This is a genomic window from Bifidobacterium simiiventris, assembly GCF_019331715.1.
Classification (GTDB): Bacteria; Actinomycetota; Actinomycetes; order Actinomycetales; family Bifidobacteriaceae; genus Bifidobacterium; species Bifidobacterium simiiventris.
Window position 1 is genome coordinate 57,672 of the sequence record NZ_JAHBBG010000001.1, and the last position, 113,742, is coordinate 171,413.

Annotated in this window: 111 protein-coding genes, 1 tRNA gene and 1 other RNA gene (2 of these 113 running past the window's edge); 15 read left to right on the top strand and 98 right to left on the bottom strand. The window is 65.3% G+C overall.

The annotated features are described in order from the left end of the window. From glmU to glyA, 7 genes are all read right to left on the bottom strand, one after another. Positions 1-1,079, bottom strand: the 5' portion of a protein-coding gene (gene glmU / locus KIH76_RS00230; RefSeq protein WP_214373039.1) for a bifunctional UDP-N-acetylglucosamine diphosphorylase/glucosamine-1-phosphate N-acetyltransferase GlmU. The gene continues 304 nt to the left of window position 1, outside the view; the window shows 1,079 of its 1,383 coding nt (coding positions 1-1,079); the start codon lies at positions 1,077-1,079; the stop codon falls past the left edge of the window. Between the two features lie 156 nt (positions 1,080-1,235). Continuing rightward, positions 1,236-1,306 (bottom strand) — tRNA-Gln (locus KIH76_RS00235). A 68-nt stretch (positions 1,307-1,374) separates the two neighbouring features. Beyond that, a complete protein-coding gene (locus KIH76_RS00240) occupies positions 1,375-2,397 on the bottom strand; it encodes a ribose-phosphate diphosphokinase (protein WP_163229961.1) in 1,023 nt (340 codons plus the stop codon). 169 nt (positions 2,398-2,566) lie between these two features. Beyond that, a complete protein-coding gene (gene nadD / locus KIH76_RS00245) occupies positions 2,567-3,328 on the bottom strand; it encodes a nicotinate-nucleotide adenylyltransferase (RefSeq protein WP_214373038.1) in 762 nt (253 codons plus the stop codon). Beyond that, complete coding sequence (locus tag KIH76_RS00250; RefSeq protein ID WP_420829243.1) at positions 3,325-3,891, bottom strand: phosphoribosylglycinamide synthetase; 567 nt, start codon at positions 3,889-3,891, stop codon at positions 3,325-3,327. The genes nadD and KIH76_RS00250 overlap by 4 nt, the downstream gene beginning before the upstream one ends. A 68-nt stretch (positions 3,892-3,959) precedes the next feature. Beyond that, positions 3,960-5,267 carry a glutamate-5-semialdehyde dehydrogenase gene (locus KIH76_RS00255; RefSeq protein ID WP_214373037.1) on the bottom strand — a complete coding sequence of 436 codons (1,308 nt, stop codon included), beginning with the start codon at positions 5,265-5,267 and terminating at the stop codon, positions 3,960-3,962. 263 nt (positions 5,268-5,530) lie between these two features. After that, positions 5,531-6,838, bottom strand: coding sequence for a serine hydroxymethyltransferase (glyA, locus tag KIH76_RS00260; RefSeq protein WP_214373036.1), 1,308 nt, complete (start codon positions 6,836-6,838; stop codon positions 5,531-5,533). 180 nt (positions 6,839-7,018) lie between these two features. Here glyA and thrC point away from each other — a divergent pair, with 180 nt between their 5' ends. Then, a complete protein-coding gene (gene thrC / locus KIH76_RS00265; RefSeq protein WP_214373035.1) occupies positions 7,019-8,506 on the top strand; it encodes a threonine synthase in 1,488 nt (495 codons plus the stop codon). An 87-nt stretch (positions 8,507-8,593) separates the two neighbouring features. Here the strand turns inward: thrC and KIH76_RS00270 are convergent, their stop codons facing one another. From KIH76_RS00270 to KIH76_RS00450, 37 genes are all read right to left on the bottom strand, one after another. Further along, positions 8,594-9,736 (bottom strand): DUF1648 domain-containing protein, encoded by a 1,143-nt coding sequence (locus KIH76_RS00270; protein WP_214373034.1) that lies wholly within the window; start codon positions 9,734-9,736, stop codon positions 8,594-8,596. A 2-nt stretch (positions 9,737-9,738) separates the two neighbouring features. Then, a complete protein-coding gene (locus KIH76_RS00275) occupies positions 9,739-10,185 on the bottom strand; it encodes a GntR family transcriptional regulator (protein WP_214373033.1) in 447 nt (148 codons plus the stop codon). 184 nt (positions 10,186-10,369) lie between these two features. Beyond that, positions 10,370-11,455, bottom strand: a complete 1,086-nt coding sequence (locus KIH76_RS00280; RefSeq protein WP_219068549.1) for a LacI family DNA-binding transcriptional regulator — start codon at positions 11,453-11,455, stop codon at positions 10,370-10,372. 178 nt (positions 11,456-11,633) lie between these two features. Then, a complete protein-coding gene (locus tag KIH76_RS00285) occupies positions 11,634-14,447 on the bottom strand; it encodes an endo-beta-N-acetylglucosaminidase (RefSeq protein ID WP_214373031.1) in 2,814 nt (937 codons plus the stop codon). A 141-nt stretch (positions 14,448-14,588) separates the two neighbouring features. After that, positions 14,589-17,156: a glycoside hydrolase family 31 protein gene (locus KIH76_RS00290; RefSeq protein ID WP_219068551.1), complete on the bottom strand. Its 2,568-nt coding sequence runs from the start codon at positions 17,154-17,156 to the stop codon at positions 14,589-14,591. Between the two features lie 80 nt (positions 17,157-17,236). Then, complete coding sequence (locus KIH76_RS00295; protein ID WP_214373029.1) at positions 17,237-18,532, bottom strand: glycoside hydrolase 5 family protein; 1,296 nt, start codon at positions 18,530-18,532, stop codon at positions 17,237-17,239. 18 nt (positions 18,533-18,550) lie between these two features. Continuing rightward, positions 18,551-19,387 (bottom strand): carbohydrate ABC transporter permease, encoded by an 837-nt coding sequence (locus tag KIH76_RS00300; protein WP_214373145.1) that lies wholly within the window; start codon positions 19,385-19,387, stop codon positions 18,551-18,553. Between the two features lie 17 nt (positions 19,388-19,404). Beyond that, entirely contained in the window at positions 19,405-20,337 is a 933-nt protein-coding gene (locus tag KIH76_RS00305) for a carbohydrate ABC transporter permease (RefSeq protein ID WP_217625321.1), read from the bottom strand. Positions 20,338-20,368: 31 nt separating this feature from the next. Then, positions 20,369-21,640 (bottom strand): ABC transporter substrate-binding protein, encoded by a 1,272-nt coding sequence (locus KIH76_RS00310; protein ID WP_214373028.1) that lies wholly within the window; start codon positions 21,638-21,640, stop codon positions 20,369-20,371. A gap of 198 nt (positions 21,641-21,838) precedes the next feature. Continuing rightward, positions 21,839-24,943 carry an alpha-mannosidase gene (locus KIH76_RS00315; protein WP_219068553.1) on the bottom strand — a complete coding sequence of 1,035 codons (3,105 nt, stop codon included), beginning with the start codon at positions 24,941-24,943 and terminating at the stop codon, positions 21,839-21,841. A gap of 236 nt (positions 24,944-25,179) precedes the next feature. Continuing rightward, positions 25,180-28,323: an alpha-mannosidase gene (locus KIH76_RS00320; RefSeq protein ID WP_219068555.1), complete on the bottom strand. Its 3,144-nt coding sequence runs from the start codon at positions 28,321-28,323 to the stop codon at positions 25,180-25,182. Between the two features lie 143 nt (positions 28,324-28,466). Further along, positions 28,467-31,589, bottom strand: coding sequence for an alpha-mannosidase (locus tag KIH76_RS00325; RefSeq protein ID WP_219068557.1), 3,123 nt, complete (start codon positions 31,587-31,589; stop codon positions 28,467-28,469). 525 nt (positions 31,590-32,114) lie between these two features. Next, positions 32,115-32,438 (bottom strand): phage holin, encoded by a 324-nt coding sequence (locus tag KIH76_RS00330; RefSeq protein ID WP_219068559.1) that lies wholly within the window; start codon positions 32,436-32,438, stop codon positions 32,115-32,117. A 55-nt stretch (positions 32,439-32,493) separates the two neighbouring features. Continuing rightward, the gene (locus KIH76_RS00335; protein ID WP_236036727.1) at positions 32,494-33,720 is read right to left on the bottom strand and encodes a GH25 family lysozyme; all 1,227 of its coding nucleotides are present in this window, start codon (positions 33,718-33,720) and stop codon (positions 32,494-32,496) included. Between the two features lie 81 nt (positions 33,721-33,801). Then, on the bottom strand, positions 33,802-34,149 hold the full coding sequence (locus tag KIH76_RS00340) for a DUF2746 domain-containing protein (protein ID WP_219068561.1): 348 nt from the start codon (positions 34,147-34,149) through the stop codon (positions 33,802-33,804). Between the two features lie 14 nt (positions 34,150-34,163). Then, positions 34,164-35,549, bottom strand: coding sequence for a hypothetical protein (locus KIH76_RS00345; protein WP_219068563.1), 1,386 nt, complete (start codon positions 35,547-35,549; stop codon positions 34,164-34,166). 40 nt (positions 35,550-35,589) lie between these two features. Beyond that, entirely contained in the window at positions 35,590-37,950 is a 2,361-nt protein-coding gene (locus KIH76_RS00350; protein WP_219068565.1) for an SGNH/GDSL hydrolase family protein, read from the bottom strand. Positions 37,951-37,967: 17 nt separating this feature from the next. Further along, a complete protein-coding gene (locus KIH76_RS00355; protein ID WP_219068567.1) occupies positions 37,968-38,330 on the bottom strand; it encodes a hypothetical protein in 363 nt (120 codons plus the stop codon). After that, a complete protein-coding gene (locus KIH76_RS00360) occupies positions 38,330-39,133 on the bottom strand; it encodes a hypothetical protein (RefSeq protein WP_219068569.1) in 804 nt (267 codons plus the stop codon). Before KIH76_RS00360 ends, KIH76_RS00355 begins: the two co-directional genes overlap by 1 nt. Then, positions 39,133-40,227 (bottom strand): hypothetical protein, encoded by a 1,095-nt coding sequence (locus tag KIH76_RS00365; RefSeq protein ID WP_219068570.1) that lies wholly within the window; start codon positions 40,225-40,227, stop codon positions 39,133-39,135. The genes KIH76_RS00360 and KIH76_RS00365 overlap by 1 nt, the downstream gene beginning before the upstream one ends. Beyond that, positions 40,218-40,955: a phage tail family protein gene (locus KIH76_RS00370; protein ID WP_219068572.1), complete on the bottom strand. Its 738-nt coding sequence runs from the start codon at positions 40,953-40,955 to the stop codon at positions 40,218-40,220. The genes KIH76_RS00365 and KIH76_RS00370 overlap by 10 nt, the downstream gene beginning before the upstream one ends. A 4-nt stretch (positions 40,956-40,959) precedes the next feature. Beyond that, the gene (locus KIH76_RS00375; protein ID WP_219068574.1) at positions 40,960-43,740 is read right to left on the bottom strand and encodes a phage tail protein; all 2,781 of its coding nucleotides are present in this window, start codon (positions 43,738-43,740) and stop codon (positions 40,960-40,962) included. An 18-nt stretch (positions 43,741-43,758) separates the two neighbouring features. Beyond that, a complete protein-coding gene (locus KIH76_RS00380; RefSeq protein ID WP_219068576.1) occupies positions 43,759-43,980 on the bottom strand; it encodes a hypothetical protein in 222 nt (73 codons plus the stop codon). 92 nt (positions 43,981-44,072) lie between these two features. Continuing rightward, positions 44,073-44,489 (bottom strand): hypothetical protein, encoded by a 417-nt coding sequence (locus KIH76_RS00385; RefSeq protein ID WP_219068578.1) that lies wholly within the window; start codon positions 44,487-44,489, stop codon positions 44,073-44,075. Between the two features lie 111 nt (positions 44,490-44,600). Beyond that, entirely contained in the window at positions 44,601-45,221 is a 621-nt protein-coding gene (locus KIH76_RS00390; RefSeq protein ID WP_219068580.1) for a phage tail tube protein, read from the bottom strand. Between the two features lie 12 nt (positions 45,222-45,233). Further along, on the bottom strand, positions 45,234-45,638 hold the full coding sequence (locus tag KIH76_RS00395; RefSeq protein WP_219068582.1) for a hypothetical protein: 405 nt from the start codon (positions 45,636-45,638) through the stop codon (positions 45,234-45,236). Beyond that, complete coding sequence (locus KIH76_RS00400; RefSeq protein ID WP_219068584.1) at positions 45,635-45,895, bottom strand: hypothetical protein; 261 nt, start codon at positions 45,893-45,895, stop codon at positions 45,635-45,637. The genes KIH76_RS00395 and KIH76_RS00400 overlap by 4 nt, the downstream gene beginning before the upstream one ends. A gap of 4 nt (positions 45,896-45,899) precedes the next feature. After that, on the bottom strand, positions 45,900-46,244 hold the full coding sequence (locus KIH76_RS00405) for a hypothetical protein (RefSeq protein ID WP_219068586.1): 345 nt from the start codon (positions 46,242-46,244) through the stop codon (positions 45,900-45,902). A gap of 7 nt (positions 46,245-46,251) precedes the next feature. After that, entirely contained in the window at positions 46,252-46,872 is a 621-nt protein-coding gene (locus KIH76_RS00410; protein WP_219068588.1) for a hypothetical protein, read from the bottom strand. Further along, positions 46,869-47,066 (bottom strand): hypothetical protein, encoded by a 198-nt coding sequence (locus KIH76_RS00415; protein ID WP_219068590.1) that lies wholly within the window; start codon positions 47,064-47,066, stop codon positions 46,869-46,871. Before KIH76_RS00415 ends, KIH76_RS00410 begins: the two co-directional genes overlap by 4 nt. A 79-nt stretch (positions 47,067-47,145) precedes the next feature. Then, entirely contained in the window at positions 47,146-48,381 is a 1,236-nt protein-coding gene (locus KIH76_RS00420) for a phage major capsid protein (RefSeq protein WP_219068592.1), read from the bottom strand. Beyond that, entirely contained in the window at positions 48,378-49,121 is a 744-nt protein-coding gene (locus KIH76_RS00425; protein WP_219068594.1) for an HK97 family phage prohead protease, read from the bottom strand. The genes KIH76_RS00420 and KIH76_RS00425 overlap by 4 nt, the downstream gene beginning before the upstream one ends. A gap of 14 nt (positions 49,122-49,135) precedes the next feature. Then, positions 49,136-51,160 (bottom strand): phage portal protein, encoded by a 2,025-nt coding sequence (locus tag KIH76_RS00430; RefSeq protein WP_219068596.1) that lies wholly within the window; start codon positions 51,158-51,160, stop codon positions 49,136-49,138. A gap of 13 nt (positions 51,161-51,173) precedes the next feature. Further along, complete coding sequence (locus tag KIH76_RS00435; RefSeq protein WP_219068599.1) at positions 51,174-52,796, bottom strand: terminase; 1,623 nt, start codon at positions 52,794-52,796, stop codon at positions 51,174-51,176. A gap of 11 nt (positions 52,797-52,807) precedes the next feature. After that, positions 52,808-53,098 carry a hypothetical protein gene (locus tag KIH76_RS00440; protein ID WP_219068601.1) on the bottom strand — a complete coding sequence of 97 codons (291 nt, stop codon included), beginning with the start codon at positions 53,096-53,098 and terminating at the stop codon, positions 52,808-52,810. Between the two features lie 181 nt (positions 53,099-53,279). After that, on the bottom strand, positions 53,280-53,597 hold the full coding sequence (locus KIH76_RS00445; RefSeq protein ID WP_219068603.1) for a hypothetical protein: 318 nt from the start codon (positions 53,595-53,597) through the stop codon (positions 53,280-53,282). After that, positions 53,594-54,028: a hypothetical protein gene (locus KIH76_RS00450; RefSeq protein ID WP_219068605.1), complete on the bottom strand. Its 435-nt coding sequence runs from the start codon at positions 54,026-54,028 to the stop codon at positions 53,594-53,596. Before KIH76_RS00450 ends, KIH76_RS00445 begins: the two co-directional genes overlap by 4 nt. Before the next feature lie 345 nt (positions 54,029-54,373). Between KIH76_RS00450 and KIH76_RS00455 the strand changes: the two genes are divergently transcribed. Beyond that, positions 54,374-54,532 (top strand): hypothetical protein, encoded by a 159-nt coding sequence (locus KIH76_RS00455; RefSeq protein WP_219068608.1) that lies wholly within the window; start codon positions 54,374-54,376, stop codon positions 54,530-54,532. Continuing rightward, a complete protein-coding gene (locus KIH76_RS00460; protein ID WP_219068610.1) occupies positions 54,525-54,737 on the top strand; it encodes a hypothetical protein in 213 nt (70 codons plus the stop codon). Before KIH76_RS00455 ends, KIH76_RS00460 begins: the two co-directional genes overlap by 8 nt. A 337-nt stretch (positions 54,738-55,074) precedes the next feature. Here the strand turns inward: KIH76_RS00460 and KIH76_RS00465 are convergent, their stop codons facing one another. The 26 genes from KIH76_RS00465 to KIH76_RS00585 form a co-directional block, all read right to left on the bottom strand. After that, the gene (locus KIH76_RS00465; RefSeq protein ID WP_219068612.1) at positions 55,075-55,812 is read right to left on the bottom strand and encodes a hypothetical protein; all 738 of its coding nucleotides are present in this window, start codon (positions 55,810-55,812) and stop codon (positions 55,075-55,077) included. A gap of 95 nt (positions 55,813-55,907) precedes the next feature. Continuing rightward, positions 55,908-56,096, bottom strand: a complete 189-nt coding sequence (locus KIH76_RS00470; protein ID WP_219068614.1) for a hypothetical protein — start codon at positions 56,094-56,096, stop codon at positions 55,908-55,910. A 42-nt stretch (positions 56,097-56,138) separates the two neighbouring features. Further along, positions 56,139-56,381 carry a hypothetical protein gene (locus KIH76_RS00475; RefSeq protein ID WP_219068616.1) on the bottom strand — a complete coding sequence of 81 codons (243 nt, stop codon included), beginning with the start codon at positions 56,379-56,381 and terminating at the stop codon, positions 56,139-56,141. Next, positions 56,378-56,509, bottom strand: a complete 132-nt coding sequence (locus tag KIH76_RS11660; RefSeq protein ID WP_274608019.1) for a hypothetical protein — start codon at positions 56,507-56,509, stop codon at positions 56,378-56,380. Before KIH76_RS11660 ends, KIH76_RS00475 begins: the two co-directional genes overlap by 4 nt. Before the next feature lie 143 nt (positions 56,510-56,652). Further along, positions 56,653-56,868: a hypothetical protein gene (locus KIH76_RS00480; protein ID WP_219068618.1), complete on the bottom strand. Its 216-nt coding sequence runs from the start codon at positions 56,866-56,868 to the stop codon at positions 56,653-56,655. 16 nt (positions 56,869-56,884) lie between these two features. Continuing rightward, on the bottom strand, positions 56,885-57,139 hold the full coding sequence (locus KIH76_RS00485; RefSeq protein ID WP_219068620.1) for a hypothetical protein: 255 nt from the start codon (positions 57,137-57,139) through the stop codon (positions 56,885-56,887). Next, positions 57,136-57,354: a hypothetical protein gene (locus tag KIH76_RS00490; RefSeq protein ID WP_219068622.1), complete on the bottom strand. Its 219-nt coding sequence runs from the start codon at positions 57,352-57,354 to the stop codon at positions 57,136-57,138. The genes KIH76_RS00485 and KIH76_RS00490 overlap by 4 nt, the downstream gene beginning before the upstream one ends. After that, entirely contained in the window at positions 57,351-57,680 is a 330-nt protein-coding gene (locus KIH76_RS00495) for a hypothetical protein (protein WP_219068624.1), read from the bottom strand. The genes KIH76_RS00490 and KIH76_RS00495 overlap by 4 nt, the downstream gene beginning before the upstream one ends. Beyond that, positions 57,677-57,859 carry a hypothetical protein gene (locus KIH76_RS00500; RefSeq protein ID WP_219068625.1) on the bottom strand — a complete coding sequence of 61 codons (183 nt, stop codon included), beginning with the start codon at positions 57,857-57,859 and terminating at the stop codon, positions 57,677-57,679. Before KIH76_RS00500 ends, KIH76_RS00495 begins: the two co-directional genes overlap by 4 nt. Next, the gene (locus KIH76_RS00505; protein ID WP_219068628.1) at positions 57,852-58,061 is read right to left on the bottom strand and encodes a hypothetical protein; all 210 of its coding nucleotides are present in this window, start codon (positions 58,059-58,061) and stop codon (positions 57,852-57,854) included. The genes KIH76_RS00500 and KIH76_RS00505 overlap by 8 nt, the downstream gene beginning before the upstream one ends. Then, on the bottom strand, positions 58,058-58,366 hold the full coding sequence (locus KIH76_RS00510) for a hypothetical protein (protein ID WP_219068630.1): 309 nt from the start codon (positions 58,364-58,366) through the stop codon (positions 58,058-58,060). Before KIH76_RS00510 ends, KIH76_RS00505 begins: the two co-directional genes overlap by 4 nt. Then, entirely contained in the window at positions 58,363-58,626 is a 264-nt protein-coding gene (locus tag KIH76_RS00515; RefSeq protein WP_219068632.1) for a hypothetical protein, read from the bottom strand. Before KIH76_RS00515 ends, KIH76_RS00510 begins: the two co-directional genes overlap by 4 nt. Then, on the bottom strand, positions 58,623-59,000 hold the full coding sequence (locus tag KIH76_RS00520) for a DUF3310 domain-containing protein (RefSeq protein ID WP_219068634.1): 378 nt from the start codon (positions 58,998-59,000) through the stop codon (positions 58,623-58,625). The genes KIH76_RS00515 and KIH76_RS00520 overlap by 4 nt, the downstream gene beginning before the upstream one ends. Continuing rightward, on the bottom strand, positions 58,997-59,647 hold the full coding sequence (locus KIH76_RS00525) for a 3'-5' exonuclease family protein (protein WP_219068636.1): 651 nt from the start codon (positions 59,645-59,647) through the stop codon (positions 58,997-58,999). Before KIH76_RS00525 ends, KIH76_RS00520 begins: the two co-directional genes overlap by 4 nt. Beyond that, the gene (locus KIH76_RS00530; RefSeq protein WP_236036728.1) at positions 59,644-60,060 is read right to left on the bottom strand and encodes an HNH endonuclease; all 417 of its coding nucleotides are present in this window, start codon (positions 60,058-60,060) and stop codon (positions 59,644-59,646) included. Before KIH76_RS00530 ends, KIH76_RS00525 begins: the two co-directional genes overlap by 4 nt. Continuing rightward, a complete protein-coding gene (locus tag KIH76_RS00535; protein WP_219068638.1) occupies positions 60,057-61,052 on the bottom strand; it encodes a hypothetical protein in 996 nt (331 codons plus the stop codon). Before KIH76_RS00535 ends, KIH76_RS00530 begins: the two co-directional genes overlap by 4 nt. A gap of 24 nt (positions 61,053-61,076) precedes the next feature. Further along, entirely contained in the window at positions 61,077-61,490 is a 414-nt protein-coding gene (locus KIH76_RS00540) for a hypothetical protein (protein WP_219068640.1), read from the bottom strand. Positions 61,491-61,503: 13 nt separating this feature from the next. After that, positions 61,504-62,052 carry a single-stranded DNA-binding protein gene (locus tag KIH76_RS00545; protein ID WP_219068642.1) on the bottom strand — a complete coding sequence of 183 codons (549 nt, stop codon included), beginning with the start codon at positions 62,050-62,052 and terminating at the stop codon, positions 61,504-61,506. Further along, positions 62,052-62,561, bottom strand: a complete 510-nt coding sequence (locus KIH76_RS00550; RefSeq protein ID WP_219068644.1) for a hypothetical protein — start codon at positions 62,559-62,561, stop codon at positions 62,052-62,054. Before KIH76_RS00550 ends, KIH76_RS00545 begins: the two co-directional genes overlap by 1 nt. Continuing rightward, positions 62,558-62,836 carry a hypothetical protein gene (locus KIH76_RS00555; protein ID WP_219068646.1) on the bottom strand — a complete coding sequence of 93 codons (279 nt, stop codon included), beginning with the start codon at positions 62,834-62,836 and terminating at the stop codon, positions 62,558-62,560. The genes KIH76_RS00550 and KIH76_RS00555 overlap by 4 nt, the downstream gene beginning before the upstream one ends. 389 nt (positions 62,837-63,225) lie before the next feature. Beyond that, a complete protein-coding gene (locus KIH76_RS00560) occupies positions 63,226-63,417 on the bottom strand; it encodes a hypothetical protein (RefSeq protein ID WP_236036729.1) in 192 nt (63 codons plus the stop codon). 488 nt (positions 63,418-63,905) lie between these two features. Next, complete coding sequence (locus KIH76_RS00565) at positions 63,906-64,334, bottom strand: hypothetical protein (RefSeq protein ID WP_219068648.1); 429 nt, start codon at positions 64,332-64,334, stop codon at positions 63,906-63,908. After that, positions 64,331-64,534, bottom strand: a complete 204-nt coding sequence (locus KIH76_RS00570) for a hypothetical protein (RefSeq protein ID WP_219068649.1) — start codon at positions 64,532-64,534, stop codon at positions 64,331-64,333. Before KIH76_RS00570 ends, KIH76_RS00565 begins: the two co-directional genes overlap by 4 nt. 112 nt (positions 64,535-64,646) lie before the next feature. Beyond that, positions 64,647-64,916, bottom strand: coding sequence for a hypothetical protein (locus KIH76_RS00575; protein WP_219068651.1), 270 nt, complete (start codon positions 64,914-64,916; stop codon positions 64,647-64,649). Next, on the bottom strand, positions 64,913-65,188 hold the full coding sequence (locus KIH76_RS00580) for a hypothetical protein (RefSeq protein ID WP_219068653.1): 276 nt from the start codon (positions 65,186-65,188) through the stop codon (positions 64,913-64,915). Before KIH76_RS00580 ends, KIH76_RS00575 begins: the two co-directional genes overlap by 4 nt. Next, a complete protein-coding gene (locus KIH76_RS00585; protein ID WP_219068656.1) occupies positions 65,185-65,469 on the bottom strand; it encodes a helix-turn-helix domain-containing protein in 285 nt (94 codons plus the stop codon). Before KIH76_RS00585 ends, KIH76_RS00580 begins: the two co-directional genes overlap by 4 nt. Before the next feature lie 83 nt (positions 65,470-65,552). On the opposite strand from KIH76_RS00585, the gene KIH76_RS00590 reads away from it, so the two are divergent. From KIH76_RS00590 to KIH76_RS00600, 3 genes are all read left to right on the top strand, one after another. Then, positions 65,553-65,990 (top strand): helix-turn-helix domain-containing protein, encoded by a 438-nt coding sequence (locus KIH76_RS00590; protein WP_219068659.1) that lies wholly within the window; start codon positions 65,553-65,555, stop codon positions 65,988-65,990. A 178-nt stretch (positions 65,991-66,168) separates the two neighbouring features. Then, positions 66,169-66,699, top strand: a complete 531-nt coding sequence (locus KIH76_RS00595; protein WP_219068661.1) for a PH domain-containing protein — start codon at positions 66,169-66,171, stop codon at positions 66,697-66,699. Positions 66,700-66,709: 10 nt separating this feature from the next. After that, entirely contained in the window at positions 66,710-66,892 is a 183-nt protein-coding gene (locus tag KIH76_RS00600) for a DUF4236 domain-containing protein (protein WP_219068663.1), read from the top strand. A gap of 53 nt (positions 66,893-66,945) precedes the next feature. Here KIH76_RS00600 and KIH76_RS00605 read toward each other — a convergent pair whose 3' ends face one another. The 8 genes from KIH76_RS00605 to KIH76_RS00640 form a co-directional block, all read right to left on the bottom strand. After that, positions 66,946-67,563, bottom strand: coding sequence for a hypothetical protein (locus KIH76_RS00605; RefSeq protein WP_219068665.1), 618 nt, complete (start codon positions 67,561-67,563; stop codon positions 66,946-66,948). A gap of 10 nt (positions 67,564-67,573) precedes the next feature. Next, positions 67,574-68,152, bottom strand: a complete 579-nt coding sequence (locus KIH76_RS00610; protein WP_219068667.1) for a Panacea domain-containing protein — start codon at positions 68,150-68,152, stop codon at positions 67,574-67,576. 138 nt (positions 68,153-68,290) lie between these two features. Beyond that, entirely contained in the window at positions 68,291-69,643 is a 1,353-nt protein-coding gene (locus KIH76_RS00615; RefSeq protein WP_219068669.1) for a tyrosine-type recombinase/integrase, read from the bottom strand. A 176-nt stretch (positions 69,644-69,819) separates the two neighbouring features. After that, positions 69,820-70,216: a transfer-messenger RNA gene (ssrA, locus tag KIH76_RS00620) on the bottom strand. A gap of 116 nt (positions 70,217-70,332) precedes the next feature. Beyond that, a complete protein-coding gene (locus KIH76_RS00625) occupies positions 70,333-70,668 on the bottom strand; it encodes a branched-chain amino acid transporter permease (RefSeq protein ID WP_219068671.1) in 336 nt (111 codons plus the stop codon). Further along, positions 70,665-71,480 (bottom strand): AzlC family ABC transporter permease, encoded by an 816-nt coding sequence (locus KIH76_RS00630; protein ID WP_219068673.1) that lies wholly within the window; start codon positions 71,478-71,480, stop codon positions 70,665-70,667. Before KIH76_RS00630 ends, KIH76_RS00625 begins: the two co-directional genes overlap by 4 nt. A 147-nt stretch (positions 71,481-71,627) precedes the next feature. Then, entirely contained in the window at positions 71,628-72,659 is a 1,032-nt protein-coding gene (locus KIH76_RS00635; RefSeq protein WP_219068675.1) for a sensor histidine kinase, read from the bottom strand. A gap of 39 nt (positions 72,660-72,698) precedes the next feature. Continuing rightward, a complete protein-coding gene (locus KIH76_RS00640; protein ID WP_219068677.1) occupies positions 72,699-73,424 on the bottom strand; it encodes a response regulator transcription factor in 726 nt (241 codons plus the stop codon). 246 nt (positions 73,425-73,670) lie between these two features. On the opposite strand from KIH76_RS00640, the gene KIH76_RS00645 reads away from it, so the two are divergent. Beyond that, on the top strand, positions 73,671-74,456 hold the full coding sequence (locus KIH76_RS00645; RefSeq protein ID WP_219068679.1) for an ABC transporter ATP-binding protein: 786 nt from the start codon (positions 73,671-73,673) through the stop codon (positions 74,454-74,456). Beyond that, on the top strand, positions 74,453-75,253 hold the full coding sequence (locus tag KIH76_RS00650; protein ID WP_219068680.1) for an ABC transporter permease: 801 nt from the start codon (positions 74,453-74,455) through the stop codon (positions 75,251-75,253). The genes KIH76_RS00645 and KIH76_RS00650 overlap by 4 nt, the downstream gene beginning before the upstream one ends. Before the next feature lie 90 nt (positions 75,254-75,343). Here the strand turns inward: KIH76_RS00650 and KIH76_RS00655 are convergent, their stop codons facing one another. The 14 genes from KIH76_RS00655 to mraZ form a co-directional block, all read right to left on the bottom strand. Next, a complete protein-coding gene (locus tag KIH76_RS00655) occupies positions 75,344-77,332 on the bottom strand; it encodes a DEAD/DEAH box helicase (protein WP_338023540.1) in 1,989 nt (662 codons plus the stop codon). Between the two features lie 215 nt (positions 77,333-77,547). Further along, positions 77,548-78,258: an SDR family oxidoreductase gene (locus KIH76_RS00660; RefSeq protein WP_219068684.1), complete on the bottom strand. Its 711-nt coding sequence runs from the start codon at positions 78,256-78,258 to the stop codon at positions 77,548-77,550. 113 nt (positions 78,259-78,371) lie between these two features. After that, positions 78,372-79,433: a cell division protein FtsQ/DivIB gene (locus KIH76_RS00665; RefSeq protein ID WP_219068686.1), complete on the bottom strand. Its 1,062-nt coding sequence runs from the start codon at positions 79,431-79,433 to the stop codon at positions 78,372-78,374. Next, entirely contained in the window at positions 79,433-81,034 is a 1,602-nt protein-coding gene (gene murC, locus KIH76_RS00670; RefSeq protein ID WP_219068688.1) for a UDP-N-acetylmuramate--L-alanine ligase, read from the bottom strand. Before murC ends, KIH76_RS00665 begins: the two co-directional genes overlap by 1 nt. Before the next feature lie 8 nt (positions 81,035-81,042). Then, entirely contained in the window at positions 81,043-82,221 is a 1,179-nt protein-coding gene (locus KIH76_RS00675) for a UDP-N-acetylglucosamine--N-acetylmuramyl-(pentapeptide) pyrophosphoryl-undecaprenol N-acetylglucosamine transferase (RefSeq protein WP_219068690.1), read from the bottom strand. A 40-nt stretch (positions 82,222-82,261) separates the two neighbouring features. Next, the gene (gene ftsW, locus KIH76_RS00680; RefSeq protein WP_219069152.1) at positions 82,262-83,482 is read right to left on the bottom strand and encodes a putative lipid II flippase FtsW; all 1,221 of its coding nucleotides are present in this window, start codon (positions 83,480-83,482) and stop codon (positions 82,262-82,264) included. 43 nt (positions 83,483-83,525) lie between these two features. Then, entirely contained in the window at positions 83,526-84,959 is a 1,434-nt protein-coding gene (gene murD / locus KIH76_RS00685; RefSeq protein WP_219069149.1) for a UDP-N-acetylmuramoyl-L-alanine--D-glutamate ligase, read from the bottom strand. Between the two features lie 72 nt (positions 84,960-85,031). Beyond that, on the bottom strand, positions 85,032-86,135 hold the full coding sequence (mraY, locus tag KIH76_RS00690; protein ID WP_214373014.1) for a phospho-N-acetylmuramoyl-pentapeptide-transferase: 1,104 nt from the start codon (positions 86,133-86,135) through the stop codon (positions 85,032-85,034). A 69-nt stretch (positions 86,136-86,204) separates the two neighbouring features. Beyond that, entirely contained in the window at positions 86,205-87,716 is a 1,512-nt protein-coding gene (locus KIH76_RS00695; RefSeq protein ID WP_219069154.1) for a UDP-N-acetylmuramoyl-tripeptide--D-alanyl-D-alanine ligase, read from the bottom strand. A gap of 101 nt (positions 87,717-87,817) precedes the next feature. Next, complete coding sequence (locus KIH76_RS00700; protein ID WP_219068691.1) at positions 87,818-88,726, bottom strand: UDP-N-acetylmuramyl peptide synthase; 909 nt, start codon at positions 88,724-88,726, stop codon at positions 87,818-87,820. 27 nt (positions 88,727-88,753) lie between these two features. Beyond that, on the bottom strand, positions 88,754-90,565 hold the full coding sequence (locus tag KIH76_RS00705; protein ID WP_219068693.1) for a peptidoglycan D,D-transpeptidase FtsI family protein: 1,812 nt from the start codon (positions 90,563-90,565) through the stop codon (positions 88,754-88,756). Next, complete coding sequence (gene ftsL, locus KIH76_RS11495; RefSeq protein ID WP_236036731.1) at positions 90,562-91,134, bottom strand: cell division protein FtsL; 573 nt, start codon at positions 91,132-91,134, stop codon at positions 90,562-90,564. The genes KIH76_RS00705 and ftsL overlap by 4 nt, the downstream gene beginning before the upstream one ends. Then, positions 91,131-92,255, bottom strand: a complete 1,125-nt coding sequence (gene rsmH, locus KIH76_RS00715; protein ID WP_219068695.1) for a 16S rRNA (cytosine(1402)-N(4))-methyltransferase RsmH — start codon at positions 92,253-92,255, stop codon at positions 91,131-91,133. Before rsmH ends, ftsL begins: the two co-directional genes overlap by 4 nt. After that, positions 92,255-92,719 carry a division/cell wall cluster transcriptional repressor MraZ gene (mraZ, locus tag KIH76_RS00720; RefSeq protein ID WP_214373139.1) on the bottom strand — a complete coding sequence of 155 codons (465 nt, stop codon included), beginning with the start codon at positions 92,717-92,719 and terminating at the stop codon, positions 92,255-92,257. Before mraZ ends, rsmH begins: the two co-directional genes overlap by 1 nt. Before the next feature lie 342 nt (positions 92,720-93,061). On the opposite strand from mraZ, the gene KIH76_RS00725 reads away from it, so the two are divergent. From KIH76_RS00725 to KIH76_RS00750, 6 genes are all read left to right on the top strand, one after another. Next, entirely contained in the window at positions 93,062-95,341 is a 2,280-nt protein-coding gene (locus KIH76_RS00725) for a HelD family protein (protein WP_214373010.1), read from the top strand. A 9-nt stretch (positions 95,342-95,350) separates the two neighbouring features. After that, the gene (gene serA, locus KIH76_RS00730; RefSeq protein ID WP_219068697.1) at positions 95,351-96,550 is read left to right on the top strand and encodes a phosphoglycerate dehydrogenase; all 1,200 of its coding nucleotides are present in this window, start codon (positions 95,351-95,353) and stop codon (positions 96,548-96,550) included. 134 nt (positions 96,551-96,684) lie between these two features. Next, positions 96,685-99,000, top strand: a complete 2,316-nt coding sequence (locus KIH76_RS00735) for an alpha-galactosidase (protein ID WP_219068699.1) — start codon at positions 96,685-96,687, stop codon at positions 98,998-99,000. A gap of 121 nt (positions 99,001-99,121) precedes the next feature. Continuing rightward, positions 99,122-100,720 (top strand): aminopeptidase P family protein, encoded by a 1,599-nt coding sequence (locus KIH76_RS00740; RefSeq protein ID WP_214373005.1) that lies wholly within the window; start codon positions 99,122-99,124, stop codon positions 100,718-100,720. Between the two features lie 291 nt (positions 100,721-101,011). Further along, complete coding sequence (locus tag KIH76_RS00745) at positions 101,012-101,533, top strand: NUDIX hydrolase (protein WP_219068701.1); 522 nt, start codon at positions 101,012-101,014, stop codon at positions 101,531-101,533. 54 nt (positions 101,534-101,587) lie between these two features. After that, on the top strand, positions 101,588-104,449 hold the full coding sequence (locus KIH76_RS00750; RefSeq protein ID WP_219068703.1) for a transglutaminase domain-containing protein: 2,862 nt from the start codon (positions 101,588-101,590) through the stop codon (positions 104,447-104,449). A gap of 56 nt (positions 104,450-104,505) precedes the next feature. Here the strand turns inward: KIH76_RS00750 and KIH76_RS00755 are convergent, their stop codons facing one another. Together KIH76_RS00755 and nagB are read right to left on the bottom strand one after the other, a co-directional pair. After that, on the bottom strand, positions 104,506-105,765 hold the full coding sequence (locus KIH76_RS00755; RefSeq protein ID WP_219068706.1) for an N-acetylglucosamine-6-phosphate deacetylase: 1,260 nt from the start codon (positions 105,763-105,765) through the stop codon (positions 104,506-104,508). Positions 105,766-105,848: 83 nt separating this feature from the next. Next, on the bottom strand, positions 105,849-106,661 hold the full coding sequence (gene nagB, locus KIH76_RS00760) for a glucosamine-6-phosphate deaminase (RefSeq protein ID WP_219068708.1): 813 nt from the start codon (positions 106,659-106,661) through the stop codon (positions 105,849-105,851). A gap of 303 nt (positions 106,662-106,964) precedes the next feature. Between nagB and KIH76_RS00765 the strand changes: the two genes are divergently transcribed. Continuing rightward, the gene (locus tag KIH76_RS00765; RefSeq protein ID WP_214372995.1) at positions 106,965-108,113 is read left to right on the top strand and encodes an ROK family transcriptional regulator; all 1,149 of its coding nucleotides are present in this window, start codon (positions 106,965-106,967) and stop codon (positions 108,111-108,113) included. 245 nt (positions 108,114-108,358) lie between these two features. On the opposite strand, the gene KIH76_RS00770 is transcribed toward KIH76_RS00765, so the two are convergent. The 4 genes from KIH76_RS00770 to gnpA all read right to left on the bottom strand — a co-directional run. Beyond that, on the bottom strand, positions 108,359-109,267 hold the full coding sequence (locus KIH76_RS00770; protein WP_219068710.1) for an ROK family protein: 909 nt from the start codon (positions 109,265-109,267) through the stop codon (positions 108,359-108,361). Between the two features lie 12 nt (positions 109,268-109,279). After that, positions 109,280-110,785 (bottom strand): UDP-glucose--hexose-1-phosphate uridylyltransferase, encoded by a 1,506-nt coding sequence (locus tag KIH76_RS00775; RefSeq protein WP_219068712.1) that lies wholly within the window; start codon positions 110,783-110,785, stop codon positions 109,280-109,282. Next, positions 110,785-111,864 (bottom strand): phosphotransferase enzyme family protein, encoded by a 1,080-nt coding sequence (locus KIH76_RS00780; RefSeq protein WP_219068714.1) that lies wholly within the window; start codon positions 111,862-111,864, stop codon positions 110,785-110,787. Before KIH76_RS00780 ends, KIH76_RS00775 begins: the two co-directional genes overlap by 1 nt. A 194-nt stretch (positions 111,865-112,058) precedes the next feature. After that, positions 112,059-113,742 carry the 3' portion of a 1,3-beta-galactosyl-N-acetylhexosamine phosphorylase gene (gnpA, locus tag KIH76_RS00785; protein WP_219068716.1) on the bottom strand. The gene runs 566 nt beyond the window's last position, so 1,684 of the gene's 2,250 nt are visible here — the last part of the coding sequence; the start codon falls outside the window, past its right edge; the stop codon is at positions 112,059-112,061.

Here is a 113,742-nt window from a genome sequence, read left to right on the forward strand (position 1 = left end):
ATGTGCGACTTCTTCATCTCGACGAACGCGCCGGCCTTGGACTCCTCGCCGAGCTCGTTGCCGGGGCGCAGGTACGTCCACGGGCCGATGTTGGCGGAGCGGCCGATATGCGTCTCCTGCACCCGGGAGCGCTCGACCACGGCCTCGGCGTCGACGGTCGCGTCGATGAGCGTCGTGTACGGCCCGATCACGGCGGCCTCGCCGACCGTCGTGTGCCCCTGCAGGAAGCTGCCGGGCAGCACGGTCACGTCGCGCGAGAGCACGACGTCGTCCTCGATCCACGTGGTATCAGGGTCGAGGATAGTCACGCCGGAACGCATCCACGCCTCGCACACGCGACGGTTGTGCTCGCGCGACAGGGCGGCGAGCTGCACGCGGTCGTTCACGCCTTCGACGCTCAAGGGGTCGGGGGCGGCGAACGCGCCGACATTGCCCTCCTCCTTGGCGGTCTCGAGCGCGTCGGTCAGGTAGAACTCGCCCTGCGAGTTGTTGTTCTTAAGGCCGGCAATGGCCTTGGCGAGCACGGCGGCGTCGAACACGTACACGGACGTGTTCACCTCCTGCACCGCCAGTTCGCTGCGGTTGGCGTCGCGCTGTTCGACGATGCGCAGCACGTGGCCGTCACGATCGCGGATGATGCGGCCGTAGCCGGTCGGGTCGTCAAGGATGGTGGTGAGCACGGTCGCGCCGTTGCCGCTGGCCTCGTGGAACGCGACCAGTCCGCGCAGCGTCTCGGCGTCGAGCAGCGGCATGTCGGACGCAGCGATGAGCACGTAGCCGTCGAGCTTGTGCTCGGCGGTCAGCTGTGCCATCGCGCACTGCACGGCGCGGCCGGTGCCGGGGATGTCGTCCTGGTTGACGATCTCGACGTCCGGATGGTACGAACGGGCGGCTGCGGCGACGCGTTCGGCCTGGTAGTGGACGACCACGGCGAGCGTCGACGGGTCGAGCGCGGCGACGGAGTCCATGACGCGGTTGAGGAACGTCTTGCCGGCGAAGGTGTGCAGCACCTTGGGATTGGCGGAACGCATGCGGGTGCCTTCGCCTGCGGCGAGGATGATTGCGGCGGAAAGGGCCATCGGGAATCTCCCATTCTGTGTGCTCCGGTCGCCGTCACTTGTCTCACATATTGGACATGCAATTGTGTAGATTCGGTGACGAAAATCGACCGAACGAAAACGCCCGACCGCGAGCCGCGGCTTTCCGCGAAACACGCCGTCGGGCGACTTGTTGCGTTCCCCCACCTGGACTCGAACCAAGACAAAGGGTTCCAAAGACCCGTGTGCTGCCATTACACCATGGGGGACCGGCGGAAACCGGAATTTCCGCCAAGTGTTTATTATGCCATACGTTCACGCCTCAGCGTGTCGCGGCTCACGCGAACAGGAATCCCTGCCCGTGGTGCTCCGGATACGTGTCGAACAGTTCGGCCACGGAACCGTCCTCGAACACCGCGCGGATAGCGCTGGCCAGCAGCGGCGCGATCGACAGCACGGTCAGGCCGTCCCAGCGCTTCTCCTCCGGGATCGGCACGGTGTCGGTGAGCACGACCTCGCGTGCGCCGCATCCCTTGAGCCGTTCGATGGCCGGACCGGAAAGCACGCCGTGCGTGGCGACCACGGTCACCGACTTTGCACCCGCGTCGGCGAGCACGTGGCAGGCTCCGGCGATGGTGCCGGCGGTGTCGATCAGATCGTCGACAAGCACGCAGTCCTTGCCGGCTACGTCGCCGACCACGCGGTTGGCGACCGCCTGGTTCGGACGGGTGATGTCGCGCGTCTTGTGCACGAACGCGAGCGGGCCGCCGCCGAGGCGCTGCGCCCATTGCTCGGCCACGCGGATACGGCCGGCGTCCGGGGAGACGACGGTGACGTTGTCGAGCTGGTTGGAGAACCGGTCGCGAATGTAGTCCACGAGCACCGGCATGGCGATCAGATGGTCGACCGGACCGTCGAAGAAGCCCTGCGACTGCGCGGCGTGCAGATCGACGCTCATGATGCGGTCGGCGCCGGCGGTCTTGAGCAGATCGAACACCAGACGGCAGGAGATGGGCTCACGGCCGCGGTGCTTCTTGTCCTGACGGGAGTAGCCCAGCAGCGGGCATACGGCGGTGATCGAACGCGCGGAGGCTCGCTTCAACGCGTCGATCATGATGAGCTGCTCCATGATCGACTTGTTGACCGGCAGCGCATGAGATTGAAGCACGAACACGTCCGCGCCACGCACGGATTCGGTGTATCGCACATACATCTCGCCGTTCGCGAAATCGTATGCGGTGGTTTCCAGCACATCGATCCCCAGCTGCTCGGCGACGTCCGCCGCCAGCTTCGGATGGGTGCGACCGGTCACCAGGATGAGATTCTTATCGGGCTTTCCTTCAAGGATTGCGCTCACCATATCTCCAAACGTTCGGCTTCGTTGAAGTGACTGCACTCATAGTAACCGTCCGCGCCGACCGTCACCGGCACGCGTGTTCACGGTTGCGGGACTCCGTCCGGCAGGTGGAACGGCATCACGCTGGCCGACGTGCCGACCTCGCGGCGACCCCGCGGCAACGTAGCGCCGTTTACCGGTACAGACCGTGCTTGCCGATGTACTGCACCACACCGTCCGGCACGAGGTACCAGACCGGCTCGTTGTGTTCGGCGCGGCGGCGCACGTCGGTCGAGGAGATCGCCAGCGCGGGGATCTCCAGCGTGTCGACCTTGCCTTCCGGCAGGCGCACGCCAACCGGCGACGAATAGCCGGGACGGGTGACCGCGACGAAGTGCGCGAGATCCCACATGTGCTCGGCGTCCTTCCACTGCATGATCTCGGCCACGGCGTCCGCGCCGGTGATGAAGAACAGTTCGGCGTCCGGGTGCTGCGCGCGGATGTCGCGCAGCGTGTCGATCGTGTACGTGATGCCCGGCCGGTCGATGTCGACGCGCGAGACGGTGAACTTCGGGTTCGACGCGGTGGCGATCACAGTCATCAGATACCGGTCCTCCGCGTTCGTGACCTTCTTGTCGAGCTTGAACACGGGCCGTCCGGTCGGCACGAAGATCACCTCGTCCAGGTCGTACACCCATGCGACCTCGGAGGCCGCGACCAGGTGCCCGTTGTGGATCGGGTCGAATGTGCCGCCCATGATGCCGATGCGCGGGCGCGCATGCCGGTTGCCGCGCGTGGACAGCCGCCATCGGGGCGTGCCGGTCACCGAACTGACGGCGTTGACGCTGTTCTCGACCGCGCTTTCCGGCGACAGGTCGGCCATGCGGCGCGCCGGCTCGCCTGCGGCGACGGTCTGTTCGGCGGCCTTGTTCGCAGGTTCCGCTCCCCCGCTCATGCGCGCACCGCCTCGTCACCCTGCTCGCGGTCGGCGTCCTGCGATTCGCGGGCGATCTCGCCGGCGGTCGTATCGGATTCCTGCGGGTCGATCTTGCCCATGTCCTCGTCCCACTCGTCCTGCACGACGCGGCGAATCTCCGCGAACGTCGGCAACGCAAAATCGGGCTGGTACAGCCGACGCACCTCGGCGACGCGCTCGGTGACGCGAATCAGCGTGTCGGTCATGCCGTCCACGTCACCGTCGCGCTCCATCGCGGAGAACTTGCCGATGTACTGCTCCATGAGCTGCATCTGCTCGCGCACGGTGCGCAGCTGGTCGGCGGTCAGGTCGACGACCTCGTTGGAATGTTCGTCGGGCCAGCCGATCAACACCGCATCCGCGTATTCGAGCGATGCGCGCTGCGCGGCCGAGGCGATGCCGTCCTCGATCTGCACGAGGAACACGTAGCGCACGATGCTCAGTCGTTCGGCGGCGATCTTCATGCCCAGCCGCGGGTCGGTCAGGTCGATGTCGGGGCGCAGCGGCTTGCTGACGAGCATGCCGTCCTCGGTGGTCGGCATGTCGACGCCGTTCGTCGTCGTCTCGGCGGTGTTCTCCTGTTCCTGCATAACGGTGGTTTCCTCCTCGCTCATCGTCTCACCTGGCCGGTGCCGTAGCCGATCCATTTCGTCGTGGTCATCTCGCGCAATCCCATCGGCCCGCGCGCGTGCATCTTCTGCGTGGAGATGCCGAGTTCGGCGCCGAATCCGAACACACCGCCGTCGGTGAAGCGCGTGGACGCGTTGACCATGACCACGGCCGAGTCGATGCGGCTCGTGAACTCCTCAATCGCGGAATAGTCCTCGGCGATGATCGATTCAGTGTGCCCGGTGGAGTGCGCGTTGATATGCTCGATGGCCTCGTCCAACGAATCCACGACCTTGACGCCCATCGTCAACGCAAGGTATTCGGTGTCCCAGTCCTCGTCGGTGGCGGCGAGCAGGTTCACGCCGTCGATGCCGGCCTCGTCGATGATGCCGTACGCCGTGTCGTCGGCGTGCAGTTCGACCTGCGCCTCGGCGAGCGCGCGGGCGATGGCGGGCAGGTATTGTGCGGCGACGTCGTGGTGGATGATGAGTTTTTCGGCGGCGTTGCATACGCCGACGCGTTGCGTTTTCGCGTTGATGATGATCGGGATGGCCTTGTCGAGGTCGCCGGATCGGTCGATGTAGATGTGGACGTTGCCGGCGCCGGTTTCGATAACGGGGACTTTGGAGTTGCGTACGACGGCTTGGATGAGGCCGGCTCCGCCGCGTGGCACGAGGACATCGATGTGGCCGCGGGCCTCCATCATGGCGGTGGCGCCGTCGCGGCCGTATTCGTCGACGGTGTCGACAAGGGCGGGGTCGAAGCCGTGGTCGGCAATGACGTCGCGGATGATGGCGAGGGTGGCTTGGTTGGTGCGTTCGGCCGCGTGGCCGCCGCGCAGGATGGCGGCGTTGCCGGATTTGAGGCAGAGGCTGGCGACGTCGACGGTGACGTTGGGGCGGGCTTCGTAGATCATGCCGATGACGCCGAGGGGGACGCGAGTCTGTTGCAGGCGCAGTCCGTTGGGCAGGTTGTAGCCGCGGACGATCTCGCCGATGGGGTCGGGCAGGGTTGCGACGTGGCGGACGCCTTGCGCGGCGGCGGCGATGCGGGGCACGTCGAATTGGAGGCGGTCGAGTTTGCCGGTGTCCATGCCGGCTTCGCGCGAGGCGATCATGTCGAGTTCGTTGGCGCCGGCGATTGCGTCGGCGCGGGCGTCGAGCGCGTCGGCGATCGCGTTCAGTAGTTCGTTTTTGGCTTCGGTGTCGGCCTGGGCGAGTGCGCGTTGGGCGCGGGCCGCGTCGTCGGCCTTCGCGCATACCGCGTCGAACACGGTCTGCGGCACCTGGACCTCTTCGCTATTCGTCATACCCACACCTTAGCGCAAGTCGGCGTCAGCCGGCATCATCCCGATCCACAGCATCGTATGTCGAAGTGGGTCATACGTACGTTTGTGCAGGACCGTCCGCAGAAACGTACATCAGCCGACGCCCAGCGTACGTTCTTGCAGAACCGTCCACAGAAACGTACGCTGCGGCGCATCATGTGTACGTTTTCGCAGCGACGGCCGCACAACCGTACGCTGGGCGGCGCTCGGCATACGGTTGTGCAGATGGATTGCCATCTGGCCGATCAGTGGACCTGATCGAGGCCCGGGTAGAGCGGGAAGTCCTCGACGAGCTTGTCGACGCGCTTCTTGAGGGTCTCCACGTCGGCGGACGGACCGGCGGCGAGCGCGGTGCCGATGATGTCGGCGACCTCTTCGTATTCCTTGGGTCCGAAGCCGCGGGTGGCGAGGGCGGACGTGCCGATCCTGAGGCCGGAGGCGATGGAGGCAGGGCGCGGGTCGAACGGCACGGTGTTGCGGTTGATGGTGATGCCGCACTGGGCGAGGAGGTCTTCGCCCTGCTTGCCGTCCATTTCGCTGTTGCGCAGGTCGACCATGACGAGGTGGACGTCGGTGCCGCCGGTGAGCACGCTGATGCCGTTCTTCTTGACGTCGTCGGCGGTGAGGCGTTCGGCGAGGATCTTGGCGCCGTCGAGGGTGCGCTGCATGCGGTCCTTGAATTCGGGAGTGCCGGCGACCTTGAAGCTGACGGCCTTGCCGGCGATGACGTGCATGAGCGGGCCGCCCTGCTGGCCGGGGAAGACGGCGGAGTTGAGCTTCTTGGCGTATTCCTCCTTGGCGAGGATGAAGCCGGAACGCGGGCCGCCGAGGGTCTTGTGCGCGGTGGAGGAGACGACGTCGGCGTACGGGACCGGACTGGGGTGCAGACCGGCGGCGACGAGGCCGGCGAAGTGGGCCATGTCGACCCAGAACTTGGCGCCGACCTCGTCGGCGATCTCCTTCATGGCCTTGAAGTCCTCGATGCGCGGGTAGGCGGACCAGCCGCCGATGATCATGGCCGGGTGGACCTCGAGGGCGCGCTGGCGGATGATCTCGGGGTCGATGCGGAACGTTTCGGGGTTGACGCCGTAGGCTTCGGCGTGGTAGAAGCGGCCGGAGAAGTTGATCTTCATGCCGTGGGTGAGGTGGCCGCCGTGGTCGAGGGCGAGGCCGAGGACGGTGTCGCCGGGCTTGACGAGCGCCTGGTAGACGGCGGCGTTGGCCTGGGCGCCGGAGTGGGGCTGCACGTTCGCGTATTCGGCGCCGAAGAGTTCCTTGGCGCGGTTGCGGGCGATGGTCTCGAGCTTGTCGACCTGCTCGCAGCCGCCGTAGTAGCGGCGTCCCGGGTAGCCTTCGGCGTACTTGTTGGTCAGGACGGAACCCTGCGCCTGCAGGACGGCGCGCGGCACGAAGTTCTCGGATGCGATCATCTCGAGGCCGTCCTGCTGGCGGTGCAGTTCGGCGGTGAGGATCTCGGCGATCTCCGGGTCGGTGTCGGCGATCGGCGCGTTGAACGCGTCGGTGGGGGTCTGGGCGAGCGGCGAAGCAGTCATCTGCGCTCCTTTAATCGGTGGTACTACGATTCCGCGGTTGCGGTTGTGCATAGTGTAGGGCCGGGTCATGTTACGAATCGTTTGCGTCTCATATTCGCGCCTCGTCCCGCTCCCCTGCCCACTGCTGACGGTACACTTGAGCCACACTGTCGGTATCCGTCATCTTTCGCGAAGGGCATCATGACCACGTTCCATTCCACGCGTTCCACCACCGATTCACTGACCTCCAAGGAGGCCATCCGCAAAGGAATCGCCGACGACGGCGGCCTGTTCGTGACCGATTCGCTCGGCGAGACAACGGTCGACATCGCGAATCTCGCCGGCCGCCCGTATCAGGCGATCGCGTACGACGTGCTGCACGCGCTGCTGCCGGACTTCGGGGAGGACGAACTGAAGGACTGCATCGCCGCCGCGTACGGCGCGCAGTGGTCCGACGAACGCATCACGCCGTTGAAGCCGGTCGGCGACGACTACATCCTCGAACTGTTCAACGGCCCGACCTCCGCGTTCAAGGACGTCGCCCTGCAGATCCTGCCGCGGTTCATGGCGCGCACCACGCCGGCCGACGGCGATGGGGACGAGAAGATCATGATCCTCACGGCCACGTCCGGAGACACGGGCAAGGCCGCGCTGGCCGGGTTCGCCGACGCGCCGGGCACCGCGATCACCGTGTTCTATCCGCAGGGCAAGGTCAGTCAGGTGCAGGAGCTGCAGATGACCACGCAGACCGGCTCGAACGTGAACGTCGCCGCGGTCGAGGGAAACTTCGACGATGCGCAGTCCGCGGTCAAGCGCATCTTCGGCGACCGCGAGCTGGCGGACAAGCTCGCCGCCGACTCGCACGTCGTCCTGTCGTCCGCGAACTCGATCAACGTGGGCCGTCTCGTGCCGCAGGTCGTCTACTACTTCTCCGCGTACGCGCAGCTTCTGGAACAGCAGGTCATCAACGTGGGAGACGAGGTCGAGTTCGTCGTGCCGACCGGCAACTTCGGCGACATCCTCGCCGGCTACTACGCGAAGCGTCTCGGCCTGCCGGTCAAGCACCTGATCGTCGCAAGCGACAAGAACAACGTGCTGTTCGACTTCCTCACGTCCGGCACGTACAACCGCCAGCGCCCGTTCTACCAGACGATCTCGCCGTCGATGGACATCCTCATCTCCTCGAACCTCGAACGCATGCTGTACTACTTCGCCGAAGGCGACACGCGGCTGATCTCGATGCTCATGAACGATCTGAAGAACTGGGGCACGTACGAGGTTCCGGAACCGCTGCTGGCGAAGGTGCGCCAATTGTTCGGCTGCGGCTGGGCGAACGAGGACCAGGTGCGCGAGATGATCGCCGACTGCTGGACGAAGAACCGGTACGTGATCGACCCGCATACCGCGTGCGCGTATTTCGTGGCGCAGCAGATGCCGCGCGACCCACTGACCCCGCGCGTGATCCTCGCGACCGCCAGCCCGTACAAGTTCCCGCGCACGGTCAACGAGGCGCTCGGATTCGACGCGACCGGCACCGATTTCGACTGCATGGACGTGCTCGCGCGCGAGACCGGCACCACGGCCCCGGCAGCATTGCGCGGCTTGGAGCATGCCGACGTGCGCTTCGACACGGTCGTGCCGATCGACGGCATGGAAGGCTTCGTGGAGACCGCCGCCAAGGCGCTGTGATCCGTCCCCCGGCCTCTGTTATGTGAAGGCCGCTCCCAACCAATCGAGGGAGCGGCCTTCACCATATGTGACGCGGCGAGCCACACGTCACATCAGGAACGGCAATAGGATGAGCGCGATCGAGATGACGACGAGCGCGATGGCCGCGAGCCAGACGACGGGGCGGGCGCAATTGACCGTCCAGCCGACGCCGAACCGCTTGGGGACCCAGATGGCCGGGTCGTCGCGGTTGACGTAGAACACGCCGCCGATCCAGTGACGGTCGTCGTCGGCCGGCATCGCGTCATCGCTCTCCGAGCCTCCATTCCCATTCGATACACCGGCGTAGAAGCGCGACCCGTTCTGCCCGCAGTACACGCTGATCACCAGTACGCCGGTCAATGCGGCCACGGCGAGCAGCATCGCGACCGTGGCGAACAGGTCGATGGCGATCGCGCCGATGGTGGCGAGCTGCACGCCCAATCCCATCCAGCCGGCCACGAGCAGGCCGATCACAAGCGTGTAGATGCTCCAGACGCGGGCGAACGTGCCGTATGCGAATCCGGTGGTGGCGGGATGGTCTGGGTCGATCGGCTTCTTCGCGGCGATGATGGCGGCGTGGGCGGCAATCATCACCACGGCCACGATGACCTGACCGGGCACGGCCATGAGGATCAGCCACGGGCTTTTGCTCGCCCAGCCGTCGATCTGCCCGGCCATGTTCTCGTGGATCGCGACCCGCTCGGGCATGGTGCCGTAGCCGAGCACACCGACCAGGACGGTGACGGCGAGCGCCGCGACGTGGAGGAGTTCCCATGTGAGGCTGATCGGTTCGGGGTTGTTGTGTTCCGCGATGATGGCGGCGCGGCGGTCGGTGTCGGTGTGCCAGTTGCGGCGGTCTGCGATGTTGCGTGTTGTGCGGCGGCAGATCTGTTGGGCGGCGAAGCCGATCACGGTGAGCATGACAGAGACGGCCGAGATCGTCCATATCGCGGGTTCGGTGCCGAATCGTTGCCAGACGGCCAGTGATATGGCGGTTGCGATGGTGCCGGTTGCGGCCATCGTCCATGAGAATCCGCGTTTGAGCCGGCGGATGGCCGGGTCGGCGTGGGCCGCGGGCGGTACGGTCACGCCGAATGCTTCGCGTCGGTCGGTGATCCACGGTATGGCCGTGAGGCTGATGGTCACCAGTATCGGCAGCAGGAATGTGGTGCCGAGTATGACGTTCATGGTGGTGTTCGCGTCGTTCATGATCATTCCCCCTGTCTGATGTCGCGCTCGCTTGATGATGTGTAGACGCGTTCGGCCTGTCGTCGTGCGGCGTCGAGGAATGCGTCAAGGCTGCCGCCGCGGGCTTTGTGGGCGAGCGCGAGCCGGTGCAGGTCGTCGTTCATGCGTTTGGTTTGTTCGTCGGTGGTGCGGGTTGTCGCGGTGTCGGCGCCGTCGGTGGTGTCGGTGGCACGTCGGTCGGCGACGCTCGCGCCGGTGCCGCGTCGCATGACGATGTATCCTTCGTCGCGCAGCAGGGCGTATGCCTTGTTGACGGTGTGCAGGTTGATGCCGAGGTCGACGGCGAGCGCGCGGACGGATGGCAGTTGGTCGCCGGGGGTGAGTTCGTCGTTGGCGATGCCGGCGATGATCTGCCGGTGCAGTTGTTCGTAGATCGGTATGTCGCTGCGTTGGTCGATGTCGATGATCATCGGCGTTGTTCCTCCCGTCTCACGCCACGCGTTCTAGTTGTTCTATATCAACTATAACATCGATGGGCGCAAGGACGCGCGAACGTCCGTATGTTCGCATGATCGAACCGGTTGCGCGAGCATACGGAGGATGCGGGACGGCATGGTTCCGGCCGCCCGCAACCCCTCTGCCGCGGCGGCGGGGTCAGCCGACCGTCCGTTCGGTGCTTTCGCGCACGATGAGCTGCGGTGTGAGGATCTTGCGGTTGCCGCTGACGCGTTCGCCGGCGAGCATCTTGAGCAGGAGCTTGGCGACCTTCGCGCCGTATTCGCCGGCGTCGCGGTGCACCGACGTGATCGACGGGTAGACCGCCTCGCAGATGAAGCTGTCCTCGAAGCTGACGATCGCGGGCAAGCCGGCCGGGTACTCCCCCGTTTCGAGCAGCCGCTTGCTCACCGCGCGCAGGCTGGCGGCGGCCAGCGTCTCGCTTTCGTAGATGAACGCGGTCGGCGGCACCGGCAGACGCAGCAGGCGCAGCGTGGTCTCGGCGGCCTTGGCCGTGTCGAATTCGGTGAATTCCACGTGGATGGATTCGAGCCGGCTGCGTTTGGCGAACGCGCGGAACGCCGTCTCGCGGTCCCGGCTGTAGTCGAGGGCCGGATCGCCGCACAGGTAGGCGATGCGGCGGTGACCGCGGTCGAGCAGGTGCCTGAGCACGCTCGTCATCGTGCCGGAGTCGTCGATCGACAGCGACGGCACCAGCCCGGACGGATCGGGGCCGCCGGCGAGCGCCGCGGTGACGCCGAGCTGGTTGAGCAGTTCGGGGCGCGGGTCGTCGGCGCGCAGGTCGACGAGGATGACGCCGTCGACGCGTTTGCGTCGCGACCAGTCGCGGTAGACGGCCAGTTCCTCGTTCAGCGACGAGCATGGACGGTAGAGCAGGCCGTATCCTTTGGCGCTGAAGGATGCGTGCAGGCCGGTCATGAAGTGGAGCATGAAGCTTTCGTCCTGCAGTCCGTCGGCGGATCGGGCGGGGGCGAAGCCGACGGTCATCGTTTTGGAGGAACCGAGTGCCTGGGCTGCGTAGACGGGGCTCCAGCCGAGTTTGGCGGCGGCCTGTTTGACCTTGCGTTTGGTTTCCTCGGATACGCCGGGGCGGTCGTTGATCGCGAACGAGACGGCGGTCTGCGAGATGCCGAGTTCGTCGGCGATGTCCTTGAGGCCGATCCGCCGTTGTTTGCCGGAGGATCGTGCGGTGCCCGCACCCTTGTCTTCGTCGTTGTTCGTCATCGTTGATCCACTTTCGCTCCCCTGTCCGACCGCATATTGACAGGATTAACTAAACCGTTTTATCTATTATACGGCAAGGGCGGCCCCGTGCAGCGCGCGAAGACCACCCTTTGCCCGTCGGGTTCGCATGCCGGAGGCGCGGGGTCGCGCGTATCCGGCATGCGCCCGGCGCATGATGTCAGAGCACGGATCCGTCCGCGCCGAGCACCTGCAGCTCGTAGATGCGGGCCGCGGTGTCGCTGCCCTGCGTCGGCTTGTCGACGACGAGCTTGACGTAGCGGGCGTCGACGGGGGCGAACGCGTCGGACGTGGTGCCGGCGGTGTTCTTCTTCACGGTCGCGACCGTGGTGAACTCCTTGCCGTCCTGGCTGACGGCGATCGAGTACGCCTGCGTGTTCATGCTGGCGTCCTCGCCGCCGGCCTGCGCGTGGGCGATGTCGATCTGGCTGACGGTCTTGACGTCGCCGAGGTCCACCGTGATCTCGTGCGGGGCCGGGCCGGTGACGCACCACTTCTTGGACGTGTCGCCGTCGACCGCGAACGCGGGCTGCTCGTTGCTGTTGGTGAAGCCGTCGGCCTCGGTGGCCTTGCCTTGCGACAGCAGAGTCAGGGAGGCGCCGGACTTGATCTTCGAGGAGACGACGATCTCTCCGGCGAGCTTGGTCGTGGCTTCGCCGCTGTCGTTTTTCGCGGTGATCTCGACGTCGTACACGCCTTCCTTGTCGTAGGTGACGGTGACCTTGTCGCCGTCGGCCTTCTCCTTGCTGGAGCCGGGCAGCGACCACGAGACGCTCTTGGTGTTCTTGGAGCTGGCGGAGGTGAACGTGACCTCGTCGCCCACGCCGATGAGCGTGCGCGAGGCGGTGGCGGCGGCCTTCGGCTTGCTGTTGTCGGGCCATTCCATGTCGGTCTTGGCGGACGTGCCCTGGTTGCCGTAGCGGTCGACGGGCACGACCTCGAACGTGGTGTTGTTCGTCTCGCCGGTGCGGGTCAGGGACGCGGCGTAGAAGTTCTCGACGTTGGAGATGCCGAGGAAGGAGCGGGACTTGTCCTCGTTGATCTTGTACACCTCGTAGGCGGCCGCGTCGCCGTCGGCCTTCCAGGACAGGCGCACGCCGGCGTAGATCGCGTCGTCGTCGAACTGCTTGTCGCCGACGGCCACCGACGTGACCTTGCCCGCCGAGGTCTTTTCGGCGCCGTCCTTGAGCGTGATGTTGCCGAGCAGCAGCTGGTAGCCGGCCTTGTCCTCGTCGCTCTTGTATGTAATGTCGAATCCGGTCATCGACTTGCCGGCGTACTTGGACACGTCGTATGTGACGGTCGTCCAGTCCTCGCCGATCTTCTTGTTCGACTTCGGCGCGACGGTCTCGCTCGTGCCGTCGGCGAACGTGAGCACGGCGTCGAGTTCGGTGGAGGCGTTTGCCTTGGCGGTCATCGACAGTTCGGTCTTGTCGGCGAGCTTGACATTGGCCGAGTACAGGCGCACGTCGGTGGAGCCGCCCTTCTTGACCACGCCGGAGAACTTGAGCGACGAGCCGCCGTACCATGCTTCGGCGTCGGAGTAGTCGGCCTTGGTCTTGTTGCCGCCCTGGTCGGAGACGGTCCAGCGGTAGGTCGGCTGGATGTCGGAGACGGAACGGTTGTTCCAGTCCATCTTCGAGATCTGCTCGCCGTCTCGGAAGAAGCTGTAGCCGGAGCCGTTGTTGAAGTTCGTGACGAACGGCAGCGACGTGATGGCCGACTGTTCGACCACGTAATTGGACACGCCCTGCCAGGCCTCGTCGCCGTCGTACGAGTCGTTCTGGCTCGGGTCGCCGGCCTTGTTGACCCACAGGCGGCTTTCGTTGGCGCGGAACGTGGTCGGGTTGCCGGCCGCCCAGTAGGCCCAGCTCGGGCAGTACAGGCCGAGCGACGTGTGCGTCTTGCCGTCGGAGCCGGCGAGCAGGTTCCACTTGACCGGCGTGTCGTAGCCGTTGGCCTGCACGTCGACGCCGGCGTACAGCGAGTACGGGTCGACGCCGATCTCGGCGGCCTTGTCGGCGGACGCCTTGAGCAGGTTCTTGTCGGCCAGCTCGTCCTCGGTCCACCAGAAGTTGAGGAACATGTCGTCGGCGACCTGGGTCTTGCCGTCGGTCATGAACATCTTGTTCTCGTCGGTGAGCGCGTTCTGCCAGTCGATCGCGCCGTCCTTGGTCATCGAATCGTAGTAGACGACGCGCAGGTCGGGCGCCTGCTCCTTCAGGTACTTGATGAACGCCTGCATCTTCTCGGCGTACTTGGCGCCGAGCGCGGTCTCGTTGTCGCCTTCGGTCTCCTGGTTGATGAACCAGCCGTCGAAGCCGTAGGTCTGGGCGACCTCGATGAGCTTGTCTGCCACGGGGAACGAGCCGTCCGCGTCCTGGGCGAGGGTCTGGTCGAGCCATTCGACCTTGCCGCCGGACACGTTCTGCGGGAAGAACACGGTGCCGAGCACGGGCACGCCGTTGGTGTGGGCCATGTCGGTGACGTCCGGGCTGGGCGGCACGATGATGCCTTCGCCGGACGAGCCGCCCCAGTAGACGAGCTGGTCGACGTACTGCCAGTAGGAGAACGTGTTGGCGTTCGCGTTGTTCAGGCCGTGGGGCGCGTTGCCGGACGTAGACGAGTTCATGATGGAGATGGCCATCACCTTGGTGTCCGTGTTCTGGGTCTTGTTGACGGCCTTGAGGTCCTTTTTGTCGACGCGCTTGGCGAGCGGCACGGTGCTCACGTTGTAGGCGAGGTCCGGGTCGTCCTTCGCGTTCCATTCGAGCAGGGTGTCGGGGAACCAGTAGGAGGATTCGGGCTGGTTCTTGAGGATGAGCTCCTCGTTCTCGTTTTCCGGCGTGACCGTGTACTTCACGCCCGACGCGCCGGACGTGGCCGAGCACGCCGCGAGCGAGGCGAGCATCGCCCCGGCGAGCGCCGCCGCCATGAATCGGCGCGACACGGCTACGAGTGTCTTCTTGTTCATCGGTTTCCTTTCTTGTCGTCGGCTCTGCTGTGCGCCGACACATCTGTGGTTCGGACGGGTCTGCCGTCCGGTTTTCGGGCATGCTTGCGCCCGGCCGACCGTCTGGCCGGCTGTTGGGGAAGAGGAAGAAACGGGACTAATTCAGCCGCGTAGCAGCACTTCCGCGAGCGCTTCGACGACGCTTTGCGGCATGTGCGAGGAGAACCATTGCGGTTCCCCGTAGTCGCCCGCGGGCATTTCGAGCGTGTGCAGCGAGGCGAGCGCGTTCGCGCCCTCGCGCCGCACGAGGTCCCAGGCGCGTTCCTTGGTGAAGTAGAGCATTTGCGCGTCCTTGAGCACGGCGAATGCGTCGCGTTCGGTCGGTTGCGGGGCGATCGCGAGCCCTCCGTCGACGACGATGCGCAGGTCGTCCGTGATCGGTACGTCGGCGATGTCGACGGTCAGGCTGAGGGTCGTCTCGTCGTATGTCGTGACACAGTCGACGTTGCGGCCGCCGATCGTCGCGGTGACGATGCCGGACAGATCGATCGTGTGATCGTCGCCGGCGACGTTGGTCGCGTGGCCGCGCGTGCGGTCGGCGGCCGGATCGGCGACGCCGCGGAACACGATGCGCCACGACCGGCGTTCGGGGATCGCTGCCCGCTCCCCCGCCGCGGCGGCGACGGTGAACGCGCCTCGCGTCCAGTCGAGCGTGAGGTCGGTGCGGGTCCAGTGGTTGGATGATCCGACGCCGCCGTCGTCCTCCCACAGTGCGAACGAGCCGTCCGCGCCGGGGAACACGAGCACGTCGAGTACGGCCGGATTGTCGGTCGAGTTGAGCGGGCCGTCGTGCACGCCGCCGTGCGTGTCGTCGGCGAGACGCTGCATCGGAATGATGCCGCCGGCTTTGGCGAACACGGGCATGCGGTCGAGGCCGCGCCACGCCTGCATCGTACGGCCGCCCTCGGGCCGGGATGCGTAGTGGCGTCCGTCGAAGAAATCGAACCAGTCGCCGTGCGGGAACCACACGTCGGCCTTGGCTCGCTGCGTCTCGCGGCTGGCGGGTTCGAGGATCGGCGAGACGATGAGTTCGGTGCCGAACCGGAATTCGGTGGGCACGTTGCCGCCCGAATACTCCCAGTACATGGGTTCGACGAGCGGTTCGCCGTCGATTGCGACGCGGCGGTTCATCGCATACAGGTACGGGATGAGCCGGTGGCGCAATCTGAGCGCGTCGGTCATGGCCGCGCGGGCTTCTGCGTGGAAATTCCACGGTTCCTTGCCGTTGAACGGCGAGTCGGTGGAGTGCAGGCGGTTGATCGGGCTGAACGTGCCGAGCTGGTACCAGCGGGCTTCCAGTTCCTCGTCGCGGTAGCCGAACATGTGGCCGCCGATGTCGTGGCTCCACCAGCCGTAGCCGATGTTGGAGGCCATGGCGGTGAAGTACGGTTGGAATTTGAGCGACTCCCACGTGACGACCGTGTCGCCGGAGAAGCCGACCGGATAGCGGTGCGAGCCGTATCCGGAGTATCGGGAGAAGGTGATCGGCCGACTGCCTCGGCGGGCCGAGTCAAGATAGTGCAGGTGGTTGAGCATCCACAGCGGGTCGAGACCCTGAACGCGCGTGACGCCGTCCTGCTGCCAGTCGATCCACCAGAAGTCGACGCCCTGGTCTTCGAGCGGGTGCAGAACCTGTTCGAAGTACGCGTTCATGAACGTGGGGTCGGCCGCGTCGAATTCGATCGCGCTGCCCTGCGCCGGATCCTTGCCGAGCGCCGTGCAGACGCGCGTATAGGATTCCTCGAACGCGCGGATGCCGTCGCGCGGGTGCAGGTTGAGCGTGGTGCGCATGCCGTGATCGTGCAGCCAGCCGAGGAAGCCGGCCGGGTCCGCGAACAGGCTGCGGTTCCAGGTGAAGCCGGTCCAGCCGGAGCCGTATTTCGGATCGACGTCGGTGACGTGCCAGTCCATGTCGATCACGGCGACGCTGAACGGCAGTCCCTCGCGTTCGAAGCGTTCGACCAGCGTACGGTATTCGGCGTCCGAATACCGGTGGTAGCGGCTCCACCAGTTGCCGAACGCCCAGCGCGGCAAGAGCGGCACGGGGCCGGTGAGCCGGTAGTAGTCGCGCAGCGCCTCGCGGATGCGGCCCGCGTGGCCGAACAGGTACAGGTCGCGCGTGGCATGCGGTTTGGCCGTGACCCATTCGCCGAACGGATTGGTTCGGCCGTTGACCTCGGGCATGGCACGCACGAGGTTGTCGGCCGAATCGTCGATGACCGCCCAGCCGTCGCCGGACAGGAGGCCCGGTTCGAGCGGTGCGGGGCCGTCGACCTGGTCGAGCGTGCGCGTGGTGCCGCCGCGGTTGGCGGACTGCGCGTCGCCGTAGCGCCACGTGCTGTGCTGCGACGGCGAGTCCTTGACGGTTACCGCGAGGCCTTCCGCGCTGAACGGCTCGCCGTTGTACGAGATGCGCAGATGCGCGGTTTCGATGTCGATCCAGCCGTCCGCGTCGCGGCGCACGTCGAAGTGCGGCACGCTGCCGAAGTCGCGGTTGACGACGGTCTGCGTGCGCTCGTCGACGAATTCGCCGCTGTCGGACCATTCGAGTCGGATCAGCGAGTCGGTGAGGATACCGATGCGCCAGCGGTCGCCCTGGACGACGCATTGGGGGTTCATACGAGGATTGCCCTTGTGCGATTCAACCGTGAACCGTGCCGCGTCGACCATGACGACCGCCTTTCCTGCTTGGGATGTGTGAGGCTTGCGGGTGCTGTGGCGCACCCGCTCGCCGCCTATTTTATTCGCCGCTATTCTCCCTTGTCGGCGAACGCTGGATCGGAGACCGCGCTGTACGCGTTGCCGGCTACGGCCTCGACGCGTTCGACGCGGGTGATGCCGCGTGCGGCGAGCTTGGCCGGGTCGTCGGCGTCCGTGGACGTGATCAGGCACGGGCGTTCGCCCTGGCGGGTCAGGTCCATCCATGCCTCGAACACGCTGCCGGCCGGGGCGAGCGCGGCGCGCAGGGTCGGGTCGCCCTGCTCGTCGACGGGGATGGCGATGGCCGTGGTGCGCGGTGCGGGGGCCGGCGCGTTCGCCTTCGCGGAGCGGATGGCGTCGCGGAACGCCTCCCCCACGTCGGTGAGCGAACCGTCCACGTCGAACAGGCCGAGTTCGTGTTCGAAGAACGGGAAGTCCGAGAACGTCTTCGGGATGCGGTGCGAGCACCACCAGGTGATGCCGTACACGTCCGGGCAGTCCTCGATGGCTTCGACCGATTCGCGGCAGAACGCGGGCGCGTCCTCGGGGGCGACCACGTTGCCGGGTGCGCCGATCTCCTGCACCCACACCGGACGGTGCGCCTCGGCGGCGAACGCCTTCGACAGTTCGACGAGCCATGCGGCGTGGTGCGTGCTTTCGAGCGACATCGGGCCGTAGTGCTGGCCGGTGCCGTTGAACACCCACGAGTGCACGGTGGTGATGTCGCCCTTTCGGGAGGCGTACTGCGGGCGGAACGCGTGGCCGTCCATGTACCACACGGCGTCGTTCTCGCTGTGCAGGATCATGCGGCCGTCCTCGTGGGCGCGGTTCTCGACCGAGCCGATGAGCCGGTCGAGCCATGCGCCGATCTGGTCGGGCGTGGCGAACATGCGGCGCGGGTGCGTGCGGTCGGTGAACTGGTTGCATTCGTTGCCGAGCGTGAGTCCGGCGAACGCCTTGACGTCGGCGAGCGCGTCGTAGATGGCCTTGACGAGGTCGCATTGGGCTTCGATGGCCGGCTCGTCGGCGAACATGCTCGCGTCATGCCAGGAGACGAGCCAGGACGGCACGAAGTCGAAGCTGGAGAGGTGTCCCTGGATGACGTCGACGTAGACGTCGAGTCCGGCTTCGCCGCCGATTTCGACCATGCGGCGCAGGTCGACGAGGGCCTTGGGGTTGATCCATGTGCGGTTCGGCTGCAGCAGCGTCCACAGCGGGAAGACGCGCACGTGGTCGGCGCCGAGGTCGGCGATCTGCTTCAGGTCTCGGCGGATGGCGTTCCAGTCGGGGTTGAGCCATGAGTAGAACCATTCGCCGGAGGGCGTGTAGTTGACTCCGAATTTCATGGTGGGTGTGCTCCGGGGTTATTCCTTGACCGATCCGGCTTCCAGGCCGTTGAAGATGTAGCGCTGGAAGACCAGGAAGAAGATCATGATCGGGATGAGGGCGACGATGGTGCCGGCGGCGACGACGCGCGGGTCGGACACGAAGGTGCCCTGCAGGCGGCTCATGCCGAGCGTGAGCGTGTAGTGCGAGTCGTCGGTGAGCACGATCAGCGGCCACAGGAAGTCGTTCCACGAGCCCATGAAGGAGAAGATGCCGACGAGTGCCATCGTGCCCTTGACCTGCGGCACGCAGATGCGCCAGAAGCGTTGCCAGATGTTCGCGCCGTCGACTTCGGCGGCTTCGATCATCTCGCGCGGGATGGCGTTGAACGCGTTCATGAACAGGAGGATGTTCATGGAGCTGACCAGGCCGGGCAGGGCCACGCCGATGAGGTTGTTCTGCAGGTCGAGGTTGCGGATGATGAGGAACTGGGAGATGAGGATCGTCTCGCCGGGCACCAGCATCGACAGGAACAGCAGGCCGACGACCAGTCCCTTGCCCTTGAATTTGAGCAGGGCGAGCGAGTAGCCGGCGAAGCATCCTGAGATGATGTTGCCGCCGATGTTCAGGGCCGCGACGATGAGCGTGTTGCACACGTAGAACAGGATCGGTAGACGCTTGAACACCTGGATGAAGTTGTCGATGGTCGGGTCGACGGGGATGAGGTACGGTGCGGCGTACATGTCGTCCTTGGGGCCCTTGAACGCGAGCGAGATCTGCCATAGCAGCGGCGCGGCGAGGAAGAGCAGCAGGGCGATGAGCACGACGATGCGCACGACCTTGCCGGGGGTGACGTGGTTGTACTTGTTTTCCATCACTGCTTTGCTTGCCATCAGTCTTCGCTCCTACGCTGGACGATCCATTCGATGCCGATGATGCAGCCGAGGACCACGAACATGACCATGCCGAGCGCGCCGGAGTAGCCGGTGCGGGCGTTGATGCCGGTGCCTTCCTGCTTGATGAGCATGGTCATCGTCAGGTCGGCGCCGCCCACGCCGCCCGAGCCGCCGGAGAGCATGTAGATCTCGCCGAAGACGCGGAACGCGGACATGGAGCTCAGGAGCATGACGAGGATCATCGTCACGCGGCAGCCGGGAAGGGTCACGTGGAAGAACTGGCGGATGCCGCCGCAGCCGTCGATGGAGGCCGCCTCGTACAGGGTGTTGTCGATGTTGGCGATGTTGGCCAAGTAGATGAGCATGTAGTAGCCCAGGCCGCTCCAGATGGTCACGGCCATGGCGCTGAACAGCAGCAGCCAGCGGTCGGTGAGGAACGGGATCGGGGTGCTGATCCACTTGAGGGCCTTGAACGTGCCGTTGAGCAGGCCGTCCTTGTCGAGGATGTTGGTCCACAGCAGGCCGACGACGACGCTGGACATGATGACCGGCGTATAGAAGGCGGTGCGGAAGAAGTTCATGATGCGGGTCTTCTCGGCGACGAGCGCGGCGAGCATGAGCGGCAGGATCACCATGAACGGGACGATGCACACCACGTACAGCGACGAGTTGAAGAACGCGGTCTGGAAACGCCGGTCGGTGAACATCGTGATGTAGTTCTGCAGTCCGACGAACTTGCCCGGCCGAAGCAGGGTGGAGTCGGTGAAGGACAGGCGGATCGTGTTGAAGAACGGCACCAGCGAGAAGGTGCAGATCCACAGGATCGGGGGCAGGACGAACAGCCAGGGGACGATGCGGCCGCTGTTGCGGGGATCGACCCCCTGCGCGGCGGGCTTGCCGCCGCGCTTCTTGGTCTTGGATTGAGCCATGATGGGGGTTCCTTACGGATTCGAGGGACGCTTAGATGCGCTCGTTGCAGTACTTGACGGTCGCGTCGAGGGCTTCCTTCGCGGTGATCTTGCCCTGCAGCGCCTGGGCGATCTCCTCGCGCAGCATGGTGGAGCAGGCGGAGGTGAACTGCGGCGGGCCCCAGATCTCGCCGTTGCGGATCTGGTCGGCGGACATGCGCATGGCCTCGGCGTCCATCGTGTCGTCGGACGGGTTGAAGAAGTCGTCGTCGATGGTGCCGGTGGAGGACGGGAACACGTTGGCCTTCTTGTCGAACGCGAGCTGGTTGTCGGAGTTGGTCACGAAGCGGGCGAACTTGATGGCCAGGTCCTGGTGCTTGCTGGTCGCGTTGACGGTGAGCATCTCCATGAACATGTTCGGCTTGGTGTTGGCGATGAAGTCGGTGATGGCGAGGTTCTCGAACACCTTGGGCGCGTTCTTGCGGATGTCGTCGACGCTGTACGCGTTGCCGTTCATGAACGCCTGGGAGCCGCCGTTGAAGCTCTTGGATTCGCCGGAGGTGGAGCTGTTGAGCATGTCGTCGGTGAACGCGCCGGCGTTGTACATGTCGATGTAGTGCTGGACGAACTCGACGCCCTTCTCGTTGTTGAACGTGAATTCGGTGTGGTCGTCGTTCATGAGCTGCACGCCGTACATGCCGAAGTCCTGGATGGACGGGATGCCGGAGGTCAGCGCGTACTTGCCGCCGCAGTTCTTGCCGAACGTGTCGGCCATGGCGAAGATGTCGTCCTGCTTGGTCGGCGGGTCGTTCGGGTCGACGGTGATGCCGCATTCCTCGAGCACGGCCTTGTTGTAGAAGGTCGGGCCGGAGTTGAGGTACCACGGGAAGCCGTAGGTGCCTTCGGCGAGGTCGGTGCCCTTGAAGGTGGCGGCGCTCCAGGCGGCCGGCAGGTAGTCCTTTTCGGCTTCGGGCGCGGCTTCGGCGAGGTTGAGCAGGATGCCGGCCTTGGCCAGCGTGTAGGCCGGTTCGGGGCCCATGTCGACCACGTCGGGCAGTTCGCCGGCGGCCGCGTCGGTGGACAGCTTGTCCTCGTAGTTGTCGGCCGGCTGGTCGACCCACTTGATGGTGACGCCCGGGTTCTCCTTCTCGAACTGGGCGATGAGGTCCTCGAAGTAGGAGGTGAACTTGTCGTTCTTGAGGTTCCAGGTCTGGAACTTCAGTTCGGTGCTGCCGCTCGACGAGCTGGTGCCGCAGGCGGCCAGACCGCCCATCATCGCGATTGCCGCGCCGAGTGCGACGGCCTTCTTGAGGGTTCCCTTCATGGGTTTCTCCTTATCTTTTTTTGGTGATGTTTCTTCGTCGAAACGTGTGGTGATGCGGGCCGGAAAAGGCCGCGTTGGGTGAAATCCGCGGCGTGCGCGCTGCGGATCGGGTTGATGGTTGAGTTATGTGGTTGGTTGGGTTGGGGTCGGCTCCGGGAAAGGGATAGGTCCCGGAGCCGAAATCTTGTGCTGTTGCCGTTAGGCGCGCGACAGGCGCAGTGTGGTCAGCTGGAACGGCTTGAGCGCGAGCCTGGCGCCTTCGGCCTGCTGCTTGCCGCCGACGAGTCCGGCGGGTTCGTCCGCGTAGGATTCGTCCTGTTCGAGCGTGTTGGTCTCGCGCACCTGCCAGCCGGACAGCGGCCCGGATGCGTGCAGCGTGGCTTCGGCCTTGGCGCCGGCGGCCTCGTAGAGGCGGACGATCACGTCGCCCGAAGCGTCGTCGGCGAGCTTGATCCAGTCGATGACCGGTGTGCCTTCCGCGGCTTCGATCGTGACCGGCGAGCCGATGGCGGGCATGTTCTCGAGCACGGGCGCGTTGATCTCGCCGGCCGCGGCGACGAGCGGCGCGATGTCGGCGCACGGCAGCACGGTCCAGTCGAACTCGTGGCGGCCGATGTCGGTGCGCGGGTCGGGCGCGGTGGGCGCGGCGACGAGCGAGAGTCGGACCATGGTGCCGGCGATCGCGCCGTCATGGTCGCGCAGCGAGCTGACGTCGGAGCCGTAGGTCGAGCCGTTGGCCACGCCGATGCCGTAGGACGAGTCGTGGATGCGCACGAAGCGGTGCGAGCAGCTTTCGAACATCGCCTCGTCGCCTTCGGTGTTCTTGACGATCGGGCGTTCGATGAGGCCGTACTGGCATTCGTACTGTGCACGGGTGGCGGTCAGGGTCATCGGCACGTCGACCTTGAGCAGCTTCTCGGGCACGTTCCAGTCGACGTCCGCGTGGAAGTCGAGCTGGCTCTTGCCCGGGCGCAGGGTGATGGTCGTGGCGATCCGGTCGGTGCGGAAGGCGTTGACGGTGCGGATCACCGCGGTGCCGTCGGCGGCGGTTTCGACCGATTCGATCTCGCCGTCCTCGAGCGGGGTGGCGCACAGGAAGGCGTCGCGTTCCACGTCCCAGGCGTCGAACACGCCGGGTTCGTCCTTGAGGATCTCGTAGCGGCCGAGCGAGGCGTCCTTGGCGACCGTTTCGCGGCCGGTCTTCAGGTCGATCATCGAGTCGATGGTGCCGTTGGCGGCGATGTGCGCGCGCAGCAGGCCGTTGTCGATCGTGACGGTGCCGTCGTCGTGGCGTTCGATCGCGACCGGCTCGCCGTTCGCGTCCACACTGGCCGGGGTCCATGCGCCGACTTCGGCGAACTGGCTGATGCGGGCGCGGGCGATGCGCGCGGCGTCAGGGTTGGCGGCGGCGATGGCCTCGATGGCCTCCTGCGCGATCTCGTGCAGGCGCTTCAGGTCGCGGGCGTAGTCCTCGCGGGCCACGCGGTGCGCCCATTCGATCGCGGAGCCGGGCAGGATGTCGTGGAACTGGTTGAGCAGCAGCGTCTTCCAGATGCGGTCGATGTCGGCCTGCGGGAACGTGTAGTCCTTGTTTTCGAGCGCGGCGAGCGTGCCGAGGTATTCGACCGAACGCAGCGCGGATTCGCTCTTGCGGCAGCCGCGCTTCATCTCCTGCTGGGAGGTGAGGGTCTTGCGGTGCAGTTCGAAGTAGAACTCGCCCTTCCAGCGCGGCATCTCGTCGCCGGCCTCGGCCTTCATCTCGGATTCGGCCTTGGCGAAGAAGTCGTCCGGCGTGCCGTATTCGACCTTCGGCATGCCTTCGAAGCTTTCGAAGCGGTGTTCGCGCATCGCCATCTCGCGGATCGGGCCGCCGCCGCCGTCGCCGTAGCCGAACAGCAGGATGCCGCGGTCGGAGGTGTCCTTGTCCTTGTAGTTGCGCTGCACGTACGCCATGTCGTGACCGGACATGTCGGAGTCGTACTTGTCGGCCGGCGGGAAGTGGGTGAAGATCTGCGAGCCGTCGACGCCCTCCCACATGAACGAGTGGTGCGGCAGGCGGGTGGTGTCGTTCCAGCACAGCTTCTGGGTGAGGAACCACGAGTAGCCGCTTCGCTTGGCGATCTGCGGCCAGGCGCCGGTGTAGCCGAAGCTGTCCGGCAGCCAGATGCCGTTCGGAGTCACGCCGAGCTTGTCCTTGAAGTAGCGCTTGCCGTAGGAGATCTGGCGGATGAGGGATTCGCCGCACGGGATGGTGCCGTCGGATTCGACCCACATGCCGCCGACCGGGATGAAGCGGCCTTCGGCGATGCGCTCCTTGACGCGTTCGAACAGGTCGGGGTGGCGTTCCTCGAGCCAGGCGAAGTGCTGGGCGGCGCTCATCACGTAGGTGAAGTTCGGGTCGATGTCCATCAGGGCGAGGGCGTTGGAGACGGTGCGGCCGACCTTGCGTTCGGTCTCGCGCACCGGCCACAGCCATGCGGAGTCGATGTGGGAGTGGCCCATCGCGGTCAGGGTCATCGCGGAGGCGTTGGCCGGGGAGGACATCACCTTGTCGAGGGCCTTGCGTGCCGGCGCGAGGGTGGCGTAGTCCTTCTCGTCCCACAGGTTGATGGAGCGCTGCATGGCCTTGGCGAGCTTCCAATAGCGCGGGTCGGCGTCGTTCATGTTCTCGAGCGAGCCGGTGATCACGTCGAGGTCGGCCCAGTAGTCGAACATGTCCTGGTCGAGCGCGGCGATGTCGATGGAGCTGAACTCGTAGCGTTCGTCGGCCTTGCCGGTGGGCTTGGTGCCCAGTTCGGTGACGGTGAACGAGGGGACGTTCGGGTTGTACGCGCCTTCGACGTAGATGACGAAGGAGCCGTCCGGGTTGACGACGCGGTCGCGCGTGCCGTCGGCCTTGACCAGCGGCATCCAGTGGTTGCGCGGGTGGAGGGCCTTGATGACGGTGCCGTCGGCGCGGTAGGCCAGCGCCTCGATGTGGCCGCCGACCGGCCATTCGAGCCAGCCGAGGTTGAACACCAGTTCGATGGCGCGGCCTGCGGGCAGGTCGACCGGCAGCTGGCCTTCGACGCGCATCCAGGTGGTGCCCCACGAGGTGCCCCACGGCTCGCCGACGGCGAGCGGCTTGAAGTCGACCTGTCCGGACACGGCGCGGGTGATGAAGTCGGCGGGCATCTCCGGCTCGCCCGGGTTCATGACCGCGCCGACGGCGCACTGCGCCAGCGTCTGGTGGATATGCGGCCAGACGCGCTCGCGCATGACGCGCTTGCAGCGGTCGATCTCACGATTGACTTTCAGCAGCATGGCTCTCCTCTGTTGTGATATCTGCTCTTCGCTGAGACTAAAGCGATTTAGTGGACCGCCGTGGTCCATCGCCGGTTACTAAAGCGATTTAGTTAGAGGATAACACGATACTCGCATGTTTGCAAACCAGTTCCCCGCATGTCGCCATACGGCGTGTCGCCGCAAGAAGGCCCACGCATACGCTGAGGGCTCCCCTCTGGTTCGAGGAGAGCCCTCAGCGACGGATCGCCGCGGAACTAGCGGCAAATGCGCAGCGTGGCGAGCTGGAACGGGGCGAGCGCGATCGACGCGCCGTCGGCCGGCACCGCATCGTCGCCCGAAGCGAGCGCGCGTGGCAGTTCGGCGTCAAGTCCCGGCTCCTCCATCAACGTCACCTCCCGCACGCTTGCGCCGGCGAGCGCGCCGTCGAGTCGCAGCGTGGCGGTGGCGTTGCCGCCGGCGGCCTCGTAGACGCGCACGATGAGGTCGTCGGAACCGTCGTCGGCGAGCTTGATCCAGTCGAGCACGGGCGCGCCGGTCACGTCGGCGAGCGTCACGAGCGGCGCGATGGCGGGCAGCTGGCCTACGACGGGACTGTTGAGGCGTGACGCTTCGGTGAGCACGGCGCCCATCGGCGCCCCGGCGACCACGCTCCATGCGAACGAGTGCTCGCCCTGGTCGGTGCGCGGGTCCGGGTAGAGCGGCGCGGACAGCAGCGACAGGCGGATCATGGTGCCGCGGCCGGTGCCGTGCGCCGCGTCCTCGTGGATGGGGCTGACGTCGGAGCCGTAGGTGGACGCGTTGACGACGGCGGCCGCGTAGCCGGAATCGGCGATACGTACGAAGCGGTGGGTGCAGCTTTCGAACTTGGCGTCGTCGGAGCGTGTGTTCTTGTTGATCGGGCGTTCGACGATGCCGTACTGGCATTCGTACTGCGCGTTGACGGCCTGCACGCCGACCGGCAGGTCGACCTTGAGGAACTTCTCGACCGCGTGCCAGTCCACGTCTGCGGCGAAGTCGAGCGTGTCCGCGCCCGGCCGCAACGTGATCGCCGTGCGGATCTCGACGCCCTGAGCCCTGGTGACGACGTGCACGACCGCACTGCCGTCCGCGCCCGTTTCGACGCCTTCCACGCTCGCGTCGTCCAGGCCGTTCGCGGTGAGGAACGCGTCGCGCTGGATGTCCCAGGCGTCCCAGTGGAACGGTTCGTCCTTGAGCAGCTCGTAGCGGCCGAGGCGCGTGCCGGCGGGCACGAGTTCGCGCCCTGCGGCCAGGTCGGTCAGCGAGGAGACGGTGCCGTCCGGTTCGACGCGCACGCGCAGCCGTCCGTTGTCGAGGATCGTCGCCTCGCCGTCGTGCGTGACGGACACTTCGCCGTCGGCGACATGCGCGACGCCGGCCGCCGGACGCACGGTCCATGCGTCGCAGATCTCACGCGAGTACGGGGTGATCACCGCGTCCGCGACCGTCGCGTCGTCCGGTTCGGCCGCGGCGATCGCGCGTCCGGCTTCGAGCGTGATCTCGCGCAGCCGGGCGATGTCGCGCGCGTATTCGGTGCGCGCCTGACGGTGCACCCATGCGATCGCGGAGCCGGGCAGGATGTCGTGGAACTGGTTCAGGAGCAGCGTCTTCCAGATGCGGTCCATCTCCTCGCGCGGGTAGACGTAGTCCGGGTTCTTGACGCGGGCCGCGGCGCACAGGTATTCGGTCACGCGCAGCATGGCCTCCTCGTTTCGACAGCCGCGTTTCATGTCCTGCTGGGCGGTCAGGGTGCCGCGGTGCAGTTCGAGGTACAGTTCGCCCTTGAACACCGGGGTCTCGCCGCGCGCGTCGTCGACGATATCCTTGCGCACGCGGTCGAACAGCTGGTCGGGCGTGCCGAAGTCGATCTTCGGGGCGCCGGCGAGGTCGCGGTCGCGGCGGATGCGCGCGGTCATCTCGCGGGTGGGGCCGCCGCCGCCATCGCCGAAGCCGTACAGCAGGATCGCGTTGCGCGACAGGTCCTTGTCGAGGAAGTTGCGCTGCGAGTACATGAGCTCGTGCATGCTCATGGACGAGCAGTACGTGTCGGACGGCGGGAAGTGCGTGAGGATGCGCGTGCCGTCGACGCCCTCCCACATGAACGAGTGGTGCGGGAACTTGGTGCAGTCGTTCCACGAGATCTTCTGCGTGAGGAACCAGTCGAAGCCGGCGCGGCGCGCGATCTGCGGCCACGAGCCGGTGTAGCCGAAGCTGTCGGGCAGCCAGATGCCGCGCGGGGTCACGCCCAGGTGCTCCTTGAAGTAGCGGCGGCCGAACGTGATCTGGCGGATGAGCGATTCGCCGGAGGGGATCATGTTGTCGGATTCGACCCACATGCCGCCGACCGGGATGAACCGACCCTCCTTCACGCGTTCCATCATGCGGCGGAACAGGTCGGGATGCTCGGTCTCGAGCCACTCGTACTGCTGGGCGGAGCTCATCGCGTACTTGAAGTCCGGGTCCTCGTCCATCAGGGCGAGCACGTTGGACACCGTGCGGGCGACCTTGCGGCGGGTTTCGCGCACCGGCCACAGCCATGCGGAGTCGATGTGCGCGTGGCCGATGGCGATGTGGCTGATCGCGCTGGACGACGCGTGCTCCGCCAGCACGCCGGCAAGTTCGCCGCGGGCCGTGGAGAGCGTGCCGGCGATGTCGCGTTCGTCGTAGGCGTTGAGCGAGCGCTGCAGGGCCTTGGCGAGCTGCCAGTAGCGCGGGTCGTCGTCCTTGAGCTCGCGCATCAGGGACTCCACGGTTTCGAGGTCCATGTAGTAGGCGAACACGTCCTCGTTGAACACGGTGACGTCCATACGGCTCAGCGTGTACGGGAAGTCGTATTGGCCGGTCGGTCCTTCGCCGAGTTCGGTGGGCGAGAACGGGGTCGGGCCCTCGACGAACGGGTTGGCGGCCGCTTCGATGTAAACGGTGAAGTCGCCGTTCTCGTCGAGGTCGACGGTGCTGGTGCCGTCGGCGTAGACGAGCGGGATCCAGTGGTTCTTCGGGTTCGCGGACTTGATCGCGGTGCCGTCGGCGCGGTAGACGAGCCCTTCGGACTGGAAGCCGGGGCCGCGGTGGCCGAGCCAGCCGAGATCGACCTCGAGTTCGACCTTGCGTCCCCTGGTCGCCTCGCGGTCGATGCGACCGGTGACCTCGAACCACGTGGTGCCCCACGTGGTGCCCCACGTGCCGGGGATGGAGAACGGTTTGAATTCGACTTCGCCGGCGCGCACCTTGGCGAGGAATTCGCCTGACGGCACGGGTTCGCCGGGGTTGTCGTGCGCGCGCAGCGTGCAGGCGCTCAGGGTGGTGTGGATGTGCGGTTCGACGCGCTGCCACATGACGCGGTCGCATCGGTCGAGCTGCTGGTTGGGCATGAGGAACATGCTGGTTTCGGCTCCTTTGCTGATGATGTTAGTTGGTGTTGGTCTGGTTGACATTATGGTGACGCCGGTGCCATGTCGGCCGACGCCCGCGAATGAGGCCGTCCGCTCCCCGGTCCGGGAGGCGGGACGGCCTTGCGTTCGTCTCAGCGCGTGATGCGCAGCGTGGCGAGTTGGAACGGCGCGAAGTGCAATGCGGCGCCTTCGACCGGCTGTCCGTTCTCGCCCGTGAGCGCGACCGGAAGGTCGGCGGCGATGTCGTCGCCTTCGAGCACGTTCGTTTCGCGCACCGTGGCATTCCTGAGCGCGTCGGCCACGTGCAGCGTCGCGTCGGCCTGTCCGCCGGCCGCTTCGTACAGTCGGACGATCAGGTCACCGCTGCCGTCGTCAGCCGGTTTCATCCAGTCGATCACGACGGCGCCGCGGTGTGTCTCAAGCGAGACAAGCGGTGCGATCGCGGGCACGTCGCGCAGGATCGGCGCGTTGAGTTCGCAGGCCGCGTCGACGGTGCTTTCGATCGTCGCGTCGGCCACAATCGCCCAGTCGAACTCGTGCGCGCCGATGTCGGTGCGCGGGTCGGGGAAAGTCGGCGCGGACAGCAGCGACAGGCGGAACATGGTGCCGTTGCCGGTACCGTCCGCAGCATCGCCTCGGATCGGCGCGGCGTCCGATCCGTAGATCGAACCGTTGACGACGGCGGCCGCGTAACCGGATTCACGCAGGATCGCGAACCGATTGGTGTCACTTTCGAACTTGGCTTCGTCGGATGCGCTGTTCTTGACGATCGGCCGGGTGACCAGGCCGTACTGGCAGTCATAGGTCGCCCGGTCGGCGCTGATCGTAAGCGGCAGGTCGACCTTGAGGAAGCGTTCCTTCTCATGCCAGTCGATGTCGGCGTGGACGTCAAGCCGGCAGGCACCGGGCCGCAATGTGATGGTCGTGTTGACCACGGTCTCGCCGTTGACGGTGCGTACCGTGACGTGCGCCGCACCGTCGTCGCCGGTTTCGGCGGAGACGATCGAACCGGTGAGGTCATGGCCCATGAGCAGCGATTCGCGTTCGATCTCCCATGCGTCCCAGACGGCGGGTTCGTCCTTGAGCAGTTCGTAGCGGCCGAGACGGGTTCCGGCCGGCACGAGTTCGCGGCGTGCGGCGATGTCGGTCAGCGACGAGATCGTGCCGTCCGTTTCGACGATCGCCGACAGGAGCCCATTGTCGATGCGCACGCGGCCGTCGTCCAGCGTCTCGACCGTCGCCGCGGACGCAGTGCGGTCGCCCGCGGACCGGACTTGCCACGACGAACCGTCGGCTCGGTACTGGCTGATGCGCGCCGTCGGCAGCACGTCGGCCGTCGGGTTCGCCTTGCGCAGCACGGCGCACGCGTCTTCGGCGATCTCGGCGAGCCGGGCGAGGTCGCGGGCGTAGTCCTCGCGCGCCTCGCGGTGCACCCACGAGATGCCGGAGCCGGGCAGGATGTCGTGGAACTGGTTGAGGAGCAGCGTCTTCCAGATGCGGTCCATCTCCTCGCGCGGGTATTCGTAGGCCGGGTCGGCGAGCGTGGCGGCCGCGCCGAGGTATTCGACCGTGCGCAGCAGCGATTCCTCCTTGCGACAGCCGCGTTTCATGTCCTGCTGCGAGGTGAGCGTGCCGCGGTGCAGTTCGAGGTACAGCTCGCCTTGGTATTCGGGCATTTCCGGACCGGCGTTCGTCTCGAGCTGGGTGCGGGCCTTGTCGAAGAAGTCGTTCGGACTTTCGATGGTGACCTTGGAGACGCCTTCGAGGTTCTCGTAGCGGTGCAGGTGCTCCATCATGTCGCGCGTGGGGCCGCCGCCGCCATCGCCGAATCCGAAGAGGAGCAGCGAACGGTCGGCGAGGTCCTTGTCCTGGAAGTTCTTCTCGGCATAGTCGAGCTCCTGCACCTTGCACCATGCGGCGTACGTGTCGGACGGCGGGAAGTGGGTGAAGATCGGCGTGCCGTCGATGCCGCGCCACAGGAACGAGTGGTGCGGGAACTTGGTGGTGTCGTTCCACGAGATCTTCTGCGTGAGGAACCATTCGTATCCGGCGCGGCGCGCGATCTGCGGCCAAGCTCCCGTGTAGCCGAAGCTGTCGGGCAGCCAGATGCCGCGAGGCTCGACGCCGAGGTGCTCCTTGAAATATCGGCGACCGTAGGAGATCTGGCGGATGAGCGATTCACCCGTGGGCAGCATGCCGTCGGCTTCGACCCACATGCCGCCGACGGGGATGAACCGGCCTTCCCTGATGCGCTGGAGCATGCGCCGGTAGATGTCGGGGTGGTCTTCCTCGAGCCAGGCGTACTGTTGGGCGGAGCTCATCGCGTACTGGAAGTCGGGATCGGCGTCCATGAGCGCGAGCGCGTTCGAGACGGTGCGGGCGACCTTGCGACGGGTTTCGCGTACCGGCCACAGCCATGCGGAGTCGATGTGCGCGTGGCCGATCGCGCTCACGTTCATGGCGGACGCGTTCGCGGGTTTGGCGAGTACGCCGGCGAGGGCGCGGCGGGCGGCGTTGACGGAGTCGTGGTCGCGTTCGTCGTGTGCGTTGAGTGCCCGCTGCAGGGCCTTGGCGAGTTGCCAGTAGCGCGGCGAGGACTTGTCGGCGTAGGTCATGAGCTGGCTGACGACGTCGAGGTCGACGCGCAGGTTCTCGTAGTCGGCGTCGAATTCGGTCAGGTCGGCGGCTTTGAACACGTACGGTTCGTCCGGCTTGCCGGTGGCCTTCTCGCCGAGTTCGGTCTCGATGAACGGGGGTACGCCGAGCAGCAGCGGATTGCTGGCCGCCTCGAGGTACAGCGTGAAGCTGCCGTCCTCGGCGATGGGGACTTGAGCGTTGCCGTCCGCATCCATGAACGGCACCCAGATGTTGAGCGGGTGCACGGCCTTGATGGCGGTGCCGTCGGGCCGGTAGACGAGTCCTTCGATGTGGCCTCCGCAGGAGTGCGGGTACCAGCCGAGGTCGAGGATCAGTTCGAGCGGCTTGCCGGCCGGGTAGCCTTGCGGCACTTGGCCGGTGAGGCGGAACCAGACGGTGCCCCAGGTGGTGCCCCATTCGCTACCGATGGTGAACGGCTTGAAGTCGATCTCGCCGGCGTTGACCTTGGCGAAGAATTCGTCGCTCGGCATCGGCTCGCCGGGAATGTCGAAGGATTCGACGTTCAGGTGTGCGATGACCGGATGGATATGCGGTTGGACGCGTTGGCGCAGGATGCGCGTGCATCGTTCGAGTTGCTGTTCGGGTTTGAGGAACATCGTTGGCCTTGCACTCCCTTGTCTGTGTGCCGATCGGTCGGCATGTGTGCGCCGTCCGGCATCGGGCGGCTTCGTCGTTGCGCTCCCACGGTTTACTAAAGCGCTTTAGTACCATTGTCCCCACAACCCGCGACGGTGTCAAGCCAACTCCCCCGCGCGTGTTGGCCGCCCCTTCTGGCTCACGCTCCCCCGCCAGTGGGATGACGGCCTTCAGCGGGCTCCAGCTCCTCACCCGCAATGCGCCATCCCCTTCCCGGGCTTACGGCCGTTTCCACGCCCCGAACCGGCCGTATGCCCGGGAGCGGCGCGATCCGCAGGCACAACAAAAAAGCGCCGCCCCTTTCGGAGCGGCGCTTGTGTTGGTGGAGATGCGGGGAATTACCCCGCAAACCCGTTAATCGTTGGAATCAGTGGAAAAACGGGTGTGTTCGGAAGTTGCGTACCACATTGTTTACCACACATCCAACGGTTGAATTTGACCGGTTTTGCCGTTTTGTCCGCCATTCGGGACCAACCCCGCTGACTCTATTTTATCGCGGCCGACGCCTTGAGTGCGCTGGCGCCGATGATCGCGCCGACGAGGACGCCGAGCGCGTTGAGCGTGGTGACGATCTGATCGGCGTATGGCAGGTTCCAAGCGGGGGCGACGACCTGTGTGAACACGGCGAGGGCGGGCAGGACGATGAGCGCGACCCATTTGAGGATGTCGTACGCGCGGTTGGGGATGAGCCAGTCGGGCACGTCCGCGCCGGTGTCGTCGATGGTCGAGGTGTTGGTCTTGTCGGCGAGGAGGTCGCCGACGGTCTTGAGTTCGTGGGTGGTGTCGTCGGTGGCGGTCTGTTCTGTCATGATGCTCCTTGGGGGGAAGCGGCCGCATCCCGCGTGTGGGGTGCGGCCGGATGGGTTATCTCAGTATCTGGCCGGGGTGGATGATGTACGGGGCCGGGATGCCGTTACGGGCCGCGGCAGCACTCCAGCCGGTGCCATAGATCGACCACAGGCTCTCGCCCGCGCGCACGACATGGCCGCTCGGCGTCGTCGTGGCGACCGTGCCGCCGCCGTTGTAGGTGACGGTCTGGCCGGGCCAGATGCGGTTCGGATCACCGCTGGGTACGCGCCATGCGGACAGGGGGTAGAGGCCTGTGCGTTGCATGATCGCGTTCATCGTGTCGCCCGCGCGCACGGTCACGCTCGTCGACCGCGTGACGGCGGTCGTACTGCCGGTGGTCGTGTCGGCGCGCCGGTTGATCTCCGCCTGTACGCGCTCGTAATCACTGCCGAGGCGTTGCTTGCGTTCGGGCAGGTTGCCGTAGTCGCCGCGCAGGGTGGCGGCCACGAGCGTGTCGAGGGAGGGTTTGGGCGCGGTCGCAGTGTGCGAGGATGACGGGGTGACCGGTTTGGTCACGGTCTGGGGTTTGCGGGCGGGGTTCGCGTACGCGTCCCACTGCCCGCCGTCGCCACGGAAGTAATTCAGGTCCAAGGGGCCCGAATAGCCGTTGATGCGTCCGTTGCTCGCGTATTGGCGCATGGCCTCGCCGTAGATCGCGTAGTTCCACGGGTTCGCCTGGTATGTGGTCTGCGCGTTGCTGGCGTACTGGGCGACCCATAGTCCGCAGTTTTTGCGCACGTCCGCGGGGATCTGGCCTAGGGCGGACGCCTGCACGTAGACGAGCGGCCATACTCCGGTCGACTCGTGCACGCGGTTGACGAACCGGCGAACCCACGTCGCATCGCCCCACGCCGTGTTCTGGTACTGCTCCCAGTCCAGGTTCAACGTGGCGCGCCCGATGTACGGTTTGGCGAGAGCGGTGAAATAGTCGGCCTCCGAGACCGGATCATTGCCGCCCGCGTAATGGTAGAGGCCGAGCTTCCTGCCCTTGTCGATCACGCACTGTGCCTGCTGCCGCCATGAGGGGTTCTCGTAGCCGACGCCCTGACTGACCTTCACGACGGCGAAATCATACTGGGCGGTGCAGGTGATGTCCGCGGGCTGGTACGAGGACACGTCGATGCCCTGCATGTCCGCCAACGCGATGGCGGGCGTGAACGCGAGCAGTATTGCGACGACGGACGCGGCGAGTCCGCGTGCCCGCGGCTTGCCCTTGTTGCGAATATGGTTGCGATGATCCAATATCCTTGCTCCTTCCGATGATGTGGTGGATATGGAAAGGCCCCCGCGGTTTTCCGCAGGGGCCCGGTCTCGAAAGACGGCTTATTGCCGTTGGTTGCGTAGGTCGTTGACCTCGTGCCTGAGTTCGACGACGTTCTGCTCGGTCGTGGTGATCCGCCGGTTGACGGTCGCGAACTCGCCGTTGACGTCGTCGCGCAGGGCCTCGACCGTCTCGCGCAATGAGTCGATCGCGTCCAGGGTGCGCCGGTTCTTCTCGTCGAGGTCATCACGCAACGGGGTCTTGTGGTTGTTGGTGATCTCCCCGCGCGTGGCCGTGTCTCGCTCGTCGCCCTTCCGGTCGATCCACAATGCGGTCACGACCTGCGCGGCCAATATCATCGCGCTCACGAGGATGTACGCCCAGGCGGGCAGGCCGGCGGGAAGATTCACTGGATGCTCCTTGGTCATTGGGTGAGTGTGGGGTGTTGGCTGGTGGCGTCGGTCCAGGTGACGGTGCCGTCCGCATTGAATGCGAGCCGACGGAACACGCCGTCGGTGCCGCACACGGTCAGATCGCCATTGAGGATCGTCTCGACGGGTTTCTCGCTGCCCTGCCTGCACGAGCCGATGACCGCCTGGCGGCTTCGGTCGCTTTTCGCGCCAGCGCCGAGCACGGTCTGGTACATGCCGTCGGCGATGCCGGGCTTCGCGCCCGTGCCCACGCTCGTGTTGTACCGGCCCGTACCGGTCGCCTCGCCCGCTCCCGCGCCGACCGCCACGTTCGCGTCGCCGCTCGGCGCGCTCACGCCAGCCTGGCTGGTGTACATCGCGGTCGCGCCGACCACCGTGTTCCTGCTGCCGGTGCCGGACTGGTACGCGCGGTTGCCGACCGCCACGTTCGCATTACCTGTCTTGTTGTGGCATAGCGCGTCCTCGCCAAGCGCGGTGTTGCCGTCGCCGGCCGTGTTGTCGCTCATCGCGCCCCAGCCGACGGCAGTGTTGTGGTCGCCGCTGGTGTTGGCTTTCAATGCGCGGTGGCCGATCGCGACCGAATAGTGCCCGTCGTCGCTGCCTGCCCGGCTGGTGGTGCTGGCGGCCGCGTCCACGCCGATCGCGATGATGCCGCACGACTCGTCGCGGCACGCGCCGTCGCCGATGCTGATGGTCTGGTCGCCCGCGTCGCCCGTCCCGGTGCCGCCGTTCGGTATGCGGGTGCCGACGGTCAGGCGCGGGTCCTCGGCCTCGGCCGTCGTGTTTCCGAGCGTGACGATGCCGTCCTGGCCGACCACGAGCGGCCTCCCGGCGTTCTCCGCGCCCTGGTCCTCGGGCACGTCGTGGGTGCGGATGTCGTCGGCAAGGAACTTCCCGTACGGCTTGAACTCGGGCGTCGAGGTCTGCTTGTCCTTCGTGAATATGAGCATGAACGTCGTGTCGGATTTGGACGGGCTGACGCGCATCCACGACGCCCCGTCGGGTATGCGCCGCTGGCTCACGTACGTGATGTTGGTCGAGTACGACGCTTTGACCCATGTTCGTGTCTCGTCGTAGTAGGCGACGAGCGCGTTCGTGCTGCCGGTCACATACCAGCCGCGATAGTCCGTCACGCTGATCCAGTCGGACAGCATATAGGGATCGCGGTCGACCGGCTCGCCCGTGTTCACGTCCAACGCTTTGCCTTGCGCGGCCGTGGAGATATCGAAGCGCTGCGGGCTCTCGTACGCGAACACGCTCAGCACGTCCAACAGGTCGTCCTGGCTGACTCCCCGCTCCCCCTTCGGCCCCTGCGGGCCGGTCGGCCCCATCGGCCCGGGCATGACCGATTCGATCAGGTCTACGATCTGGTCGCTCATGCCGCCACCGTCCAATCCAAACGACTGTCTCCGCGCGCATTCAGGCCCTGGAGGCTAAGCCCCCCCCGACGCCGTTCTTGTTCATGATGGTTCCTTCCGTTGTCGCGGTCTCGAATATCCCCAGGCCGACGCAGTAGCGATATATGAGGTTGCCGATGATGGTTTTCGTGCCGGTCGTGTAGTGCACCGAGTCGACGAGCATCTGGTGGGGCACGATGCCCTGCCTGATCTCGTCCAAGGCGTCGTATTCGACGCCGTTGTACGTGGTCTTGCCGGGCGTGAGCCCCTGGTCGGCGAGCCCGTAGCAGCTGGTGACGGTCGTCCCGTCGGCCGCGTATATCGGGTGCGCGAGGTATTCGCGCAGGCTCAGGAAGTAGCGGCCGAACGCGTCGCGCATGGCGGTCTCGTACTCCCTGCGGCTTTCCGCGCTGCCCGAGCTCAGCCCGAGTATGAGCACGTTGCGGGCGTGGGCGTGCTCGATCATGAGCCGGTGGCGGCGTATGAGCGCGGTGATGCCCTGCGTGGTCGTGGTCTCCGTGCCGTCGTTCTGGCCCATGAATATGACCATGAGGTGGGGGCTGTTGCGGTCGCGGTCGAGGTCGTAGACGAGCGGCGTGGGCCTGTCGACCGTCACGGGGTCTCCCGGCGTGGATCTGATGAACGTCCATGCGCCGTCGGGGTCGTCGTACGCCTTGCCCGTCCACGCGATCGCGCCGGACACGTTACCGATGCGGCACGCGTTGACCGCGGGGATGTCGCGCAGGGCGGGCGTGACCGTGTTGCCCAGCACGGTCTTCAACCCCTTGTCACGGGTCTTGATGGCAAGGGTGACGGGGCCTGACGCGGGTATGGTCAGGTCGTCGACCAGGATCGCGTCGGCCCCTTGTCTCGCCATGATCGTGCGGCTGCTCTCGCCGCCCACGCCCGCGTTGACCACGGGCAGGCCACTCAATGCGGCGAGCCGTTCGGTCCACCCGCCGTTGTTGGTCAGGCTGTCGCCCCAGCACGTGATGTACGCGTCGGAGCCGCCGGCGTCGAGTTTCGCGTCGACCTGCGCCTTCGTGTAATAGGACGCGGCGAGCTCGTCGGATAGTCTCGTGGCCGTCACGATGCCCGGCACGTTCCATTCATGCAACAGCTGTATATCGCCCTCGACCGCATCCCGGACGCCGTCGGCCGCGTATTTGCATATGGGCAGATAGCAGACGTTGTCCGGGAACCTGTCCGCGGCCCCGGAAACGAGCGCGCGAAGGTCGAGCACCATGTACCCGCCGTCGTGGCCGACGCTCGTGGACGGCACCTGGACGTCCGCGTCCGAGGGGCCCCAGTTCTTGACCTTGCTGAGGATCGTTCGGCCCTGCCAGGCGAACACGTCGGAGTATCTGAGCAGCCACCGGCCCGAAAGATCGTCCAGACTGTCCCAACGCACGCGCAGGTACACGCCCGCGTACCTGGACGAGCCCGCGCCGGCCGGCTTCGAGTAGCGAATCACGCCCTCGGCCATCGTGGACAGGGTCGCGTGCACGCTCACCGGCGTGTTCGACGCGCCGTCCCTGTCTCCCTCGCGAAGCGTGACGTTCTTGCCGGAGAGCGGGACGAGCTGACCCGCGGACGAGAACGCGCGCACCATGTCCGGCATGTACGAGGACATGTACGAGGACATGTACGACGGGTCGACGCTGGTCGCCTCGAGCGTGCCCCGCCGGTCGGACACGTGCAGCACGCGCACGGTCATGTCCACCGCATCGGCCGAATCCTCCTTGAGATGCGAGCCGGCGTAGAAATAGCCCACGTTGCCGGGATACGCGTCGGGATGCTCGGACACCAGACGGTACAAATCCACGCCGTACATGCTGTCCGACGCGTACGACTCGCCGTCGACCACGCCCTCATACTGTGACAAGTATGAGGTCATCTCCACGCTGCCCGACGCCGACCCCCAGCTCATCGACGAATTCACGAACACGCCGACGAACACCTTGCTCGAATTGAGCAGGTTCAGGACCAGGCCATCCTTCGTGCGCACCTGCGGCAGCCACCGGCCCTTGAGGTCCTCCACACGGTTCCAACGCACGCGCAGGTACACGCCCGCGTACCTTGTGCCGACCACCGCGCTCTTCGTCACGCGCACCCACCCCTTGTCGAGCACGCCGACGCTCACCGTGTTTTTCGACCACGAGCCGGTGGTGTTCTCGTCGCGTACGATGAGGTTCTCCCGCTCGCACAGCGGGACCACGCGCCCCGCCGACAGTCGCGACGGGTCGATGGCGTCCATTCGACGCGAGAGGAGTTCCTCCACGCCGGGGTTGGTCAGGTCCTTGCCATCCACGCCGTCCCTTCCGGGTTCGCCCTGCGGGCCGGGCATGACACTCTCGATCAGGTCCGCTATTTGATCAGCCATCGTTATCCTTTTTCTGTCTAGTCGCTTAATACCCAGTAACCCCAGCCGATGGTGCGGGTGGTGTTGCCGTCCTTGCTGGTGACGACGCATTTCCAGCGTCCGTTGCGGCGCGTGTCCCATATGGCGGAGGTGAACGCGCCGTACGGGATGCCTGCGATCGCGTACCCGTCGACGGTCATCTGGTCGCACGCGGTCGAATACCAGATTTCGGTGCCGTCCGGGGAACGGAATTCGACGCGGCCGGTCCACCCGCTCAGGTCGACGGGCGTGGTTTCCCCCGTGGCGAGGTTGAGTCTGCGCCAGCGACCGCCGACCCGCTCGCCGTCGCCTCGCACGAGACGGATGTCGAGCCGTTTGACGAGATGCCCGTACGTGGCCATCACGCACCTTCCTTTCCGGTGTCGGGTTTCGTGTAGGAGACTTGGACGGTCAGTGATGCGGTGTTCGACTCGTCCGCCGGCCATGCGTCCGTCGAATGGGCCTGCAGTTCGATGCGGGTCGTGGGGTTGAGGTTGGTGCGGGTGATCGTGCCGGAGCACAGGCCCTCCCAGCGGATCAACGCGACCGGAGGCCCCGGGTCGGGATCCGTGGAACCATCCCCGTCCGAACCGTCGCCGTTTCCCGAACCGCTTCCGGTGTCGGTGGAGCCGTCGCCGGTGTCGGGCGTGGTGGTCGTTCCCCCGGTCTCGATATCGTCGCCGACCGCGTCCGCCGTGGCGATCACCGCCCCGTCGACGACCAGACGCAGCCGATATCCGGCCACACTGGTGTCGGTGGTCTGCATGAGCGTGCCGCCGGTCGCCTGGAAACTGCCGGTCGACCTGCCGGACGGCGTGATCGCGTCCACCATGCACAGGGTGGTCCATGTGTCCGCGGCGAGCTCGTACCCGTCGGCTGAGGCGGTGAACACGCGGATGTCGAACAGTTCCGCGAGCAGGTCGGACAGGTCGGACTGCTGCTGGCCGAGCTTGCGCGTGGTCTGGTTCAGTTCCGTGCCGGTGGGCCGGTTCGCCTCCGCCGCACGCCGGCAGTCCAGGCGGCGCCGGCGTTCCTCGTTGACGAAATAGCCCGACATGCCGCCGGGCCTGTACCCGTGCGGCACGGTCGCGTCGTCCGTGGGCATGGGGATGGTTTGTGCGCGTTGTTCGGCCTCGCGGATGATGCGTTCCATGTCCGTTGTCATCAGCGTCTCCTTGCCTGTATGGTCAGCCAGTCCGAATCCGCGGACCCGCTTACGTCGGTGATCTTCAGTTGGACGACGCGGTCGCCGAGCAGGTCGTCCGCGACGCGTATGTCGGTCCAGTCGCCGACGTGTACGGGCCATTCCTCGCCCACCTTGAGTTCCCATGTCTCGCCGGCGGTCGGGCTCGTGTTCGCCTGGGCGCGCGCATACGACTGCAACGTGGCGAGCACGCTCACGGTGGTGTGCTGCGTGTTCGCGGCCTGCAACGGCGGATAACCGGACCGCGACGCGACGGCGCGTGCCATGAGGACGCGGTCGTCGTTCTTGCCGCCGGTCGCCCACACGTCGTTCGCGAGGTCGTCGCCGTCCTCCTTGAACCCCGTGAGCATGACCCGCTGGCCCGGCACGAGCGTGTTCCACTTCCAGTAATGGTCGACGAGCTCGTGCGCGGCTTCGATCCCGTACGAGAGCACGCCGCCGGCGGTCGACGGCGGGAACCTGACTTCGACGCCCGACTCGAGATCGCTGATGTCGCTGATCCTGTCGGCGACCGTCGCCAGATCCGCGCCGTTATAGGAGCGCGCGAACGCGCCACCCTCCACCGCGGGCAGGGTGAACGGCATGGCTCCCCATTTCATGGTTTCGGCGACCAGCCCTCGGATGATGTCACGGTAGGAGCCGGACAGGGCGAGCAGCCAGTCGCCCGCGGGATGGTCGTCGTCGATCAGCACCTCGCCGTCACGGAACGACGAGGCGAGCCCGTGGTTCAACACGAGCCGACGCGACAGGAGGGTCCAGCCGCCCCCGCACGTCAACGACAGTCGACGCGACGCGGGATCCCATGAGCGCGAGGTCACCGGCCCCGCATGCACGACCGTCGCCCCGCGCCGCAACGCCAATATGACCCGCCACGGGCGCAACAGCCCGTACAGGTCGAGCCGCGTGCTCGCCGTCGTATAATCCACGTCCACGCTCATCGAACCGGGTTCGCTGATCGAATCCGACCACGAACACCCCGTAAAGGGGATGCGCGCGACGAGCATCCGCCCGGTCACGATGTCATGCGCGGACACGGTCAACGCCTCTACCGCCATGCGGGCGTCACCTCCATGCTCACCGTCGCGCCCGCGGACGCGCTGACCGTGACGGTCGACCGTCCTGGCGGGATGCGGAACGCGTCATCCGCGGACAACGCGCCGCTGGAGGGGATCAGGTCACGGAAGTCCAGGGTCAGGCCGTTCGCATTGCCCGTCCACGTGACCGTATGTGCGCTCATGGAAAGCGACAACGATGTCACGCGCCCCTTCACCGTGATCCTCGGCCATACCGGCATCATGCCGGGATTGTCGACCGCGATCCGCCCGTCCACGGGCGAATACGCGACCGGCCGCCCGTATTTCAACGGGTCCGGACAGTAGACGATCAACGTGAACTCGGCGACCTGTTCGCGGGAGAGGATCGTGTAGTCGGGGTCGTCGGCGAGCCAGCCGCGCATCAGCCATTCGCGGCCGGATGATTCCACGAGGATGTCGAGCGGCTTGCACATGAGGGAGTTCAATCGGTCGCGCAACGCGGCCAGTTCGATCGAGCTCGCGCATGTCATGGCGCACGGCAGTTCGATCGTGCGCCCGCCGGCGGTGAGCCGGCTGGGCCAGTACGCGCCGTCCGACTGGGGCATGTCCACGCCGCTCTCACGTGGCTTGGGCGTGCCGAACAGGCCGGTGACGCCTTTGTTCGTGATCCACGCGTCGCGATGCTGGACGGGTAGAAGGGACGCGGCGCGGAATATCGTGCCGTCGTCCGCATGCAACGTCACGCGCATACGTTCACCACCTTTCCACCGCGGCCGCGGCACGTGCGTCGAACATGGCCATCAGCACGTTCGGATCCGTGCCGCGTGCGTCGATGCGCACGTCCACGTTCGGACGTTTATCGCCGTAGCCGTCGGCGCCGCCGGTCATGCCGTACCCGTAGTCGAACCGCATGCTCGGTTCGAGTGTCGAGTTCAATCGGCTCATGCTTTTGGATACGTAGGTTTCGCCGTCGTCGAGGCCGAGCGCGAGACCTCGGCCGACCATCACGCCGACCTCCTTGCGGAACACGCGGGACGGCGAGTGGATGCCGAGCGCGTTCTTGGCCGCGTCGACCAGTCCGCTCAACGCGTTGCGGATGTTGTCGTAGAGGCCTCCGATCGCTCCGCTGATGCCGTTCCACAGGCCGCTGATGATGTTTGATCCGGCGGATATGAGCCAGCCGGCGGCTCCGGCGAAATGCCCTTGTATGATGCCGGGCAATGCGCCGATCTGGCCGCCGATCTGGTTGATCATGCCGCCTGCGGCCGATGCCATGCCGTTGAACCCGTTGACCAGCATGTTGGCCGCGCTGGATACCGTGTTGCCGATCGTGCCCGCGATGTTGCCGAACACGCCGCCGACGAGGCCGGCGAATCCGCTGACCGCGGCTCCCGCGGCGTTGACCGCGCCGCCGATCACGTTGACGACCATGTTGAAGCCGGCGCTTATGAGCGACACTATCGTGCTGGTGACCGAGTTCGCGACGGCGAATATCGACTGAAAGACCCCGGAGACGACCGCGACGATCGGATTGATGATACTGATCACGTTCGAGACGCCGGCGGCGATGAACGCGATCAGGTTCGTGACCGAGGTGATCACGAGGCCGATGACGCTGATCACTCCCGTGACCACGGCCGTGGCGACGGTAAGCACGGTCTGGACGACCGGCAGGATCATGCGGATCATACTGATCACGATCGACGCGAGTCCGGTGATCGCGGGCGTGAGCGCTGCAACGAGATTCAATACGGCGGTCATCACGTTCCGGACGACCGGCAGCAGGCTCGAGACGATCTGCGCGATCAACGGGGCGAGGATCGCGATGACCGAACCGATCAGGACTGCAGTCTGCGTGATCACCGGCATGAGCTGCGTGATCACGGATATGGCCATGGGCAGGATCTGCGTGGCGATCTGCCCGACCGTCATGATGATCTGCCCGATGATCGGCAGGAACGCCTGGATCATGGCCTGAACGCCGGGCAGGAGGCCCGCGAGCACGCCGCCGAGCATCGACGCCAATCCGGTGAGCACGCCGGTCAGCATCGGAACGACCGCGACGGCGATCGACTGCAGCTGGCCGCCGAACTGGGTGAACAGGAGACGGACCACGCCCAACGGGCTGGTCAGGCTCAGAATGGTGGACGCGAGCGCCGTGATCGCGCTGATTGTGCCGCCGTTGTTTTGGAAGGCGGTGGCGAAGGCGGTGGCGACTTGTTGGACGATGGTGATGACGGTGGAGAATATGCCGGTTGCGATCGTCGCGATGGTTTGGAATGATGCGCCGATCGCGGGGGCGATGCCTGAGAGGATCTGTTTGATGGTCGTGCCGGCTTGTATGGCCGTGTCCCGGATGGACAGGATCCGGTCGACGAGGGGGTTGTCTTCCTCGACGTTGAACGCTTCGCGGAATTGCGAGGTGAAGTCGCCGGTGCGCAGCAGGTTGAACGTGGCCAGGACCTTGTTGACGGTCGATGATGCGTTTGCGGTGAATGTGGTTAGGTTTGCGCCGATCCGGTTGAATGCGGTTTGGATGGGTTGCGGCAGGTAGGTGGCGAGCTGGCCCATGGCTGCGGACAGTCCGCTGATGAGGCCTTTGCCGATTTGGACGGCGCGTGGTGCGACGTTTTTGCCGACGATGATGACGGATTCGACGAGTTGGGCGGTGAGGCCTTTCATGTCGGCGTCGTTTTTGCCGAGTTCGGCGAGCCAGTTCGACCATGAGGCCTTCATCGCTCCGACGGATCCTTCGATGGTGGTCGCGGCCTCGCGTGCGGTGGTGCCGGTGATGCCCATCTGGTTTTGGATGATGTGGATCGCTTCGACGACGCTGCTGAACTTGTCGATCGACAGGTCGGCCATTTCGCCGTTGGCTGTCTTGACTTTGTTCGCGTCGTCGATCATGCGTTGCATTTCGGTCTTGGTGCCGCCGTAGCCGAGTCTGAGGTTGTCGAGCATGGCGTAGTTGCCGCGGGCCATCGACTGGTAGGTCTGTTGGATGCTGCCGAGGTCGGTGCCCATCTTGTTGGCGTTGTCCGACATGTCGGTGAGTGCCATGTTGCCCATGTCGGCGGCTTTGTTCACGTCGCCGCCGAGCGAGCTGATCAGGCTTGCGCTGAACGAGGTGACCTGGTTCATGTATTCGTTCGCGGAGACGCCTGCGGTCTTGTACGCGTCGGCGGCGTATTTCTGCACGGTGCCGGATGCGCCTTTGAACAGGGTGTCGACGCCGCCGACGGCCTGTTCCCATGTGGCGTACGCGTCGAGCGCGTTCTTGCCGATCATGGTGACGGTGCCGCCTGCGGCGGTGGCGGCGCCGAGCGCGGCCACGCCCACGCCTTTGAGGATCTTGCCGGCGGCGCCCATCGCGCCGGACAGGCCCGTGGAGAGTTTGCTGCCGAGCGTGCTGCCGGCCTTGTCTCCGACGGAGGCGGCGGCGGGGATGAATGCGCTGCTGATCTTGCCTTGGATGCCGGGCATGGCCGGCAGGATCGTGACGAACGCCTTGGCGACTTCGGTTCCTGCGGCCATGCGCGCACCTCTTTTCAGTTATCGTGTTGCCGTTTTGGCTTCCTGGGCTTTGCTTCGCCACCATTCGTCGAACCGGCTGACGGGTATCGCGCCGCGGCCGATCCGCTGCCCCTTCTGTTTGACGCCGGGGCGTGGCACGGGTTTTGGCGGCGGCGGTTTGGGCTGGCCCTTGCGCCGGTTCATGGCCGCGTTCTCCCAGCGCAGCATGTTGACCGCGTCGATCAGGTCGGCGAGCAGCATGGGTGTGCGGCGTTCGCCTTCCCAGTCGGCGAGCTCGGGGTTGAGTTCGCGGATCAGCCGGCTGGACGCGTCCAGGTGGGTGACGAAATGTTTCAGCGTGAGCCAGTCGAGCGTTTGCGGGACGTCTTGGAGCCGGTATCGGGTGAGGGTGAGGAGATCGTAGTCGAGTGCCCCCGCGTGTTCCCGGCAGAGCCGGTGGAGGCCGATGATTCCCCCAACGTAATGTCCCCGCTGGCCTCCTGCCATGCCTGCATGACGGCCTGGAACACGCTTAATGGCTGGTCGTCGAGGTCGAGTTCGGGACAGTATTCGCCGAACACGTTTTCGAGCCATTCCTGCGCCTTCGAGCCTTTCTCGTTCTCGTCCGCAATGGCCTGAATGTCGCCGAGACGGGTGACGAGCCGTTTGGGCATGTAGTTCATCAACGGCATGGCGTGCACGGTCTTGTCGTCGCCGAGCGTGAACCGGAATTCCTGCGGTGTGGGGATGGGGATGTTGACGATGTCCATTCTGTTCTCCTTGACATGGCATGCCCGTTCTTCTCAAAAAAGAAGAGGAGGATCCCCGTCGCGGCGAGAAGAGGAATGGGCGAAGAACCGCGGCGGGGACGAATCGGAGGGTCACGCGCCGGTGCCGGGCGTGGTGTTCTGCACGGCGACCTTGCGGCCGTCGTCGAACAGCAGGTAAAGGCTGTTGCCTTCGCTGTCCGGGTAGCAGGTGAGCGTCAACGGCCACGACACGGGGTCGGTGCGGTTGAACGTGATGTCGTCGCGCGACGTGATCTGGCCGATCGGCACGACGACCATGAGCCGCGCGTCGCCGTCCTTCATCGCGAAGATCCAGCTCTTGCGTTCCGGCAGGCGGGCGCCGATAGACACCTTGATCTGCGTGCCGTGCTGCGCGTTCGCGGCCGCGGTGACGGTCACGCTGTCCGCGCCGAACGCGTTCTTCAGTTCGGCCTCGCCGGTCTGGATGTACGACCATGCGATGCTGCCGGCGAACGAGTCGAGCAGGCGGCGCACGAGCGCGCCGCCCCATTCGGTGATGTCGCTGGTGCTGATGTCCTGCGTCAGGCTCACGCCGTCGCTGGACACGTAGCCGGAATCGCCGTCGATGAACGCCTGGTCGAGCTTCGCGTCGATCGTGTCGGGCAGAGTGGTGCCCAATGGGGCGCTTTTGATAGCGCCGGTGGTTTGCTGGTCGGGGGTGCCGACGATGACCTTGTTGGCGTCTACCGCCATGATGATCTCCTTCTATTGGTTGATGGTTGCCCGGCATGCGAGCTGGGCGGCGAACGTGACGCGCGGGATTCCGGGGTGATCGGGATCCGGGTTCGCGTATGGGAGCGTGGTGATCTGCGCGTCGCGCCAGTCGAACAGGCTTCCCGGCTGGATGGGGAGCGTGGCGACGAGCCCGGCGGCCCGGTCGGCGGCTTGGGTGGCCTGCATCCATGTGGGGGCGCGCACGTCGATGGACAGCAGGTGTTGGTCGATGACCATGTTCAACCGGGTGCCGCCGGTGCGGGTGACGAGCAGATGCGGCATGTGTTGGTCGAAGTCGCGTGGCAGAGGCGGGGCGCATGCCGTCGCGTCGTCGAGGCCGTGCGTGAGCTCGCGCACGAGCAGGTCTTCGACGTCGACGGGTTCGAGACGGGTCATGCTCCGCCTCCGACCGCGCGGGTGAGTGTCTTGTCGCGGGCTTCGGCCGTGCGCGCCTGATGGGTGACGGCGGTCACGAACGCGCCCATGCGGCCGCCGCCGTAGTTCATGGGGCGTGGCCCGTCGACCTCGAACCCGTCGCCGGCCGCCGTTTTGATGCGTTGCGCCTGCTGGCCTATGAGGTTGGCGACGGGTTGGGAGTTGAGGATCTGCCGGAATCCCGCGGAGTTGAATTGCATGCGGACTTTCGTGGCCATGCGTTCAGCCTTTCCATGCGATGAGCGATATCACGATGTGGTCGAGGATCCCGGTCGGAGACGTCCAATGCGCCGGTTCGCCGTCGATCACGTAGTCGACGCCCTGCCATGTGATCCTGTCACCGGCTTGGATGTCCGCGTCGGGCGGCAGGTAGGCGGTCTGCAGGATCTGCGTGTTCAGGACGCGCGGATCGCCCAGGCTCAGACTGCTGCCGGCCGGTTGGACGGAGCAATGGCCGATCGTGTGGGTTTCGGCGTGCGTCCAGTCGGGGATATGCGAGCCGCGTTCCTCGATGAGGGGCGCACGGCTGACGGTGATCGTGTCATGGCAGAAGCTCGGCAGCATCATGGTCTCCTTAGAACGAGCGGGTGAGCGTGTAGGGGGCGAGCAGTTCCTTGTCCCTGTCGAGCAGGGTGATGCCGCCTGAGACGCCTGGCGCGGTCTGGTTGAAAGTAAGCGACACCTGTCCCGCCTGTTCGCGGTTGACGCCGGGCGTGGCCGCGAGGCTGGACGCGGCGATCTGCGCGGCGACCTGTTTGAGTGACGTCACGGCGGCGGGCGTGTAGCCGGCCGTGTAGTCGACGCGGACCGACCGCCATCCGCGCGGCCAGCATTGGAAGTTCGCGCGGCGCAGCAGGCCGTCCTCGCGCCATTCGTAGGCTCCCGGATCGAGTTCGGCGTCGTGCTCGTACACATGCGTAACGCCGGTGACCTCCAATGCGGGCAGACGAAGGAGACGGCCTTCGCCGCCGCCGGTCCACTCGCATGCCAGCACCGGCGTGACGTGCCATTGGCAGTGGCCTCGGATCGCGTCCGACACCGCGTCCAATGTGGTGATCACGCCGAGGTCGGCGGGGTCGTACCGGTTTTTCGTGAGCGCGGCGAACTCGTCCGGCGTGAGGATCGGCGGTAGCTTGGCCGGCTCGCCGTCGTCAGACGTTTGGAGGCTGTAGCCGAAGGCGGTCCTGATGCTCATCGTGATTTCGTCCTCACGCTCCTGCGCGCCGGCTTGTCGCTGGGCAGGTCGGGTTCCTCGTCGCGCATCGCATTGGACGCGAACCCGATCCTGTTGGCCGTCACGGAGGCGTGCGCGACCTCGACCGCGCCTTTCGGCTCGTTTCCGGGATGGTAGAGGAACGTGCTGCCGTTGTACGAGTATTCCCTCATCATGGTCTGTCTTCTCCTTACGTCTTCACTGGAAACCAAGGGGGCCCGAGCCGTGCGGCGCGGGCCCGGAGAGGCGGGCGCGTCAGGCGCCCGGGGTGGCCGTCTTGACGGTGGACACCTTCACGAACGCGGCCGGATAGCGCACCGCGAGCGCGAGACGTTCCTCGACGCGCACGGTGATGCGGTTGTTGGTGAAGTCGTCCTCGTTCGCGTTGGTCAGTTCGACGCGTACGCCGCCCTTGCGGATCAGGCTCGCGCCCTGGCTGAACGCGCCGACGATCGCGGTGCCGGCCGGCACGGCGGAAGTGACGACGGTGCGCAGTCCCCATAGGGGCGGGTTGTTGAGGATGCCGCCCTGGCCGTACTGGCCGGTGAACGGGCCGCCGGCGATGTACTGGCCGTTCGCGTCCTTGTTCAGCCGCAGCGTCTGGTAGTCGGCCGGGTTGATGACGACGCCGTCCGCGGCGAACGGCGTCTGGTCCTGCACCTTGGTGGCGGCGCGGAACAGTGCGTCGAACGCGCTGGTCTCGCCGTCCGCGACGGTTTCGGTCTGGATGCCGTCGCGGTTGAGCAGGCCCTTGAGGTTCTTGCCCGTGCCGTCGCCGTTGAGGAGCTGGTTCTCCTCGAAAAGTCCGAGCATGTACAGGGCGCGGTTGTCGATCGAGCTGGTGAGCCATGGCAGGTCTTCGAGGATCTCGTCGCTTTCCTTGTAGTAGGCGGCGATCTTGGTCAGGGCTTCGGTGACCGGGGTCGGGTCGCCGAAGTGGATCTGCGGTTTCTGCTCGTTTTCGGCGACGGTCTGGTAGTCGCCTTCGACCGGGCCTTCCACGAAGTAGGTCAGGCTGGTGCCGCTGATGGTCTCGGTTCCGAACAGGTCGGCGATGACGAGCTGGCGGCGTTTGGCGAGCACGATGTTCGTGTCGACCGTGGTCAGGGCGGGGGCGAGGGACGCCGGCGTGGTCACGACGTCGGTGTTCGCCTTGAACTCCGGGGTGACGATGTCCAGACGGCCCATGCCCTTGGCGTAGCCGTGCGCGTCGAGGCTCTTGGCGGCGAGGTCGCCGAGGCTCTTCGCCTGCGGGTCGCGGATGCCGCCCTGCGGGTCGGCCGGGGACGCGCCGGGCTCGCTGCCGCCGAACGCCTTGAGCATGTCCATGACGTTCTTGGCCTGCGCCGCGTCCTGTTCGAGGGCGGGCATGTCCTTTTCCTTGATTTCGGTGACGCGCTTGATGGCGGTCTCGTCGCCGGCCTGCACCTTCGGCAGCAGGCCCTTGAGTTCGGTCTGCAAAGCGGCGCGGCGCTTTTCGATTTCGTTCATCGAATTTCCTCCGATTTCCTTAGTAGGTTGGTGATTTCCTCGACAGCGCTGCGCCTCGCGTCCGTGGCCTCCTCGTTGCCCTTCTTGGGGTCCTCCGAGTTGCCCGGATCGTTTACGTCACTGTCGTTCGACCCGGTATCGTCCGAGTCGACGGTTGAGACGACCTCCTTGAGAAGGCCGAGGGCCTGCCGCAGCTTGTCCTCGTTCTTCTTGGAGAGGGTGCGGCCGGACTTGAATCCGGCCTGTTTGACGTCGACCACGTCGGCGTGCTGGTTCGCGGGGATCGGTACGAGCGACACCTCGAACAGGTCGAGTTTTCGCAGCTCGTGCGCCTTCATGCCGTCGTCGAGTTCGGTCTGGCCGTCCTCGAGCACGTCGAACGCGAAGCTCATCTTGGACAGTCGTTTCTCCTTGACGAGCTTGCGCACGTACTGTGCGGTCGGATTGTCCGGGTCGAACTCCGCGGTGATCTTCAGGCCGCGTTCGTCCTCCACGGCGTCGGTGACGCCGCCGATGTTCATCGTCGGATCGTCGGTGCGATGGCCGAACAGGAGCGGGATCGTGTTGCCCGACTCCTTCCACGCCTTCAACGTGTCCGTGAACGCGCCGGGCGCGATCACGTCCCCATAGCTGTCGGGATCGCGGTCGAACGTGGACGCGTAGGCGACGAGCGTGCCGCCGCCCGTCGCATTGTCTTCATCGTCCTTCATTTGGAACGTGAAGTCTTTTCGCATGTGCATGATGGTTGCCTTTCTCATGGGATGGTGACCTCGACCTCGCAGGTGCAGCCGGCGATTTCGTCGATGCCGAGCGCGTTCTTGTCGCCCGGCCAGTCCGCGCCGTTCGAGAACGGCTTGCGGTAGGCGACGGTCTGCCCGTTCATCGCCGCATGCGACGGACGCGGGTTCGACGAGGTCACGATCCACGTCTTGACCGTCGACGCGGGCGCTTTCTGCCGGCACGCCTCCAACGTGCCCCAGCCGGACACGGCGGTGGCGATGCCGACCGCGGCCTTGGCCGCACGCGCGCCGATCGCGGCCGCGAACACGCCGGCCGGATCGTGCTTCTCCGCGTCGTCGTCCAATCCGCCGGTGATAGCCGTGACGAGCTGGCGCAACGTGACCTGGTTGATGCCGTGCGCGCGGCCTTCGGCCATGTCGGTCAGGTAGGCGACGGTGCGCGCCTCGTCGTACGAGTCCGGGTCGATGCCCAGGTTCTCGAGCGCCATGCGGGCCGCTTGGGTGGATTGGCTGACCATGAAGGGTCGCAGGTCGTCGGCGAGCTCGCGATCCCATCTGGCCGCATCCCACCAGTCCGGCGTCTCGTCGGATTTGAACGAGTGTTCGCCGTGTTTGGCGCCGATTGCGGCGAGGACGCTGTCGCGTTGGCGTTTGAAGAACCGTTTCAACGTGTCGGCGATCTCGTCCGCCTGTTCCTTGCCGGGGTGTCCCCGCGCCTTGCGCGGCGGTGTCGCGGTTTTGGCGTTGATGGGTGTGGCTTGTTTGCCGTTGATCATCTGGCCGATGACAGTGAGCGCGTGGCCGGCGTTCGCGTACGGGTCGGCTGGCGTGATGCCGTCGCCGGAGTCCGTGGGTGATGCCTGGCCGCCGATGAGCACGTTCAATGGGGTGACGATGTCGTCGCCGCCGTCGATGCGCGGCAGGTTCGCCAATGCTCGCGCCTCGTTCCGCGTCATCCACGGGGCGCCCACCGACGACTGGATCTGGGACGCCTGGTCTTCGAAGTTGCCGGAGAGTTTGGCCTGGATGTCGAATTCGACGTATTCGTCGTCGGACATGCCGAGCATGGGCAGGAGCCGCATGTTGATGCGGTCGGCGATCATCCTGAGGTCCGGGCCGAGCGTGTCGGTGTAGAGCATGCGCGCGTATTCGCGCACGTTCGCATAGGTGGCGCCCTCGGTCGCCCCGACCATGGTGGGGTTGAGATGATATACGCTGGCGACGGTCTGGAGACTCAACTTGGTGGTTTCGAGCCATTGGGCCTCTCGGGCGTTGAACGCGGCCGAGTTGATGGTCATGCCGTCCTCGAGCACCGGCATCTTGCCGGCGTTCGACCCGCTGTCGCCGGTCCATTTCTCCTGCATTTCGGTCTTGAACCGTTCGGCCTGCGCGTCCGTCCAGGGCTGCACGTTCGCGGGTCGGCTGATGTACTTGTCGAACCGGCCGCCGTTGCGCCATACCTGTTCGCGGAATTTCCACGCGTCGTATTGTTCGGCGAGGATCTGCTTCAACGCGTCGACCGGGCTGTTGCCCATGCGCGGGTCGGCGGGGTTCCACCCGTGGAAGACCAGCAGTTGCCTGGCGGGGATGGTGATCGGCGGATTCGCGTTGTAGGGGTTGGAGAAGGTGAGCGTGTCGAATCCGAAGCCGCTGGTGTCCGTATAGGACAGGATCCATGACGGCGGGATGGGGCGGATGAGCCATCCGGACGGGGTGACGTTCTTGGCGGGGATGATCCACCAGTAGGCGTTGTCGTAGAGCTTGAGGTCGGAGACGAGCGCGTAGACCAGCTCGTAGCCGGTCATGTCCGGGTTCGGTTCGCGCAGCAGCCTGTAGAGGATGCTGTCGCAGTCGCGTTCTCGGTCGTTGTCCGCGTTGCGCCGGTAGCATTTCAATGGCAGTTGGGCGACGTTGGACGCGAGGAAGCTGATCACGGTGCGCAGGTGCGGCTGAGTCTGGTAGAGACGTTCCGCGCTTTCCCCTCGCACGCCGGTGACGTTGTTGCGTATGGTGACGGTGCGTCCGTCGATGTTCGCCATTCGATGTCACCTCCTAGATCATGACGAGTCCAGTGTTTCTGCCGGCGTAGGCGCTCGGGTAGATGTTCGCCGTCTGCCGGCCGTTGTTCTCGGCGAGCCACAGCGCCATGCCCAGGGCGATCAGGGGCGCGGCGTCGACGAGGCTGTTCTGTCGGTCGAGTCCCCATGCGCCGTCCCCCAGCTTTCTCGTGGCCGCGCTTTTGGCGGCATCGTCCAATACCGGGCTTGGCCGGTGGAACAGTTTCAGTGAATCGGATCGGGAATGCTCGTCGCATGCGCTCACCGCGTCCCAGAGACGGCCGAAGCTCGCGGCCACGTCCGGACCGGTGACCGGTATCGTCTCCACGTTCGGCAGATTGTGCAGGAGTTCGGCCACGCTGCTGACGGGCGCGCCGCGGCCTTGGAAGGCGACGCGGTAGTGTTTGGCGGGCCGGTCGCGGAACCATCGGATGATCCAGTCGATGCCGGCGCGCCGGGCGACGATCTCCCCGTGCCAGTTGCCGTCGTCGCGTTTGGAGACGACCGCGATGGTCGAGAAGTTGCGGTCCGCGCTCGTGTCCACGCCCCAATAGGTGGGCGCGTTCTCGGCGCGATGCGAGTCGGGGTCGACGCCCGCCTCCCACGCCGCGGCGGGCAATGGGGGTTCGATGTCGGCGGTGACCCATTGGCACAGGTATTCGGTGCGGTAGCCGGCCTCGGTGTTGCTCTGGATCTTCGCGCGGACGGACGCGACCGATTTGCCGCCGTAGCCGATCGACGGGTTCGCCTGGCGGATCGCCGTCTCGTCGTCCATCGGGCAGCCGTCGGGCGCGCTCCATTCGAACAGGCCTGTGTCGCACAGTTCGGGATGCTCGGCCGCGTACTCCTCCGGCGGAGTGAGGCCGCTTTCCACGTTCTGACGCCACGCGTCGATCTGGTTGAGCGCCGAATCCCGCTGCTTCTGCAGTACGACGCTCGTGGCGTCGCCAGCGTTGGACATGCATACGAGCATGCCGCTCCAAAACGCCGACGTGGTCGGTTCGACTGCGTTCCACCCGTCGAACGTCTTCTGCTCGCGCAGTTCGTCCATCAGGACGCGCGCCGCCGGCTTGCCGCGCGCGCTCTTGACGGCGCGGATCTCGTAGGAGGCGAGGTTGTCGGCGGTGATGTGTTCCTTGCCGTTCGTGAAGCTGATCGGCAGGGTGCGTTCCTGCAGTGCGGGGATGACGAGCTTGGCTTCGGCCGCGCTGCGCGGCTGGGGGTTGCACCAGTTGACGACCCTGTCCCATGGTTCGCGCGCGTTGTCGAGCGACTGGCTGACGCCGACGATGAGGAACTCGACCGGCGGCACCCGGTCGGGGTGCCGGTTCGAGTCGACGTGCAGCCACCAGTCGGCGAGCACGGCGCCGAGCGTGGTCTTGCCGTTCTGGCGGGCGACCAGGACGATGACCTTGCTGTACCGGTACGCGCCGTCGGTTTTCAGTTCGAGCATGTGGATGAGTAGCCATTGCTGCCACGGGCGCAGGTTCACGTGCAGGACGTGTTCGGCGTAGGCGATGACCGCGTAGCCGGCGCTCGTCTCGGGCGTCAGCCCGCGCAATGGACGGGTCCATATGCGCGGCACGGTGCTTCCGTGCATGGCGTCGTCGCCCATCATGCGCCTCCCTGTCAGCCGTATTTCCTGAGGTAGTCCTCGAAGTCGTTGCGCGGCGGCGCAGCTCCGGCCGTACCCGCCGTCTGCTTCGACGCCTGTTGCAGGTCGAAGCCGAGCTGCGCGCACGTGCTGTTGAACGTGCGCCATACGTTGTAGGACACGTCGCCGTGCTCGTGGTCGATCATGTCGGCCTGATAACGGATGGAGCACAGCATGGCCGCGTTCGCGTCGAGGTCGAGCCGGCCGTCTTTTTTCGCGGCCCTGATGGAGCGTTCCACAGCGCCGCGCAACCGTCCGAACGCCATATGGAATCACCCCGTTTCTTCCAAAGCCAAGGTTTCTAAAGCGTCGAAGGTTTGAAAACGTTGGAATCAAGCCGTTTGCCGGCCATGCCGCCGGTGTTTCGCACATGCCGGGGAGAGAGGAAGACTGCCGGCCCCACTCAGCCGTCGAGCCGTCGCGAACATTTCGACCGCCCATACCCGTCTACCAGGCCTCGCTCGGCTCGCCGATCGCGTTGCCGTCCGACGCGGACGCCTGACGGCTGCGGTTGCACGAGCAGTGCGACGGCTTGATGTGCGACGGGTCCTCGCCGTATCGGGGCGCGACGCTTAACGGCGGATCGTGGTCGGGTTCCCATGCGTCCGGCGACTGCGCGGGCGCATGGTAGTCGATGGGCTGGCCGCACAGATGGCACGGCGCGTCCGCGGCCATGTCCCGGCGCAGGCAGTAGGGGCGGACTATCTCGCGCCAGTGTCTGGTGCTTCTCCCCCAGCCGTGCGGATAGCCGGGGATGTCGCTCATGCGGTGGCGGTGGTGACGGTGATCGCCGCCGTGGTCTTGTCCGAGAACGTGACGGTGCCGCCGGTGATCTTGCCGGCCGCGTCGGCGGTCAAGGCGATCGTGGTCACGCTCCTGCCGTCCGCGCCCTTGGCTCCGGCCGCTCCTGCCGGCCCGGTGGCGCCCGTGGCGCCTCGAGCGCCGGCCGCGCCGGGATCACCCTTCGCTCCGGCCGGGATACCGAGCGTGAGCGTGCCGGCGTCAAGCGACGCCGTCGGCGCGACACCGGCCGCGAGCGCGGTGGCCTTGACCGTGCTGATCGCGGCTTGCGCCCCGGCGGTGATGTCGGTGGGGTTGCCGTTCGCGTCGACGAACTGGATGCGTTTGACCTGCTGGCGCTCCGGTTTGTTGGCCGGGTCGTTGACCGTTTGCGCGTAGGTGATCGCGTCGCTCATTTGGATGCTCCTTCACTGGTTGGAATCGTTGGAAAATGTCGGTGTGTCTTGTGCTTCCGGCTTGCATATCTATATGAACTGTGTTATTATAGATATGTCGGCAAGGAAGACCGGCAACAGCTCAAGAGCGAAAGGAGGAAGCGGGATGCACCTCGACTGGGTCGGCGCGATAACTGGCGTCATCTCAATGCTCATCAGTCTCGGAGAGTTCGTTCTCCATCTGATCGAACACCGCGAGGAGCACCACGGCAACCACAAGCCGAAGCATAGGAGGTAACAAAAGAGGGGTTCTGGGCGAAGGTGCCGCCCGGAATCCCTCATACCTCCAGCATCCCGCAAACCATCATGAAACGCAAATTCACCGCCATCGCCGGACTTGCCTCGTCCGTTGCCGCAGCGGCATGCGCGTTCGCCGGCTTCGCGCCGTGGATCACGGCACTGTTCGCCATCGCCGCCGGCATCGACTGCCTCACCCTCGGCCTGTTCGGAGACCACGATGACTGAACACTACCTCGGCGTCACCGACGTGGCCAACCGACTCGGCATCGCCAAGTCGGCGGTCAGCGCCTACAAACTGCCCGAACCCGACGCGATGATCGGCAAAACCCGCGGCTGGTCAATCGAAACCATCGACCAATGGAACGCCAACCGTCCCGGCCGAGGCGTCGGCGGAGGCCGACCACGCAAACACCCAAAAAACGACGAATAAACGAACGGCGCTCGCGAACAATATCGCGGGCGCCGTTTTCTTGTTGGTGGCTTGGGCGGTATTCGAAGCCGCGAACCAGTGACGGTGTTTTCTGGTCATCGCGCCATCCCGGCGTGATCCTTTAGTCCTCTCAGGCACGCAAGCCAAAACATGCGATCGGCTTCACGTCCGGCCGGATTCGAACCGGCGACCCTATGACCGTAGCCATACCCTCTAGCCGCTGAGCCTACGAAGGCGAATCCGATCGCATCGCGTGTCATCGCCATGCTCGCATGGAAATGACCACACTAGTAGTAATAACGTGGACAGTTCACGCATGTCAAATCCCGTGGACAGTTCACATCGCCTTGCGTCCGCGGCCGCTGCGGTTGAGCGCCTGCCACACGTCCCACACGAGGAACACCGGCGAACCCGCCTCGTCGACCGCGACCGCGTGGATGACATCCCTCGCGCCCCAGTGAGAGATCGTGTTCGCCTTCACGTCAATACCCCACGGGGCCAAGAGGCGGCTGATCGAACTGGCGGTGCCGCGCGCGCCGCCGACCGCGACCATCGCCATGCTCGAACGGTGGATATCCTTGATCCTGTGCTCCGCCCGGCATTGATCGCACGCCTTGTACCCGGATTGCAGTTCAAGCGGGTCACAGCGCAGCTCGCACCCGCAGTCGGGGCACCAGCCGATCATCTTCGTGTCCGGCGGTGGATCCAGCATGCGATCCAACCGAACCGCCGCCTGATCGACGAGCTCCGCCAACGCGGGAAAATCACGCCGGACGACGAGCCGGCCCTGGTTGCGGATGACGCCCGCGAGCAGGTCGACCGTGTCCATCGCGTGGTGCGCATGGAGTCCAGCGGCTCGCGTCATGGTGAGTGTGAGCTTGTCGATGTCCTGCATGAGCTGCCATGCGCCCAGATTCATGGGCACGGGCGCGGTGGAGCGCGTGCCGTGCCCGCCCGTGTCGTGGATGACGGTGGCGCGGCGCATCGCGATGTCATGCAACGGCTGGTACCCGGTTTTCAGCGAGCGCAGGTCGGCGTCGAATCTGGTTTGTGGATCGTGTTGGTGTTCGGTCATGTGTTCGAAGCCCTCCGCGCTGTTGGCTATGATGGTTGCTGTCAGGCGTGATCCTCTGCTCGTGTTCGGGTGGAGGGTTTCGTTTTTGTGTGGGGTTATTCGAACAGTGGTGGTTCGATGAATTGGGGTTTGTATTGGTCGGATGGTTTTTCGGGTGGTTCTGGGTGGGTGAGGACGTCGTGGACTTCGTTTTCGCTCAGGCCGAGGAGTTTGGCGGTGGTGGGAATGTCGTAGCCGCGTTCGGCCCAGTGGCGGATCATGTCGCGTTTGGCTTTGCTGGTCATGATGAGGCTCTTTTCGTGTAGGGGTTGATGGTGTGGTCGGGTTCATCGTCGTACTTCGTCGAGTACGTTGATTGCCTTGATGTCGCTGCCGAGCCGGTTGACGCCGCACAGTTCGTACAGCAGGTGGAACTGACAGTCCAGGTCGTAGCAGGATCGCATGTTGGGATGGTGTTTGAGCCATCCGTCGAGCGTCTGCCCGCTATTGGTGATCGCGATGAACCGGTGGCCGTCCAGATACGCCAATTGCATGTGCCGCCAGTCGATCGACTCGTGCACGAGGCTCACTGTGATCGCCCCTTGTCGGCTCCGTCGGCGTGCGCCCAATCACAGTCAAACGCGCCATGAGAGCCGGTGATGCAGGTGACGCGGCGCGAGTCCGGCATCGTGATCACGCATGTCTGGTAATAGGTCATGTAGTTCGAGCATTCGCTCGTGGTTACCGCATCCGTGTTCGTGTCCGAGTCTTCCTCGGGCGGGGACACGCAGCCGGCGAGCGCGCTAATGTAAAAAACAGTGCAAACTAATGTGATAATACGTCGAACTAATGTGATTCGGTTCATGATTCCTCTTGTGTGGTCGTTTTCTGGTTGTTGCGTATGCGCTTGTAGTTGCGGACCCATTTGTTGATCATCAGGGTGAGCGTGTTGCACAGGGTTTGTGCGCCGTCGTCGGATAGTCGGGTTACTGCGGAGTTGATGGTCAGGTTGATGGTGTCGCCGTCGCTGGTGGCCTCGCCGATCTGATGGTTGCCGTAGTGGATGGTGATTCTCATGGCTCCTCCTTTCGGTTTATCGGTCGCCGTCTCGGTAGGGGTTGATGCCTTGGGCTTCCTTCATGCTGTCGAAGCGGCCGTAGCGTGCCTGCATGAGTTGTTTGCCTTCCTCGTAGGCCTGAATGGTTTCCTCGTTGGTGCGGGTGAACGGATAGGCGTTGTCGGCGATCGCGTTGACGTGCACGTTGGTGAAGCCTGCGGCTTCGAGGCGCTGCTGGATGGTGAGCATGCTGTGGGCCGGTGTTTGGGCGGTGAAGCTGACCTGCATCAATGCGTCCTTTCCTTGTTGGTGAGTTGTTTGGCGACGTGTTCGCCGAGCGGGGTGATCTGCCATCGGCCCCATGAGGCGTGTTCGATGTAGTCACGCTCTTCGAGGGCTTCGAAGGTGCGCCGTTGGTTGCGATCCTCCGGGTAGGCGCTGCCCCGCTCCCAGATGTCGAGCAGCAGGCCGCGCATGGCCGGCGTAAGCCGTATGCGATCGCTCATGCCGTGGCCTCCATCCCGTTGATGATGTCCAAGGCGGTGGCGGCGAGACGCACCCACCAGTCGAATACCTTGTCGGCGATGGCTTTGCCGCTCTCGTAGACGATCGGGCAGTCACCCACCTCGTCGCGCAGTCGTATCGCGAGCCGTTCGGCCTCGTCCACCCCGGCCGGCTTGCGATTGATGGCCTGTTCGATCTGAACGGCGAGCGCGAGTGCAGCATCGTGACCTTGGGTGCATCCGATGACATAGGCTTCGGCGGGGCTGTCGTTGCCGAGGCCGGCGCCGGCGAGCGCGTTCAATGCCTGTTGGGTGATGTCAATGCTCATGCGCGGGCCTTTCTGTGTTTGCGTTCGGCCTTCCACTTCGGGTGGTAGAGGAGGAACGCGGTGATCGTGCTCATTGGCTCCCAGAAGTCGCCCCATTGGTCGAGATGCCACCATTGCCCGCAGACGGGGCAGCGCCATACCGGATCGCAACCAGTGGGCTTGCAATACTGACTACTCATCCCGGGCCTCCTCTAGGTCGCTGATATCCGTTTCGATGCCGCCGAGCACGAACACATTGCCCGCGAGCGCCTTGATGTCCTTCCGATCGACCTCGTACACGGCCGGCGGCGCGAGGGTTTCGCTTATCATGTCGAGAGCGCTCGCGAGCGCGGTTTCAAGCATGCTTTGGGTGAATATCTTCGCGGTCTTCCGCTCGTTCATCGCATGGCCTCCTTACGCGCCGCGTCCAATGCGAGACAAGCGAGCTTGCGGTATTGGGCCTTCGCGTCCGGGTTCAACCCCGGCCACAACGGTCTGACCTCTTCCATGCTCATGCCCGTGGTGCCGGTGTAGACGGCGAGCGCAGCCGCGTCGATCTCGCGATCGGTGGGCGTGCGGTTCACGCCGGCCTTGTACGCCTTACGCGACGCGAGGCACTGACCCAACCGGGTGATGCCGGTGGGGCGCTCGCCGTTGTCGGGGTATGGGTAGCGTTCTTCGATCTCCTGGGTGATGATGCTGCTCATAGTGTTTGGTCTTTCGTGGTGAGGGGCTGGTATTCGAGGCTGTAGGGCGCGAGTTTGCTGCGGTGGTCGCGGTGGACGTGGACGATGCCGATGTCCCGCTCGTCGAACGTTTCGGCGCACTTGGGGCAGACATCGATTTCGATTTCACCGATCGGGCTCATATTGTTGCTGTTGGCCGAATAGCCTGACAGGTGGAAGTGCAGGGCCTTGAATTTGCCGGTTTCGCTGCCGCATTGGTCGCAGTAGATGCGGGTGCTCATAGCTGTTTGTTCCTTTCACTGTCGATGACGGAGTCGAGGCAGAGCAGGGCGCTGTCCGGGTATCCTTGGCTGAGGCTTCTCCAGATTCCGGCTTCGACGTTGGTGATGCCGGTGTCGTCGGCGAGCGCGGTGAGGATTTTCTGTTGTTGTCGTGTCCATGCGATCTTTTCGCCGTAGTCGATGACGCGGCATAGGTACCATCGGGCTTTTTCGAGGTCTTCGACGGGTCGGCCCTTCGAGTGGTAGCGCCAGAGGTATTTGCAGCAGTTGCCGAGGCAGAAGCTCGTGTCTGCGGTCAGGTCGATGCATTCCATGCCGGGGTGCGAGTCGGTGTAATGGCGGGGGCTGTTCACGGGGTCGTTGATCCAGCTCATGATTCGGTTTCCTCTCGTACGATGCGCAGCAGGTCGAGGTAGGCGGCGTAGTCGTTGCGGTCTCGGGTGATGCAGTCGGTGACGCGGTGGGTGCCCGTGTGGCCTTTGTAGGGGTTGACGTCCAGTGCGGTGTCCGCGAGGCGGAATGTGCTGAGGTCGAGTTTCCTGTGGTTGGTGAGTTCCCTGAGGTAGTCGGGGTGGATGTATCCGGCGAGTTGGTTGGTGAGCAGGTCGATGTCGTAGTCCACGTTGGTGCCGGCCGGGTGGAGTTCGTATCGGGCGGCCTGATCCGAGAGGAATTCGGACAGGTCGAGCGCGGTCTGCCGGTAGCCGGCCGCATGGGGGTCGAGGTCCATGACGGTGTCCAGCAGGTGGTTGTCCAGGTGCATGCGCAATACCTTGGGGTCGAGGTCGTAGAGGCTGAGCGTGTCGGGGCGTACCGGGCGGACGAACCGGTCGTGTTCGGTCGCGCCGTCCATGCCGGTGACGACCATGCCGATCTCCAACAGCTTGGACTTGGTGCGGCTGATGCCGGTGGTCTCCACGTCGACCCACAGGAGCATGTGGGGCTTCTCGGGCGGCCGGGGCGGGTCGAGCGGGATCGGCTGGCCGCCGACGGTGAGCGTGTGAGTGGTGTTAGCGTTCATGATTGGGTTCCTTTCAGATGGTGGATGTCGGGGATGTAGCTCGGCATGCCTTCCGGCGGTGGGACGGGATGGCGTCGGCCGTCGTCGTCGAGCTGCTGCCAGCCGTGGCGGGGATAGTAGACGGGCGTGGTGGTGGGGTCTTGCCATGAGTGGACGAGGTAGCCGAGCTGGTAGGCGGTCTGGCCTGCTTGGTCGTGTACCCAGCCGTGGCAGCCGTCCGAGCCGCTGCCGCACAGGGGCAGCAGGTTGCCGGCTTGGTGCAGGCCGGTGTATCCGTGGCCTTGGCTTCGTTTGAGCCGGTGGTGGATGCTGTGCCCGCTCCAGTGCGTGTCGATGTTTCGGCCGCAGATGGCGCATTTCCAGCCGTCTCGGCCGAGCACTTGCCGGCGGGTTTCGGGTGTCGGCCCGCTCATGATGGCCTTCCTTTCCTTGTGAGTTCCTTGACGACCCTTTCGGCCGCCTGTTCGGGGTCTCCCCCGGCTTTGACGTTGGCCCAGAACGTTCCGACTATCGATCCCTCGAAGCTGCCTTCGGGCACTTGGCTGAGGATGTGTTCTTGAAGCCATTGCTCGTCGCAGATGCCCCATGTGTATCGAGGTTTGGCCGGTTTGGGCAGCCAGTCGAGGTAGCCGCCTTCTTCGAGCCATCTGCCCATGCCCTTGACGAACCGGTCATCGGCGTCGCCGTCTCGGACGGCTTTCTGGTAGCGCTCGACGGCGGCTAGGAGCGCTTCGGGTGTGGCCTGTGACGTCACGGCCGTACCGTCGGTGACGGCCTGCCATGCGATCCGGGCACGGTCGGGCGATCCGGTGTGCTTCGGGTACAGGCTCCACGCCGTGGCGAACGGGTCGAGCATCGCCCGGGCCTCGATTTCGGCGATCGACACGGTTTGCTTCGATCCCGGCCCGGAGGGGTCAGGGGAGGTTAATGGATCGGATAGGTTAGGTATGGTTCCCTTTGCTTCAAGCAACCGCGAAGCATTTGCTTCCGTTTTGCTTGAAGCACTTGCTTCACCGTCAACGTCGTGCGGGGCAGTGGCGTTTGCTTCGGCCTTGCTTCGTCGTGCGCGGCCGCTGGCCTTGCCGCCCTTGCGTCCGGCCTCGCTACGTTTGCCGCTCAGGTCGGCACCGCCGGCGAACTTGCACAGGTTCGCGGCCTGCACGATCGCGTACACGCCGGTATCGGTCTGCACGAACAGGCCGGCCGCGACGCATTCGGCCACGAGCCTCGGGGTGCCGCCGAGCTTGCGCAGGCGGCGCATGTCGAAGGTGCCGTCATAGTCCTTGTCGCGCATCTGCCGGCCGACGTAGCTGCCGGCCTTGACCCACAGGCCGAGCGCGGCGAGGGGCACGTCTTCGGTCTGCGGCGCGTCGTACACGCCGTCGTCAACCATGAACCAAGTCATAGGGAACCTCTCTCAATGTGATGGTTATTCGATCTCGCCGCTGTCCGGGTCGACGGCCTCCCCGCCGTCTTCGCCGTCATCGGTGGTGGGCAGCCCGTGGAACGGGTCGAACGATCGTTCGAGGTCGTCGCGCATGATCCGCCGGCGCGTGTCGGTCGGGTAGGTCATCAGGTCGTCCATGAGCGTGGCCTCGTCGATGATGTGCTGCGCGGCGGCGTCCGCGTCGTACAATGCTTCGACGTAGGGGCTGATGCCCTTGTACTTCTCGATGTATTCGGCCTTGTCTTCGTATTCCAAGAGGCGTGCGGCCTTGACGCGGAACGCGCTCGCGGCCTTCTTGATCGCGCCGGCGGCGGCCGACAGGGGTAGGAGCTGCAACGGGGTGATCTCGTCGGGTATGAGCGAGTCCTGTATCCCCTTGTCCTTCTTTTTCGACATGAGAGCGTCCTTTCTAGAATTCCGGTTCGCCCGCCGGATCGGCCGGGGCGAATGAGTCCGACGTGTAGCCACTGCCGCCGTTGGCCCACGGATCGGAAGCCGGCGGCTGAGTCGGTGCGGCTGCCGGCCTTGGTGCTGCTGGCGGGTTGCCGGCGGGGTTGCCGTAGGTGGTGCCGCCCGAATACCCGCCGTTATTGCCAGTGAGCCTTGTGACCTGCGCGGTCGCGTACCGGAGGCTGGGGCCGATCTCGTCCACGGTCAGCTCCATGACGGTGCGGTTCGTGCCGTCCTGAGCCTGATAGGAGCGTTGCGAGAGCCGGCCTTGGGCGATGACGTGCATGCCCTTGGTCAGGGTCTTCGCGCAATGGTCGGCCAAATCTCGCCATGCCGAGCAGCGCATGAACAGGGCCGGCCCGTCCTCCCACTGGTTCGATTGGCGGTTCCAGTTACGGGGCGTCGAGGCGATCGTGAAGTTCGCTACCGGGGTGCCGTTGCCGGTGGCGCGTATCTCGGGGTCGGCGGTGAGGTTGCCGACGATCGTGAGCAGGGTTTCGCCGGTCACTAGTCCTCGTCCTCCAAGTCGGCGACCGCTTCGGCGATGGCGTTGGCGATCCGGTGCGCGTTGTCGGCGGCTTCGTTCGCCTGCCTCCATGCCGTCTCGTTGCGGCGGTTGTGGCAGTGCAGGGCGAGGTCGGAGAGCGCCGCATAGGCCGCGTCGGCCACGTCGCGCATGTGCCGCAGTTCGGCAAGCTCGGCGGCGGTGTCCTCCTCGTCGTTCTCTTCCCTGTAGTCTTCGTCGTGGTCCTCGGTGACGCGGCCCAACGGCGTGCCCTTGAACATCTCTTCGAGGAAGTCGGACACGACGGCCGGATTGGGCGTGACGTATATGCCGGCCTTGGCCGACTTGCACAGTTCCACGCCGGCGTCCCTGAGCGCGTCTTCGAGCGAGTCCTTCACGTTGGCGATGTCGTCCGCGTCCTTCTCGGTGTAGCCGAGCAGCCGGCCGGCGAGGCTCCTCGCCAAGCGTTCCTCAAGCGACATATCGGTTTTGTTGGTGGTGGTGTCGGTCATTTCATGGTTCCTTTCATCCGGTAGTCGGGTTTGGTCTTCCACATCAGCCGCGCGGACACCGTGCGGTGTTCGCGGTCGACGATTATGTCGCCGAATCGTGGGGGCAGGAGGGTGCGGTTCCATTCGGGGTTGCGGTTGAGCGTGATGATCGTGTCGAGCAGCTCGTCGAGGAGCCGGCCGGCGTCCATGGCCAGTCCGTCCGCGGTGAGGGGCCATTCGAAGACGCTCACGCCCTCGTCGCGGTGCGTGTCGTCGCCTGTGGTCTGTTGCGTCATGATGTGGTGTCCTTTCATGGGTTGGTGCGGCCGCGCTGGATGCGGTCGGCGGCCCCGCAGAGTGGCGGGGTCTCGCGCGTCCATCGTTCCCGTGCGACGTGTATGGCTGTCCTGTCCGGGTTGTTTCGCGTCGCGGGGCGGCGTTGACGCGGCCGCTCGTGGACGGTCGTGGAATCGAACCACGTCCCGACGGTTGCCGACGCCATGTGCGCGTCGATCTTGGCCGGGGGCTAACCTGCCCGCCCAGGCCACGCGCCGCCGGATTGTGGGGAGTTGGCGGCGCGTGGGGTTTGAGAGAGGTGGTGTTAACGACTGTCCTTGTCGCCGCCCGCCAGATTGGAAGGGGATGCAATGATGGCGGGCAAGCCTTTAGATGGACGGCATGACGTTCATCGCCTCTCGCCCGTCTCTTCGACCACGTCGACCATGAGCAGCGGCGCGATCATGAACGCCCACATGGCGGCCAAGCCGTTGCCGAGCGGGTGCGCGCACGCGTCGTGCGACAGCAGCCACACGACGCAGCACAGGACGGAGACCACGAGCAGCATGCCGATCGTGTACGGGTAGCGTTTGAACATCATGCCCTCCTTCGGGCCGGACAGGTGCAGGTCCTTTCCCTGCCGCCGGTAGGCTTGAAGGTGCCGACCGAAACAATCCGCACGACGGCGGGGAAAGGAAGAATCGATGGGTTGCGTGTGGGACTGGTTGCAGAATCTCGTGAACATACTGGCCGTTCCGACGTTTCTGATGCTGATATGGCAGGTATGGCGTAACGAGGGGCAGCAGCCCGTGGAGTCCCTCAGCATTCGCGTGCGCCGCGACGGTGACGGCGGCGTCGTTTCCGCGTCCACGGCCGACGGGTACATGCTGCACTATGCGACGTTGGAACCGTTGTCGGGATGCGAAGGCGTGTTCGATCCCGGACTGTCCCGCACGGCGAACCGTGTGGACGACGATCCCGGGGATTTCGGCCTTCGCGTCCGGCAGACCGGCAACGAATGCGTGGTTCTGCTGGAATGGCTGAGCCCGACGATGCTGCGGCGACGCCCGAAGGCGTATGCGAGACGCATCACGTTCGACCTGCGCAAGCGTCCCGTACCTGTGCGTGCCGAGCGTTGGCAGTGGCACTGGTACGCTCCGGCAGCTCGTCTATGGGGAAGGCTTCCCGGTATGAGGAGGTCAATACGTCTCGGGCGCTGGCGTCCGATAGATGAACCGTGGTGGAAATCGTCGCTGCCAGAAAGCGAGCTCCCGAAACAGGGTCTCGGTACGTTGCGGGATCGAATTCAACGCTGACCGTCGGCCACGGGAGGTTCCTATCCCGGCGATGCGGGATCGCATAGAGCACGTCGGAGAGCGCGAACAGCAGGGACAGCACGCCGTACAGGCCCATGCGGGCGTCCCTGTGCATGACGGCCAACGCCACCATCGAAACGCCACAGAGAAGCAGCACACCGGCACCGGCAATGAGGATGCGGCGCATCAGCTTGTCGCTCATGCTCCCACCCCCGCTTCGGCGAGTTCCTGCGCGATCCATATGAATACGCCGAACAGCCAGAGGAGTATTAACAGCAGGAACGGGATGAAGCCGATGAACGGGTGGTCGTTGTCAAGACCCCACGCGATACCGCCGATGCACAGGGCGATGTACAGGATGACGCCGGCGATGACGAGGCCGGCATACACGTAGGCCATCATGGCTGTTCCTCCATGCTTCTGATCCAGCGGCCCATCGCCGCGCGGGCGACCATGCGTTTGGTCGATGACAGGCCGTAGCGGGTGACGGCGAAGGACTGGATGGTGCGGCGGCTCATTGTCCGGCCTCCCGCACGGGGTCGCCGGCGGCGGCGCGATGGCGTCGGCGGCGCGTGCCGGCCTGTCCGCCGGTGCGTATTTCGATGATGCGCTGGTCGAGGTTGTCGATGTCCTCGACGCGGTACATGACCCGGCCGGCGGGCTTGCACATGCGGATCACGCCCTCGCGGCCGAGCTTGCGCAGCACGCCATCGCTCATGCCGCCGAGCATCTGCCGGGCTTCGGTCGCCTGCACCCATCTGGGCGCATAGTCCACGCCGCTCATCGCATGCCCCTTTCCTGTTGGTCGCGTTCGCGCCGTTCCCGTTTGGCGTCGCTGATCTGCCGGGCGAGATGCCGGTTGAGGCCGATCATGTCGCCCATGCTCATGCCGTGCAGTTCGATGTACCAGCGGCCGTCCTCGAGATGCCGGACGGTCACGTGCTCGTCGTCGATGTCGAACGCGAGGTGGAACCGGTACGGGTCTCCCCCGCTGCCGGTCAGCTCCCAGCCGGCCTGGTAGTCGTTGCGCGTGGACTCCGGATCGAACACACTCATCGCTGAACCTCCTCGTGTTCGGGGCCGGCGATGCCGACCAACTCCCCAGCGGAGTCAAGTCGCTCAGCCGAAGCAACAATCGAGGACAGTGGACGATTCACGGCGCACGCGATGCGTCTCAGCTCGTCGAAATTGAAAATGCCAACATTGATCTTGCGGTTCAAAGTGTTGCGAGGAATGCCGGATCTGTCTGCGAGCGCAATTTGAGTCATGCCCACCTCCGCGAGGACTTGCTTTATTGCAATCCCTAAATGTTTTTGCTCAAGCAGTTTCTGTTTCATATGAGACATGTTAGAGCACGTTGCGCGTTACTCAAAACTCGGCGTGTCTCATATGAAACAAATTTGATTCACATGTGGGTAATATGACTCATATGCCAACAGGAAAGAAGACCGCAACGATTGAGTCGAAGACGCTTTCAATCGCAATCAAGAGAGCTATGGCCGTGCGAAACATCAAAACGCGAGCCCTAGCCGACGAGTCCGGCGTACCCTACGGAACACTCCGACGCATTCTGGAACTCAACACGGTCGCAGACTACGAACAACTCAGGAAGCTGGCCGACGCCTTACGCACGCCGCTATCATCCATCATCGCGGACGCCGAACGGCTCACAAAAGATGAAGGCGTCATCGAAGATTATCAAGACTCCGTCACCACTTCCCCGGCGCTCGCCGATACTGACGACGACGAGGACATCGATATAGACAAATGGGCAGATCGGATCAAAGCCGAGGAAAGCGAGGCGGATCGACGCGCCCATATTGCACAAGAGGAAGCAACCGTTTATGATAAGCGCTGACAGTACCCCGCACGCGAGCGTCCTCGACGCAGCGAACCAGGCGGGGTCGTTCTCTTTCTCCCACTCTCCGGCATGCCAGCGACCGGGATCGGTTAAAGCCAATGATGGCGAATCAGCCGGAATCATATAGGTTTCGCCGCATGAACAACCGTGCGGCCATAGAAGAAAGAGGTCAATCATGGCAGGATTCAATTTCGGATCGCTCGGCGAAATGGCCGGCAACGCTATGAAGGGCGCCGTGGACGCGGCCGCCACCGCAGCCGCCAACAAGCCATCCGGGAGCAATCTGCTCAACGCGATGGCCGGCAACTACACGGAGATAGATCCGGCGCAACTGACTCAGGAGTATGGTTCGTTCCTGTTCACCGGCGAAACGGTCACACGAGGGTACCAGCTCGTGCGCGATGCGGTCATCTTCACGAACCTGCGCATGATCTTCATCGACAAGCAGGGCGCGACCGGCGCGAAGATGCGGTTCAAGACGGTTCATCTCGACAGCATCATCGATGTGGAGGTCGAAACGGCCGGTGCCATCGCCGACGATTCGGAGATCAACATCACGTATCTGGAGGACGTGTACCAACGCAAGAACGGTCAGGAGACCTTCAAGCAGATCAAGCTCGAGTTCCCGAAGAACTATGACGTCGCCTCGCTCTACCGGTGGATCGGCGACATCACGATCGAGAACCGCCGTCGCATCAACGCATAGGAGCAAGACCATGGGCTTTCTGTTCCGCAAGAGCAAGTCGCTCGGCAAGGGCGTGCGTCTGAACCTCGGCAAGAAGGGTGTAAGCGTGAGCGTCAAGTTCGGCAACACGACCGTCAATTCGAAGGGGCGCGTCACCACGCGGCTCGCGCCGGGCGTCTCCTACACGACCAGTCTCAAGAAGAAACGCAAATGACACAAGAAAGCCCCGGTCGCTCGTCCGCGAGCGCCGGGGCTTTTCGTGTTTGGTCAGTGTTTCATGCTTCTCGTAAGGACACGGAATCTTTCTGCTCTGATCTTGCTGCACCATTGTTCGGGCGTCATGAGCGTCATTGGCGGGATGATGTCTGGCTTTCGCGGTTCGAGGGCTTGGATCATTTTTCGGTCATAGGTGAGGCATATTCGCTGGTATAGCGCCGATTCCGGGTGTACGTCGGCGAGGCATTTCATCACGCTTCCGTCTTCGTAGTCCAGTGGCGGGTTCAGGTATGCGCCGTTTCGTGGCATTATCACCCCGCCGGTCGTTTTGACGAGGCTGTATATCATTTCGATGATGGGCTGTGCTTCATCGAAGCTCCATCCGAGTCCCGAATCCTCCGCCGACCCCTGTCCTTTTGGCTGTTTGGCCTTATAGGCCACGGTTTCGAGGATGTGGGTACCGGAGCATATTTCGATCGGAGATCCGTCGGGAAAAGGCTCTAGAAGCGTTGCGAATGTGCAGAATACGTCGCTTTCGTTGCGTCTGCTTTTGGCTTCCTTCAACCTGTTTTGAAAGTCGTCAATGGTGAAGCCGCGGCCCAGTTCGCGAGCCGCGGTGAGGTAGACATTGACGTCGGGGACGACGACGTATGGGGTGTGCTGCGGCATCGGGCAATCCTCAGGAAAGGGTAAGGACACGTGCGTTCCGACGGGCGCGGGCGAACAGTTCGTCATACGCGTCCTCGTTTTCCTGCGGCTTGCAGTAATTGCCCGGCGTATGATCAGAAGCGGTTTGCGCTCTGGTCTCCGCATCAAGCTCATAGTCGGGCCACGCTTTCACCAGCTCATTCCATGGAATGGGACGGAACGGGCCTTTTTCCTGATAGTACTTGGACCATGGCCCCATGTCATGAGTGGCGTTCACCAGATTTCCCGGACTCAGAGGCGCGAATTCCCCCCATATACGGGAAAGAGTGTCAAGCTGTTCGTCGGTCAGCGGCCTGAGCTCCGTACGAGGTTCGCGGATATCGCTATCCCCGGAATCACCATACACGCTGCGAACGGCTTCGGTGACGGGGCCGTACGGGTATGCCATCACGTCCTCATCATAGAGCTTCTCGTGATTGTCATAACCGTACAGGCTCTGGGAAAGCGATACGAGCTTCTGCAGAGCCAATCTACTGATCGGGCACCCCTCCCGCTCGGCGACCGCGATGAACCACGCGGCCACATCGAGGCTGCTCAGTTGATTCGTCATGACAGGTCACCTTCTACAATAATTGACACGAAACGGGTATTATACGACTCTTTTTCTCTCATTGTAAAAGGGATTGCGCCAAATATAGCTACTCGTGTCCTTTTTATCCGTTGCGTGAAACATTCAGCGAGACGTGTTTCACGCCGGCGATACGCGGCCATGTGGCCTATTGGACCCATCGTCGTGCGGACCGGGGCCGGTCCTGCCACGGAGGTCGGCGAGGCGCCGCCTGAGTTCCCTGTTCTCGGTTTCGAGCTTGCTGATCTGCCGGCGGTTGTCCTCGATGCGGGCGCGCAGGGCGTCGGGGTCGTCGCCGTCGGGGATGAGCCGGCCGAGACGGTCGGCGAGCTCCTGCGAGCGCTGGGTGACGGCGTGTTGGTAGCGCATGGCCATTTGCGGGGTGGAATGGCCGGCGGCGTCCATGAGTTCTCGGACGGTGGCTCCTTCTTGGGCGAGGAGGGTGAGGGCGGTGTGGCGTAGGTCGTGGAAGCGTAGGTCGGGGCGGCCGGCTTTGCGGCGTGCGGTGTCATACCATGCGCGGAGCGTGTTGGGGTGGAGTGGTTTGGCGGGGTCGTTGACGGAGGGGAATAGGAAGCTGTCGGGGTCCGGGCCGGTTTGTTCGAGGAGTGTTCGGATGGTGGGGATGAGTTGGGGCGGGATGGTTTCGTCGCGGTTGCTGTTGTCGGTTTTGGGTTTGCCGGTCAGAACGTTGCCGCTCATGGTCTTGCGGCTTTCGCGGATGGCGAGGGTGCGGGTGTCGAGTCGGATGCTGCGGCGGCGCAGGGCGCATACCTCGCCGATTCTCAGGCCGTTGCAGAACACGGAGATGTAGATGCTGGCCGCGTATCGGGCGGGCATGTTGTCGTGGATGACGCGCAGCTGTTCGACGGTGGCGGGGATGGTTTCGGTTTTGCGCCGGTGCTTCGGCGTGGTGATGTTGCAGGGGTTGGCGGGGATGAGGGGTGGTTCGCCGTCGCGGCCGGGTTTGCTGGCGGTGTTGAGGATCGCGTTGAGGGTCTTGAGCGCGTTGATGCACATGCTGGGCTGGGTGTGGTCCAGCCCGTCCCACCATCGATCGATGTCGCGGCTGGTGATCTCGGTCAGCCGCATGCGCCCGAACGTGGGCAGCACGTGGTTCTCCGCGTCCTTGCGGAGCCGGTAGCGAGTGCCGGCCTCCAACGGCTGGCCGGCCGGCGTGCGACGGTTCTCGATCCATTGTTCGAAGTAGTCGGCGAAGGTCAGCGAGCGCGTGATCTGTTCGCGTCGGATCGTTTTTTCGGGTTGCCATGTGCCGGCTTCGATGGAGATGCGGGCCTGTCTGAGCCATGCGCGTGCCCCGTCCTCGTCGTCGGGGTCGAAGTTGGCGTATTGGCGTTCCTTGAGGCCGGGCCATTTGCCGAACGCCCATATGGGTGTGAGGTAGCTGGCCTCGATGTATTTGGGTGTGGTCTTGTTGGGTTTGAGTCGGATCGCGCCGAATCGTTTGGGCATCGCTCCCCCGTCCGTTCGTGTGGCGTGGTTTTTCTACCACATCTTCTACCACACATGATAGTGCGTTATTCGGCGTGTTTTGACGGAAAAACGACGTTTTTGGTTATCGGGGAATGTCTCGAAAACGTTGGTATTTCAACAAAAAAGCGCCGCCCCTTTCGGAGCGGCGCTTGTGTTAGTGGAGATGCGGGGAATTGAACCCCGGTCCGGTAACCGTACCCTCAGTCTTCTACGTGCGTAGTCTGCTGGCCGTGCGGCGGTTTTTCTGCCCCCATCTGTGTCGCAGACAACCGATGGCGAGCATATTCGCAGTTAAAGTCCCGACACAGCCCTGCAACGCAGCTGCATCAGCAAGTCTTCTTAACGACGCTCAGCATCCTCCCAAAGACGAGGAGGAGTGAACGGAGCGGCTGCTCACTGGTTAATCCTGGCGCGAAGCTCAGGCAGCGAGAGCGAACTCAGTGCGGTTAGATTTAGCACTTATTCTTTTGCCGGGGGCATCCACGAGCGGACCCGGCGTTCTCGGCACGCTTCCCTGCGACGAACAGGTCACCGTCGAAACCGATCATCCCCAATCTTGAATTATCAAGCTTCCGTTTGCACGGACATTTCAGTATATGCTGAATATGCGCTGCCGCCAAATCCACGGCGTCGGCGTGTCGCCGACGGTCCGCATGCCGACGTCCTGTTCACGCGAACACGGTCTGCACGAGCACCATGTACAGGATGGTGCCGCCCGCGATCGACAGCAGCATGTTCTTCTTCCACGCATGCAACCCGATGATCGCCAGCATCGAGATCGCCTCGGGTATGCCGTGGCCGCCCGAGGTCAGCGACACATCCTTGAGCGAGTACACGACCAGCAGTCCGGTCATCGCATACGGCAGCACCCTGCCGAGATAGCGCACGAACCGCGGCGGCTCCTTCGATTCGGGAAACAGCAGGAACGGCACAAACCTGGTGAGCATCGTGCCCAACGCGACGACCGCGATCGTCACCACCGCCTGCCATACGCTCATCGTCATCGTCCGGTCTCCTTCTCCCGTCCGTCCCGTTCGCCGCCCGCGACCGCGCCATCCTCGGCCGCCCCGGTCTTCCCATCCGTCTTCATATCGTCCAAATACGGCCGCAGACCGACGAACAACGCCAGCATCAATACCAGCGAGGGGATCATGAACCGGTCCGCGCCGAACGCCAGCAGGCACACGGCCGACGCGAGCACGCCGACCATCGCCGGCATATGCCGCCGCTGGCCCATCCACTGGTCGAGGAAGATCACCAGAAACAGCGCGGTCAGCACGAATTCGATGCCGCGCGTCGAAAACGGCAGCAGTCCGCCGACCAACCATCCGATCGCCGTGCCGCCGATCCAATACCAGCGGTTGAGCAGCGAGACGAACAGCATGAACCAGCCGCGGTCCACGCTGTCCGGGATCTTCGCGGACGAGTTGATCGCGAACGTCTCGTCGCACATCGCGAAGATCAGGTACGGCTTCTTCCATCCCATGCTGCGGAAGGGCCCCAGCATCGACAGCCCGTAGAACAGATGCCGGGCGTTGACCATGATCGCCAGCAGGAACGCGGCGATCGGGTCGAACGCCGACAGCAGCAGGTTCACGGTGACGAATTCCATCGATCCGGCGAAGATGAAGAACGCCATCGAGACCGGATACCAGAACGCGAAGCCCTTGGCGTGCATGAGCAGGCCGTACGAGCAGCCGAGAAACAGGAAGCCGGCGGCGATCGGCAGGGTCAGCGGCATCGCGGCCCCGAACGCGCGGGATATCACTCCCCCGCCGTTGCTGTCATGTGTGCCGTCACCGCCCGTAAGCCGCATGTCGCCTCCCGTTGTGCCCATTCGCCGGTTTGCCGTGACCTTATCTTAGACCGCACGGCGACCGGACGCGGGATGTGTTCGGCAGACAGACGGCGAACCGTCGTTCGGCGATCGGATCGGCCAGGCGGCGCACGGCGCGCCCCGCCGTCACCCGGCCAGCGGCAAGGTGATGAGCATCGTGGTGCCGTCCGGCGACGACGATTCGACGTCCAGCGTGCCGCCGTAGCGGTCGGCCACGTCTCGGGCGAGCGCCAGTCCCAGCCCGTAGCCCTGGTGCGCGGTGCCATCGTCGTCGCGGGCGAAGCGGCGGAACAGCCGTTCGGGGTCGCCGCCGATGCCCGGCCCGCGGTCGCTCACGCGGATCGCCGCGTCGCCGTGCCGGTAGCCGAGCGACACCGTGACCTCGGTGCCGTCCGGCGCGTGCGCGACCGCGTTGTCGAGCACGGCCACGACGCAGCGTGACAGGCCGACCGCGTTGCCGGAGACGACGAAGTGGTTCCGTTCGCCGTCGATGCGGATGGCGATCGTCACGCCGCGTTTGTCGGCGAGCGGACGTACCGCGTCGGCGGACTGTTCGATCACGCCGACGAGCGCGACCGGTTCGGTGTTGACCGCGCCGCGGGCGGCGACGAGCAGGTCGGTGAGGATCGCGTTCATGCGGTCGACGTCGCCGCGCAGGTCGATGAGCGGCTTGTCGATGCTCTGGCCGTGCGAGCGGCGGAAGTCGATGAGATCGATGCGTGTGGAGATGACGGCGAGCGGGGTTTTCAGCTCGTGGCTGGCGTCGGCGACGAAATCCTTTTGCAGGGCGAAGGCGCGTTCGAGCGGTTCGACCTCCTTGCGCGAGTAATGCCAGCCGACGATGGCGACGGCGGCGATCACGCCGGCGACGAACAGGAGGGTGAAGGCGACGGCCTTGCGCGTGTCGATGACCATCATGCCGGAGCCGAACTGTTCGGTCACGGACATGGCGTTGGGGTCGAGGCCGCGTTCGGTGAATTCGTGGCGTGAGCCGAGCAGCACGCCGGCGACGAACAGGATGCCGCCGAGGAGGGTGACGATGCTCATGGCGATGGTCATGCGCAGGCTGATCAGTCCGGCTTTGGTGTGGTTGAGCCGCAGTCCGTTGTGTATGGTGGCGGCGATGCGGTGCCATCCGTGGGATGTCGTGTCGTTCATTGGCTTAGGTTTCTCGTGGGATGTGATGGCGGTTGCCGGTCAGTCGGCGAATGGGTTGCCGATGCGGTAGCCGCGCCCGCGTACCGTGTCGATGATCGCGCGGTCGGTTTTGCCTCGCACGTAGGAGACGTACACGTCGACGGTTCCTGCGTCGGCGCCGTCGGAGAACACTTGGCTGAGCAGTTCGTCGCGGGAGAACACGTGATCGGGGGACGCGGCGAGCGTGGCGAGCAGTTTCGTTTCGGAAGTCGTGAGCGAGACGGCGCCGCCGTCCGGGTCTTCGATGAGGTTCGATCCGGACTTGAGTAGCCAGTCGCCGATCGCGACGCCGGCGGTCTGCGCGTGGAATCCACGCAGCAGCGCGCGCAGCCGGGCTTCGAGTTCGACGAAGTGGAACGGTTTGGCGAGGTAATCGTTCGCGCCGGAGTCGAGTCCTTCGACGATGTCGTCGACGCCGGACAGGGCGGTGAGCACGAGCGCCGGCACGGCGATGCCGCTGCCGCGCAGGGTGCGGATGAGATCGAGCCCGTCGCCATCTGGTAGGCGGCGATCCACCACAAGTACATCGTAACGGCCGGATTGCAGCCGTTCGCGGGCGGCAGCCAGCGACTCGACCCAGTCCACGCGATAGTCAGGCTCGAGCATCTCGCTGGTCATCGAACCGAGGTTCGGATCGTCTTCGATCAGCAGCACCGCGGGCAGCAGCAGTCGCATCGGATCGGTCTCGTTCCGGTATCCGGCCGTGCCGGGTTTCGTCTCACTCATCGTCCATCACGTTCCTCATTCTAATGGCCGCCGGCATCGTCGTGACCCGCACGGACCGTCGCCGCAAGGGGTTGCGCGAGCGGCTGCCCGACCTTCCTGCTATCGCATCGTCCACTCAACGCCAAGCCGTCTAAGAGAACGCTTAGAATCGCCGCGAACGGCCGGATCGTCGCGTTTCCTCGTAGCATTGCGAGCATGGAAACAAGTATTCAGCCATTGTTCACGGCAGAACATGCGACGTGCCGGATGCCGAAGACGACGACGGCCGCGGCGGACGATGCGGTGCGGTTGCCGTCGCTGTTCCGCGGCTTCGCCCGCAAGCATGACGACGTCGAGTTCAAGACCATTTTCTCCGACGTGGCGTTCGAGCTGCACCGCGGCGACATCGTCGATCTGGTCGGCCCGTCCGGCACCGGCAAGAGCACACTGCTGACGACCGTCGCACAGCTCAACCCGTATGCGAGCGCCGATCTGACGCTGGAGGGCACGCCAAGCACGGCGATGACGCCAGAACGCTGGCGTCGCGAGGTGGCGTATCTGCCGCAGCGGCCGACATTGACCGGTTCGAGCGTGCGCGAGGCGATCCTCATGCCGTTCACGTTGCGCGTGCACCGGTTCTCCGACGACGGCTCGTCGCTGGAGGAACGCCGGCCGGACGAGGCGACGCTGCGGCGCACGTTGAACACGGTGGGCTGTTCGGACATCGAGTTGGAGCGGCCGCCGCAGGATCTGTCGGTGGGCCAGCAGGCGCGCGTGTGTCTGCTGCGCACGCTGCTCACGTTGCCGAAGGTGATGCTGGCCGACGAGGTCGATGCCGGTCTGGACGAGGAGAACGCGGACAAGGTGGGCGAGATTCTCGCGTATGCGGCTCGGGAGAAGGGCATGGCGATCGTGCGCGTGCGGCATCGTGCAGCTGATGGCCGTGCGACGCGCACGCTGCATCTCGAGGCGGGTGTGCTGACGGAGATCACGGGGAATGTCACGGCCGGGGCGGCGCATGACGGACATATGGAAAGCGAGGCGGCGCGATGAGCACCGGGAATGCGGGAGCCTATCCCATCGACGTGTGGGGTCTGATCATCACGATCGTGCTGGTGGCGGTGGCCGCCGGCCTGTCGTATGCGATGCGGCTCGGCGTGCACCGGCAGATGCTGTGGGCGACGATCCGTTCGCTGATCCAGCTGCTGGCGATGGGCTACATCCTCAAGTTCGTCATCGAACAGAACAATCCGTGGCTGGTGTTCGCGCTGATCGCGGTGATGATTCTCGCGGCCGTGCAGATCACGATGTCGCGCGCGGCGAACATTCCGCGTTCGGTGATGCCGTCGGTGTTCCTCACGTTGACGGCGAGCGTGATCCTGCAGGTGTGCGTGGTCACGGAGATGGTGATCCGCCCGCATCCGTGGTATGCGCCGACCGTGCTGGCGACGATGAGCGGCATGCTGCTGGGTAACGTGGTGTCGGCGATCGCCGTGGCGATGAGCCGGTTCTTCTCCGACATGGATGCGCGCCGTTATGAGATCGAGATGATGCTCAGTCTGGGTGCGACGCCGTTCGAGGCGGCCAAGCCGTCGACCATCTCGTCGGTCAAGCTGGGCATGATCCCGACGATCTCGCAGCTTGCGTCGAGCGGCATCGTGCTGATCCCGGGCATGATGGCCGGCCAGGTGATCGCGGGCGCCGACCCGTTGACGGCCGCGAAATACCAGTTCGTGGTGTTGGCGGTGATCAGCGCGCTGACGCTGATGGCCGATTCGCTCATCATGATCCTGATCTACAAGACCTCGTTCACCGCCCTGCACCAGTACAGGACCGCCGACGCGCGGTAAACAGGGTTTTTTCCGCGTATATGAATGGCGGTTGTGCTGTCGTTGGACATGGCTCAACGACAGCACAACCGCCATTCATGTTATATATGCTCAGCGGCCCATGCGGAACGGGGCGCGCTTGATCTTGGAGTGACGGCGGCGCGGGCCGTCCGTGGTGCCGTATTTGGCGATCATGCGGCGTTCGTGACGCTTGACGGCTTCGCCGCGCTCGTCGGAGACGATGCGGTTCTCGTCCCTGTGATGGATACGCTTGCCGCCGCCGTTGCCGTCGCGGCGACGCGACTGGTACGTATCGCGACCGGCACGCCCGTTGCTGGTCTGACGGTCACGGTCGGATGAACGGCCGACACGATCACGGTCGCGGTCGGTACCGCGGCTCCTTCTGTCACTGCGATCGTCGGACGACGTGGCCCGGCGATCGGCCCGATCATCATGCTTGCCGGACGTACGCGGCCTGCCGCCGCGGCGCTCCTCGGGATGCTCGAACAGGTAGTCGCGACGTTCCAGTTCGGGATCGCTCAGTCCCGAGCGGCGTTCGGCGCGGTTCGGCGTCGCGGCCTCGCTGATCTGCCGGGCGGCGGCCTGCGCACGTTCGAGCCGTTCAGCCGCGCGGCGACGGCGACGTTCCTTCTTCATCGCGTTGCGCTCATGCATCAAACGTTCCGCACGCTTCTGGCGGCTCTCGCCGCTCGTCGCATCCTCGTCGTCCATCAGGTCGGCGCCGGGCATATGGCGAAGCGCCTTGCCCCGGTCGCCGCCGGTCTTGCGGTCGCGCGACTTGCGGCCCCGACCACCGGCCGGCTGCGTCTGGTCAAGGCTCCAGCCTTCCACCAGCTCGGCCGTCTCCCCCACCAGCTCGGCGACTTCGGGCGAATCATGCCGCACCTTGACCGTCGTGGCCTCGATGCCGGCCGCCTTGAGCAGTCGACGGGCCTCGCGCCGCTGGTCCGGGGTGACGAGCGTGACCACGACGCCGGACTTGCCGGCTCGCGCGGTACGTCCGGAACGGTGCACGAACGACTTCGGCCCCTCCGGCGGGTCGACCTGCACGACGAGTTCCACGTCGCTCACGTCGATGCCGCGCGCGGCCACGTCGGTGGCCACCATCACGTTCACGTCGCCTTCCTCGAACGCGGCGAGGTTGCGGTCGCGCTGGTTCTGCGACAGGTTGCCGTGCAGCTCGGATGCGGGGATGCCGGACTGGGTGAGCTTCTTGGCGAGGTTCTTCGCCTGGTACTTGGTGCGCGTGAACAGGATGCGCCGGCCCTTGCCGGAGGCGAGCGTGCGCACCACGTCGTTCTTGTCGGACTTCTCGATCTCGAACACGTACTGTTCCATCATGTCGGCCGCATCCTCGGGCTCGGCCACGCTGTGCACCTTCGGATCGCGCAGGAACTCGCGCACGACCTCGTCGATGCCGTGGTCGAGCGTGGCGGAGAACAGCATGTGCTGCGCGTCGGGACGGATCTGCGCAAGAATGCGCTTGACCGGCGGCAGGAAGCCCATGTCGGCCATTTCGTCGGCCTCATCGAGCACGACGACCTGCACGTCGGACAGCACAAGCGCCTCCTGACGCAGCAGGTCCTCAAGTCGGCCCGGGCAGGCGACGACGATGTCCGCGCCAGCCTTGAGATCTCGGATCTGCCGGCTGTATTTGACGCCGCCGTACACGGTGGTGGTGGTCATGCCCGCCATACCGGCGAGCGGTTCGAGCACGTCGTTGATCTGGTTGGCCAGTTCGCGGGTCGGCGCGAGGATGAGTCCGCGCGGGTGCGGCATGAAATCGTCGGCGATGCGCTCCTCGCGGCGAGCGGCGCGCACGGCCTTGATGTTGCGGCGGTAGTCGGCCATCGGCATGCCCGGCTCCCAGGCGGCCTCGCACAGGCGTGCGGCGAGCGGGATGCAGAAGGCGAGCGTCTTGCCGGAGCCGGTGCGGCCGCGGCCGAGGATGTCGCGGCCGCGCAGCGAATCGGGCAGGGTGTCGGCCTGGATGGGGAACGCCTCGGTCTTGCCGTCGGCGGCGAGGACGCGCAGCAACGGCTCGGGCACGCCGAGTTCGGCGAACGGGACCGGTTCGATGTCGACGGCGGCCGTGGTGACGGCGAACGGTTCGGAGGTCTCTTCCGTGAAGGTCTTCTTGGTCTTAGTGGACTTCTTCTTGGTGAATTTCTTGGGCACAGCGGCCTTTCATGTCAGGTTCTCGCGCAGGGTGCGCAAACCTAGACACTATAGCTGGTTCCCGGGATTTTTCCTCAGCGATCCCGGGATCATTCCGCCCGATCCCGGGACCCGGCTCACACGTAGTTGCGTTCGACGAGGATGTCGGAGACGGTCAGGTTCGCGTCGTTGACGAGGTTGAACAGGATGACCTCGGCCAGTTCGGCCGGGTTCATGAACGTGTGCTGCTTCTCCTCGGAAACATAGTCGTGACTGTCGCGGTAGAACGCAGTGTCGATGCCGCCCGGGTACACGCCGACGATCTTCACGCTCGTGCCCTTGTACGCGGCCTTGAGGCTCTGCGTGTAGCCCTTCTCGCCCCATTTGGTCGCGCAGTACACGGATTCGTTCGCATTGCCGCGCGTGGCGGCGGTACTCATCACGTTCGCGATCTTGAGATCGGTCTCCTCATCGGCCTTGAGCGTTTCGACCGACCACAGGATCATGCCCCTGAGACCCTTGAGGCACTTGTCGATATCGGCGGCCTCATAGCCGGTCGGCACCTTGAACGACGGCTGACCGGCGTTGTTGATGAGCAGGTCGATATGGCCGAGCGCCTTGATCTCGGCGACGGATTGCCTGACGAACGCCTCGTCGGACACGTCGCCCACGTAGCCGCGGTACACGTCGGACGGGAATTTCTCGGCGAGCGCGTCCTGGCGTTCGGCGTTGAAGTCGATGCCGGCGACGAACCAGCCGCGTTCGATGAGCTGCCGGGTCAGTTCGTAGCCGAGTCCCAGTGCGCTGCCGGTGACGATCGCGATGCCGCGTCCCTTGCTGTCCGTCATGATGGTTCCTCCTGTATGCGCCGTTGACGCCCTCAGCCTATCATCCGCGGGCGCCTGCTTCCCTTGCCGTGCGCCCGTGCCGCGAGCAGCCGGCGCCACGGGCGCAGCAAACGCTATTTGATGATCGGCCGCGAGGGCGCGGAGACGTCCACCTGTTTTTTGTCGCCGATCACGTTCGGATCGGACAGGATCTTGTCGACGATGGCCTGTTTGAGGGGCAGATCGGAGGAGTCGCCCCAGATCACGACGTGTTCGCCGCCGTTGAGTTCGGTGGTGATCGAGTCCTGCGTGTCCGCGGTGACCTTGGTGATCGTCGAGCGCAGGGAGTCCGGCAGGCTGCCGAGCACCTTGAGTGCTTCCTTGATCGCCTTGCTGCCGAGCGAGCGTTCCACGTTGGCGACGTCGATGGTCGGGATGCCGTCCGTGGAGGCGTCGCCCACCTGGTTGAGCACGCGTCCCTGGCTGTCGACGGCCACCATCGTGTTGCCGGGGCCTTTGAGCATGGCGGCCGGCTGTTGGGCTTTGACCGTTACCGACAGGCTGTTGGGGAACTGTTTCTTCACCGTCGCTTCGGTGACGCCCGGAATGTTCTTCAACTGGCTGGCCACGTCGTTCGTGGAGACGAGCAGCAGGGATCGACCGGACTGTTTGCCGGCGATTGAGAGGATGTCGCTGCTGGAGACCCAGTCGTTGCCGCCGGAGACGCTGATCCGCGAGGTCTCCAGCCGGAACACCGATGAGAAGAACAGGAGCCATATGAGCGCGGACACGGCGGCGAGCGCCGCCAATGCGGCCGCGGTTCGGATCGCGATGACCTTGAGGCTCAGACGGCGGCGTTCCTTGAGGCGCGCGTTGAAGTCCACGATCTTGGGTCGTGTGGGCACGCCGAGCACGCCGGCCGTCTCGTTGAGCGTTTTTGCCACCACGTCCTCGCTGGGCATGCGGCGCATGTCGACGAACCCCTTGCGTACGCTCGTCTCGCCGGCGGGTTTGCCGCCGGATGCGGCGGATCGTGCCGTCCGACCGTGACGGCGGGACGTTTCTGTGCAGGCTTTGCCGGTACCGCCGGCCGTGCCGGCGTGCGAGACCACGGCGCGTGGACCGCCGCCGTTCCGGCGTGTGCCGGGTTCAGGCAGTCCGTCCTCGTCGTGGGAGCTGATGATCCGTCGCGCCATCAGCGCTCCGTCGCCGGCGCGGCGTCGTCCGTCGCGCCGGTCGGGCAGTCGAAGCGGTGCGCGGCGAGCGCGTGCAGCAGCACGTCGTCCATGGTGGTGATGTCGCCCGCGCCGACGGTGAAGATCACGTCGCCGTGGTGGGCGCGCATGACGAGCATCTGCGCGGCGACACGCATGTCGTCTACGGCCGAGATCCATGCGGCCGGTTCGTGCGCAAGGCCGGCCGCCGCATCGACGATCGTATGGGCGCCGACGCCGGGGAAATCCTCCTGCTTTTCGCGGGCGGGGAAGATGCCGCTGACGATCACGTCGTCGGCCTTCGCCAATGCTTCGGCGAACTCGCGGGCGAAGAACTTCGTGCGGGAGAACAGGTGCGGTTGGAACAGCACGTGGAGCGTCGAGCCGGGGTAGCGTCGGCGTGCGGCGTCGAGCAGGGCGGCGATCTCGGTCGGATGGTGCGCGTAGTCGTCCACGACGGTGACCTGCGCGACGGTGCCGCGTACCTGGAAGCGTCGGGCCGCGCCGAGGAACGTGCCGACGGCTTCGGCGGCCGCGTGCGGGTCGACGCCGAGCAGCGTGGCGGCGATGATGGCGGCGGTCGCGTTGCGCGCGTTGTGGATGCCGGGGACGATCAGGCTGACCGGTAGCACGAGATCCGTGTCGGTGCCGGCGAGGAGCGTGGCCGGCAGGGTGATGGCGAAGTGTTCCGCGCCGCTGCCGGCGTGTTCGCTTTCGGAAGCGATGCGCACGAACGTGGCGCCGTTGAGACCGCCGATTTCGTGTTCGGGATGCGTCGAATAGACGATGGTGCGCGCAGCGACGGACGGTTCGAGCGCGCGCAGCACGGTGAGCGCGCCTTCGTCGTCGCCGCACATGACCACGTGGCCGCGCGCATGGCCGGCGTGCTGCACGAACGCCGCATGGTAGTTGTCGGCGGTGCCGTAATGGTCGAGATGGTCAGGTTCCGCGTTGGTGATGATCGCGATGGTGGGATGGTACTTCTCGAAGCTGCCGTCGGATTCGTCGGCTTCGGCGACCAGCACGTCGCCCTTGCCGGCGTGTCCGCCGTCCATCGTGGTGCCGTCCGGGCCTTGGATGGATCCGCCGATCGCATAGCTCGGGTCGGCGAGATCGCCGGTTCCCGCGTGGACGAGGATGTGCGCGAGCATCGAGCTGGTGGTGGTCTTGCCGTGCGCGCCGGCGACGGTCACGGCGCGTCGGCCGTTCATGAGCAACGCGAGGATGTCGCTGCGGTGCACGATGCGCGCGCCGGCCTCGTGCGCGGCGACGATCTCGGGGTTGCTCGGCTTGATGGCGCTGGAATAGACGACCGTGGCCGCGTCGGCCACGTTCTCGGCGCGCTGTCCGAATTCCACGCCGATGCCGAGCGACGTGAGACGGTCGGTCTTCGCGCTGCGTTCGCGGTCGGATCCGTCGACCGCGACGCCGTGCTCGTGCAGCATCTCGGCGAGCACGCTCATACCCGCGCCACCGATGCCGATGAAATGCGTGCGGCCGAGGTCGCCGGTCGTCTCGTGTTCGTCGAACGCGGCCACGGTCGGGTCGAGCACGATGGTGTCAGTCTGGTTGGTTTCGCTCATAGTCCTTGTCATCCCTTGTTGTTCACCAGTGCGAGCACCTTACGGGCCATCACGTCGGCCGCGTCGCGGATGCCGTAGTTCCATGCCTTTTCGCCGAACTGGCGCAGCTTGATCGGATCGGCCAGCAATGCCGGCACATTGTCCTTCACCCATTGCGGCGTGCAGTCGCGGTCGGCGACCATCAGGCCGCCGCCGGCCTCGACCACCGGCTGCGCGTTGAACCGCTGCTCGCCGTTGCCGATCGGCAGCGGCACGTAGATGGCCGGCAGGCCCAGCGCGGCGAGTTCCGACACGGAACCGGCGCCGGCGCGGCAGATCACGAGCGCGGCGCAGGAGAACGCGAGGTCGATGCGTTCGAGATATTCGGCGACATGGTAGTCGCCGCCGGTCGCGTCGTCGAACAGTCCGGACAATGCGGATTCGCCGACCTGCGCGGCGACGGTCGCGCGGACCTCGTCGATCTTGCCGCGGCCGGTCAGGTGGATGACCTGCGCGTGTTCGAGCAGCTGCGCGGCGGCGCCGGACACGGCGCGGTTGAGGCTGACCGCGCCCAGCGATCCGCCGGTGACGAGCACGAGCGGACGGTTCGGGTCGACGCCGAGCCGGGCGGCGGCCTCGTCGCGCACGGCGACGCGGTCCGCGGAGAACTTCGCGCACAGTTGGGCGATGGCCGGGCGCAACGGCAGTCCGACGCGTTCGACCGGCACGCCCTGGCGGGCCTTGAGCCCGGTGTGCTCGTATGCGGTGCCGATGTAGTCGGCCCACCGGGCGCCCAGTTTGTTGGCCATGCCGGCGCGCGCGTTCTGCTCGTGGATGGCGATCGGGATGCCCATCTTGTGTGCGGCCGCGTACACGGGCGCGGAGGCGTATCCGCCGAAGCCGACGACCACGTCGGCGTGGCGGCGTTCAAGAATGTCTCGGACCTTGGCGGTTTCGCGCCGCCAGCGTCCGGGGAAGCGCAGCGCGTCCAGATTGGGCCGGCGCGGGAACGGCACCTTTTCGATCGTGTCGAGCTCGTAGCCGGCCTGCGGCACGAGGTCATGCTCGAGGCCGACCGCGGTGCCGATGACGCTCACCTGCACGTCCGGGTCGATGCGCCGGATGGCGGCCGCGACCGCGAGCAATGGATTGACATGGCCGGCGGTACCGCCACCGGCGAGAACGACGTTGCGAACTCCTGTACTCATAATTCCCTCAGCTTAGCCCACGGCCGCAACACCTCGCGGCCTATATTCTTGCGTTTTCCGCCTTGATCTGCGGCTGCGCGCGCATCATGCCCACGGCGGCGCCGGCGGCGCACAGGCACATGATCATCGACGAGCCGCCCGACGAGACGAACGGCATCGGCACGCCGAGCACCGGGAAGATGCCGATGACCACGCCGATGTTGACCAGCGCTTGGCCGACCAGCCATGTGGCGATGCACACCAGCACCATCGCCACGTAGCGTTCGCGGATCTGCAACGCCACGCAGATCAGGCACCAGCCGATCACGACGAACAGCAGCAGCACGGTCAGCGCGCCGACGAAGCCGGTCTCCTCGCCGATGATCGCGTAGATGAAATCGGTATGCGCGGCCGGCAGGTACTGCCATTTCTCGCGCGAGTTGCCGAGCCCCACGCCGAGCAGACCGCCTTCGGCCAGCGCGTATTTGGCGTGCATGGACTGGTAGCATACGCCTTGAAGGTCGGTGCACGGCTTGTAGGCGGCGAGGATGCGGCCCATGCGGTTGGGGCTGGTGATGACCAGCATGCCGACGCCCGCGGCCATCACGCCGACGCCCGCGGCCATCCATTTGATCGGGAACCCGCCGATCAGGAACGCGACCGCGCCGATGAACACGACGATCAGGCCGGTGCCCAGATCCTTGCCGAGCATGATCAGGCCGAGCGCCGCCAGATAGATCAGTCCGGGGACCGCATAGGCTTTGAGGCCTTCGTTCACGGCCCGTTTGGAGGCGCGCAGCAGCGCGAACGGCATCCATACGCACAGGGCGAGCTTGGTCAGTTCGGCCGGCTGCAGCGAGACGGGTCCCAGCACGATCCAGCCGTTGTTGCCGGTCTCCTCCTCGCCGGTGCCCAGCGGGGTGAGCGTGAGCATCTGCACGAACAGCGCGCCCAGCATGGCCACCGGGCAGAATCTCAGGTAGGTCTTGATCTTCAACCGCGACAGACCGAATGCGCACGCAAGACCGATGGCACAGTACACGCCCTGGTTGATCGCGCGTTTCCACGGCGACAGTCCTTCGGAGACGAGACTGACCGACGAGCTGGAGAACACCATGATCACGCCGAAGCAACACAGCGCCAGTACGGCCACGATGAACCCGTGGTAGCACCACAGCGGGTTGAGCAGCGAGCGGATGCCGGTGAATTCGGAGAAGTCTCCCCCGTCCACGCCGTCCGCTGCCTCGGTCTGCCGGCGACGTGTACCGTATGACTCCGGCATCTGCCTGTCGGATTGCTTGCCGGCCTTGCCGGAGGCGATGCGTCTACCGTTCGCCATGCGCCCCCGCCCAACGGGTCGCGGCCGCCGCGAACCGGTCGCCGCGGTCGGCGTACGACTTGAACTGGTCCATCGACGCGCAGGCCGGTGCCATGAGCACCACGTCGCCGGACTTGGCGTACGTGCCCGCGGCTTCGACCGCGCGGTCCATGACGGTGGCGTTGTCGTCCGGGGCGATGACGGTCAATGGGATGTCGGGCGCGCTGGCGGCGAATGCGTCGAGCATGGGCTGCTGGTCCTTGCCGATGATGACGGCGGCCTTGATGGTGTGCGCCTGGTCGGCCACGAGATGTTCGAAGCGGCTGCCCTTGGCGAGGCCGCCGGCGATCCACACGACGGACTTGGCGCCGAAGCTGTTCAGCGATGCGTTGGCGGCGTGCGCGTTGGTGGCCTTGGAATCGTCAACGAAGCGGATGGTGCCGCCATCGGCGAGTCTCGCGGTGGCGACGGTCTGGATGCGGTGGCCGCCGGGCGCGAAGCCCTGCAGCGCGCGCACGGCCGTCTCACGGTCCGCGCCGTAGCCAAGCACGAGCGCGAGCGCGGTCAGGGCGTCTGCGAGCAGATGCGGGTAGACGGTGCCGTCCGGTTCCATCAGATGAGTGAACCCGACGATCGGCGCGACGCGTTCCGCCACGCCGGCCTCGCCGCCCGCGACGCCGCTCATGTCGACGATCCAACCGTCCTTGACACCGATCTGGCCGTCCGTCGGCTCGTGCAGCGTGAAGCCGACCTTGCGGCAGCCCGGCGTCGTCTCGGCCTCGAACGCGAGCCCGGTGACGCGCTCGTCGTCGGCGTTGTAGACGAGCGTGCGGGTCACGTTGTGGAAGACCTTGGACTTGTCGGCGGCGTAATTCTCGATGCCGCCGTGCCAGTCGAGGTGGTCGTCGGCAATGTTGGTGATGGCCGCGCATTCGAGCGCGAGCGAGTAGGTGAAGTGCAGCTGGAAGGAGCTCAGTTCGACGCACAGCGCGTCATGTTCCGGTTCGACGGCGGCGTGGGAGACGGATTTGCCGATGTTGCCGACCGCGGGCGCGTCGAGGCCGCATGCGGTGAGCATCTCGGAGGTCATTTCGGTGGTGGAGGTCTTGCCGTTGGTGCCGGTGATGCCGATCCATCCGGCGTGCGCGCCGTGGCCGTCGCGGTCGGCGCGCAGCCGCCACGCGAGCTCGACCTCGCTGATGACGGGGATGGCGCGGCGCTGGGCCTCGAGGATGAACGGAGTGCGCGGGTTGAACACCGGGGAGGTGCACACCAGGTCGACCCGGTCCCAGTCCACGTCGTCAAAGGAGTGCAGGTCGGCGGCCTCGTTGCGCTCGTCCACGCTGAACACCTTCGCCGCGCGCGGGCGCAGCACTTCGACCATACCCCTGCCGGAGACGCCGAGTCCCGCCACCATCACCGTTTTGTCATCCAACCGCATGTCATCAACCATGTCAGACCTTCCGTTCATCGATATCGTCACCTACAGTAGTCGTCCCGATCGGATACGGGATCAGCCGAGCAGTCCGGAACGCGCGACCCAGTCGGCGTAGAAGACCATGAGCCCGCACAGCACGAACAGCAGCTCGACCATCCAGAAACGCACCACGACCTTCGTCTCGGTCCAGCCGCACAGTTCGAAATGGTGGTGAATCGGGGCCATCTTGAACACGCGCTTGTGGGTCATCTTGAAATAGCCGACCTGGATCACGTCGCTCATGGCCTCGATCACGTACAGGCCGCCGAGGATCACGGCGAGGAATTCGGTGTGCGTGGCGATCGACATCGCGGCGAACAGGCCGCCGAGCGCGAGCGAGCCGGTGTCGCCCATGAAGATCGTGGCCGGGTTCGAGTTGTACCACAGGAATCCGAAGCATGCGACAGCCGCGCATACGGCGATGATGGTCAGGTCGAGCGGGTCGGACACCGCGTAGGAGAAGCCCTGGTGGGTGCCGCCCTTGATGTGGTAGGTCTCCCAGAACGCGATCATCGCGTAGCCGGCGAACGAGATCATCGACGAGCCGGCCGCGAGGCCGTCGAGTCCGTCGGTGAGGTTGACGGCGTTCGTCCATGCGGCCATGAGGAAGTTCACCCACACGACGAACAGGATGATCGAGACGATGCGGCCCGCGAATTCGAAGCTGATGAACGGCGTCTCGATGAAGCTCATGCCGGCCTGCGCGCTCGGGAACCCGGATTTGGTGGGGATGATGAGCGCGAGCACCGCGTAGATCGTGGCGAGGATGAACTGGCCGATGAACTTGCCGGCGACGGTCAGACCCTCGTTCTGCTTCTTGCGCACCTTAGCGAAGTCGTCGACGAAGCCGAGGCATCCCATCGAGAACATGGCGAACAGCACGAGCACGGCCGACCAGGAGGGCACGCTGCCGGCGTTGATGTACCGGTAGAGGGCGGAGGCGCCCCAGCCAAGCAGCACCGCGAAGTTGATGACCACGCCGCCGAGCGTCGGCGTGCCGCGCTTGATCTGGTGCGACTTCGGGCCGTCCTGGCGGATGTACTGCCCGTAGTGCAGCTTGTGGACCAGACGGATCAGCAACGGCGTGCCGACCATGGTGACGACCAGCGACACCAGAATGCCGATGATGAGTGAAATCATGGGTTCCTCTCCAGTTCCGACTCGTTCTTATCTTCTCTTGTACGTCTTGTTGCCCCTACCCCGGGCGCGCTACGCCTGCGGAGCCCAGCGCGAGGCCAGCGCGCTCAGCCCGGAGGCGTGCGACCCCTTGAGCAGCACGACCGACGACGTGTGTTCGGCGGCGAGCCGCATGACCAGCGTGTCCGCCTCGTCGGCACCATGCACCCAGTCTACCGAGACGCCGTCGCGGCCGGCGGCCGCGTCTCGCGCGCCTTGCGCAAGGTCCGATGCCAGTTCGTCGAGGTGCGGGTCGGTGCCTCCGACCGCCACGACCGCGTCGGCGCCGACCTCGACGGCGTAGCGACCCATCTGACGGTGCAGATCGGCTTCGTCACCGCCCAGTTCGAGCATCGCGCCGAGCACGGCGATGCGGTACGGCTTGTCGGCGTCCGACGCGTGCCATGCCGCGAGCCCGTCGAGTCCCGCGCGCATCGAATCGGGGTTCGCGTTGAACGAATCGTCGATCAGCGTGAACGAGGCCCCGTCGCGTTCGACGGCGGACACGGCCATGCGGTGCGCGCTGATGCGGTGCTGGCTGGCGAGCACGAGGGCGATGCGCTCGAGCGGCATGCCGAACTGCAGTGCGACGCTGGCGGCGGCCAGCGCGTTCATGACGTTGTGACGGCCGCGGATGCCGAGCGATACGGCGGTTTCGGCGCGTCCGCCGGCCGGGTCGGCTGCGATCATGGAGAACGCGGGATGCCCAGTCTCGTCCTGTGTGATGTCGCGCGCGGTGAGCGTGCCGATGCAGCGCGCGTCGTCCGCACGGCCGTCTGCCAGGTCGTCCGCGAGGCCGAACCAGCGCACTTTGCCCGGCGCGATGGCCTTCATCGCGGCCACGTGCGCGTCGTCGGCGTTGAGCACGCTCACTCCCCCGGGCAGCAGGCCGCGGACGATCTCGCTTTTCGCCTGGGCGATGCGCTCCACCGAGCCGAACTCGCCCAGATGCGCCACGCCGACCTTGAGTACCACGGCGACGTCGGGCGGCGCGATGGTGGTCAGACGCGCGATCTCGCCCACGTGGTTGGCGCCCATCTCCGCGACGAAGAATCGCGTGCCGGCGTTGACCTTCAGCGCGGTCAACGGCAGTCCGATCTCGTTGTTGAACGAGCCGACCGGAGCGACGGTCTCGCCCAGATCGCCCAGCAGATGCGACAGCAGGTCCTTGGTCGTGGTCTTGCCGACCGACCCGGTGATGCCGACGATGCTGAACGGCGAGGATTCGGCGCGGCGGCGTTCGAGGTTGTGCTTGGCGAGCAGGCCCAGCGCCGCGACGGTGTCGGGCACGACGATCTGCGCGATCGGCGCGTCGACCTCGTGGTCGACCAGCGCGCATGCCGCGCCCTGTCCGGCGACGGCACCGACGAAGTCATGGCCGTCCACGTGCTCACCGGCGATCGCCACGAACACCGATCCGGCGCCCGCCTGCCGCGAGTCGCTGACCGCCGAAGTCGCCACGGGGGCGTTCACGTCAAGCCCGTCCGCGCGCGTCAGTCGGCCGCCGACCGCTCTGGCGATCTCCTCGAGTCCCATCGGCATCATGCCGTTCGTGTTGCGTTCCGCCGTCATCTGTCACACCTCTCTTGTTGCTTACGTACGTTCCGTTGTCGCCCGTCGCGGCCGCGCGCCGCCGGGCCGGTGGCCTACTTGCCCAGATCCCTGCTCACGCGCAGCGCGTTGCGGATGTTGTTGCGCCGCACGCCCGCCGCCATCACCATCGCGATCGCCAGCGAGGACCGCTTTACGTCGCCGATGCCGGTGTCGTGCATCGAGGGGAACTGCATGGCGATCTGGTCCGATTCGACGCTGCGCCCGGTCAGGTGCGTCTGCGCGTCCATGATGAAGCCGTACCGTTCGCTCGCCTTGCGGGCGATGTCGCGGTTGCGCGGGTCGCTGTCCATGCCGTCGACGCCGAGCACGTCCACGTTGACGCCGCCGAGCGCGTCGGCCTGCAGCGTACGGTCGTCGAGCGCGATGACCACCGCGGCCGAACCGTCCTCCTGGCACACACCGAGCGTGCGCTGCAGGTCGAGCACGCCGATCGGATATTCCAGCGGCAGCGGCCGCTCGAGCGATTGCGATCCGGATGCGTCGATCACGCTGACCGGGTTGCCGAGCATGTGCAGCAGTCCCGACAGCCGCTTCACATTGCGGTGCATGTCCTCACCGTCCGTGTTCGACGAGCTCGAGGCGAGCGCGAACACGGCGAGCATGCTCGCCGGCGAGCCCGCCACGTCGTTCGCCATCGCGCCGAAGCGTTCGCCGGCCGTGTCTCCGATCAGCACCGGCAGTTCGGCGTCGGCCACGACGTCGCGGCTCTCCTCGGGCACCAGCGCGGCGTATGCGCCGTGTTCCAGCGCCTGTTCGATCATGTTCGCGTCCGCCGTCCCTCGAGGCACGTACAGCGCGCCAGGGGTGACGGACGCCACGCTGTCAGCGATCGAGTTGATCGTGACGTTGCCCGCGAACGGCGGCACCAACTCGTATCCGTAATGATCCGCAAGATAGCCCAGTGTGATCCGTTCGGAGACGCCCTCACTCACCGCACTCATCGCTTCGCCTTTCCGTCACGTCCGTCCCTACCATTCCACTGGGATAGCATCAGTACGTTCCGCGGACGGGGACACATTGTATTTCTGCATAAGGAATTCACCGATCGTGGCGAACACCGGGCCGGCGGTCAAGCCGCCGAACGAGCCGACCTTCGCGTCCTTCATCACGACGGTGATGACGAACCGCGGGTTGTCGGCCGGGATGATGCCCGACCAATCGGAGATGATCGACGTGAGCTTGCCGTCCTCGCCCGCGACCTCGGCGGTGCCGCTCTTCGCCGCGATGCGGTAGCCCGGCACCGACACCATGTTCTTGTACAGGTCGGAGACCGACTCCATCGCGTTGAGCACCTGCGAGGCGACGGATTCGTCGACGACGCGCACCGCGTTGCCGTTCTTCGTCTCGCTGACATGGCCGTTCGAGTCGGTGGTCGATGCGATCAGACGCAGCTTGGGCATGACGCCCTTGTTGCCGATCGTGGCGATGGCCTGCGTGATCTGCAGCGCGTTCATCGCGTAGCCCTGGCCGAACAGGACGGTGTTGCGCGTGCGCAGATCCCAGTCCTGGTAGTTCGACAGGATGCCGGCCGATTCGCCGGACAGGTCCAGTCCGGTCTTCTGGCCGATGCCGAACTTCTTCAGGTAGTCGTAGCGCTGCTGGTCGGAGTAGTTCGACGCGGACAGGATCATGCCGACGTTCGACGAGTTCTTGAGGATGCCCGCGTATGTCCAGTGCTCGTCGGCGTGCGTCTCGGCGTCCTTGTAGGTCTGGCCGTCGTCGGTGGTGATGGTATCGGGCACGGTGAACTGGTCGGTTGCCTTGTGCTGGCCTTCCTGCAGCACACCGGCCATCGTGAACACCTTGCCGATCGATCCCGGTTCGAAGACCTCGCTGACCACGCGCGACGTGTTGAGCTTGGCGTCGTCGCTGCCGGCCTCGTATTCGTCGGTGTCCTCGAGCGCGAGGATGTCGCCGGTCTTGATGTCGGCCACGACGGCCATCGCCCATGAGGCGTTGTATTTCGCCTTGCCGTCGATGAGCGCCTTCTTGACGTACCAGTCGACGTTGCTGTCGACGGTGAGCGTCACGTCCGAGCCGTTGACCGCGTCCTTGGAATCGGTGAGTGTGCCGGGGATCATCTCGCCGCCGAGTCCGCGCTGGTATACCTGGTAGCCGTCCGTGCCGGTCAGGGTCTTGTCGAGGCTGGCCTCGAGACCGGCCACGCCGTTGCCCTGCGCGTCGACGCCGCCGAGCACCGGGCCGAGCATGGTGCCGCCCGAGTAGACGCGTTCGTTGGTCAGTTCGCCGTAGACGATGCCGCCCAGGTGCAGGTCGTCGATCTTGCGCTTGATCTCAGGGGTCACGTCCTTGGCGATGACCGCGTAACGGCTGTTCGCGTCGCTGAGCTTGGCGCCGAGCTCCATCGCGTTCATGTCGGTGAACACGGTGGCGAGCAGGCGCGCGACGGCCGCCGCGCCGGTCGCGCCGACCGGCTTGCCGTTGATCTGGTGGCAGTAGCTTTCCTTGCCTTTGGCGCAGGTGGTCGGCGTGAACTCGTTGGCCAGTTGCGGGTCGGCGATGATGTTGTAGCGTTCGACGCTCTGCGCCAGGACGATGCCGTTCGCGTCGAGGATCTTGCCGCGCTTCGCATTGACGGTGATCTGCGTGGTGCGGCCCTGCGTGGCGGCGAGCGCCGTGTTCTTGCCGAGCAGCTGGAGGTTGGCCAGTTGCACGAGGCACCCCGTCGCCACGAAGGCGAGTGCGGCGGCGACCGCGAAGCAGCGTGATGCGAAGGAACGCAGCCGCTTGGCTTTCAGGGGTGGTCTGTTGTCGTTCACTGGGTGTTCCCTTCCTGCGACGTGGTCTTGCCGTCGGTGGAACCCGTGCCGTTCTTGGCGTCGGTTTTCGTCTTGCCGGTGGAGGATGCGTCGGTTCCGGGTGCCTGGTAGCCGCTCAGGTCGATGGACAGGGATCCTTGCTGGAGCACCATGCCCATTTCCTCGGCTTTCGCCGGCAGTGAGGATTCGAGCGCATCGAGCTTGGCCTGGTCCTCCTCCACGTCTTGGGTGAGCGTGTTGATGTTCGCCTGCACGGAGGCGGCCTCGAACGAGTTCTCGACCATCTGGGTGCGCAGTACGAGGGCGCCGACCAACGTGGCGGCGAGGAAGACGGCCGCGATCACGATGTGGATGAGCGAGGTGCTGCGCGATCTGGTCCACACGACGAGTCGGGTGATGCCGTTGGCGACGGCGCCGCGCGCCGAGGCCGATTCGGAGACGACGTGCAGTTCGGGGCGTACGGGGGCCGCTGACGTGGACGGGCGGCTGCTGGCCGACTGGCGGCTGGGCGCCGGCACCGCGTTGGAGCGCGACGAGCCGGAACGGATGGTTCTTCCGTGGCTGCTCATCGGCGGTTCCTTCCTTGCTTGGTGCGGCCGGCGGTCTTTTCGCCGCCGTGTGCGCGTCCGCGGGTTTCGCGGCGCGGCTGTCTGTCGTGTGTCTCGCGTGGGTCGGTGTCGCCTCGTTCATATCGGCGGCCGTTCTCGACGAGCCCGCGCATGCGGTGTTCGGGTATGGGTCTGGTCAGTTCGACGGCGCGCAGGCGCACGGATGCGGAGCGTGGGTTGGATGCGATCTCGGCTTCGTCAGCCTTGATCGCGCCGCGGGTCAGTTCCTTGAAGAACGGCTGCGCTTCGGGCGGGATCATCGGCAGGCCGGCGGGCGCGTCGACCTTCAGGCCCTCGTTCATGAAGCCTTTGACGGTTTTGTCTTCGAGCGAATGGTAGGACTCCACCACGAGGCGTGATCCGACGGCCATGTGGGCGGCGATCTGCGGCAGCGTGCGGGCGAGTTTGTCGAGCTCGCCGTTGACTTCGATGCGCAGCGCCTGGAAGACTCGTTTGGCGGGGTTGCCGGCCGGGCGGTGGGCCTGGGGCACGACCTCGTCCACAAGACGGTTGAGCTGGGCGGAGGTGGTCAGCGGTTCGCGTTCACGGCGCGAGACGATCTCGCGCGCGATTTGGCGCGCGAATTTCTCCTCGCCGTATTCGCGGAAGATGCGGGTCAGTCCCGGGGCCGAATATTCGGCGAGGATCCGGCGCGCGGTCAGTGTCTGGGTCACGTCCATGCGCATGTCGAGCGGGGCGTCATGCGAATAGGAGAAGCCGCGGTCGGTCTCGTCGATCTGCAGACTTGACAGGCCGAGATCCATGAACACGGCGTTCACTTCGTCGATGCCCAGGTCGTCGAGCACGTCGGCGAATTCGTCGAATGCGGCGTGGACGGGCGTGAACCGGTCGGCGAGGCCTTCATCGTCCATGCGCTTGGTGGCGAGGGCGAGCGCCTCGGTGTCGCGGTCGATGCCGATGAGCCGCGCGTGCGGCGCGGCCTTGAGGAAGTTCGTGGCGTGTCCGGCGAGGCCGAGCGTGCAGTCCACGGCCACGGCCCCGGGCTGCGCCAGGGCAGGCGCGACCAGATCCACGCACTGCTCGAGCAGCACTGGCTGGTGAATGGCTGTCACATCGATCATCAGAATCCCACCGCCGGTAATACATCGTCGGCGATGTCGGAATAACCCTGCTCCTGAGCGGCCAGGTATTCCTCCCACGCCTGTTTGTTCCAAATCTCCGCACGAGTGCCCACGCCGATCACGACCACATCGGTGCCGAGGTTCGCGTAGTCGCGCAGCATCTGCGGCACGAGGATGCGCCCCTGCTTGTCGGGTTCCTGGTCGACCGCGCCGGACAGGAACACGCGCAGGTAGTCGCGCGCGGCCTTGTTGCCCATCGACGTGCGCTGGATCTGCATGGCGATCCGGCGGAACTCGATCTGCGGCAGCAGGTAGACGCACCGCTCCTGGCCGCGTGCCATCACCATGCCCGGGCCGAGGGCCCCGCGCAGTTTGGCGGGCAGGGCGAGACGACCCTTCGCGTCGATCTTCGGCGTATAAGTGCCCAGCAGCAGCGGGGGCAACGCCCCGCCCATGCCGTCCATACCGCCCGCGTACTGGCTCGCGGAGGTGTTCTGGACGTTCTGCATGGTCTGCTGGTCGTCCATTTCCACCTCCTTGGTTCAGTTGTCGATCGGCCATCGGGCACACTCATGCCACAACTGGTTCACCACTTTACCCCACAGCCCGCCACAAAACCCCACCTTTTCACATTTTCCGCCCGTTTTTGGCATACTTCTTCCCCCAACTCCCCCGATCGGCACGACAGGCCGTGCGCGTTCACGAAAAGTTCATTCCGCCGCCGGGCCGGCGACCCCGCCGACGTAGGTGCCGGGGAGTACATTGGTATGCCTGAGTTTTCACCGGAGCCAAGGAGAGTAGAGGGCATGTCGGAATATTCGGCGCAGATCCACGAGGAGCAGCGGGCGGTCGATCGGGCCTACGGAAGGCTCGACGCGCTGCGCGCGCAGGTCAAGTCGCGGCTGGACACCGTCCGCGCGGCCGGATCCCACGGCTCGCCCACCCAGCGCACCGAACGCGACTCCTTCGCGACCATGTACGAGGACCGGCTCACCCAGATGCGCGCGGTCGAGGACCGTCTGGTCTTCGGCAGGCTCGACGACATCGACTCGAACCGACGCTACATCGGCCGCATAGGCCTGTCGAACGACAACCACGAGCCGATCCTGACCGATTGGCGCGCCGAGGCCGCGCGTCCGTTCTACGAGGCCACCCCGTCGAACCACGGCGACATCGTCATGCGCCGCCATCTGACGTTGCGTTTCCGCGAGGTGGTGGGCATCGAGGACGAGGTGCTCGACGTGGATTCCAGCCAGGTCGACCGTGCGGCCGCGTCCGGCACGCTGACCGGCGAGGGCGCGCTGCTCGCCTCGCTCAGTTCCCGGCGCACCGGCAAGATGACCGACATCGTCGCCACCATCCAGGCCGAACAGGACCGCATCATCCGCTCCGACATGAACCAGGCCGTGGTCGTGCAGGGCGGCCCGGGCACCGGCAAGACCGCGGTCGCGCTGCATCGCGCGGCCTATCTGCTGTATACGCACCGGCGCATGCTCGAACGCTCCGGCGTGCTCGTCGTCGGCCCGAGCTCCACGTTCCTGCGCTACATCGACCAGGTGCTCCCCTCGCTCGGCGAGACCGGCGTGGTCAGCCGCACCATCGCCGATCTGGTGCCCGGCTTCGCCGCCACCGCGACCGATTCGCCGACCGCCGCCATGCTCAAGGGAGACAAGCGCATGGCCCGTCTGGTCGCCGACGCGATCGCCGCGCGCGTGCGCGTGCCGGCCGATCTGCCGACCGTGCGCGTCAACGGCTTCGCCGTGCCGATGCTCGCCGTCGACATCAAGCAGGCGCAGCTGGACGCCAAGCGCACGCATCAGCCTCATAACAAGGCCCGTGAGACGTTCGTGCGCAGCATGCTCGCCGCGCTGCGCACCCGCTACGCGGAGCAGCTCGACTACACGCCGGACGAGGCCGAGCTCTCCCGCGTCACCTCGATGCTGCGCATGGACGACAAGGTGCGCAAGACCCTCAACCTCGCCTGGCTGCCCATGAACGCGCCATGGCTCATCGACCAGCTGTGGGCTCGCCCCGAACGACTGCGCTCCCTTGCGCCGTGGCTCACCGACGAGCAGATCCACGAGCTGGCCCGACCGAAGGGTTCCCCGCTGACGCGCTCGGACATCCCGCTGCTCGACGAGGCGATGGAACTGCTCGGCCCGGATCCGAAGACCGTCGGCCGCACGAGCGCGCAGGACGCGGCGCGTGCCGAGGAGGAGCAGTTCGCACGGGACACGCTGGCGCAGAACGGCATCGGCTCGGGCATCGTCACCGCGCAGATGCTGGTCGACAACATCAACGGCGCCGACACGGAGCTGACCGCGCAGCGTGCCGCATCCGACCGCGAATGGACGTACGGGCACATCGTCGTGGACGAGGCGCAGGAGCTGACCGCGATGGACTGGCGCATGCTCATGCGCCGCTGCCCGTCGCGCTCGTTCACCATCGTCGGCGACGTCGCGCAAACCTCAGCGCTGGGCGGCACCCGTTCGTGGCCGCGCGTGATGGACCGGCTGTTCGGCCGGGGCCACTGGAGCCTCAACGAGCTGACGATCGATTACCGCAACCCGCAGGAGGTGTCCGATCTCGCGTCACGCTTCGCCGAGGCGGAGGGACTGTACATCTCGACGGTTAAGGCGGTGCGCGCGCTGCCAGATTCGGTGCGCCGCGTCACCGTGGATGACCGCGCCGCGCTGCTGGACGACGTCGCTGCGCGCACGGTCGAGCTGACCCGCGAGTTCGTCGGGCAGGACGGCACCGGCCGCGTCGCCGTGATTACGCCCGACTCGCTGCGCGCCGACGTGCTGGCTCATGTGCGCGACGCCCTGCGCCGCGCGCTGCCGGCCGACCAGTTCGCGCGGCTGAGCGAGCAAAGCGCGTGGGACGAGCAGGTCAACGTGTGCGGCACGCAGGAGGTCAAGGGACTCGAATACGACGCGGTGGTCGTCGTGGAGCCCGGACTGATCGAACAGGAGGCGCCCTCGCGTCTGGTGGCCGCCTCGGACCTGTACGTGGCGATGACGCGTCCGACCCAGCGCCTGCTTATAGTGCGGACAAAAGCGGACGAAGACGACCTGAGCATCTAAGGTGGAACCATGCCTAAAGCGTTGTTATTGGAAAACATTCATCCCTTCGCCGCACAGTCGCTGCGCAACCACGGCTTCGAGGTCGAGACGCGCAAGGGCGCGCTGGGCGAGGATGAGCTCATCGACGCGCTGGAGGGCGTGGACCTGCTGGGCATCCGCTCGAAGACCAGCGTCACGCGCAAGGTGATCGACGCGTGCCCGAATCTGACGGCCGTCGGCTGCTTCTGCATCGGCACCAACCAGGTGGATCTCGACTATGCCGGCAAGCACGGCCTGGCGGTGTTCAACGCGCCGTACTCCAACACCCGTTCCGTGGTGGAGCTGGTGATCTGCGACATCATCTGCCTGCTGCGCCGCATCCCCGCGCACACGCACCATATGAAGCAGGGTGTGTGGGACAAGTCCGCCGCCGGCTCCCACGAGGTGCGCGGCAAGACGCTCGGCATCATCGGCTACGGCAACATCGGCTCGCAGCTGTCGGTGCTGGCCGAGGCGCTCGGCATGCGCGTCGTGTTCTACGACACCGAGGAGAAGCTCGCGATGGGCAACGCCCACCGCTGCGACACGCTCAACGAGCTGCTCGAACAGTCCGACGCGGTGTCGATCCATGTGGACGGCCGCAAGGAGAACACCGGCTTCTTTGACGAGGAGCAGTTCCAGCACATGAAGCAGGACGCGATCTTCATCAACCTGTCGCGCGGCTTCGTGGCCGATCTCGACTCGCTCAAGCGTCATCTCGACTCCGGCCACATCTCCGGCGCGGCCGTCGACGTATTCCCTGTCGAGCCGAAGAAGGTCGGCGACCCGTTCTCCACGCCGCTGGCCGACGAGGACAACATGATCCTCACCCCGCACATCGGCGGCTCGACCCTGGAGGCGCAGGAGGCCATCGGACACTTCGTCTCGCAGCGTCTCGAGGACTACTGGGAGAAGGGCTCCACGATGCTGTCGGTGAACCTGCCGCAGATCACGCTGACCTCCCTGCCCGGCACCGCCCGCATCGCCCACCTGCATGCGAACCTGCCCGGCGTGCTCGCCAAGGTCAACCGCGTGCTCGGCGAGGAGAACATCAACATCGCCGCCCAGGCCCTCGGCACCGAAGGCGAGCTCGGCTACGTGGTCACCGACGTGTCCCAGACCCCGAGCGCGGCGGCGTTGGACGCGCTGCGCCACATCGAGGGCACCATCCGCATGCGTGTCATCCGCTAGTCGCCTGGTTCGGTGTCGTTCATCCGTATCCGTCCGTAGTCCGCATCCATCTATATCCGTCCGCGCCGCGCTCCGTCTTCCCGGCAGAGCGCGGCGTTGTCATATCCATGATCGCCGGGAACGCAGGGGCTTATATGGGCATCGTATTCCACGAATCGGGCAACGTATTCCACATCATGAACCGCGGGTTCAGCTACATCTTCATGGTGCTGAAGAACGGACAGCTCGGGCAACTGTATTTCGGCGCTCCCCTAGCCGACCGCGACGGCTTCGAACATATGCTGGTCGCCGCGCACCGCGACATGGCCCCCTGCCCGTTCAAAGGCGACGGCGATTTCTCGATGGAGGACATCAAACAGGAGTATCCGGTCAACGGCAACGGCGATCTGCGCAACGTCGCGTGCGTGATCGAGACGCCGGACGGCGCGCGCAACGCGGCTTTCCGGTACGTCTCGCACCGTATCCTCCCCGGCAAGCCGACGCTCGACGGACTGCCAGCCACGTACGTCGAATATGACGACGAGGCGGAGACGCTCGAGATCACGCTGCGCGACGATCTGCTGGATCTGCGCATGATCCTGAGCTACACGACGTACCGCGACCTGCCGGTGCTCACGCGCAACGTGCGGTTCGTCAACGACAGTATCGCGGCCGATGACGGCAGCACGACCGGCGGCGCCGACGCAGCCGACGCTGACGGCACGGTCACGCTGCGCCGCGCCCTGAGCGCCAGCCTCGACCTGCCGGACGCGCGCTGGAGCATGATGCAGTTCACCGGCGCGTGGGGCCGCGAGCGCCGCCCGCAGACGTTCCGGCTGCATACCGGCGTGCAGGAGATCTATTCGCTGCGCGGTCACAGCAGCCACCAGTTCAACCCGTTCCTGATATTGAAGCGTCCGAACACGAACGAATCCGCAGGCGAGGCGATCGGCGCGGCGCTCGTGTACAGCGGCAATTTCCTCGGTTCGGTGGAGGTCGACAACTATCACGTCACCCGGCTGATGATGGGCATCCATCCCGAAGGGTTTGCGTGGACCCTGCGGCCCGGAGAAACGTTCCAGACGCCGGAGATGGTGGTCGCGTACACGCGCGACGGGCTGAACGCGTTGAGCCAGTCGTTCCACACGCTGTTTCGCACGCGGCTCGCCCGCGGCTATTGGCGCGACCGGCCGCGGCCGATCCTCATCAACAGCTGGGAGTCCACGTACATGAGGTTCGACGAGGCGAAACTGTTGTCGATCGCGGGCAAGGCTCATGAACTGGGCATCGATCTGTTCGTGCTGGACGACGGCTGGTTCGGCCACCGCGACGACGCGACGAGCTCGTTGGGCGATTGGACGGCGGACCGGCGCAAGTTGCCGGACGGCGTCGAGGGATTGGCGAGGAAGATCAACGATCTGGGCATGATGTTCGGCCTGTGGTTCGAGCCGGAGATGGTCAGCCGGGATTCGGACCTGTACCGTGCGCATCCGGATTGGATGATCCGTGTGCCCGGCCGGGAGCCGTTGCAGGGCCGCAACCAGTACGAGCTTGACCTGAGCAAGAGCGAGGTGGTCGACTATCTGTTCGACTCGATGAGTGCGATTCTCGCGTCCGGCCGCGTCTCGTATGTCAAGTGGGATATGAACCGCAGCATCACCGACGTGTTCTCGCAAGGCCGGCCGGCCGCGTTCCAGGGCGAGCTGCTGCACCGGCAGATCCTTGGCGTGTACGCGCTGTACGAGCGGCTGACATCCGCGCTCCCGAAGGTGCTGTTCGAGTCGTGCGCCTCGGGCGGCGCTCGGTTCGATCCGGGCATGCTGTATTACGCGCCGCAGGGTTGGATTTCCGACGATACGGATGCGGCGGAGCGCGTGAAGATCCAGTTCGGCACGTCGTATGCGTATCCGGTCTCCAGCATGGGCAGTCATGTTTCGGCGGTGCCGAACCATCAGCTCATGCGCGTCACGCCATTGAAGACCCGCGCGGACGTCGCGTATTTCGGCACGTTCGGCTACGAGCTGGATGTGAATCGGATGACGGACGGCGAGCAGGAGCAGATGCGCCGGCAGATCGCGTTCATGAAATCGCATCGCGAGCTGATCGATACGGGCGACTTTTTCCGGCTGATCAGTCCGTTCGACGAGTCGGAAGTGGGATTGCAGCCGGGTGCGGAGGCCGCGTGGATGGTGGTGTCGGCCGATCGACGGCATGCGCTGGTCGGCTACTATCGCATGATCATGCCGGTCAACGAAGGCTATCGCACGCTGCGATTGGCCGGACTCGACCCGGCTGAGACGTACACGGTGCGCGACACCGAGTTCCCGTTGCCGGCGTCGCGGTTCACGTACGGCGGCGACGAGCTGATGGCCCGCGGTTTCGACATCTCCGACACCGGGTTCGGCCCGTTCACCACCGACATGTATCAGGGCGACTATCTGACCCGCCTGTTCGAGGTCGACGCGGTCTGATCTGTGTGCCCGTGCGACGCATCGCTCCCGCTCGCGGATCTCGTAACATGTCGCCGCCCGTTTTGGACTACGATATGCGTGGAACACAAGTCAATCCACGTCCATAAAAGGAGTACTGACGGTGAGCGAAGTGGTAACCGACAAGGACAAGGAATACGAGGCCGAGGAGTCGAAGACGGCTCCGGGCGCGAACCAGCCGATGAGCGACCGCGTGAACAACCGGTCGCTGCGTCCGAACAGCGACGCGTTCAAGGCGTTCATGAAGACCGGCTGGGACAATCAGGAGCCGGCCGTCGAGCCGCTGGAGTCCTCGAAGTTCACGCCGGCGCGTCTCGAGGCGCTCGGCAAGGCGTTCCCGGGCGAGCGCCTGGTGATCCCGGCGGGCCAGCCGAAGGTGCGCAACAACGACTGCGATTACATGTTCCGTCCGGACACGTCGTTCGCGTACTACACCGGCTTGGGTCAGGATTACGAGGCGGGCGCGGTGCTCGTGCTCAACCCGGTCGACCCGGACTCCGACGAGGCGAAGGCCGGCAAGACGCATGTGGCCGAGCTGTTCGTCGCCCCGCGTGCCGACAATTCCACCGAGGACTACTACCGTGACCCGCATTACGGCGAGTACTGGGTCGGCCCGCGCGCCGGTTTGAAGGAACTGCATGCGATGACCGGTCTGGAGACGCATGACATCGCGCAGCTTGCCGACGCGCTCGGCAAGGATGTCGGCTCCGAGGCCGGCGCGGTGCGCGTGCGCGTGATCTCCGACGCCGACCCGCAGATCACCGCGCTGGTCGAGGGTATTCGCGAGGCGAACGGCTACGCCGATCCGGACAAGAACGCCGCGGACGACGACAAGCTGCACGAGTTCTCCGCCGAAGCCCGCATGCTCAAGGACTCCTATGAGATCGGCGAGATGCGCAAGGCGATCGCCGCGACCAAGGACGGCTTCGACCGCATCCTGACCCGTCTGCCGCATGTGATCGACAAGCCGAACTCGGAGCGCATGCTCGAGGGCGCGTTCAACTCAAACGCCCGCGAGGAGGGCAACGGCCTGGGCTACGATACGATCATCGCGTCGGGCGAGCACGCGCCGATCCTGCACTGGATGCGCAACACGGGCGTGGTGCGTCAGGGCGACATGCTGCTCATCGACGCCGGCGTGGAGGTCAATAGCCTGTACACGGCCGACATCACGCGTACGTTCCCGGTCGGCGGCAAGTTCACCGATCTGCAGAAGCGTCTGTACCAGGCGGTGCTGGACTCCCAGCAGGCCGGTTTCGAGGCTGCCAAGCCGGGCGCGACCTACTCCGACATCCACCACGCGTGCATGCGCGTGATCGCGGAGCGTCTGCACGAGTGGGGCATTCTGCCGGTCGGCGTGGAGGAGTCGCTCTCCCCCGAAGGCCAGCAGCATCGCCGTTGGCTTGCCTGCGGCGTGGCGCATCACCTCGGCCTTGACGTGCACGACTGCGCGCAGGCCCGTTACGAGTCCTATCAGGGCGCGAAGATCACGCCGGGCATGATCTTCACCATCGAGCCGGGCCTGTACTTCGCGAAGAACGACCTGCTGCTGCCGCCGGAAATGCGCGGCATCGGCATCCGTATCGAAGACGACGTGCTCATGACCGAACACGGCCCCGAATGGCTCTCCGCCGGCATCCCGAAGCAGATCGACGAGGTCGAGCAGTGGATGGCCGATCGCGCGGCCGCCGCGTTGGTCTGATCGTTTTCCTTGGCTCCCTCTCACCAGAGGGAGCCAAATCATTCTTACAAGACCGTCATTTCGACCGAGCGTAAGCGAGTGGAGAAATCTCTCAGATCTCGTTGCTTCTCAAGATTTCTCCGCTCGCTTACGCTCGGTCGAAATGACATTGTCTTCCAATCCGTTCCCACAAACTGTCATTTCGAGCGGAGCAAAGCGAAGTCGAGAAATCTTAAGAAGCATCGCATCTCTGAAAGATTTCTCCATTCGCTTCGCTCGGTCGAAATGACATATTTTTCGAAGGACCTACCTATGCCAACTCCCGATTTCGTATTGGAGCTACGTAAAAAGATCGGCCATGATCTCCTGTGGCTGATAGGCGTGACCGGCTGTGTACTGGATGATTCCGGCCGCATCCTGCTCGGCCGGCGCTCCGACACCGGCAAATGGGCGATGGTCTACGGCATCAACGAGCCGGGCGAGCAGCCGGGCGACACGGTGATCCGCGAGATCAAGGAGGAGACCGGCGTGGACGCGGTCGTCACCGATCTGGTTGCCGTGATCTCCTCCGACAAGGTCATCACCTACGCGAACGGCGACAACACCATGTACATGGACCATTCGTTCCTGTGCACGGTCAAACCCGGCGGCAACGCCGACCCGTTCGTCGGTGACGAGGAAAGCCTCAACGTCGGCTGGTTCGACCTTGACGCGCTCCCCCAGCCGCTCGCCAAGAGCACCATCGAACGCCTCGCCCTGTTCCGCCGCTACATCGACGACAAACGCCACGGCGACGCCCACGCCTTCTTCATCACCGACGGCAAACTTCACTGACATCGCGGATGTCATCCCGCTCATGAGCCGCCAATCCCCGTATGATGGTGGCTCATGAGTATGTCTTCTCTCCTCGACGGCGAGCTGCGCGATTACGCCGACCGCCGTTTCGCCGAACGCGCCGATCTGATCACTAGACTGCCCGCGGCATCGTCGCTGCTGGATACGTTGTCCGACGACCGGCTGACGCTGATGCAGCTCGCCTACGGCACGTTGCCGGCCAACGATGTCATCGACTGCGATCCGGCCGTACTGCTCTCGTTCGTCGATCATGCGCTGATGCTGCGTCGCACGATGGCGTGGACGCGCGATCTGCCGGTCGACCTGTTCGTCCATTACGTGTTCTGGCCGCGCATCAACAACGAGGCACTGGCCGACTGCCGTCCGTTGTGCTATCGGGAACTGGCCGACCGCGTGCAGGGACTTGACGCCACACATGCGATGCTCGAAACGAACTACTGGTGCGCCGAACACGTCACCTATCATCCGTCCGACAACCGCACGCTCAACGCTCTCGGAGCGTTGAATCTCGGTCTCGGCCGTTGCGGCGAGGAGTCGACGCTGCTGGTCACCGCACTGCGTGCGATCGGCATTCCGGCCCGGCAAGTGTACACGCCGCGATGGGCGCACTGCGACGACAACCACGCGTGGGTGGAGGCGTATGTGGACGGCCGTTGGCGGTTCCTCGGCGCGTGCGAGCCGGAGGAGGTGCCGGATCGCGGCTGGTTCGACAAGGCGTCGACGCGTGCGATGCTCGTGCATGCGCGCGTGTTCTGTGATTTTTCCGAAGGCAACGTCGATGCGTCGGCGAGCGCGGGCGGCGACGGCACGATGCTGCTGTGCAATCTGACCGCCGACTATGCGCCGACGACCGATCTTGCGGTGACGGTGACGGATGACGGAGGCCGACCGATCGCGGGAGCGAACGTGGCGTTCGAACTGCTGAACATGGCCGAATACTATCCGATCGCGACCGCCGTCACTGACGAACGGGGACATGCCCGCATGACGCTCGGCAAGGGCAGCCTTCGCGTGCATGCCAGTCACGACGGCGTGTTCGCCGACATGATCGTCAACACCGCCGATACCGATGCCGTCACCGTCGTACTGCCAATCAACGCTGTCATCGATAAGCCGAATCTCTCTCTGTCATCTCGACCGAGCGCAGCGAGCGGAGAGATCCTGCCACCCATCACGCACAACTCCCCATCATGGGCACCCATCGACCTCGTCGCTCCCCCAAGCGGCACGCCGCGCAGCTTGCCATTGACCGACGAGCAGCAGCGTCGCACGATCGAACGCCGCGCACAGGCCGAGTCGATGCGCGCCGAACGAGTGGAGGCGTTTGCCGATCTCGTCGATCAGCCGACCCGTCAGGCACTGGCCGATCGGTACCGATCCGTATCACCCAATGCCGCCGATACCATCCCGTCCCTGCTGGCCTCCGCCGGAGCCAACGTACCCGTCATCGCGTCGTTCCTGCTCGCTGACACCAACGACGATCCCGGTATCGCCGACCAAGACCGTCTCGCGCTGCTGTCGGCGCTGAGCGTCAAGGACCTGTGCGACGTGTCCGCCTCCGCGCTCAATGATGCCGTTCATTCAGCCGCCAAGGTACGCGACTATGCACTGAATGTCGCCCTGTCCGGCACCGCGGAAGTCGACCGGTATGATCGGTACGCGCGCTACGTGCTAAATCCGCGAGTCGGCAACGAACCGCTGACCGGCGACCGCACACGTCTGCAAGCCATGCTCGAACGCACGGCCGACACGGATGCGCTGCGCGCCCAACCGCAGCTCATCCGTCAGTACCTGCTCGATCATGTCGACGCCGCACAGTCCAAAGAGGAGACGCCGGAGCCGATCTCTCCCACCGGCATGCTGACGGCCGGCATCGGCACGCCGCGTTCGCTGGACACCGCGTTCGTCGCCGTCTGCCGCGTGCTGGGCGTGCCGGCGCGGTTCGACCCGCAGACCGGCGAACCCGAGTATTTCCAAGGCGAATCGTTCCACCATCTGCCGGCGATGCATGCGGCCGATGATGCAGTCGCAACGGCCGAGCCGACGGCGACGCTCACCGTCGTCGCGCCGACTGGCGAACACCCCGCATACGGCACGGACTGGAGTCTCGGCCGACTGGTCGGCAACGCGCACGGCACCGATTTCGCGTCGCTTGACCTGTGGGAGAGAGCATGGGACGGCGAACGCATGCCGTTGACGGTCGAAGCTGGACTGTACCGGCTGATCACCACGGTGCGGTTGCCGAACGGCGGCCAGCAGACCAACGAGACGACGTTCCGGCTGGATGCCGGCGACGAGCGGACGGTGACGCTGGCGATGCGCGAGCCGAGCGAGGACGAGCTGCTGGAGCATATCGTCGTCGATGACGCAACGCTCCACGCGGCGGCATGTGACGACACGAACACGGCCGATGACGGAACTGAGACGGCATGCGATCGTCACGATGGCTACGTCGGTTCGGATGAGACGCGTCATCTGTCGCAACTATTGCCTGACCGCGCGATCGTCGCGATTCTCGACGCGCATGGTTCGGAACCGAGCATCCATGTGCTCGACGAGCTGATCGCGCGTCTGCGTCGCGATGCGCACGATGACGGTTCCGTCGGCGAGGTTTCGACCGATATTCCTGTCGTGTTCGCCGCATGCCCGGTCGATGCGCCGTTGAGCGCCACGCTGCGCTCGATGTTCGACCGGCTCGGCGGCGACTCCCCCGCCGTGTGGCGATGCGACGCGACGACCTACGAGCGACTGACGCGCGGCATGTACGTCGACCCCGACAAGCTGCCGATGATCCTCGTCACCCGTAAGGAAGGCGACCGGATTATCGGCACCTACGCCTCCACCGGCTACAACGTCGGCTCCGTCGACCTCGCCTTCCGCCTCGCGGCGAAATAACAAAGATGGCGCCGGATATTGCGATCCGACGCCATCTCAGCCATCATACAGACCGATTACTTGAGTTTGCGGCCAGCGCACCAGACCTCGTCGACCTGCCAGGTGGCGGGGTCGGTGAGCAGCAGGTCGGCGGCGTAGCCGGGGGCGACCAGGCCGAGCGGCGCCCCGGTGACCGGGTTCGGCCGGTCGAAGCCGAATGCGCGCGCCGGCGTCAGGGTCGCGGCTTCGACCGCCGCGGCCGCGTCGAACCCGAGTTCGAGCACCGCACGTTGCACGGCGACCTCCAAGAGCAGCGTCGAGCCGGCGATCGCCCCGTTGGAGACGAGCCTGGCATGCCCGTCCACCACGTTCACATCGAGCGCGCCGAGCTTGTACGCGCCGTCCGGGCAGTCGGTCGCGGCCATCGCGTCGGTGACGAACGCGATCCGGTGCGGCGCGAACCCGAAGCCGAGCTTGACCATCGGGTTCTGCACGTGGAATCCGTCGTTGATCAGTTCGATGGTGACGCGCGGGTCCTCCACGGCCGCCGGAATCGGGCCGGGTTCGCGGTGGTGCAGGCCGTTCATCGCGTTGAACATGTGGGTCATGATGCCCGCGCCCGCATCGAAGCCGCGTTTGGCGGTCTCGTAGTCGGCGTCGCAGTGGCCGACCGCCGGCACGACGCCGGCCGCAGCGAACTGCTTGATCGCACCGATGCCGTGCGGCAGTTCGGGCGCGATGGTGATCTGGCGAATGCAACCGTCGGCCGCGTCGAGCAGTTCGTCGACCAGTTCGGGCACCGGGTCCTTCAAGCATTCGGGATCATGCGCGCCCTTGCGGGCAAGCGCAAGGAACGGACCTTCCAGATGCGCGCCGAGGATATCCGGTCGTTCGGCCATCTTGGCACGCACGGTGCGCACGTTGCGTTCGATCACGTCGATCGGATTGGTGATCAGCGAGAGCACCTGACGGGTCGTGCCGTGCACGGCATGGCCTGCTCGCGCGACGTCGATGCCGTCCGGACCGTCGTCGAAGCTCTTCTCCCATGCGCCGTGCGCGTGGATGTCGACGTAGCCCGGCGTGAGCACGCGTCCGCCCGCGTCGATGATCGCGTTGTCGTCGGCCGGGTCGATGCCCACCGACCGGCATGCCGATTCGAACGCCTCCTCGTCGGTGCCGGTGGCGACGATCACGCCGCGCGCGTCGGAGACGACCCAATAATGTTCCTGCACGCCGCGCGCGTCCACCTTGCGTGCGTGATGGATGGCGATGGCCGACGGCTCGCCGGTGAGCGCGGCCGTCACCCGGGCGACGGTCTGTTCGTGTGGTTCAGTCATACGAATTCCTTTCCGTATACGTACACGACAATGATAGGTACACAAAGACGGGCTCCCTGCCTTACAGGGAGCCCGTCAACGGATCAGATGCCCTGCCACGCCGGCTTGTGCTCGAACGCGTAGCGGTAGTAGTCCTTGTGACGAAGACGGCTGGCGGCCTCCTCGTCGATGATGACGGTCGCGTGCGGGTGCAGCTGCAGCGCGGACGCCGGGCAGAACGCGGACACGCCGCCCTCGATGGTCTCCTCGATGGCCTCGGCCTTGCCCGAGCCGAACGCGAGCAGCACGAGGTGACGGGCCTTCAACACCGTGCCGATGCCCTGCGTGATGCAGTGGGTCGGCACCTGGTTGATGTCGTCGTCGAAGAAGCGCGCGTTGTCGATGCGGGTCTGCTCGGCGAGGGTCTTGACGCGCGTGCCGGACGCGAGCGAGGAACCGGGCTCGTTGAAGCCGATGTGGCCGTCGGTGCCGATGCCGAGGATCTGTACGTCGATGCCGCCCGCGGCCTCGATCGCCGCATCATAGGCCGGGCCGGCGGCGGCGATCTTGTCGCCGTCCTCGAGAGGCGCGCCATCGAGCACGTCGCCGGGCACGTGCACCTTGGCCGGGTCGAGGCCCAAGGGCTCGACGACCGTGCGATGGATGGTGGAATGGTAGGACTCGGGGTGGGTCAGCGGCAGGCCCAGGTACTCGTCCAACGCGAAACCGCGCACCTGCGACACGTCGATATGCTCGGTCTTGACCTTCGCGGCCAACGCCTTGTAGGCGGCCAGCGGGCTGGAGCCGGTGGCCAGGCCCAGCACCGCGTCCGGCTTGCTCTTGATCAGTCCGGCGACGCAGTTCGCGTAGATCTCACCGGCCTCGTCCTCGTTCTTGACAATGATGACTTCGGTCATGGCCGTCCTTTCATCCTTCGTTCCGCGGGGCGCCCGGTCCACGATGGCCGAGTCGGTCCCCACACGGGTGGTTTTCGTTTCAGGCTCGCCGCACCGCACTGTGCGCTCGCATATGCATTCACAACGACACCTGTAATTGTTAATAGTACTTACATAAATAGAAAACCGCCATCTTTCGGCGTTTTCCCGGTTGCCGCGCGGAAAGTACCAGCTATAATGAAAAGACAGTTATTAGGAATTCGATGACGCATTCCTTGACGCAACGACTCACATACGGGACCATCGCAAGGAAAGGCGGCAGACATGGCCGAACACACCTACACGGGATCGTTCCCGTTGCATACGCCGGGAAAGATCACCAAGGCCAGTCCATCGGACGTACGTCGCAAGAACCGTTCGCTGATCTTCAGCCTGCTGTTTCCCTCCAACCAGTGCTCACGCGCCGAACTCGGCCGCCGCACCGGTCTGTCGCGCGTGGCCGTGTCCGACGTAGTCAACGACATGCTCGACGAGGGGTTGATCCGCGAGAACGGGTTCGAGACGGCCGCCACCGGCAAGGGCAAGCGCGGCACGCTGCTGAGCATCGACACGAACCGGCTGCGCATCATCAGCCTCGATCTGTCGCAGGATCATCTGGTGCAGGGGGCTGCGACCGATCTGCTCGGTCTGCCGCAGCAGCGCATGGAGATCGCGCTTGGTCCCGACAATCCGATCGACGTGGACATGATCGTCCAGTTCGTCGACGAGCTGCGCGCCGATCTTGATGTCAATCGCATCATCGGCATCGGTATCTGCGTGCCGGGCGTGATCGACAACGGTGTGATCCGCGAATCGACGGCGCTAGGATGGCATGACGTCGATCTTAAGGCGACGTTGGAACGTCGGTTCGGCATTCCGGTCACGGTTACGAACGATGTGGTCTGTTCGATGCTGACCGAACGGTTCTTCGGCCAGGGCGGTCCGAACATGCTGTTCGTCAAGAACGACCGCGGTATCGGCTCGGCCACGCTGATCGACGACGTGCCGGTGGTGGGCGAGCATCATGCCGGCGGCGAGATCGGCCACATCTCGATCGATCCCGATCATGGGCCGCAGTGCCCATGCGGCAAGCGCGGATGCATGGAGCGGTTGATTTCCGCGACCGCGCTGCGCGAGCGGATGGCTAAGGTGCCGAAATCCGAACGCCCCGAGATCATTCGCAAGGCCGGAGAGTATCTGGCCGCCGCGCTGGCGATGCCGATCGGCCTGCTCGACATCACGGATGTGTGCGTGTACGGGCCGGCCGACATCATCAACAACACGTTCCTCGATGCGGCGCAGGAACGGCTCGACCGTGCCACCGCCTCCAAGTTCCACGCCCGCAGCATCGTTCGCCGTTGCCAGTGCGGCGCGGACATCACGTTGCGCGGCGGCGCCATCGCCGTCATCCGCCACTACATCGAGGAAGGCTGAGTCGGCTTTCTCTCCCGCTCCGTCTCCACTCATTCCCACCCGCCCATATGTCCACAGGCCGTAACCCGACACCAGCAAACCCCTCCCGTTGAGCTGCGGCCGTCTCGAAGGCAAAAAAGAGGCCGTAACTCAATGGGAGAGCATGGCTCCTGTTGAGTTACGGTCGTCTCACAAGCAAAAAACGGCCATAACCCAACAATGGGATGGCGGTGATGTTGAGTTACGGCCGTCCATAACGCCGATGGTTACGCCAGGGCGGCGCCGATGGCGCCGAGCGGGGCGTCGGCCGGGGCGAGGCGGATGCGGGAGACCAGATCCAGTCCTTTGAGGAACGGGCATGTGGCTTCGCGCCGGTGCAGTTCGCCGGCCGTGACGTCCAAGAGCGGCTGGCCGGTCTTCGCCATGCCGCCGCCGAAGATGATCATGCGCGGGTCGACCGATTGCGCGGCGATCTGCACCGTGTCCACGATCGCATGCGTCACCATGCCGAGCACACGCACCGCATCTGCATTGCCGCCGAGGGCCTTCGCGATGAGGCCGGGCATGGGCGGCACACCGTCCTCAGTCGGCCACATCCGCGCCACGGACGCGCCCGAGCACACGGTTTCGAGGCACCCCCGCTGGCCGCACGGGCAGGGGAACCGGTTCGGGTCGACCGGCACATGGCCGATCTCCCCCGCCGCCCCGCTGGAACCGTGCTGCAGCACGCCGTCGATGAGGATGCCGGCGGCCAGTCCGGTGCCGAAGTTCAGGAACACGATCGTGCCATTCACGTCGTCGCCGCACAGCACGTTCGCCGCACCGACGGCCGCCGCGTTCACGTCGTTGTCGACATGCACCGGCATACCGCCGAGCCGTTCGCTCACCAACGGCCCCAGATCAAGCGTGTCGATGTCGAGATTGACGACGTTGGCGATGCGGCCGGTCGCCGAATCCACCCGTCCGGGCGTGCCGATGCCGACGCGGGCCACGCCGGACAGCCGTTCGCCGGCGACCTCGCGTACCAGGGACACGACATCCGCGACGACGTTGTCTCCGCCGCGACGGGCCGGCACGCGATGCGAGGCGACGACGGCGTGCGCCGCGTCGAGCAGCACCGCTTCGATCTTGGTGCCGCCGATGTCGACGCCGACCAGATAGTGACGATCAGTCATGATCATTCCACCTTACTGTTGCGTAAATCCGAGCGACGTCAGGAACGCCAGCGTCTGCTCCTTGCGTTTGAACACGGCCGTGTTGCCGAGGATGCGTTCGCACACGCTGCCGAGTTCGTCGTGCACAGCAGTACGGATCGCGTCGCGGTCGCGCGAACCGTCGAGCGCGGCGGTCAGCTCGTCCCAGATCATCGTGAACTCGCTGACCTTCTGCGGCAACTGTCGGCCTTCCGCGAGCGCGTCCTCGATCATGCCGAGCTGGCCGACGAGACGGCCAGGCAGGATGAACAGGCCCTGCGCTTCGATCAGTCCGATCGGCTCCTGTTTGATCGGCCAGTATTCGGGGTGCGCGTGGAATACGCCCTCCGGGTATTCGTCGCTGATTGCGTTGTTGCGCAGGATAAGGCTCATCTCGTAGCCGCGTGCGGTCCTGATGACGCTGGGCGAGAGCGCGGACTGCCGGTTGCCGTCCGCGTCGTGGCTGGCGATGCCGGCCGCCGCGTCGTCGTAGTCGATCCACGCCTTGCGGATGATGTCGGCGAGCGCGATGATCTCGTCTCGCGAGCGGGAGACGACGCGCATCGCCGTGCCCGGCCAGTCGAGGATCTCGACCGTCGCGCCGTCATGCCCGGCCAGTGTCAGGCTCGCCCAGGTGGCGGCCTTGAACATGGGCAGGATCTCGCCGCCGCCCTGGTAGTGGTCGTGGGCGAGCACCGAGCCGCCGATGCGCGGCAGTGCGGCGTTGCATCCGAGGAAGTAGCCGTCGAACCGGTCGACGAAGTCGAGCAGGTGGCCGAACGTGTCGCGGTCGACGTGCATGGGCGTGTGCTCCATGTTCACGCAGATGCCGTGCTGGTTGAAGTACCCGTACGGCGAGAACTGCCAGAACCACGGGGTGCCGCCGAGCGTGACCGGCATGGTGCGCAGCGTGCGCTTGTCGCGTCCCGCGAAGCCCTCGTTTTCGTGGCAGATCGTGCAGGCCGGGTAGCCGCCCGCGACCGCGTTGCCGGCGGCCGCCTTCTTCATGTTCTTGAATTCGGGTTTGGCGAGGTTGATGGTGACGACGAGGCCGTGCGAGTCGAAGCGCGGGTTGCGTTCGAGCGTGGCCTTCTTGACGTACGTGTTGGCGACGCAGTAGTCGTAGAACCAGCGCATGGCCGCCATGCCGCCGCCTTCCGCTTCGACGGCGGCGAACCGGTTCTCGATGGCGGAGGGAGCTGCGGAGAGGATGCCCATGACCTCGTCCGCGATGGATGCGCCGTCTTCCGGTTCGATCAGTCCGGCCGTGACGGCGGCCGTGCGGAACGCTGTCACGAGATTGTCGACGGTGCTCTCGCCGGCCGTCGCACCGGTCGGATGGTATGAGCCGAGGTCGAAGAGCGCGAAGATGCGGTTGCGCGTCCAGTCGGCGTCGCGCGGGTCGAGATCGAGATGGCGGATCGCATGGTCGACGAGCGCGTCGATGGCCGCGTACACGGCGTCGAGCGGCGTTGCGGCCGCGGCTGTCTGCCCGTCCATCAGTGCGTCTCCCCCATCACGTCGGCGACGATCGCCGCGGTGTCGGCCGCCTTGGCTTCCATCTCCTGCACGAGTTTGATCTGCGTGCGTGAACGCACGAGGTTGTGCTCGGGGTATTTGGTGGCGAAGTACACGTCGCCGGCGAGATAGTCGGCGAGGAATCGCATGCCGCATTCGATCGTCATCATGATCGCGCCCATCGGCAGCAGTTCGGCCTCGCGTGCGGTGATGCTGCTGCGCAGTTCGCCGACGAATCCTTCCGTGTACGCGCGAAACAGGTCGGTGCTGAAATGCACCTTGTCGAGGTCGGGTTCGTCCTCGAGCGCGGTGGAGGCGCCGAAGCGGATCGAATCGCCGAAGTCGTAGAGCATGGAGCCGGGCATGACGGTGTCGAGGTCGATGATGGCGCGCGCCTTGCCGGTGTCGGCATCCATGAGGATGTTGTTGAGCTTGGTGTCGTTGTGGGTGACGCGCAGCGGGATCGTGCCGTCCGCAAGCCCGGAGGTGATGGCGTCGTAGATGTCGGCGTGGGCCATGTAGAAGTCGATTTCGCCTTGGCAGGTCTTCGCACGGTCCTTGACGTCGGCGGCGACGGCGGCCTTGAAGTCCTCGAAACGGTGGGGCGTGTCGTGGAAGTGGGCGATGGTTTCGGTCAGCTGCGCGGCGTCGAAGCCTGAGAGCTGGTTCTGGAACGCGCCGAACGCCGCGCCCGCGCCGCGGAACACGGCCGCGTCGGAGACGAGGTTGTAGGAGACGGTGTTTTCGATGAATGCGTAGACGCGCCATGCGCCGGACGGCTCGGTGACGTAGGTCGCGCCGTCGTTGGTTCGGATGATGTCGAGCGTTTCCTGGCCCTGCTCGCGCAGGTAGGCGGTGACGAGTTCGACGTTGCGCATGAGATGCACGACGTCGGGGAAGATGTCGGTGTTCATGCGTTGCAGGATGTAGCGTTTCGCGTCCGTGACGACCAGATAGGTGGCGTTGATGTGGCCGTCGCCGTACGGGGTGATGCTTTCGACCGTTCCCTCAAGCGGGAAGCGGGATGCAACTTCGGCGAGCGTGGCGTCGGTGTCCGTCATGGGAACTCTCCTTCACGATCCGTTGAACGGCGGCTCGCACGGGCGGGCTGCGCATGATCGCAGACATCCTGCCCGGCGGCACCGTTATTTGTTAATGATATATACATAAATAAGGGACGGCAATCGCCCTATCGCGTGGCGGTTTTCTCTCACCGGGCAACGCCCGGTGAGAGAAAACCGCCGTGCGGGGGTGTTCAGATGCGCCGCCAGGCGATGGCGCTGGCGTCGAGGTCGAAGTGCTCGCGCGCGCTGTTCGGCAGCGTCACGTCGGTGGACTGCGGACGGTCGGTGTTGTTGATCACGCAGTACCAGCCGGACTTGGGGAACCGCGCGACCTCGCATTCGGGGTTGGTCGAGCTGTAGGCCGCATACCGGTCCTCGTGATGGCTCGCGTAGAACAGGATGCGTTCGAGCAGTCGCGCGTTCGCGGCCGAATACGGCAGTCCGGACACGTATACGCCGCGGCCGGCCCCGTACTCGTTGACGGCGAGCTGCACTTCGCCGCCGTCCGCACGCAGCAGGGTCACGTTCTCGTTCACCGGGAATGTGTTGGCGATCGCCTCGCCGAAGTCGATGCCGCCGAGCGACGCCTTGCCTTGGCCGCCGCCGCAGCCCGACAGCGGGATGCGGTAGCCGGCCGACTGCCATGCCTCGCGCGTGGCCGGGTCGACGGGCACGTCGGCGGTGATGAAGTGGTCGGGCGTGACGGGCGGGAAGTACTTGTCGACCGACAGGGTCTGGAAGCGTTCCTCGTCCACGCCGAGCACGTCGGCCAGCTGGAAGAAGCGTCCCTGGAACCATTGCGAGCTGGGTTCGCCCACGCCGACGAGCGCGCCGCCGCCGCGCACCCAGGCGCGCAGCGTTTCGGCCAGCCGCGGGTCCTTCGCCCAGATGTCGCCGCCCGAGTATGCGGTGTCGACCGGGCCGCCGGTGATGATCACGTCGATGTCGTCGTCCACGCCGTGTTCGATCACGTCGTCGAAGCTGACGAACCGCACGTTGACGCGCATGCCGGACAATGATTCGAGGATGCCGTAGTACGAGTAGGTCTGCTTGTTGGGCAGGGCGTGCGCGACCGTGTACGCCATCCACGAGCGCATGCGGCCCCACGAGTTGAGGATCGCGACGTTGAGTTCGCCTTCGGCGGCCTCTCCCCCGGTGCGCTCGTGGATGTCGCGGAATTCGTCGGCGATGTGCGTCACCGCGTCCACGAATTTGGGGAACTTCGCGGCGAGCGACAGGTAACCGCCGTAGCCCATGCGCGCGATCGGCGAGCGCAGGATGGCGCGGCGGGCCTTGCGCCAGTTGTCCCATGCCTCGATGCTCGGGTCGTTGCCCTCGTAGAACGTGTCGGGGAAGAAGTACGGCAGGAAGCGGCCTTCAGTGTATTTGACGCCCTTGATGTCGGCGATCATGCGGGTGGTGGTGCCGTCGCCGATCGAGCCGACCACGGCATCGAGGCCGAGGTCGGAGAATCCGTCCTTGTACGGTTCGGTGCCGATCCACTGGTCGCCGAGGAACATCATGGCTTCCTTGCCGGCCGCATGCGACATGTCGGCGAGCTTCTTCACGTTCTCGCGCACGAAGCCCGACAGGAAGTCGATCCAGTCGCGCTGGGCCTTGCGCGGCACGCGCCATGCTGAGTTGTAGCAGCCTTCGTCCACGAAGTCCTCGGGGCGCAGCCGGTATCCGTACTGCTGCTCAAAATCGTCGAGCGCGGCCGGCGAGACGGTACACGAGCAGCCGAACCAGTCGACGATCTTCTCGCGGTGCTTCGGGTCGAAGATGAGCGTGAACTGGTAGAAGAACGTGGTGAAGCGTACGACGTCGGTGTCGGGGTTCGCTGCAAGCCACTGTTCGAACGTGTCGAACACGAAC

Coding starts and splice junctions, on each gene's coding strand:
- KIH76_RS00240 (WP_163229961.1), bottom strand. CDS start 2,397: ATGGTGAGCGCAATCCTTGAAGGAAAGCCCGATAAGAATCTCATCCTG.
- nadD (WP_214373038.1), bottom strand. CDS start 3,328: ATGAGCGGGGGAGCGGAACCTGCGAACAAGGCCGCCGAACAGACCGTC.
- KIH76_RS00250 (WP_420829243.1), bottom strand. CDS start 3,891: ATGCCGACCACCGAGGACGGCATGCTCGTCAGCAAGCCGCTGCGCCCC.
- KIH76_RS00255 (WP_214373037.1), bottom strand. CDS start 5,267: ATGACGAATAGCGAAGAGGTCCAGGTGCCGCAGACCGTGTTCGACGCG.
- glyA (WP_214373036.1), bottom strand. CDS start 6,838: ATGACTGCTTCGCCGCTCGCCCAGACCCCCACCGACGCGTTCAACGCG.
- thrC (WP_214373035.1), top strand. CDS start 7,019: ATGACCACGTTCCATTCCACGCGTTCCACCACCGATTCACTGACCTCC.
- KIH76_RS00270 (WP_214373034.1), bottom strand. CDS start 9,736: ATGAACGACGCGAACACCACCATGAACGTCATACTCGGCACCACATTC.
- KIH76_RS00275 (WP_214373033.1), bottom strand. CDS start 10,185: ATGATCATCGACATCGACCAACGCAGCGACATACCGATCTACGAACAA.
- KIH76_RS00280 (WP_219068549.1), bottom strand. CDS start 11,455: ATGACGAACAACGACGAAGACAAGGGTGCGGGCACCGCACGATCCTCC.
- KIH76_RS00285 (WP_214373031.1), bottom strand. CDS start 14,447: ATGAACAAGAAGACACTCGTAGCCGTGTCGCGCCGATTCATGGCGGCG.
- KIH76_RS00290 (WP_219068551.1), bottom strand. CDS start 17,156: ATGGTCGACGCGGCACGGTTCACGGTTGAATCGCACAAGGGCAATCCT.
- KIH76_RS00295 (WP_214373029.1), bottom strand. CDS start 18,532: ATGAAATTCGGAGTCAACTACACGCCCTCCGGCGAATGGTTCTACTCA.
- KIH76_RS00300 (WP_214373145.1), bottom strand. CDS start 19,387: ATGGAAAACAAGTACAACCACGTCACCCCCGGCAAGGTCGTGCGCATC.
- KIH76_RS00305 (WP_217625321.1), bottom strand. CDS start 20,337: ATGGCTCAATCCAAGACCAAGAAGCGCGGCGGCAAGCCCGCCGCGCAG.
- KIH76_RS00310 (WP_214373028.1), bottom strand. CDS start 21,640: ATGAAGGGAACCCTCAAGAAGGCCGTCGCACTCGGCGCGGCAATCGCG.
- KIH76_RS00315 (WP_219068553.1), bottom strand. CDS start 24,943: ATGCTGCTGAAAGTCAATCGTGAGATCGACCGCTGCAAGCGCGTCATG.
- KIH76_RS00320 (WP_219068555.1), bottom strand. CDS start 28,323: ATGTTCCTCATGCCCAACCAGCAGCTCGACCGATGCGACCGCGTCATG.
- KIH76_RS00325 (WP_219068557.1), bottom strand. CDS start 31,589: ATGTTCCTCAAACCCGAACAGCAACTCGAACGATGCACGCGCATCCTG.
- KIH76_RS00330 (WP_219068559.1), bottom strand. CDS start 32,438: ATGACAGAACAGACCGCCACCGACGACACCACCCACGAACTCAAGACC.
- KIH76_RS00345 (WP_219068563.1), bottom strand. CDS start 35,549: ATGAGCGACCAGATCGTAGACCTGATCGAATCGGTCATGCCCGGGCCG.
- KIH76_RS00350 (WP_219068565.1), bottom strand. CDS start 37,950: ATGGCTGATCAAATAGCGGACCTGATCGAGAGTGTCATGCCCGGCCCG.
- KIH76_RS00355 (WP_219068567.1), bottom strand. CDS start 38,330: ATGGCCACGTACGGGCATCTCGTCAAACGGCTCGACATCCGTCTCGTG.
- KIH76_RS00360 (WP_219068569.1), bottom strand. CDS start 39,133: ATGACAACGGACATGGAACGCATCATCCGCGAGGCCGAACAACGCGCA.
- KIH76_RS00365 (WP_219068570.1), bottom strand. CDS start 40,227: ATGGCGGTAGAGGCGTTGACCGTGTCCGCGCATGACATCGTGACCGGG.
- KIH76_RS00370 (WP_219068572.1), bottom strand. CDS start 40,955: ATGCGCGTGACGTTGCATGCGGACGACGGCACGATATTCCGCGCCGCG.
- KIH76_RS00375 (WP_219068574.1), bottom strand. CDS start 43,740: ATGGCCGCAGGAACCGAAGTCGCCAAGGCGTTCGTCACGATCCTGCCG.
- KIH76_RS00380 (WP_219068576.1), bottom strand. CDS start 43,980: ATGCTGCTCGCCGACCTGATCGACGCGGTCAACATGCTGCGCTGGGAG.
- KIH76_RS00385 (WP_219068578.1), bottom strand. CDS start 44,489: ATGGACATCGTCAACATCCCCATCCCCACACCGCAGGAATTCCGGTTC.
- KIH76_RS00390 (WP_219068580.1), bottom strand. CDS start 45,221: ATGGCGGTAGACGCCAACAAGGTCATCGTCGGCACCCCCGACCAGCAA.
- KIH76_RS00395 (WP_219068582.1), bottom strand. CDS start 45,638: ATGACCCGTCTCGAACCCGTCGACGTCGAAGACCTGCTCGTGCGCGAG.
- KIH76_RS00400 (WP_219068584.1), bottom strand. CDS start 45,895: ATGGCCACGAAAGTCCGCATGCAATTCAACTCCGCGGGATTCCGGCAG.
- KIH76_RS00405 (WP_219068586.1), bottom strand. CDS start 46,244: ATGATGCTGCCGAGCTTCTGCCATGACACGATCACCGTCAGCCGTGCG.
- KIH76_RS00410 (WP_219068588.1), bottom strand. CDS start 46,872: ATGAGCATCAGGACCGCCTTCGGCTACAGCCTCCAAACGTCTGACGAC.
- KIH76_RS00415 (WP_219068590.1), bottom strand. CDS start 47,066: ATGATGAGGGAATACTCGTACAACGGCAGCACGTTCCTCTACCATCCC.
- KIH76_RS00420 (WP_219068592.1), bottom strand. CDS start 48,381: ATGAACGAAATCGAAAAGCGCCGCGCCGCTTTGCAGACCGAACTCAAG.
- KIH76_RS00425 (WP_219068594.1), bottom strand. CDS start 49,121: ATGCACATGCGAAAAGACTTCACGTTCCAAATGAAGGACGATGAAGAC.
- KIH76_RS00430 (WP_219068596.1), bottom strand. CDS start 51,160: ATGGCGAACATCGACGGACGCACCGTCACCATACGCAACAACGTCACC.
- KIH76_RS00435 (WP_219068599.1), bottom strand. CDS start 52,796: ATGATGGGCGACGACGCCATGCACGGAAGCACCGTGCCGCGCATATGG.
- KIH76_RS00440 (WP_219068601.1), bottom strand. CDS start 53,098: ATGGCGTTCGGACGGTTGCGCGGCGCTGTGGAACGCTCCATCAGGGCC.
- KIH76_RS00445 (WP_219068603.1), bottom strand. CDS start 53,597: ATGAGCGACATCCCCGGCTATCCGCACGGCTGGGGGAGAAGCACCAGA.
- KIH76_RS00450 (WP_219068605.1), bottom strand. CDS start 54,028: ATGAGCGACGCGATCACCTACGCGCAAACGGTCAACGACCCGGCCAAC.
- KIH76_RS00455 (WP_219068608.1), top strand. CDS start 54,374: ATGAAACGCAAATTCACCGCCATCGCCGGACTTGCCTCGTCCGTTGCC.
- KIH76_RS00460 (WP_219068610.1), top strand. CDS start 54,525: ATGACTGAACACTACCTCGGCGTCACCGACGTGGCCAACCGACTCGGC.
- KIH76_RS00465 (WP_219068612.1), bottom strand. CDS start 55,812: ATGACCGAACACCAACACGATCCACAAACCAGATTCGACGCCGACCTG.
- KIH76_RS00470 (WP_219068614.1), bottom strand. CDS start 56,096: ATGACCAGCAAAGCCAAACGCGACATGATCCGCCACTGGGCCGAACGC.
- KIH76_RS11660 (WP_274608019.1), bottom strand. CDS start 56,509: ATGACCTATTACCAGACATGCGTGATCACGATGCCGGACTCGCGCCGC.
- KIH76_RS00480 (WP_219068618.1), bottom strand. CDS start 56,868: ATGAGAATCACCATCCACTACGGCAACCATCAGATCGGCGAGGCCACC.
- KIH76_RS00490 (WP_219068622.1), bottom strand. CDS start 57,354: ATGAGCGATCGCATACGGCTTACGCCGGCCATGCGCGGCCTGCTGCTC.
- KIH76_RS00495 (WP_219068624.1), bottom strand. CDS start 57,680: ATGAGCATTGACATCACCCAACAGGCATTGAACGCGCTCGCCGGCGCC.
- KIH76_RS00500 (WP_219068625.1), bottom strand. CDS start 57,859: ATGAGTAGTCAGTATTGCAAGCCCACTGGTTGCGATCCGGTATGGCGC.
- KIH76_RS00505 (WP_219068628.1), bottom strand. CDS start 58,061: ATGAACGAGCGGAAGACCGCGAAGATATTCACCCAAAGCATGCTTGAA.
- KIH76_RS00510 (WP_219068630.1), bottom strand. CDS start 58,366: ATGAGCAGCATCATCACCCAGGAGATCGAAGAACGCTACCCATACCCC.
- KIH76_RS00515 (WP_219068632.1), bottom strand. CDS start 58,626: ATGAGCACCCGCATCTACTGCGACCAATGCGGCAGCGAAACCGGCAAA.
- KIH76_RS00520 (WP_219068634.1), bottom strand. CDS start 59,000: ATGAGCTGGATCAACGACCCCGTGAACAGCCCCCGCCATTACACCGAC.
- KIH76_RS00525 (WP_219068636.1), bottom strand. CDS start 59,647: ATGAACGCTAACACCACTCACACGCTCACCGTCGGCGGCCAGCCGATC.
- KIH76_RS00530 (WP_236036728.1), bottom strand. CDS start 60,060: ATGAGCGGGCCGACACCCGAAACCCGCCGGCAAGTGCTCGGCCGAGAC.
- KIH76_RS00535 (WP_219068638.1), bottom strand. CDS start 61,052: ATGACTTGGTTCATGGTTGACGACGGCGTGTACGACGCGCCGCAGACC.
- KIH76_RS00540 (WP_219068640.1), bottom strand. CDS start 61,490: ATGTCGAAAAAGAAGGACAAGGGGATACAGGACTCGCTCATACCCGAC.
- KIH76_RS00550 (WP_219068644.1), bottom strand. CDS start 62,561: ATGACCGACACCACCACCAACAAAACCGATATGTCGCTTGAGGAACGC.
- KIH76_RS00555 (WP_219068646.1), bottom strand. CDS start 62,836: ATGACGCAACAGACCACAGGCGACGACACGCACCGCGACGAGGGCGTG.
- KIH76_RS00560 (WP_236036729.1), bottom strand. CDS start 63,417: ATGATGTTCAAACGCTACCCGTACACGATCGGCATGCTGCTCGTGGTC.
- KIH76_RS00565 (WP_219068648.1), bottom strand. CDS start 64,334: ATGAGCGACAAGCTGATGCGCCGCATCCTCATTGCCGGTGCCGGTGTG.
- KIH76_RS00570 (WP_219068649.1), bottom strand. CDS start 64,534: ATGATGGCCTACGTGTATGCCGGCCTCGTCATCGCCGGCGTCATCCTG.
- KIH76_RS00575 (WP_219068651.1), bottom strand. CDS start 64,916: ATGAGCGGCGTGGACTATGCGCCCAGATGGGTGCAGGCGACCGAAGCC.
- KIH76_RS00580 (WP_219068653.1), bottom strand. CDS start 65,188: ATGAGTGTGTTCGATCCGGAGTCCACGCGCAACGACTACCAGGCCGGC.
- KIH76_RS00585 (WP_219068656.1), bottom strand. CDS start 65,469: ATGAAACAGAAACTGCTTGAGCAAAAACATTTAGGGATTGCAATAAAG.
- KIH76_RS00590 (WP_219068659.1), top strand. CDS start 65,553: ATGACTCATATGCCAACAGGAAAGAAGACCGCAACGATTGAGTCGAAG.
- KIH76_RS00595 (WP_219068661.1), top strand. CDS start 66,169: ATGGCAGGATTCAATTTCGGATCGCTCGGCGAAATGGCCGGCAACGCT.
- KIH76_RS00600 (WP_219068663.1), top strand. CDS start 66,710: ATGGGCTTTCTGTTCCGCAAGAGCAAGTCGCTCGGCAAGGGCGTGCGT.
- KIH76_RS00605 (WP_219068665.1), bottom strand. CDS start 67,563: ATGCCGCAGCACACCCCATACGTCGTCGTCCCCGACGTCAATGTCTAC.
- KIH76_RS00610 (WP_219068667.1), bottom strand. CDS start 68,152: ATGACGAATCAACTGAGCAGCCTCGATGTGGCCGCGTGGTTCATCGCG.
- KIH76_RS00615 (WP_219068669.1), bottom strand. CDS start 69,643: ATGCCCAAACGATTCGGCGCGATCCGACTCAAACCCAACAAGACCACA.
- KIH76_RS00625 (WP_219068671.1), bottom strand. CDS start 70,668: ATGACGATGAGCGTATGGCAGGCGGTGGTGACGATCGCGGTCGTCGCG.
- KIH76_RS00630 (WP_219068673.1), bottom strand. CDS start 71,480: ATGCGGCTTACGGGCGGTGACGGCACACATGACAGCAACGGCGGGGGA.
- KIH76_RS00635 (WP_219068675.1), bottom strand. CDS start 72,659: ATGAACGACACGACATCCCACGGATGGCACCGCATCGCCGCCACCATA.
- KIH76_RS00640 (WP_219068677.1), bottom strand. CDS start 73,424: ATGAGTGAGACGAAACCCGGCACGGCCGGATACCGGAACGAGACCGAT.
- KIH76_RS00645 (WP_219068679.1), top strand. CDS start 73,671: ATGCCGAAGACGACGACGGCCGCGGCGGACGATGCGGTGCGGTTGCCG.
- KIH76_RS00650 (WP_219068680.1), top strand. CDS start 74,453: ATGAGCACCGGGAATGCGGGAGCCTATCCCATCGACGTGTGGGGTCTG.
- KIH76_RS00660 (WP_219068684.1), bottom strand. CDS start 78,258: ATGACGGACAGCAAGGGACGCGGCATCGCGATCGTCACCGGCAGCGCA.
- KIH76_RS00665 (WP_219068686.1), bottom strand. CDS start 79,433: ATGGCGCGACGGATCATCAGCTCCCACGACGAGGACGGACTGCCTGAA.
- murC (WP_219068688.1), bottom strand. CDS start 81,034: ATGAGCGAAACCAACCAGACTGACACCATCGTGCTCGACCCGACCGTG.
- KIH76_RS00675 (WP_219068690.1), bottom strand. CDS start 82,221: ATGAGTACAGGAGTTCGCAACGTCGTTCTCGCCGGTGGCGGTACCGCC.
- ftsW (WP_219069152.1), bottom strand. CDS start 83,482: ATGCCGGAGTCATACGGTACACGTCGCCGGCAGACCGAGGCAGCGGAC.
- murD (WP_219069149.1), bottom strand. CDS start 84,959: ATGCGGTTGGATGACAAAACGGTGATGGTGGCGGGACTCGGCGTCTCC.
- mraY (WP_214373014.1), bottom strand. CDS start 86,135: ATGATTTCACTCATCATCGGCATTCTGGTGTCGCTGGTCGTCACCATG.
- KIH76_RS00695 (WP_219069154.1), bottom strand. CDS start 87,716: ATGATGCCGATGGGACTCGAGGAGATCGCCAGAGCGGTCGGCGGCCGA.
- KIH76_RS00700 (WP_219068691.1), bottom strand. CDS start 88,726: ATGAGTGCGGTGAGTGAGGGCGTCTCCGAACGGATCACACTGGGCTAT.
- ftsL (WP_236036731.1), bottom strand. CDS start 91,134: ATGAGCAGCCACGGAAGAACCATCCGTTCCGGCTCGTCGCGCTCCAAC.
- rsmH (WP_219068695.1), bottom strand. CDS start 92,255: ATGATCGATGTGACAGCCATTCACCAGCCAGTGCTGCTCGAGCAGTGC.
- mraZ (WP_214373139.1), bottom strand. CDS start 92,719: ATGGACGGCATGGGCGGGGCGTTGCCCCCGCTGCTGCTGGGCACTTAT.
- KIH76_RS00725 (WP_214373010.1), top strand. CDS start 93,062: ATGTCGGAATATTCGGCGCAGATCCACGAGGAGCAGCGGGCGGTCGAT.
- serA (WP_219068697.1), top strand. CDS start 95,351: ATGCCTAAAGCGTTGTTATTGGAAAACATTCATCCCTTCGCCGCACAG.
- KIH76_RS00735 (WP_219068699.1), top strand. CDS start 96,685: ATGGGCATCGTATTCCACGAATCGGGCAACGTATTCCACATCATGAAC.
- KIH76_RS00745 (WP_219068701.1), top strand. CDS start 101,012: ATGCCAACTCCCGATTTCGTATTGGAGCTACGTAAAAAGATCGGCCAT.
- KIH76_RS00750 (WP_219068703.1), top strand. CDS start 101,588: ATGAGTATGTCTTCTCTCCTCGACGGCGAGCTGCGCGATTACGCCGAC.
- KIH76_RS00755 (WP_219068706.1), bottom strand. CDS start 105,765: ATGACTGAACCACACGAACAGACCGTCGCCCGGGTGACGGCCGCGCTC.
- nagB (WP_219068708.1), bottom strand. CDS start 106,661: ATGACCGAAGTCATCATTGTCAAGAACGAGGACGAGGCCGGTGAGATC.
- KIH76_RS00765 (WP_214372995.1), top strand. CDS start 106,965: ATGGCCGAACACACCTACACGGGATCGTTCCCGTTGCATACGCCGGGA.
- KIH76_RS00770 (WP_219068710.1), bottom strand. CDS start 109,267: ATGACTGATCGTCACTATCTGGTCGGCGTCGACATCGGCGGCACCAAG.
- KIH76_RS00775 (WP_219068712.1), bottom strand. CDS start 110,785: ATGGACGGGCAGACAGCCGCGGCCGCAACGCCGCTCGACGCCGTGTAC.
- KIH76_RS00780 (WP_219068714.1), bottom strand. CDS start 111,864: ATGACGGACACCGACGCCACGCTCGCCGAAGTTGCATCCCGCTTCCCG.